This is a genomic window from Kribbella sp. NPDC050470 (assembly GCF_044458365.1).
Taxonomy (GTDB): domain Bacteria; phylum Actinomycetota; class Actinomycetes; order Propionibacteriales; family Kribbellaceae; genus Kribbella.
In genome coordinates this window covers 1-111015 of the sequence record NZ_JBITHV010000017.1, presented here as the reverse complement: position 1 = coordinate 111015, position 111015 = coordinate 1, and the positions used below count along the sequence as shown (strand labels likewise).

The 111015-nt window shown below is 69.3% G+C and carries 116 protein-coding genes (1 of these 116 only partly in view); 41 read left to right on the top strand and 75 right to left on the bottom strand.

All coding sequences use genetic code 11. The annotated features are described in order from the left end of the window. Positions 1-294, top strand: the final stretch of a protein-coding gene (locus ACIBGM_RS41120; RefSeq protein ID WP_396388631.1) for a S8 family peptidase. It extends 891 nt beyond the left edge of the window; the window shows 294 of its 1185 coding nt (coding positions 892-1185); the start codon falls outside the window, past its left edge; the stop codon is at positions 292-294. A 21-nt stretch (positions 295-315) separates the two neighbouring features. Here the strand turns inward: ACIBGM_RS41120 and ACIBGM_RS41115 are convergent, their stop codons facing one another. Both ACIBGM_RS41115 and macS read right to left on the bottom strand, forming a co-directional pair. Continuing rightward, on the bottom strand, positions 316-960 hold the full coding sequence (locus tag ACIBGM_RS41115) for a response regulator transcription factor (RefSeq protein WP_360526210.1): 645 nt from the start codon (positions 958-960) through the stop codon (positions 316-318). A 115-nt stretch (positions 961-1075) separates the two neighbouring features. After that, positions 1076-2200, bottom strand: coding sequence for a MacS family sensor histidine kinase (gene macS / locus ACIBGM_RS41110; protein WP_360526213.1), 1125 nt, complete (start codon positions 2198-2200; stop codon positions 1076-1078). Positions 2201-2408: 208 nt separating this feature from the next. Here macS and ACIBGM_RS41105 point away from each other — a divergent pair, with 208 nt between their 5' ends. After that, positions 2409-4778, top strand: a complete 2370-nt coding sequence (locus ACIBGM_RS41105) for an immune inhibitor A domain-containing protein (RefSeq protein ID WP_396388630.1) — start codon at positions 2409-2411, stop codon at positions 4776-4778. A 60-nt stretch (positions 4779-4838) separates the two neighbouring features. Here the strand turns inward: ACIBGM_RS41105 and hflX are convergent, their stop codons facing one another. Then, positions 4839-6320 (bottom strand): GTPase HflX, encoded by a 1482-nt coding sequence (hflX, locus tag ACIBGM_RS41100; protein WP_396388629.1) that lies wholly within the window; start codon positions 6318-6320, stop codon positions 4839-4841. An 83-nt stretch (positions 6321-6403) separates the two neighbouring features. Then, complete coding sequence (gene dapF, locus ACIBGM_RS41095; protein WP_396388628.1) at positions 6404-7246, bottom strand: diaminopimelate epimerase; 843 nt, start codon at positions 7244-7246, stop codon at positions 6404-6406. A gap of 99 nt (positions 7247-7345) precedes the next feature. Here dapF and ACIBGM_RS41090 point away from each other — a divergent pair, with 99 nt between their 5' ends. Further along, entirely contained in the window at positions 7346-7600 is a 255-nt protein-coding gene (locus tag ACIBGM_RS41090; RefSeq protein ID WP_360526225.1) for a hypothetical protein, read from the top strand. Here the strand turns inward: ACIBGM_RS41090 and ACIBGM_RS41085 are convergent. Genes ACIBGM_RS41085 through ACIBGM_RS41070 form a run of 4 tightly spaced genes read right to left on the bottom strand, consistent with a single transcriptional unit; the run spans position 7587 to position 11616 of the window. Next, positions 7587-9140 carry an amidohydrolase family protein gene (locus tag ACIBGM_RS41085; protein ID WP_396388627.1) on the bottom strand — a complete coding sequence of 518 codons (1554 nt, stop codon included), beginning with the start codon at positions 9138-9140 and terminating at the stop codon, positions 7587-7589. The genes ACIBGM_RS41090 and ACIBGM_RS41085 overlap by 14 nt on opposite strands. After that, the gene (menC, locus tag ACIBGM_RS41080; RefSeq protein WP_396388626.1) at positions 9137-10264 is read right to left on the bottom strand and encodes an o-succinylbenzoate synthase; all 1128 of its coding nucleotides are present in this window, start codon (positions 10262-10264) and stop codon (positions 9137-9139) included. The genes ACIBGM_RS41085 and menC overlap by 4 nt, the downstream gene beginning before the upstream one ends. Further along, on the bottom strand, positions 10254-10904 hold the full coding sequence (locus ACIBGM_RS41075; protein WP_396388625.1) for a MurR/RpiR family transcriptional regulator: 651 nt from the start codon (positions 10902-10904) through the stop codon (positions 10254-10256). The genes menC and ACIBGM_RS41075 overlap by 11 nt, the downstream gene beginning before the upstream one ends. Further along, positions 10891-11616: a GNAT family N-acetyltransferase gene (locus tag ACIBGM_RS41070; RefSeq protein WP_396388624.1), complete on the bottom strand. Its 726-nt coding sequence runs from the start codon at positions 11614-11616 to the stop codon at positions 10891-10893. Before ACIBGM_RS41070 ends, ACIBGM_RS41075 begins: the two co-directional genes overlap by 14 nt. Before the next feature lie 106 nt (positions 11617-11722). On the opposite strand from ACIBGM_RS41070, the gene ACIBGM_RS41065 reads away from it, so the two are divergent. Next, a complete protein-coding gene (locus ACIBGM_RS41065) occupies positions 11723-12817 on the top strand; it encodes a M20/M25/M40 family metallo-hydrolase (RefSeq protein WP_396388623.1) in 1095 nt (364 codons plus the stop codon). Between the two features lie 11 nt (positions 12818-12828). Here ACIBGM_RS41065 and ggt read toward each other — a convergent pair whose 3' ends face one another. The 4 genes from ggt to miaA all read right to left on the bottom strand — a co-directional run bounded on the left by ggt (position 12829) and on the right by miaA (position 16931). Then, positions 12829-14649: a gamma-glutamyltransferase gene (gene ggt, locus ACIBGM_RS41060; protein ID WP_396388622.1), complete on the bottom strand. Its 1821-nt coding sequence runs from the start codon at positions 14647-14649 to the stop codon at positions 12829-12831. A gap of 110 nt (positions 14650-14759) precedes the next feature. Beyond that, on the bottom strand, positions 14760-15455 hold the full coding sequence (locus ACIBGM_RS41055) for a hypothetical protein (protein WP_360526246.1): 696 nt from the start codon (positions 15453-15455) through the stop codon (positions 14760-14762). Positions 15456-15457: 2 nt separating this feature from the next. Further along, the gene (locus tag ACIBGM_RS41050; protein WP_360526249.1) at positions 15458-15973 is read right to left on the bottom strand and encodes a SigE family RNA polymerase sigma factor; all 516 of its coding nucleotides are present in this window, start codon (positions 15971-15973) and stop codon (positions 15458-15460) included. Next, a complete protein-coding gene (gene miaA, locus ACIBGM_RS41045) occupies positions 15960-16931 on the bottom strand; it encodes a tRNA (adenosine(37)-N6)-dimethylallyltransferase MiaA (protein ID WP_360526252.1) in 972 nt (323 codons plus the stop codon). The genes ACIBGM_RS41050 and miaA overlap by 14 nt, the downstream gene beginning before the upstream one ends. Positions 16932-17054: 123 nt before the next feature. Between miaA and ACIBGM_RS41040 the strand changes: the two genes are divergently transcribed. The 5 genes from ACIBGM_RS41040 to ACIBGM_RS41020 all read left to right on the top strand — a co-directional run bounded on the left by ACIBGM_RS41040 (position 17055) and on the right by ACIBGM_RS41020 (position 20206). Then, positions 17055-17270 carry a hypothetical protein gene (locus tag ACIBGM_RS41040; RefSeq protein WP_360526255.1) on the top strand — a complete coding sequence of 72 codons (216 nt, stop codon included), beginning with the start codon at positions 17055-17057 and terminating at the stop codon, positions 17268-17270. 95 nt (positions 17271-17365) lie between these two features. Beyond that, complete coding sequence (locus tag ACIBGM_RS41035) at positions 17366-17608, top strand: antitoxin (RefSeq protein ID WP_396388621.1); 243 nt, start codon at positions 17366-17368, stop codon at positions 17606-17608. Between the two features lie 466 nt (positions 17609-18074). Further along, positions 18075-19313: a hypothetical protein gene (locus ACIBGM_RS41030; RefSeq protein WP_396388620.1), complete on the top strand. Its 1239-nt coding sequence runs from the start codon at positions 18075-18077 to the stop codon at positions 19311-19313. A 132-nt stretch (positions 19314-19445) separates the two neighbouring features. Continuing rightward, a complete protein-coding gene (locus ACIBGM_RS41025) occupies positions 19446-20033 on the top strand; it encodes an META domain-containing protein (RefSeq protein ID WP_396388619.1) in 588 nt (195 codons plus the stop codon). Next, complete coding sequence (locus ACIBGM_RS41020; protein WP_396388649.1) at positions 20009-20206, top strand: META domain-containing protein; 198 nt, start codon at positions 20009-20011, stop codon at positions 20204-20206. The genes ACIBGM_RS41025 and ACIBGM_RS41020 overlap by 25 nt, the downstream gene beginning before the upstream one ends. 18 nt (positions 20207-20224) lie before the next feature. On the opposite strand, the gene ACIBGM_RS41015 is transcribed toward ACIBGM_RS41020, so the two are convergent. From ACIBGM_RS41015 to ACIBGM_RS41000, 4 genes are all read right to left on the bottom strand, one after another. Then, a complete protein-coding gene (locus tag ACIBGM_RS41015; RefSeq protein ID WP_396388618.1) occupies positions 20225-20908 on the bottom strand; it encodes a DUF899 domain-containing protein in 684 nt (227 codons plus the stop codon). A gap of 99 nt (positions 20909-21007) precedes the next feature. Continuing rightward, entirely contained in the window at positions 21008-21511 is a 504-nt protein-coding gene (locus tag ACIBGM_RS41010) for a hypothetical protein (protein ID WP_396388617.1), read from the bottom strand. A gap of 6 nt (positions 21512-21517) precedes the next feature. Beyond that, the gene (locus tag ACIBGM_RS41005; protein WP_396388616.1) at positions 21518-22534 is read right to left on the bottom strand and encodes a ScyD/ScyE family protein; all 1017 of its coding nucleotides are present in this window, start codon (positions 22532-22534) and stop codon (positions 21518-21520) included. A gap of 214 nt (positions 22535-22748) precedes the next feature. Then, positions 22749-23540: an alpha/beta fold hydrolase gene (locus ACIBGM_RS41000; RefSeq protein ID WP_396388648.1), complete on the bottom strand. Its 792-nt coding sequence runs from the start codon at positions 23538-23540 to the stop codon at positions 22749-22751. Positions 23541-23908: 368 nt separating this feature from the next. Between ACIBGM_RS41000 and ACIBGM_RS40995 the strand changes: the two genes are divergently transcribed. Both ACIBGM_RS40995 and ACIBGM_RS40990 read left to right on the top strand, forming a co-directional pair. Further along, positions 23909-24358, top strand: coding sequence for an NUDIX domain-containing protein (locus ACIBGM_RS40995; protein ID WP_360526279.1), 450 nt, complete (start codon positions 23909-23911; stop codon positions 24356-24358). 230 nt (positions 24359-24588) lie between these two features. Next, entirely contained in the window at positions 24589-26424 is a 1836-nt protein-coding gene (locus tag ACIBGM_RS40990) for a LamG-like jellyroll fold domain-containing protein (protein ID WP_396388615.1), read from the top strand. Here the strand turns inward: ACIBGM_RS40990 and ACIBGM_RS40985 are convergent. Both ACIBGM_RS40985 and miaB read right to left on the bottom strand, forming a co-directional pair. Continuing rightward, a complete protein-coding gene (locus ACIBGM_RS40985; protein WP_396388614.1) occupies positions 26421-27092 on the bottom strand; it encodes a phosphotransferase in 672 nt (223 codons plus the stop codon). The two genes, ACIBGM_RS40990 and ACIBGM_RS40985, sit on opposite strands and share 4 nt — an antisense overlap. Before the next feature lie 53 nt (positions 27093-27145). Continuing rightward, a complete protein-coding gene (gene miaB, locus ACIBGM_RS40980; protein WP_396388613.1) occupies positions 27146-28618 on the bottom strand; it encodes a tRNA (N6-isopentenyl adenosine(37)-C2)-methylthiotransferase MiaB in 1473 nt (490 codons plus the stop codon). Between the two features lie 101 nt (positions 28619-28719). Between miaB and ACIBGM_RS40975 the strand changes: the two genes are divergently transcribed. The 6 genes from ACIBGM_RS40975 to ACIBGM_RS40950 all read left to right on the top strand — a co-directional run bounded on the left by ACIBGM_RS40975 (position 28720) and on the right by ACIBGM_RS40950 (position 33711). Beyond that, positions 28720-29421, top strand: a complete 702-nt coding sequence (locus tag ACIBGM_RS40975; RefSeq protein WP_396388612.1) for a twin-arginine translocation signal domain-containing protein — start codon at positions 28720-28722, stop codon at positions 29419-29421. 66 nt (positions 29422-29487) lie between these two features. Further along, positions 29488-30225: an amidohydrolase family protein gene (locus ACIBGM_RS40970; protein ID WP_396388611.1), complete on the top strand. Its 738-nt coding sequence runs from the start codon at positions 29488-29490 to the stop codon at positions 30223-30225. Between the two features lie 169 nt (positions 30226-30394). Further along, positions 30395-31123 (top strand): amino acid ABC transporter ATP-binding protein, encoded by a 729-nt coding sequence (locus ACIBGM_RS40965; protein ID WP_360526404.1) that lies wholly within the window; start codon positions 30395-30397, stop codon positions 31121-31123. Between the two features lie 47 nt (positions 31124-31170). After that, a complete protein-coding gene (locus ACIBGM_RS40960) occupies positions 31171-32100 on the top strand; it encodes a glutamate ABC transporter substrate-binding protein (protein WP_396388610.1) in 930 nt (309 codons plus the stop codon). Between the two features lie 94 nt (positions 32101-32194). Further along, positions 32195-32842: an amino acid ABC transporter permease gene (locus ACIBGM_RS40955; protein ID WP_360526297.1), complete on the top strand. Its 648-nt coding sequence runs from the start codon at positions 32195-32197 to the stop codon at positions 32840-32842. Then, complete coding sequence (locus ACIBGM_RS40950; protein WP_360526300.1) at positions 32842-33711, top strand: amino acid ABC transporter permease; 870 nt, start codon at positions 32842-32844, stop codon at positions 33709-33711. Before ACIBGM_RS40955 ends, ACIBGM_RS40950 begins: the two co-directional genes overlap by 1 nt. 73 nt (positions 33712-33784) lie before the next feature. Here ACIBGM_RS40950 and ACIBGM_RS40945 read toward each other — a convergent pair whose 3' ends face one another. After that, positions 33785-35074, bottom strand: coding sequence for an aspartate aminotransferase family protein (locus ACIBGM_RS40945; protein WP_396388609.1), 1290 nt, complete (start codon positions 35072-35074; stop codon positions 33785-33787). A gap of 67 nt (positions 35075-35141) precedes the next feature. Here ACIBGM_RS40945 and ACIBGM_RS40940 point away from each other — a divergent pair, with 67 nt between their 5' ends. Continuing rightward, on the top strand, positions 35142-36236 hold the full coding sequence (locus ACIBGM_RS40940; protein ID WP_360526306.1) for a Rossmann fold nucleotide-binding protein: 1095 nt from the start codon (positions 35142-35144) through the stop codon (positions 36234-36236). On the opposite strand, the gene ACIBGM_RS40935 is transcribed toward ACIBGM_RS40940, so the two are convergent. Then, entirely contained in the window at positions 36229-36690 is a 462-nt protein-coding gene (locus ACIBGM_RS40935) for a GNAT family N-acetyltransferase (RefSeq protein WP_360526309.1), read from the bottom strand. The two genes, ACIBGM_RS40940 and ACIBGM_RS40935, sit on opposite strands and share 8 nt — an antisense overlap. Positions 36691-36730: 40 nt before the next feature. Here ACIBGM_RS40935 and ACIBGM_RS40930 point away from each other — a divergent pair, with 40 nt between their 5' ends. Together ACIBGM_RS40930 and ACIBGM_RS40925 are read left to right on the top strand one after the other, a co-directional pair. Further along, positions 36731-37435: an alpha/beta fold hydrolase gene (locus ACIBGM_RS40930; RefSeq protein WP_396388608.1), complete on the top strand. Its 705-nt coding sequence runs from the start codon at positions 36731-36733 to the stop codon at positions 37433-37435. Next, the gene (locus ACIBGM_RS40925; protein WP_396388607.1) at positions 37435-37782 is read left to right on the top strand and encodes a YybH family protein; all 348 of its coding nucleotides are present in this window, start codon (positions 37435-37437) and stop codon (positions 37780-37782) included. The genes ACIBGM_RS40930 and ACIBGM_RS40925 overlap by 1 nt, the downstream gene beginning before the upstream one ends. 27 nt (positions 37783-37809) lie before the next feature. Here ACIBGM_RS40925 and rlmN read toward each other — a convergent pair whose 3' ends face one another. From rlmN to ACIBGM_RS40910, 3 genes are all read right to left on the bottom strand, one after another. Beyond that, a complete protein-coding gene (rlmN, locus tag ACIBGM_RS40920) occupies positions 37810-38931 on the bottom strand; it encodes a 23S rRNA (adenine(2503)-C(2))-methyltransferase RlmN (protein ID WP_396388606.1) in 1122 nt (373 codons plus the stop codon). A 33-nt stretch (positions 38932-38964) separates the two neighbouring features. Next, entirely contained in the window at positions 38965-39357 is a 393-nt protein-coding gene (locus ACIBGM_RS40915) for a C39 family peptidase (RefSeq protein WP_396388647.1), read from the bottom strand. A gap of 114 nt (positions 39358-39471) precedes the next feature. Then, positions 39472-40455 carry a saccharopine dehydrogenase gene (locus ACIBGM_RS40910; protein ID WP_396388605.1) on the bottom strand — a complete coding sequence of 328 codons (984 nt, stop codon included), beginning with the start codon at positions 40453-40455 and terminating at the stop codon, positions 39472-39474. Between the two features lie 56 nt (positions 40456-40511). Here ACIBGM_RS40910 and ACIBGM_RS40905 point away from each other — a divergent pair, with 56 nt between their 5' ends. Together ACIBGM_RS40905 and ACIBGM_RS40900 are read left to right on the top strand one after the other, a co-directional pair. After that, positions 40512-41081 (top strand): TetR/AcrR family transcriptional regulator, encoded by a 570-nt coding sequence (locus ACIBGM_RS40905; protein ID WP_396388604.1) that lies wholly within the window; start codon positions 40512-40514, stop codon positions 41079-41081. Between the two features lie 28 nt (positions 41082-41109). After that, the gene (locus ACIBGM_RS40900; protein ID WP_360526327.1) at positions 41110-42111 is read left to right on the top strand and encodes an MsnO8 family LLM class oxidoreductase; all 1002 of its coding nucleotides are present in this window, start codon (positions 41110-41112) and stop codon (positions 42109-42111) included. Here the strand turns inward: ACIBGM_RS40900 and ACIBGM_RS40895 are convergent. The 6 genes from ACIBGM_RS40895 to rpsB all read right to left on the bottom strand — a co-directional run bounded on the left by ACIBGM_RS40895 (position 42104) and on the right by rpsB (position 47000). Beyond that, positions 42104-42694, bottom strand: a complete 591-nt coding sequence (locus ACIBGM_RS40895; RefSeq protein WP_360526330.1) for a GNAT family protein — start codon at positions 42692-42694, stop codon at positions 42104-42106. The genes ACIBGM_RS40900 and ACIBGM_RS40895 overlap by 8 nt on opposite strands. Continuing rightward, positions 42691-43539, bottom strand: coding sequence for a phosphatidate cytidylyltransferase (locus ACIBGM_RS40890; RefSeq protein ID WP_360526333.1), 849 nt, complete (start codon positions 43537-43539; stop codon positions 42691-42693). The genes ACIBGM_RS40895 and ACIBGM_RS40890 overlap by 4 nt, the downstream gene beginning before the upstream one ends. Then, complete coding sequence (gene frr, locus ACIBGM_RS40885) at positions 43539-44093, bottom strand: ribosome recycling factor (RefSeq protein ID WP_360526410.1); 555 nt, start codon at positions 44091-44093, stop codon at positions 43539-43541. Before frr ends, ACIBGM_RS40890 begins: the two co-directional genes overlap by 1 nt. A gap of 183 nt (positions 44094-44276) precedes the next feature. Further along, the gene (pyrH, locus tag ACIBGM_RS40880; protein WP_360526336.1) at positions 44277-45038 is read right to left on the bottom strand and encodes a UMP kinase; all 762 of its coding nucleotides are present in this window, start codon (positions 45036-45038) and stop codon (positions 44277-44279) included. A gap of 52 nt (positions 45039-45090) precedes the next feature. Continuing rightward, positions 45091-45909 carry a translation elongation factor Ts gene (gene tsf / locus ACIBGM_RS40875; protein WP_360526338.1) on the bottom strand — a complete coding sequence of 273 codons (819 nt, stop codon included), beginning with the start codon at positions 45907-45909 and terminating at the stop codon, positions 45091-45093. Positions 45910-46043: 134 nt separating this feature from the next. Then, complete coding sequence (gene rpsB / locus ACIBGM_RS40870) at positions 46044-47000, bottom strand: 30S ribosomal protein S2 (protein WP_396388603.1); 957 nt, start codon at positions 46998-47000, stop codon at positions 46044-46046. A 315-nt stretch (positions 47001-47315) separates the two neighbouring features. On the opposite strand from rpsB, the gene ACIBGM_RS40865 reads away from it, so the two are divergent. Continuing rightward, positions 47316-48062 carry a M23 family metallopeptidase gene (locus ACIBGM_RS40865; protein WP_360526344.1) on the top strand — a complete coding sequence of 249 codons (747 nt, stop codon included), beginning with the start codon at positions 47316-47318 and terminating at the stop codon, positions 48060-48062. Here the strand turns inward: ACIBGM_RS40865 and ACIBGM_RS40860 are convergent. The 3 genes from ACIBGM_RS40860 to ACIBGM_RS40850 form a co-directional block, all read right to left on the bottom strand. Next, complete coding sequence (locus ACIBGM_RS40860; protein ID WP_360526347.1) at positions 48059-48457, bottom strand: VOC family protein; 399 nt, start codon at positions 48455-48457, stop codon at positions 48059-48061. The two genes, ACIBGM_RS40865 and ACIBGM_RS40860, sit on opposite strands and share 4 nt — an antisense overlap. 126 nt (positions 48458-48583) lie before the next feature. Then, positions 48584-49063: an Rrf2 family transcriptional regulator gene (locus ACIBGM_RS40855; protein WP_360526350.1), complete on the bottom strand. Its 480-nt coding sequence runs from the start codon at positions 49061-49063 to the stop codon at positions 48584-48586. 61 nt (positions 49064-49124) lie between these two features. After that, a complete protein-coding gene (locus ACIBGM_RS40850; RefSeq protein ID WP_396388602.1) occupies positions 49125-50066 on the bottom strand; it encodes a tyrosine recombinase XerC in 942 nt (313 codons plus the stop codon). A 136-nt stretch (positions 50067-50202) separates the two neighbouring features. Between ACIBGM_RS40850 and ACIBGM_RS40845 the strand changes: the two genes are divergently transcribed. The 4 genes from ACIBGM_RS40845 (at position 50203) to dprA (ending at position 55094) form a co-directional block, all read left to right on the top strand. Then, on the top strand, positions 50203-51813 hold the full coding sequence (locus ACIBGM_RS40845) for an amino acid permease (protein ID WP_360526356.1): 1611 nt from the start codon (positions 50203-50205) through the stop codon (positions 51811-51813). A 76-nt stretch (positions 51814-51889) separates the two neighbouring features. Continuing rightward, positions 51890-52246, top strand: a complete 357-nt coding sequence (locus tag ACIBGM_RS40840) for a YraN family protein (RefSeq protein ID WP_360526359.1) — start codon at positions 51890-51892, stop codon at positions 52244-52246. Then, positions 52246-53823 carry a YifB family Mg chelatase-like AAA ATPase gene (locus tag ACIBGM_RS40835; protein ID WP_396388601.1) on the top strand — a complete coding sequence of 526 codons (1578 nt, stop codon included), beginning with the start codon at positions 52246-52248 and terminating at the stop codon, positions 53821-53823. The genes ACIBGM_RS40840 and ACIBGM_RS40835 overlap by 1 nt, the downstream gene beginning before the upstream one ends. Then, the gene (gene dprA / locus ACIBGM_RS40830) at positions 53820-55094 is read left to right on the top strand and encodes a DNA-processing protein DprA (RefSeq protein WP_360526362.1); all 1275 of its coding nucleotides are present in this window, start codon (positions 53820-53822) and stop codon (positions 55092-55094) included. The genes ACIBGM_RS40835 and dprA overlap by 4 nt, the downstream gene beginning before the upstream one ends. A 462-nt stretch (positions 55095-55556) precedes the next feature. On the opposite strand, the gene ACIBGM_RS40825 is transcribed toward dprA, so the two are convergent. From ACIBGM_RS40825 to ACIBGM_RS40765, 13 genes are all read right to left on the bottom strand, one after another. Beyond that, entirely contained in the window at positions 55557-56630 is a 1074-nt protein-coding gene (locus ACIBGM_RS40825) for a CU044_5270 family protein (protein WP_360526365.1), read from the bottom strand. Continuing rightward, on the bottom strand, positions 56623-57231 hold the full coding sequence (locus tag ACIBGM_RS40820) for a sigma-70 family RNA polymerase sigma factor (RefSeq protein ID WP_360526368.1): 609 nt from the start codon (positions 57229-57231) through the stop codon (positions 56623-56625). The genes ACIBGM_RS40825 and ACIBGM_RS40820 overlap by 8 nt, the downstream gene beginning before the upstream one ends. A 201-nt stretch (positions 57232-57432) precedes the next feature. Next, positions 57433-57756 (bottom strand): DUF2469 domain-containing protein, encoded by a 324-nt coding sequence (locus ACIBGM_RS40815; protein WP_012922325.1) that lies wholly within the window; start codon positions 57754-57756, stop codon positions 57433-57435. A gap of 76 nt (positions 57757-57832) precedes the next feature. Then, a complete protein-coding gene (locus ACIBGM_RS40810; protein ID WP_360526371.1) occupies positions 57833-58531 on the bottom strand; it encodes a ribonuclease HII in 699 nt (232 codons plus the stop codon). A gap of 194 nt (positions 58532-58725) precedes the next feature. Further along, on the bottom strand, positions 58726-59493 hold the full coding sequence (gene lepB, locus ACIBGM_RS40805) for a signal peptidase I (protein WP_360526374.1): 768 nt from the start codon (positions 59491-59493) through the stop codon (positions 58726-58728). Continuing rightward, positions 59490-60158 carry a signal peptidase I gene (gene lepB, locus ACIBGM_RS40800; protein WP_360526377.1) on the bottom strand — a complete coding sequence of 223 codons (669 nt, stop codon included), beginning with the start codon at positions 60156-60158 and terminating at the stop codon, positions 59490-59492. The genes lepB (ACIBGM_RS40805) and lepB (ACIBGM_RS40800) overlap by 4 nt, the downstream gene beginning before the upstream one ends. A gap of 100 nt (positions 60159-60258) precedes the next feature. Continuing rightward, complete coding sequence (gene rplS, locus ACIBGM_RS40795) at positions 60259-60618, bottom strand: 50S ribosomal protein L19 (protein ID WP_360526380.1); 360 nt, start codon at positions 60616-60618, stop codon at positions 60259-60261. A gap of 190 nt (positions 60619-60808) precedes the next feature. Then, a complete protein-coding gene (trmD, locus tag ACIBGM_RS40790) occupies positions 60809-62008 on the bottom strand; it encodes a tRNA (guanosine(37)-N1)-methyltransferase TrmD (protein WP_396388600.1) in 1200 nt (399 codons plus the stop codon). Further along, the gene (rimM, locus tag ACIBGM_RS40785; protein ID WP_360526386.1) at positions 62008-62556 is read right to left on the bottom strand and encodes a ribosome maturation factor RimM; all 549 of its coding nucleotides are present in this window, start codon (positions 62554-62556) and stop codon (positions 62008-62010) included. Before rimM ends, trmD begins: the two co-directional genes overlap by 1 nt. 92 nt (positions 62557-62648) lie before the next feature. Further along, the gene (locus ACIBGM_RS40780; protein WP_360526413.1) at positions 62649-62903 is read right to left on the bottom strand and encodes an RNA-binding protein; all 255 of its coding nucleotides are present in this window, start codon (positions 62901-62903) and stop codon (positions 62649-62651) included. Positions 62904-62908: 5 nt separating this feature from the next. Continuing rightward, positions 62909-63469 (bottom strand): 30S ribosomal protein S16, encoded by a 561-nt coding sequence (rpsP, locus tag ACIBGM_RS40775; RefSeq protein WP_396388599.1) that lies wholly within the window; start codon positions 63467-63469, stop codon positions 62909-62911. A 174-nt stretch (positions 63470-63643) separates the two neighbouring features. Then, a complete protein-coding gene (locus ACIBGM_RS40770) occupies positions 63644-64987 on the bottom strand; it encodes a 6-phospho-beta-glucosidase (protein ID WP_360526392.1) in 1344 nt (447 codons plus the stop codon). After that, positions 64984-65736 carry a DeoR/GlpR family DNA-binding transcription regulator gene (locus tag ACIBGM_RS40765; RefSeq protein ID WP_360526395.1) on the bottom strand — a complete coding sequence of 251 codons (753 nt, stop codon included), beginning with the start codon at positions 65734-65736 and terminating at the stop codon, positions 64984-64986. The genes ACIBGM_RS40770 and ACIBGM_RS40765 overlap by 4 nt, the downstream gene beginning before the upstream one ends. 126 nt (positions 65737-65862) lie before the next feature. Here ACIBGM_RS40765 and ACIBGM_RS40760 point away from each other — a divergent pair, with 126 nt between their 5' ends. From ACIBGM_RS40760 to ACIBGM_RS40745, 4 genes are all read left to right on the top strand, one after another. Further along, the gene (locus tag ACIBGM_RS40760) at positions 65863-66813 is read left to right on the top strand and encodes a carbohydrate kinase family protein (protein WP_396388598.1); all 951 of its coding nucleotides are present in this window, start codon (positions 65863-65865) and stop codon (positions 66811-66813) included. Positions 66814-66818: 5 nt separating this feature from the next. Beyond that, a complete protein-coding gene (locus ACIBGM_RS40755; RefSeq protein WP_396388597.1) occupies positions 66819-68108 on the top strand; it encodes an ABC transporter substrate-binding protein in 1290 nt (429 codons plus the stop codon). Between the two features lie 115 nt (positions 68109-68223). Next, on the top strand, positions 68224-69174 hold the full coding sequence (locus tag ACIBGM_RS40750) for a sugar ABC transporter permease (RefSeq protein ID WP_360538986.1): 951 nt from the start codon (positions 68224-68226) through the stop codon (positions 69172-69174). Continuing rightward, on the top strand, positions 69174-69998 hold the full coding sequence (locus ACIBGM_RS40745; protein WP_360538989.1) for a carbohydrate ABC transporter permease: 825 nt from the start codon (positions 69174-69176) through the stop codon (positions 69996-69998). Before ACIBGM_RS40750 ends, ACIBGM_RS40745 begins: the two co-directional genes overlap by 1 nt. On the opposite strand, the gene ACIBGM_RS40740 is transcribed toward ACIBGM_RS40745, so the two are convergent. Continuing rightward, the gene (locus ACIBGM_RS40740) at positions 69964-72138 is read right to left on the bottom strand and encodes a caspase domain-containing protein (RefSeq protein ID WP_396388596.1); all 2175 of its coding nucleotides are present in this window, start codon (positions 72136-72138) and stop codon (positions 69964-69966) included. The genes ACIBGM_RS40745 and ACIBGM_RS40740 overlap by 35 nt on opposite strands. A gap of 1 nt (position 72139) precedes the next feature. Further along, on the bottom strand, positions 72140-72520 hold the full coding sequence (locus tag ACIBGM_RS40735) for a hypothetical protein (RefSeq protein WP_360538980.1): 381 nt from the start codon (positions 72518-72520) through the stop codon (positions 72140-72142). 128 nt (positions 72521-72648) lie between these two features. Here ACIBGM_RS40735 and ACIBGM_RS40730 point away from each other — a divergent pair, with 128 nt between their 5' ends. Next, the gene (locus tag ACIBGM_RS40730) at positions 72649-72843 is read left to right on the top strand and encodes a hypothetical protein (protein WP_360538977.1); all 195 of its coding nucleotides are present in this window, start codon (positions 72649-72651) and stop codon (positions 72841-72843) included. Between the two features lie 25 nt (positions 72844-72868). Further along, entirely contained in the window at positions 72869-74221 is a 1353-nt protein-coding gene (locus ACIBGM_RS40725) for an SPFH domain-containing protein (RefSeq protein ID WP_396388595.1), read from the top strand. A 52-nt stretch (positions 74222-74273) separates the two neighbouring features. On the opposite strand, the gene ACIBGM_RS40720 is transcribed toward ACIBGM_RS40725, so the two are convergent. The 8 genes from ACIBGM_RS40720 to ffh all read right to left on the bottom strand — a co-directional run bounded on the left by ACIBGM_RS40720 (position 74274) and on the right by ffh (position 83604). Beyond that, positions 74274-75389, bottom strand: a complete 1116-nt coding sequence (locus ACIBGM_RS40720) for a S1 family peptidase (RefSeq protein WP_360533845.1) — start codon at positions 75387-75389, stop codon at positions 74274-74276. A gap of 86 nt (positions 75390-75475) precedes the next feature. Next, positions 75476-76114 carry a response regulator transcription factor gene (locus tag ACIBGM_RS40715; RefSeq protein WP_360533848.1) on the bottom strand — a complete coding sequence of 213 codons (639 nt, stop codon included), beginning with the start codon at positions 76112-76114 and terminating at the stop codon, positions 75476-75478. Beyond that, a complete protein-coding gene (locus ACIBGM_RS40710; protein WP_360533851.1) occupies positions 76102-77337 on the bottom strand; it encodes a histidine kinase in 1236 nt (411 codons plus the stop codon). Before ACIBGM_RS40710 ends, ACIBGM_RS40715 begins: the two co-directional genes overlap by 13 nt. A gap of 60 nt (positions 77338-77397) precedes the next feature. Beyond that, positions 77398-77676 (bottom strand): SH3 domain-containing protein, encoded by a 279-nt coding sequence (locus ACIBGM_RS40705; RefSeq protein WP_360533854.1) that lies wholly within the window; start codon positions 77674-77676, stop codon positions 77398-77400. Between the two features lie 329 nt (positions 77677-78005). After that, the gene (locus ACIBGM_RS40700; protein ID WP_360533857.1) at positions 78006-79109 is read right to left on the bottom strand and encodes an amidohydrolase family protein; all 1104 of its coding nucleotides are present in this window, start codon (positions 79107-79109) and stop codon (positions 78006-78008) included. Between the two features lie 24 nt (positions 79110-79133). After that, positions 79134-80291 (bottom strand): lytic transglycosylase domain-containing protein, encoded by a 1158-nt coding sequence (locus ACIBGM_RS40695; RefSeq protein WP_360533860.1) that lies wholly within the window; start codon positions 80289-80291, stop codon positions 79134-79136. Positions 80292-80554: 263 nt separating this feature from the next. Further along, positions 80555-81910, bottom strand: a complete 1356-nt coding sequence (locus tag ACIBGM_RS40690; RefSeq protein WP_396388594.1) for a lytic transglycosylase domain-containing protein — start codon at positions 81908-81910, stop codon at positions 80555-80557. Between the two features lie 128 nt (positions 81911-82038). Continuing rightward, positions 82039-83604 carry a signal recognition particle protein gene (gene ffh, locus ACIBGM_RS40685; RefSeq protein ID WP_396388593.1) on the bottom strand — a complete coding sequence of 522 codons (1566 nt, stop codon included), beginning with the start codon at positions 83602-83604 and terminating at the stop codon, positions 82039-82041. A 130-nt stretch (positions 83605-83734) separates the two neighbouring features. Between ffh and ACIBGM_RS40680 the strand changes: the two genes are divergently transcribed. Beyond that, positions 83735-84619, top strand: coding sequence for an arginase family protein (locus ACIBGM_RS40680; RefSeq protein WP_396388592.1), 885 nt, complete (start codon positions 83735-83737; stop codon positions 84617-84619). Positions 84620-84629: 10 nt separating this feature from the next. Here the strand turns inward: ACIBGM_RS40680 and ACIBGM_RS40675 are convergent, their stop codons facing one another. The 4 genes from ACIBGM_RS40675 to ACIBGM_RS40660 are packed head-to-tail and all read right to left on the bottom strand — an operon-like array spanning position 84630 to position 89649. Then, the gene (locus ACIBGM_RS40675; protein ID WP_396388590.1) at positions 84630-85676 is read right to left on the bottom strand and encodes a DUF2332 domain-containing protein; all 1047 of its coding nucleotides are present in this window, start codon (positions 85674-85676) and stop codon (positions 84630-84632) included. Positions 85677-85686: 10 nt separating this feature from the next. After that, complete coding sequence (locus ACIBGM_RS40670) at positions 85687-87954, bottom strand: [protein-PII] uridylyltransferase (RefSeq protein WP_396388589.1); 2268 nt, start codon at positions 87952-87954, stop codon at positions 85687-85689. A 13-nt stretch (positions 87955-87967) separates the two neighbouring features. Beyond that, the gene (locus ACIBGM_RS40665) at positions 87968-88306 is read right to left on the bottom strand and encodes a P-II family nitrogen regulator (protein ID WP_360486332.1); all 339 of its coding nucleotides are present in this window, start codon (positions 88304-88306) and stop codon (positions 87968-87970) included. Then, complete coding sequence (locus tag ACIBGM_RS40660) at positions 88303-89649, bottom strand: ammonium transporter (RefSeq protein ID WP_360533878.1); 1347 nt, start codon at positions 89647-89649, stop codon at positions 88303-88305. The genes ACIBGM_RS40665 and ACIBGM_RS40660 overlap by 4 nt, the downstream gene beginning before the upstream one ends. 256 nt (positions 89650-89905) lie before the next feature. Between ACIBGM_RS40660 and ACIBGM_RS40655 the strand changes: the two genes are divergently transcribed. Further along, positions 89906-90505, top strand: a complete 600-nt coding sequence (locus tag ACIBGM_RS40655; RefSeq protein WP_360533881.1) for a TetR/AcrR family transcriptional regulator — start codon at positions 89906-89908, stop codon at positions 90503-90505. Here ACIBGM_RS40655 and ACIBGM_RS40650 read toward each other — a convergent pair whose 3' ends face one another. Genes ACIBGM_RS40650 through ACIBGM_RS40640 form a run of 3 tightly spaced genes read right to left on the bottom strand, consistent with a single transcriptional unit; the run spans position 90506 to position 93158 of the window. Continuing rightward, positions 90506-91738 carry a hypothetical protein gene (locus ACIBGM_RS40650; RefSeq protein ID WP_396388588.1) on the bottom strand — a complete coding sequence of 411 codons (1233 nt, stop codon included), beginning with the start codon at positions 91736-91738 and terminating at the stop codon, positions 90506-90508. After that, entirely contained in the window at positions 91735-92187 is a 453-nt protein-coding gene (locus ACIBGM_RS40645; RefSeq protein ID WP_360533887.1) for a sigma factor-like helix-turn-helix DNA-binding protein, read from the bottom strand. Before ACIBGM_RS40645 ends, ACIBGM_RS40650 begins: the two co-directional genes overlap by 4 nt. 26 nt (positions 92188-92213) lie before the next feature. Beyond that, positions 92214-93158: an NAD(P)/FAD-dependent oxidoreductase gene (locus ACIBGM_RS40640; protein WP_396388587.1), complete on the bottom strand. Its 945-nt coding sequence runs from the start codon at positions 93156-93158 to the stop codon at positions 92214-92216. A gap of 80 nt (positions 93159-93238) precedes the next feature. Here ACIBGM_RS40640 and ACIBGM_RS40635 point away from each other — a divergent pair, with 80 nt between their 5' ends. Together ACIBGM_RS40635 and ACIBGM_RS40630 are read left to right on the top strand one after the other, a co-directional pair. Then, positions 93239-93814 carry a helix-turn-helix domain-containing protein gene (locus ACIBGM_RS40635; RefSeq protein WP_396388586.1) on the top strand — a complete coding sequence of 192 codons (576 nt, stop codon included), beginning with the start codon at positions 93239-93241 and terminating at the stop codon, positions 93812-93814. Positions 93815-93852: 38 nt separating this feature from the next. Then, complete coding sequence (locus ACIBGM_RS40630; RefSeq protein ID WP_396388585.1) at positions 93853-94812, top strand: asparaginase; 960 nt, start codon at positions 93853-93855, stop codon at positions 94810-94812. Here the strand turns inward: ACIBGM_RS40630 and ACIBGM_RS40625 are convergent. The 8 genes from ACIBGM_RS40625 to ACIBGM_RS40590 are packed head-to-tail and all read right to left on the bottom strand — an operon-like array spanning position 94784 to position 104692. After that, positions 94784-95995, bottom strand: coding sequence for an RNA polymerase sigma factor (locus ACIBGM_RS40625; RefSeq protein ID WP_396388584.1), 1212 nt, complete (start codon positions 95993-95995; stop codon positions 94784-94786). The two genes, ACIBGM_RS40630 and ACIBGM_RS40625, sit on opposite strands and share 29 nt — an antisense overlap. Continuing rightward, positions 95992-96402 (bottom strand): YciI family protein, encoded by a 411-nt coding sequence (locus ACIBGM_RS40620; RefSeq protein WP_396388583.1) that lies wholly within the window; start codon positions 96400-96402, stop codon positions 95992-95994. Before ACIBGM_RS40620 ends, ACIBGM_RS40625 begins: the two co-directional genes overlap by 4 nt. 33 nt (positions 96403-96435) lie before the next feature. Continuing rightward, complete coding sequence (locus ACIBGM_RS40615; RefSeq protein ID WP_396388582.1) at positions 96436-97737, bottom strand: NAD(P)/FAD-dependent oxidoreductase; 1302 nt, start codon at positions 97735-97737, stop codon at positions 96436-96438. 40 nt (positions 97738-97777) lie between these two features. Continuing rightward, positions 97778-98962 (bottom strand): signal recognition particle-docking protein FtsY, encoded by a 1185-nt coding sequence (gene ftsY, locus ACIBGM_RS40610; protein WP_396388581.1) that lies wholly within the window; start codon positions 98960-98962, stop codon positions 97778-97780. Between the two features lie 43 nt (positions 98963-99005). Continuing rightward, positions 99006-100628 (bottom strand): thiol reductant ABC exporter subunit CydC, encoded by a 1623-nt coding sequence (gene cydC, locus ACIBGM_RS40605; RefSeq protein ID WP_396388580.1) that lies wholly within the window; start codon positions 100626-100628, stop codon positions 99006-99008. Then, positions 100625-102250: a thiol reductant ABC exporter subunit CydD gene (gene cydD / locus ACIBGM_RS40600; protein ID WP_396388579.1), complete on the bottom strand. Its 1626-nt coding sequence runs from the start codon at positions 102248-102250 to the stop codon at positions 100625-100627. Before cydD ends, cydC begins: the two co-directional genes overlap by 4 nt. Continuing rightward, positions 102247-103257, bottom strand: a complete 1011-nt coding sequence (cydB, locus tag ACIBGM_RS40595) for a cytochrome d ubiquinol oxidase subunit II (protein WP_396388578.1) — start codon at positions 103255-103257, stop codon at positions 102247-102249. The genes cydD and cydB overlap by 4 nt, the downstream gene beginning before the upstream one ends. Before the next feature lie 13 nt (positions 103258-103270). Then, positions 103271-104692, bottom strand: a complete 1422-nt coding sequence (locus ACIBGM_RS40590; protein WP_396388577.1) for a cytochrome ubiquinol oxidase subunit I — start codon at positions 104690-104692, stop codon at positions 103271-103273. 83 nt (positions 104693-104775) lie between these two features. Here ACIBGM_RS40590 and ACIBGM_RS40585 point away from each other — a divergent pair, with 83 nt between their 5' ends. Next, complete coding sequence (locus tag ACIBGM_RS40585) at positions 104776-105162, top strand: BlaI/MecI/CopY family transcriptional regulator (RefSeq protein ID WP_360533923.1); 387 nt, start codon at positions 104776-104778, stop codon at positions 105160-105162. After that, a complete protein-coding gene (locus ACIBGM_RS40580; RefSeq protein ID WP_396388576.1) occupies positions 105159-106064 on the top strand; it encodes a M56 family metallopeptidase in 906 nt (301 codons plus the stop codon). Before ACIBGM_RS40585 ends, ACIBGM_RS40580 begins: the two co-directional genes overlap by 4 nt. Here ACIBGM_RS40580 and ACIBGM_RS40575 read toward each other — a convergent pair. The 5 genes from ACIBGM_RS40575 to ACIBGM_RS40555 all read right to left on the bottom strand — a co-directional run bounded on the left by ACIBGM_RS40575 (position 106057) and on the right by ACIBGM_RS40555 (position 109660). Next, positions 106057-106617 (bottom strand): dihydrofolate reductase family protein, encoded by a 561-nt coding sequence (locus ACIBGM_RS40575; RefSeq protein ID WP_396388575.1) that lies wholly within the window; start codon positions 106615-106617, stop codon positions 106057-106059. The genes ACIBGM_RS40580 and ACIBGM_RS40575 overlap by 8 nt on opposite strands. Positions 106618-106773: 156 nt before the next feature. Beyond that, complete coding sequence (locus ACIBGM_RS40570) at positions 106774-107862, bottom strand: threonine aldolase family protein (RefSeq protein ID WP_396388574.1); 1089 nt, start codon at positions 107860-107862, stop codon at positions 106774-106776. Between the two features lie 31 nt (positions 107863-107893). Beyond that, positions 107894-108577: an anti-sigma factor family protein gene (locus ACIBGM_RS40565; protein ID WP_396388573.1), complete on the bottom strand. Its 684-nt coding sequence runs from the start codon at positions 108575-108577 to the stop codon at positions 107894-107896. Beyond that, a complete protein-coding gene (locus tag ACIBGM_RS40560) occupies positions 108574-109107 on the bottom strand; it encodes a sigma-70 family RNA polymerase sigma factor (protein WP_396388572.1) in 534 nt (177 codons plus the stop codon). Before ACIBGM_RS40560 ends, ACIBGM_RS40565 begins: the two co-directional genes overlap by 4 nt. Before the next feature lie 46 nt (positions 109108-109153). After that, on the bottom strand, positions 109154-109660 hold the full coding sequence (locus ACIBGM_RS40555; protein ID WP_396388571.1) for a hypothetical protein: 507 nt from the start codon (positions 109658-109660) through the stop codon (positions 109154-109156). 87 nt (positions 109661-109747) lie between these two features. Here ACIBGM_RS40555 and ACIBGM_RS40550 point away from each other — a divergent pair, with 87 nt between their 5' ends. Together ACIBGM_RS40550 and ACIBGM_RS40545 are read left to right on the top strand one after the other, a co-directional pair. Next, entirely contained in the window at positions 109748-110071 is a 324-nt protein-coding gene (locus ACIBGM_RS40550; RefSeq protein WP_360533944.1) for a nuclear transport factor 2 family protein, read from the top strand. A 46-nt stretch (positions 110072-110117) separates the two neighbouring features. After that, positions 110118-110843 carry a hypothetical protein gene (locus ACIBGM_RS40545; protein WP_396388570.1) on the top strand — a complete coding sequence of 242 codons (726 nt, stop codon included), beginning with the start codon at positions 110118-110120 and terminating at the stop codon, positions 110841-110843. Positions 110844-111015 lie beyond the last annotated feature (172 nt).

Below are 111015 nucleotides of genomic sequence, written 5' to 3'. Positions count from 1 at the left end.
ACGAGCACCGACGCGCGGGCGTCGTACTCGAGCACCGGGTCCTGCGTGGACATCTACGCTCCGGGCTCGGCGATCGTGTCCACGCTGCCCGGTAACACCACCGGGTCGTACAACGGCACGTCGATGGCCACGCCGCACGTAGCGGGTGTCGCGGCTCTCTACCTGCAGGGCAGCCCGTCGGCGAGCCCGGCCACGGTGAAGTCGTACATCGAGACCAACGCCACGCCCAACGTGATCAGCGGGGGCTCCACCGGCGGCACTGTGAACCGCTTGCTCTACAGCAACGGCCTGTAGGCCACGGGGACGCCCCCGGGGTCACTCGGGGGCGTCTATCCCGTGCTCGATCGCGTAGCGGACCAGCTCGGCCCGGTTGTGGAGCTGCAGCTTGCGCAGGGTGTTCTGCACGTGGTTCTCCACCGTCCGGTGCGACAGCACCAGCCGGGTCGCGATCTGCCGGGCGGTGAGCCCACGTGCGACGAGCCGGAGCACCTCGGTCTCCCGCTCGGTCAGCTTCGGCACCTCGGGACCAGACGAGTCGGTCCCGAGTCGCCGGTACTCCCCCAGCAGCAGTCCGGCAAGTCCGGCGCTGAACACGGCATCGCCGTCCGCAGTACGCCGTACTGCGTCGTCGAACTCGTCCAGGGACGCCGACTTCACCAGATAGCCCGACGCACCGTTCTTCACAGCGGCCAGTACGTCGTCCTGCTCGGCGCTGGCCGACAGCACCAGGACCCTGGTGTCCGGCAGCGCCGTGGTGATCTCCCGGGTCGCGTCGACACCGGAGCCGTCGCCCAACTGCAGGTCCATGACCACCACGTCCGGCCGAGTCGCCAGCGCGATCTTCACCGCGCCGGCGACGTCCGAGGCAGTCGCGCACACGTCGTACCCGCGACTGCCCAGGTCCCGAGCGACGCCTTCGCGCCACATCGGATGGTCGTCGACGATCATCACCCTGGTCATGGGGCCTCCCGGCCTGGACTGAGAAGTGGAGGGAGCGAAGCGACCGGAGGGACGAGGGAAGGCCGGGAGTCAAAGCCCCATGGCCCGCGGCGCCGGAGGCGTCGCATCAATACCGTCATGCCGTACCTACCTTGAGTTCCCACTCTGTTCCTTCGCCGGGGGCGGTCCGGACCGCGACCGAGCCACCCAGGTCGGTGATCCGGCCGCGGATCGACTGGCTGACGCCGAGGTGCCCGTCGGACCGGGCCTCCTCCAGCCGGGCGAGCGTCGTACCGGCTCCATCGTCGCGGATCGACACCAGCACCTCGTCGCCGAGGTCCTCGACCACCACCCAGGACCGCGCGTCCGGGCCTGCGTGCTTGTCCACGTTGCTCAGCGCTTCCTTGACCGCGGCAACCAGCTCCTCGGCGACGGCGGCCGGCAGCAGCACCTGCCCGGCCGGTACGACGACATCCACCCGCGTGGTGGCCAACGGCAACAACAGACCGCAGAGGTCGATCCGGTCACCCTCGGCAACGGTCGGCCGGGACGACATCAAGGTGCGCAGGGCAACCTCCTGCTCGGCGGCCAGCTTGGCCAGCTCGACCGCCTCGCCGCCGATCGCGGTGCCGCGGCGCTGCACCTGGGCCAGCACCTGCAGCACGCCGTCGTGGATCGACCGGCTGAGCCGGAGCCGCTCCGCGGTCGCGCTCTCGGCGGCGATGGCTTCCCGGAGTCGGGCTCCCGCCTGGCGCATGGTGGAAGCGGCATACCCGACGACCAGACCGGCGACCAGCAGGAGCTGGACGTTGCTGAGGATCTTGGAGACGTTGTCGACGCCGCGCAGCGACAGCAGCGCCAGGCTGACTGCCGCCGCACCGAGCAGGCCGCCGTCCCGGCCACGCGAGATCGCCAGCGCGATGACCGGCCCGGCCGCCCACACCGAGGTCAGCACCGAGGCGCCGGCCCGGATGTCCAGCAGCGGCTGGGCAAGCAACGTCAGGTACATGCAGCCGATCGTGACGACCAGGTCGGCGAACGCCAGCCGGGTGTTGCGCCGTCCCCAGCGCCGGCTGTAGCCGATCGAGGAGATCACCGTCCAGATGCCCATGATCGTCATCTGGAGCACTGCGCCGTACGGCCGGACGATCCCGTCCCACCGGGTCCAGACGCCGAAGCACGCGAACGCCCAGGTGATCAGCCGGAACACGACCAGCGCGCGCCACAGCGGCTGCAGCAGGTCGACCGAGTCTCGCTCCACGCGGACAGTGTGCCAACCGTGACGGTCCGGCCGCCTGAGTAGTTCCCCGTGACGATGCAGGATTCCCCGCGGGTTTCCGGGATTTTCCGGTATGTGCTTCAGGAATCACCGATTTTGACCTACTGTCGCGCAGAACACGCTCGGGGGAGCTCTGAACACGTCGCGTCACCAAGCGCGGCGGGTATCCATATAACTACGGAGGGGAATTGTGCGCAAGCTACCCGTCGGGCTCGTGAGCCTGGCACTGGCGGCGACTGCTGGGGTGGGTCTCGCCACAGCCGGTAACGCCGCACAGCAGTCCCCGGAGGTGGACGCCGCGCAAGTCGCGGGCGAGGCGCCCACCGGGGACGAACTACCGAGTCCGCTCGAGGACAAGCGTCGCGAGCTGCGCCAGGAAGCCCTGACCAAGGTGCTGAGCGGCCAGGCCAAGGTGGAGAAGCGCGGTGCCAGCACCGTGGTCAACCTCGGCCCGAAGGCGAAGGGCGCGAAGGGCGTCACGAACGCCACCACCGGACGCGTCGACCAGTACGTCGAGCTCGGCCGGGAGAAGACCGACCGGATCTTCGTCGTCCTCGCCGAGTTCGGCAACACCCGGCACCCGAGCTACCCCGACCAGGACACCTCGACGGCGTTCCCGGGCCCGGCCACGTTCGACGGACCGCTGCACAACGCGATCCCGGAGCCGGACCGCTCGGTCGACAACTCGACCGTCTGGCACCCCGACTACAACCGCCAGTACTTCCAGGACATGTACTTCGGCACCGGCAACTCGGTGAAGAAGTACTACGAGAAGCAGTCGTCCGGGCGCTACAGCGTCGACGGCGAGGTCACCGACTGGGTCAAGGTCCAGTACAACGAGGCCCGCTACGGACGGTCCAACGGCTTCCCGTGCGGCGGCAACGTCTGCAACAACACCTGGTTCCTGATCCGGGACGCGGTGAACCAGTGGGTCGCCGACCAGAAGGCGGCCGGCCGGACCACCGCGGAGATCGCCGCCGAGCTGAAGACGTTCGACCAGTGGGACCGCTACGACTTCGACGGCGACGGCAACTTCAACGAGGCCGACGGCTACATCGACCACTTCCAGATCGTGCACTCCGGCGGCGACCAGGCCGACGGCGACCCGTGGCAGGGTGAGGACGCGATCTGGTCGCACCGCTGGTACGCCGGTTTCGCCGGTGGTCCGGCGAACAACCCGGTCGGTGGCGCGCAGGTCGGTGACACCGGGTTCTGGGTCGGCGACTACACCATCCAGCCGGAGAACGGCGGCATCAGCGTCTTCGCCCACGAGTACGGGCACGACCTCGGTCTGCCCGACCTGTACGACACCTCCGGCCCGCCCGTCGAGAACCACGTGAACTGGTGGTCGATCATGGCGCAGAGCCGGGTCGGCAAGGCCACCGACGGCGGTATCGGCGAGCAGGCGGCCGACTTCGGCGCCTGGGAGAAGCTGCAGCTGGGCTGGCTGGACTACGAGGTCGTCGCGGCCGGCCAGAACAAGACCGTCGTCCTCGGCCCGCACGAGTACAACTCGAAGAAGGCCCAGGGCCTGGTGGTCACGCTGCCGAAGAAGGAACGGGTCAACGAGCTCGTCCCGCCGGCGGCCGGCAGCAAGTCCTGGTGGAGTGGCCGTGGCCACCTGCTCAACAACACGATGAGCCGGCAGGTCGCGATCCCGGCGGGCACCACGACGCTGAGCTTCAAGGCCAACTGGGACATCGAGGACTGCGGTACGACGGCCTGTGACTACGCCTACGTCGAGGTGAACGACGGCACCGGTTACCAGGCGATCCCCGGCAGCATCGCGAACGCGGCCGAGGGCAACGGTATCGACGGCACCAGCAACGGCTGGGTCGACGCGACCTTCGACCTGTCGGCGTTCGCCGGCAAGACGGTCGGCCTGCAGTTCCGCTACAGCACCGACCCGGCGGCGGGTGGCAAGGGCTTCTTCGCCGACGAGATCAAGGTGACCAACGGTTCGACCACGCTGGTCGAGTCCGGAGCGGAGGCGACCCCCGAGGGCTGGACGCTGAACGGCTTCAGCTCGATGGGTGCGAGCTTCACCAGCCTGCACGACAACTTCTACCTGGCGTCGCACCTGAACTACGTGTCGTACGACCAGCACCTGCAGACCGGCCCGTACAACTTCGGCTTCCTGAACACCAAGCCGGACTGGGTCGAGCACTTCCCGTACCAGGACGGCCTGCTGGTCTCGTACTGGGACACCTCGGTGGACGACAACAACACCAACGAGCACCCCGGTTCGGGTCTGATCCTGCCGATCGACTCGCACCCGGTCCCGATCAACAAGATCGACGGCACGCTGTGGCGTCCGCGGGTGAGCGGGTACGACGCTCCGTTCGGCCTGGAGAAGGCGGATTCGTTCACGCTGCACACGAACGGCCAGCCGAGCTACATCCGTGGCCAGGCCGGTGTGTCCACCTTCAACGACAGCAAGACCTACTGGTACGCGGAGCAGCCGAGTGCCGGTGTGAAGGTCCCGAACAACGGCGTCAACATCAGGGTTCTCGACCGCGACGGCACGACCATGACGGTCCGTGTCACCAAGCGCAGCTGATGCCTTGAGCAACAGGAAACCGGCCCCGGGAGCTGCTCCCGGGGCCGGTTTCTGTTGGTCCTACTTGGCCGCAGCCACCTGGTACGGCGTGAGGTCGCCGGCCAGCGCCGGGTGGACCCGGGCGCTGACCCGGGTGCCTTCGGCGGTGTGCTCGAGCTGGTCGACCGAGCCCTCGGAGTGGATCCGGGAGACCAGGTCGCCGCGCTCGTACGGCAGCAGCACGTCGAGGGCCACGTCCGGCTGCGGCAGCGAGGCCTCGACCAGCGCGCGCAGCTTGTCGATGCCCTCGCCGGTGTGCGCCGAGACCACCAGGGCCCGCGACTCGCGGTGCAGGATCGGAGCCAGCGCGATCGGGTCGGCCACGTCGGCCTTGTTGATCACGATGATCTCCGGCACGTCGGATGCCCCGATCTCGGCCAGCACCTCGCGGACCGCCTGGATCTGCGCCAGCGGGTCGGGGTGCGAGCCGTCGACCACGTGCAGCAGCAGGTCCGCGTCCGCGACCTCCTCCAGCGTCGAGCGGAACGCCTCGACGATGTCGTGCGGCAGGTGCCGGACGAACCCGACGGTGTCGGTGAGGGTGAACACCCGGCCGTCGGACGTGGTGGTCCGGCGGGTGGTCGGGTCAAGGGTCGCGAACAGCGCGTTCTCGACCAGGACGCCGGCGCCGGTGATGCTGTTCAGCAGCGACGACTTGCCCGCGTTGGTGTAGCCCGCGATCGCGACCGACGGGACCAGGTTGCGGCGGCGCTCCTGGCGCAGCGTCGACCGGGTGCCCCGCATGGACTTCAGCTCGCGGCGCAGCTTGGCGATCTTGGTGTTGATCCGGCGCCGGTCGGTCTCGATCTTGGTCTCACCGGGACCACGGCCACCGATACCGCCGCCGGCCGCGCCGACGCGTCCACCGGCCTGGCGGGACAGGTTGCCACCCCAGCCCCGCAGCCGCTGCTTCATGTACTGCAGCTGGGCCAGCTCGACCTGGGCCTTGCCTTCCTTGCTCTTCGCGTGCTGGGCGAAGATGTCCAGGATCAGCGCGGTCCGGTCGACCACCTTGACCTTGAGCCGGTCCTCCAGGTTGCGCAGCTGCGCAGGAGCCAGCTCGCCGTCGGCGATCACGGTGTCGGCGCCGAGCGAGGCGACCAGGTTGCGCAGGTCGGCCACCTTGCCGGAGCCGATGAAGGTCGCCGGGTCCGGCTTCTTGCGGCGCTGGATCACGCCGTCCAGCACCTCGGAGCCGGCCGTCTCGGCGAGCAGCTTCAGCTCGGCCAGCGAGTTGTCCGCGTCCTCGGCGCTGCCCTCGGTCCAGACGCCGACCAGCAGCACCCGCTCCAGCAGCAGCTTGCGGTACTCGACCTCGCTGATGTCGGTCAGCTCGGTCGACATGCCGACCACGCGGCGCAGCGCCTGGCGCTCCTCGAGCTCCAGGCCTTCGGTGCTCAACTCTGTGTCGTGACCCGTCAACGAATCGCCGGAGTCATCGCCCTCAATGAGGTCGAGTTCGACGTCGGTGGGCTCGTCGTAAAAGTTCGAATGGGTCGTCATATACCTTCCATCGTGGCACGGGCCACCAGTACAGGCGACCCGATTTCAGACGTCAACGCCCCACGCCCCGGCTGAATTCCCGTTCAGGCAGGCAGCCAGGCCCGGTCGAAGTCCCCGCGAGCGTGAATCACGGCCGGCCCGGTCATCTCGAGGTGGTTGTCCGCACGCCACGTGACGGTCACAGAACCCCCGGGTACGCCGACACGGTAAGTGACCGGCCGTTCCTGCCGCGCCTGGCGGGCCGACGCCACCGCCACCGCGCACGTGCCCGTCCCGCAGGACCGCGTCTCCCCCGCACCGCGCTCGTGGACGCGCATGTCGACGTCGTTCGGCCCCCGCCGTACGACGAACTCCACGTTCACGCCGGCCGGGAAGGCCTCCTCCGGCGACCACAGCGGCTGGTCGACCAGGTGACCGGGCTCGCTCAGGGAGTCGACGAACGCGACCGCGTGCGGGTTGCCCATGTCGACGTGCATGGCCGGCCACTGGTGGCCGTTCGCCTCGACCACGATCCCGGCCGGGCCGGGCAGCACCGGCTCGCCCATGTCGACGGTGAAGGTGCCGTCGTCGTTCTGGACGACCTCCTTGATCCCGGCGCGGGTGCCGACCCGGACCGGCTTGTCACCGGCCAGCCCGGCGTCCACCAGGTACCGGACGAAGACCCGGATGCCGTTGCCGCACATCTCGGCGATCGAGCCGTCGGAGTTCCGGTAGTCCATGAACCAGTCGCCGCCGTCCTCGACGTACGGCTGCTTGCCGCCCTCGATCACCCGCAGCACGCCGTCCGCCCCGATCCCGGCGTGCCGGTCGCAGAGGAACTGCACCAGCCCGGCGTCGAGGTCCCCGTGGATCGTGCCGTCCGGGTCGGGCAGCAGCACGAAGTCGTTCTCGGTGCCGTGCCCCTTCAGCCAGGGGAACGTCGTCATCCACGTCCTCGCTTCGCTCCGGGCGCGGATGACGATGGGTCACTGTGCTTGATGATGGCCTCGCTTCGCTCGCCCATATGAAGATCGTACGGTGTCCCCATGGAGGCCTACTTCTGGGAGCGAGACGACGCCGAGGCGGTGGCCGACCGGCTGGACGGCGTCGTCCGGCGGGGCCGTTTCCACGGTGAGGACGACGACGAGGACCACCCGTGGGTCGTCGTACTCCAGGATCCTGATCACGCGGTCCTGGACGACCTCCTCACCGAGTACGACGGCTGGCTGGAGACGACTGATGAGCGGTCGACCGCGCCGACGCCCTTGCCCACAGCTCCGAAGCGCTTCAAGAAGCCCTGAGCACGCGCCCCGGCCTACGTCCCGTCGGTACGCCGTCCCGCAGCACCGGATCGCCCGCCACGAGGACCTGCTCGATCCCGGTCGACAGCTGCCACGGATCGTCGTACGTCGAGCGGTCCGCAACCTCGGCCGGGTCGAGTACGACGAGGTCCGCGACGGCACCCGGTCGCAGCACGCCCCGGTCGTCGAGGCCCAGCCGGGACGCGGGCAGTGACGTCATCCGGCGAATTGCCTCGGGCAACGTGATGACGCCCTGGTCGCGGGTGTACCGGCCGAGGACCCGTGGGAACGTCCCGAAGTTGCGGGGATGCGGATGCCCGGATCCGGAGCCGGCGAGCACCCAGCCGTCGCTCGCCACGCTGGTGCACGGATGCCGAAGGACTGTCACGACGTCGTCCTCGCTCATCGCGTGGTTCACGACGCTGACCGCGGCCTGGTGGTGCTCGAGGACGCGCAGGACCGCCTCGGCCGCGTCCACGTCGTCGCGGCGAGCGATCTCGGCGACGCTGAGGCCGCGGCTGTCCTCGTAGCGCCCGGGCGGCAGGGACGCGATCACAACAGCTTGCGGGTTGAACAGGTCGGCCGTGCGCAGGTCATTCGCGATCCGCTCTCGCTCGGTCGGGTCCTTCAGCCGGGCCAGCAGGGATGCGGTGCCACCGGCCAGGGCCCAACTGGGGAGCCGGGTCGTGAGGGTCGTGCTGGAAGCGGTGTACGGGTACACGTCCCAGCCGAGGTCGAGGCCGTCGGCGCGAGCCTGGTCGAGGCGTTCGAGAGCCTGGGTCACCAGACCGTAGTTGGGTGCCCCGACAGCCTTCAGGTGGGAGACCTCCAACCGGGCACCACCGGCCCGGGCGGCCGCGATCGCCTCGTCGAGCGCCTCGATCAGTTGGGCGCCTTCGTTGCGGATGTGCGTCGAGTAGAGCAGCCCGCACTCCCCCGCGGTCGCCACCAACGCCGCGACCTCCTCCGCGGAGGCGTACGTCCCCGGCGCGTAGATCAGCCCGGTGGAGAACCCGACCGCTCCCTGGTCCGCGGCCTCCCGCAACAGTGCCTGCATCTGCCGCAGCTCGTCCGGCGACGGCGCTCGGTCGGCGCCGCCCATGACAGCCAGGCGCAGCGAGCAGTGTCCGACCTGCAGCGCGATGTTCACCGCCGACTCCACCACGTCGGCGAAACCGCCGGCGTCCCGCCAGGACCAGTCGTGCTTCGGGTCGAGGAACGCCGTACCCGCCTTCAAGGACTCGAGATCCGTGATCGGGAACGGCGACCAGCCGCAGTTCCCGGTCACCAGGGTCGTGACGCCTTGGGACAGCTGGGTGGTCGCCTCCGGCGCGGCGAGCACGGTGAAGTCCGCGTGCGAGTGCAGATCGATGAACCCGGGTGTCACCACGTTGCCCGTGGCATCGATCACCTCGGCATCGGCGACCGGCGTTTCCGGCGGTACGACGTCGACGATCCGCTCACCGTCGACCAGAACGGTCGCGGGTACGGCATCGGCCCCGGTTCCGTCCATGACCTGGCCGCCGGTGATCGCGATCAAGCCTTCACCTCGAGCGTCGCCACAGTGTGCGCGGCGATCAGGTCGGTGTCGACGTCATGCCCGAGACCAGTTGCCGTCGGCACCTGTACGAGGCCCTGCCTGGCGACCACGGATGGCGTGATCACGTCCTGGGCGTAGTACTTGTCCGAGGCGGACACGTCCGACGGGAGGCTGAAACCGGGCAGGCTGGAGATCGCCACGTTGGCGGCCCGGCCGACGCCGAACTCGTGCATGCCGCCGCACCAGACCGGGATGCCGGCCCGCCGGGCGCGGTCGTGCGCGGCGCGAGCGGCGGTGAGACCGCCCATCCGCGACACCTTGATGTTCAGCACCCGCAGGGCATCCAGCGCGAGCGCCGTCTCCAGGTCTGCGAGCGTCTCCACGCTTTCGTCCAGGCAGATCGGCGTGACCAGGTGCCGCTGCAGACGGGCGTGGGCGAGCAGGTCGCGAGGGGCGAACGGCTGCTCGATCATGGTCAGCTCGTACTCGTCGAGTGCGCGCAGGGCGGCCAGGTGCTCGACCGACTCGGTGTAGATGCCGTTGGCATCGACATGCAGGTCCAGGTCAGGGAAGTCGGCCCGGACAGCGCGGACCGGTTCGACATCCCACCCCGGCGCGATCTTCAGCTTGATCCGTGGGTAGCCGGCCGCGACCTGACGCCGTACCTCGGTCAGCAAGTCGGCGATGCTCGGCTCGATGCCCAGCGACACCCCGGCCGTGACCTCGGTGCGCGTGCCGCCGAGCGCCTGCGCCAGCGGGAGCCCCTGGGTCGCGGACCACAGCACCCAGGCGGCCACATCCACACCGGCCTTGGCGAACTGGTTGCCGCGGACCTTGGCCCACAACTGCGGCACGTCCTCCGGCCGGGCCCATGGCTTGCCGAGCACGGCTGGGAGCAGGTAGTGCTCGGCCAGGTGCCAGCACGTCTCGACAGTCTCCGGCGCGTAGTACGGATCGGATGACGACGCGATCTCGCCCCAGCCGACCGCGCCCGAGCCGTCGATGAGCTCGACCAGGATGTGGTCGAGCATCGTCTTGCGGTGCGAGCTCGTGCGGAACGCATGCACCAGCGGCAGCCGGACCCGGTGCAGCCGGGCCGTGCTGACGGTCAGCTCAGTTGACATACAGTCCCAACTCCGTGTTCAGCCGGTCGCGCTCGCCGAGGCGCCGGCGGGCGCCCTTCGCGCTGGCCGTGGTCAGGGTCGCCAGCACGTGCAGCACGGACGCGACGACTGTCGGCGAGTCGACGTACGACGCGCTGCCGGTCGCGACATAGATGCACTGGTCCGCGATCTTCGCCAGCGGCGCGTCCTCGAAATCGGTCACCGCGACGAGCTCACCACCGGCCTCGACGAAGGCGCGGGCCAGCTCGACGGTGTCGCGGCGGTAGCGACGCAGCGAGAACGCCACCATCAGGTCGCTCGACCGGACATCGGACAGTACGTCGATCCCGCGCACGACCGTGCCGTCGATCAGCGTGACCTGGGACAGGCCGGCGCTGAGGTCGAAGGCGAGCAGCGACGCGTACGAGAACGACTTCGCCGAGCCCGCGATGAAGCGCCGGCGGGCCGCGACGATCCGGGCCGCCGCCTGGGCGATCGAGTCGTCGGCCAGGATCTGGTCCAGGGCGGCCTCGATCGACGCCCGCTCCTGCTCGACCACCCGGCGCTGCAGCAGCGTCGACGACCGGCGTTGCAGCCGCGCGTCGAACCGTTCGTGCGGACTGGCCAGCTCGCGGTTGCGCGCCTCGTCAGCTCCGGCCATCGTCCGCCGCCCCGAAGAGGTAGACCGCGGTCCGGTTCGGCAACCGGCGGCAGGAGTCGGCCGCGAGGCCCTTGCCGAGCAGGTCCAGGAACCCTTGGCGGACACGCTCCGCGATCTCTGGCGTGACCGCAGCCGGATCGGACGGCAGGGCCAGCCACGGGCGGTCTCCAGCGCCGCCCAGGACTCCCCAGTCCGCCTCGGTCAGCTCGAGCTCGAGGTGGTCCTGCGCGCGTGGCTGCGCATGCAGGTTCCACTCGATGACCACTCGGTCGCCACCCGGTCCGTACATGTCCGGCGCGTACCAGCGGCCACGCGCGCCGAGCACGTCCAGGTTGAAGTGACCGTTGCGGATCTGGAACGGATCGTAGGTCCAGCGCATCCGGGTCATGCCGTGGCTGAGCGCGACCTCGCGCTGCGCGTGCTTGAGCAGGCGGCCCAGGCCGTGGCCCTGCTGGTCCGCGGCCACCACGGCCGACTGCGAGTAGTGGTAGAAGCCGCGCCGGTCGGTGCCGCAGAACCCGTACGCGAAGGCGACGAGCCGATCGTCCTCGTCGAGGACGCCGACGACCGAGCCGCCGTTGCTGACCAGCGCGCCGAGGAGTCGCGGGTTCAGCGCGTACTCCGGGTCCTGGTAGCCGAAGACCGCGCGGTACAGCGCGGCCGCCTCCGCGAACCGCTCAGCGGTGGTGAGCGTGACGGGCCGGAACGCCACTACGAGCTCCTCAAAGATATGAAACGGATCCTGATGCCGTCTTGAGTAAATCTCTCACGGACAGGGGCAGTCAATCGGTGACCGAATGATGATACGTTGACTATCCATGAGGATGATCGACCGCCTGCGCGAGTACGTCGAGCATGAGACCCCGACCGGGGCGACCGACGCCCTGAACGCCTTCGCCGACCGCCTCCTGCACCGGTACGGCGACCTCGGCGGCACCGCCCGGCGGGTAGCGGCAGCGACCGGCGACCACGTCGTCGCCGACTTCCCCGGCCGCGGCCCGCGCGCCGAGGAGGCACCGCTGCTGTTCCTCGGGCACCACGACACGGTCTGGCCGATCGGCCGGCTCGAGCAGATGCCGTGGCGCGAGCAGGACGGCGTGATCCATGGTCCCGGCGTCTTCGACATGAAGGGCGGTCTGGTCGTCCTGGAGACCGCGCTCGAACAGGTCGCCGACCACGACCACCGACCGGTCCGGGTGATCGTGACGGCCGATGAGGAGGTTGGTTCGCCGTCGGCCCGCGACCTGGTCACCGCCGAGTCCGCCGGTGTGGTTGCCGCGCTCGGCCTCGAACCGCCGCACCCCAACGGCGACGTGAAGACATCCCGCCGCGGCAGCAGCCGGGTCCGGATCGAGGTCACCGGCCGCGAGGCGCACGCGGCCCTCGACCCGGCCCGCGGTGTCTCCGCGATCGACGAGCTCGTCGACCAGCTGATCGTCGTCCGGGCGTTGGTTGCGCAGTACGGCGACGTGCTGTGCAACGTCGGCACGATCACGGGCGGCGGGCGGACGAACGTCGTACCAGGGCAGGCGGCGGCCGAGCTCGGGTTCCGGTTCGTCGATCCGGAGACCGAGCGTGCGGTGCTCGATGCCGTGACCGGACTCCAGCCGGTACGGCGGGACGCCGTACTGACCGTGTCCGTGCTGTCGAACCGACCGGCCTGGCAGCCGTCGGCGGCCGTGGACGAGTTGCTGGTGCAGGTCGCCGAAGCCGGTCGATCGGTTGGTCAGGAGGTCGGCGGCAAGGCGGCGTCAGGTGCGGCCGACACCAACCTGACCGGTTGGCTGGGAGTGCCGACGCTGGACGGCTTCGGCCCGCGTGGGAAGGGCGCCCACGCGAGCCACGAGCAGGTGATCGCGGCGAGCCTGGCCGAACGGGCCGACCTGGTCGCCGCGATCATCAGGACGATCTAGATCGCGCTGAGCTAACGCGGGTAGATCTCCTTGACCGTGCCGGCCGAGCCGCCGCCCCGTCGGGTGGGCTCGGCCGCCGCCAGAATCGCTCCGCCGGGCAGGAACTCCAGGGCCGCCACCGCACCGATCTCGGCGGCCGAGGTGAACGCGTCGCCGGACGGGACGAGCACGTGACCGTAAGGCTTGAGCGCGGCGTCGTACGCGGTGATGAACGGCGGCTCTGCGGTCACGTTCGCGGTGTTGCGCTGGGACGCGCGAGGTGCGGCGACCGCCTCGGGCAGCGTCATGCCGCGGTCCAGCCGGTTGGTCAGCGTCTGCAGGACCGTGGTGATGATGGTCGAACCACCCGGCGAACCGAGCGCCAGGAACGGCTTGCCGCCGCGCAGCACGATCGTCGGCGACATCGACGACCGCGGCCGCTTGCCGGCCTCGATGCGGTTCGGGTCGTTGACGTTCGGCACTGCGGAGAAGTCGGTCAGCTCGTTGTTCAGCAGGAAGCCGCGGCCCGGGACCGTGATGCCGCTACCACCGGTCTGCTCGATCGTCAGCGTGTAGGAGACGACGTTGCCCCACTTGTCCGCGGCGACCAGGTGCGTCGTCGACAGCCCCTCGGTGTCCGGCCGGTCGGTGACGGTGGTTGCCGGCGTACAGGGCTCGTAGTCGCCATCAGGCGAGCCGGCCGCCAGCGGCTTGATGGCCGCCTTGTCCGGGTCGATCAGGCAGGAACGCTCGGCACCGAAGCCACGCGACAGCAGCTCCTTGGTCGGTACGTCGACGTACGCCGGGTCACCGACGTATGCGCCACGGTCCGCGAACGCCAGCGCGGACGCCTCGAGGTAGGTGTGCAGCGCCTGCGGGGTCGACAGCTGCCCCAGGTGTTGCGGCGTGAGGATGTTGAGCGCCTCGCCGACCGTGGTGCCACCGGAGGACGACGGAGCCATGCCGTAGACGTCCAGGCCGTCGTACCGGACCTTGGTCGGGGCCCGGTCGATGGTCTCGTACGCCGCCAGGTCAGCGGTCGTGAGCTTGCCGGGGAAGACCGGCAGCGTCGCGTCCGCGGTCTTCGGCGGGTTCTGCGCGGTCGCGGCCATCTCCGACGCGAGCGGGCCGTTGTAGAACGCGGACGGGCCCTGCTTCCCGATCAGCCGGTAGGTGTCGGCGAGATCCGGGTTCTTGAACACCGAGCCGACCACAGGCGCGTCGCCGTTCGGCAGGAACAGCTCGGCGGTCGGCACGATCTGCGCGAACCGGGCCTTGTTGTCGAGCGTCTGGCCGCGGAACGTCGCGTCCACCACGAACCCGCGGTCGGCCAGGTCCGCGGCCGGCTTCAGGGCTTTGCGCAGCGACAGCGAACCCCACTGCTTCAGCGCCGAGTCCCACGTCGCCAGCGTCCCCGGCACGCCGACCGACAGGCCGGACGTCACGAGCTGCGCGAACGGGTACGGCTGGCCGGTCGCCGGGTTGACGAACGAGTCGATCTTCATCCCGGCCGGGGCGGTCTCGCGGCCGTCGATCGTGGAGACCTTGCGCTTCTTGGCGTCGTAGTAGACGAAGTACCCGCCACCGCCGATGCCGGCCGAGTACGGCTCGGTCACGCCGAGCGCGGCCGCGGTGGCCACGGCGGCGTCGACCGCGTTGCCGCCCCGGCGCAGGACGTTCAGGCCGACCTTCGTCGCCTCCGGGTCGACCGAGGACATGGCCCCGCCGAACCCGATCGAGGTCGGCGTCTTCACCGGCGGCTGCGGTGGTCGGGCGGCCGCGGTACCCGCGGTCAGGACGGACAGGACAAGCGCACCAGCAGACAGGGATGCGACCAGCTTCTTCGGTGTCACCGGATACTCCCGTCGACGTTTTTCAGGACAAGCCTTGCCTATCCCGAAGTCGGCGGTGGCGCTAGTTCTGGCGCGGCTAGATGACGGTGCAGGCTAGATGACGGTGCGGGCTAGTTGACGGTGCAGGAGGCCATGAAGCGTTGCAGGGTCTGGTCGTTCCAGTTCGCGTTGCCGGCCGGGAGCTCGACCACCAGCCAGCGGTCGGCGAGCTTCACCTGACCGCTGAGGCGGCCGTTCAGGGTGCCGATGTGGAAGGTCTTGCCGTCCGCGTCGGTCACCCGGACGTCGGTCAGGCCGGACGCCGCCTGTGACGTCGCGTGCAGCACCACCTTGGTGGCGACGTCCGTGGTCCGCACCGCCGTCCCGGACAGCACCACGCGATTCGATGGGATCGGGGTCTCCGGCGTCCAGCCCTTCGGGGCGAGCGTGCAGCCGATCGAGTTCCACGGCTGGTTGTTCGCGACCAGCTCGACCATCGGGCCGGCGTACGTCGAGACCGTCTCCTCCCCCTGGGCGATCATCGGCGACGGCGTCGGCGTCGCGGCCTCGCTCGCGGCCGCGGTCTGCTCGGTCTCGCCGGTCGCGACCTCGGAGCCGCCGTTGTTCCACCACTTCACCTGGTTGCCGACCGCGAGCACGGCGGCCGACACCGCGGCGACACACAGCACGCCGGTCACCCGGCGGCGCCGCTTGATCCGGCGCAGCGCGCGCCGGCCGCGGGCGACGTCCGCGTCGATGTCGGCAGGCGGGAGCCCGTCCGCCGCCTGATCGGCGAACCCCTCCAGCAGCTTCTTGACCTCGTCCACTTCTAGCTACTCCCCGTCGCCGGATCCGATTCCTCACTCATCAGATCCTTCAGTCTCTTCAACGCCTTCGCGGTCTGGCTCTTCACGGTGCCTTCGGTGCAGTCGAGGATCCGCGCGCAGCTGGCCACGTCGAGATCCTGGAAGTACCGCAGCACGAGGACCGCGCGCTGCCGCGGCGCGAGCTCCAGCAGGGCCCGCCGTACTGCGAGCGTGTCCACCGGGTCCACCTCGTCGGTGAGCCGCGGCTCGAACGTCTCCGCGGTCACCAGCTCCGGGTGGCGCCCGGCCCGGCGGCGCTCGTCCAGGAACGCGTTGACCAGGATGCGGTGTGCGTACGGCCCGGCGCCCTCGTGGCGGATCCGGTGCCAGTGCACGTACACCCGGGTACAGGCGGTCTGGACCAGGTCCTCCGCGGTGTGCACGTCACCCGCGGTGAGCAGCAGTGCCGTCCTCATCAGTCGGGTTCGGTCCGCGAGCAGGTACTCGCGGAACTCCGCCTCACGGTCACCCCCTCGCATGCCCTGTGCTTTCTTGCACCCCGACTACGCCGCCGATCCCCCGTCGGTTGCCTCCGGCCATCACAGTTAGTGCCTTCTCCACCAGATCGGGGTCGTCGTACTGCAGCCAAGTGATGCGTTGGTCCTTACGGAACCATGAGTCCTGCCGCCGCGCGAACCGGCGGGTGGCCTGCGCGGTCCGCTCCCGGGCCTCGGGTTCACTGATCTCACCGTCGAGCAACGCGATCACCTGCGAGTAGCCGAGGGCCCGGTTGGCCGTCTTGCCCTCAAGCAAACCCTTGTTCAGCAGATCTCGCACCTCGTCCACGAATCCCGCGTCGAACATCCGGTCGACCCGCCGCCCGATCCGCTCGTCCAGCTCGGGCCGCGGTACGTCGAGACCGAGCTGCACCGCGCCGGGGTAGACGTAGCGGTGCTCGGGCAGCGTCGCGACGTACGGCCCGCCGGTGATCTCGATGACCTCCAGCGCCCGGACGATCCGCCGCCCGTTGCTCGGCAGGATCTGTTCGGCCGCTGCCGGGTCTTTCGCGGCGAGTTTCTTGTGCAGCGCTCCGGACCCTAGGTGCGCGAGCTCGTCCTCCAACCGTTCCCGGACGGTCGCGTCGGTGCCGGGGAAGACGAAGTCGTCCAGGATCGCCCGCACGTACAGCGCCGACCCGCCGGCCAGCACCGGCACCGTCTGCCGCCCGATGCAGTCGTCGATCGCCGCGCGAGCCAGCTGCTGGAACTCGGCCACGGTCGCTGTCTCGGTCACGTCGAGGATGTCCAGCAGGTGATGGGGTACGCCGTCGCGCTCCGCCGTACTGATCTTCGCCGTACCGATGTCCATCCCGCGGTAGACCTGCATCGCGTCGGCGTTGACCACCTCACCGCCCAGGTTTTTGCACAGGGCAACGGACAGGTCGGACTTGCCGGCCGCGGTGGGCCCGACGACCGCGACGACGAGTGGTTCGGCCATCACTCCAGTCTGGCAGCACCCCGGTGAAGACTGCGCCAAGAGGGTGCCACCGGTCTTGTGGATGACCCGTGATCTTGGATAGGAACACTCCAGATCGCAATACTGATTTACGGGAGGAACGAAGTGACGAATCCGATCGAAGAAGGGTCCGACCGGGCCAAGGAAGCCGTGGACCTCGGGGGTGAGGAACTCGACGCGCTGAAGAGCAGCGGCGGCGACATCGAGGTCAGCGGCGACGGCGGCGAGGGCGACTCCGGCGGCGACATCGAGTCGGGCGGCGACATCGAGTCGGGCGGCGACATCGAGTCCGGTGGCGACATCGAGGGATCCGGCGTCTGACAAAGCGGAGATCCCACAGTTCCGGCGTCGTAGATGCGAAGATCACCGCTAGCTGTCTGTAAGCATTCAACTACGCAGGAATGGGAGCCCCGCAGATGGGCATCTTCGACAAGTTCAAGGGCAAGGCCGAGGACCTGAAGGACAAGGCCGGCGACCTGGTCGACCAGCACGGCGACAAGGTGGGCCAGGGCCTGGACAAGGCCGGCGACTTGGTCGACGAGAAGACGGGCGGCAAGTACGGCGACAAGATCGATCAGGGCGTCGACAAGGCCAAGGAAGGCCTGGACAACCTCGACGGCCAGAACGACGACATCCCCGACACCAACCGCCCCGCCTAGCCACACCGGAGGGCCGCAAGGACCCCTTGCGGCCCTCCACCATGTCCAGGTGCTGGTACGGCGAACTCGGGACACGCCTACGGCGCGACAGCCCCATCGGCCGCCTCCCAGCCGTCGCGGCGCCCCCATCGGCACGCAGGTCAAATACAGTCGGAGCCGGACTACTTGTGCCGTGGGGCTTCTCCTCGTCACAGAAGGTGTATGCTCCGCGCGGGGATGGGGTAATTGGGGCTGGTGTCGCGTGACGCGCGCACCGACGGGTCGGATTCCGCGACCGTCGATTGCAGAGGGGGACGTAAATGAGTCTGCAGTACCCGGAGCAGGCATTTGCAAAGAACCTGCTTGCGCAGGCAATCCGAACTGAACGTCCAGCGGTACCTGAGCTCCCTCAGGTGTAGCCAGAGCGCCCACCACCGAGGCTCGCGCGCGACTGCCCGACGCCTGCCGACAGTTTGAGGAGCCGACGATGGACGACGAAATTCAGCTGATCAGTGACGGCGACGGGCTGGCGGTCATCGGGAATCCGATGGCTGTCGAACGCTGGCTCGTCTCCGAGGGACTGCCGTCGAAGGACCTCGGACTGCCACGGCTCGGATCTGTCCTCAGTACCGGGGCTGCAGCTGCACAGGCAGGTTCCGAGATTGCAGCCGACTCGGGTCGCTGGGTGAAGCTGACCAAGGAGTCCGCGCGGCTTGCCCACAAACACGGGCTGAGGAAGAGCTCCGAGACGGGACTCAGCACCGGTGTGCTGAAGGGGAACAGCGGCCAGATCAAGGGATTCGTCGAATTCGCGAGGCCCGGAACGCTTCTGACCAACCCGGCGGTTCTGGCTGGTGCGGCGGGGATCATGGCGCAGCTTGCGATGCAGCAGGCAATGGATGAGATCACCGACTATCTCGCCACGATCGACAAGAAGGTCGACGACGTGCTCCGCGCCCAGCAGGACGCTGTGCTGGCGGACATGATCGGCGTGGACTTCGTGATCGAGGAGGCCATGACGATCCGAGAGAAGGTGGGCCGGGTCTCCGAGGTCACGTGGTCGAAGGTGCAGTCCACCACGATCACGATCGCTCGAACCCAGGCATACGCGTTGCGTCAACTCGACGCACTCGCTGAGAAGATGGAGAGCGAGCCCAAGATCGGTGAGCTCGCCAAGACGGCCAAGAAGGCCGAGTCCAAGGTCCAGGAATGGCTCGCCGTCCTGGCTCGCTGCTTCCAACTGCAGGACGCGATCGCCGTGCTCGAGCTCGACCGCGTACTGGATGCGTCTCCAGACGAACTGGACCGGCATCGCCTCGCACTCCGGGCTGCGCGTCACAACCGGCTGGAAGTTATCTCGCGGAGCACCGAGCGCTTGATGGCCCGCATGGATGCGGCCGCCGGAACGGCCAACACCAAGGTGCTGCTGCACCCGACCAACTCGCGGGAAGTTGTGCAAGCGAGCAACCATGTCGCGATCGCCGTCGTCGACTTCCACGGGCGGCTCGGTATCGAGGGCGGTCGCGAGTCGTTGGAGGCGAGGCGATGGGCGGACGCGGCCACAGAGGTGAGAGACAAAGCGCTCGAGGCGGGAGCAGATGGCGTCGATGCCGCCAGGCGCCTCGGCAACGAGACCTTCGACCGCGCCAAATCGGTGACCGGCAAACTCCCCAGCCGGATCACCGGGCGAGCCTTTCGTCGACGCGACGACAACGAGGAAAGCTGAGTAGCTGCCAAGCGTGAGCCACGTGGACTCGCGGATTGCACTGGACCTAGCTCCTTCAGCACGAACCGACGGCGGATCGAGCATGATGGACAGGCCGCCCCGGACCCCGCCGGTTTTGGAGAGGAGCCGAGGATGAGCGGGTCGAGTGGGTCACCGATGGGCAGGACTTATTTGTCCACGGCGGTGATGGTGGATGGTCGACCGAAGCAGTTGGTGTCGGATACGCGGGTGCGGGTGGAGTTCGAGGAGGTGCCGAACCCGAACGAGGAAGGTCCGCGCGTGCATGACGTGCTCAGGGCGTTTGCCGGATGCAACAGGGTTGGCGCGTGGGCCGCGGCTGGGGAGTTGTTGGCCGACGGCAGGTTGTGGGTCAACGGATACGAGATCACCCAAGTCGGTTGTGAAGCGCCGCTGCTGGCTCAGGACGATTGGCTGTGCGAGTTTCTGATGAGCCAACCCAGCTGGCACCTGGACGGTGACCAGCTCACCCTCAGCTCAGGCGGTACGACGATCACGCTGCTGGACCGGAATGTCGTCGAACCAGACTTCCCGCTCGACGGGACCAGATGGAAGCTCGTCACCACCATCGAGAACGGCGACCTGTTTCGCTACCACCATCGCGCGCAAGAAGCGTGGCTCACCTTCGGCGGCGAACGTCTGACCGGCTCGACCGGTTGCAATGAAACTCCGGCACCATCAGCCGCATCAGCACCGAGCTGACAATCACCGACGTCGTCACCACCGACCGCGCCTGCACCGGTGAAGCCGCCGACGTGGAGACAGCGATCCTGACCACACTTCGGGCCGCCAGGGTCACCTACGCCATCGACTACAACCGCCTGACTCTGTTGGCCCCAACCGGAATCGGCCTCGACCTCACCGCCAACCCCTGAGCCTCAGTAGTTGGCTCGTCAGCCGGCGTCCTCGGCGGTGCCGTACTCGTCGTGGCGGCGCCACCACTGGTACGGCGGTTCCTGCGGATAGCCCTCCGGTGAGTCCTCCCACTCCTCCTGGCGGCCGAGCGGTGTGATGTCCAGCAGGCTCCAGACGTTGCCGATCTGTTCCGCCGAGCGCGCGTTGGTGAAGTAGGTGCGGTAGACCTCGTCACCGTCGCGGATGAAGACGTTGAGGCCGAAGTACTCGTCGACGCCGAAGTCCTTCGAGAAGTCGTCCTGCGTCGTGTACCAGGGCACACCGTCCCAGCCCATGCGGTCGCGGTAGCGTTTGATGTCGGACTGCGGAGCGGCAGAGACCAGCACGAACGTGACGTCGCGGGCATTCAGGTGTGCGAGGTGGCCGAGGTTGTCGGTGAACATCGCACAGCCGCTGCAACCGCCAGCGGGCCAGTCGGCGACGCCAGGCTCGAAGAAGTGCCGGTAGACGATCAACTGGCGGCGCCCCTCGAACAGGTCGGGCAGGCCCACCTTTCCATCCGGCCCCTCGAAGATGTACTGCGTCTCGACCCGTACCCACGGCAGCCGGCGACGCTCGGCCGCCAGCGCGTCCTTCGCGCGAGTGTGCTCCTTCTCCTTGCGCAGAAGCTTCTCACGGGCCGCGTTCCACTCCTCGGCCGACACGACAGGTGGCGTTTTCACGGAATCACTCCTTCGCCCTGAGCTGCTCCGGCTCGATCCGTGCCCGGTGACCTTGCCGCACGCCCCGTAAACGCCGGGGATGCGATGTTGCCCTCTCATTCAGCGGGGTCGGCGCTTGGTTCTGGTGGACGTGTAGACATCGAGGGTGATTCGCGGATCGTTTAAGGCGTTGACTGCTTGGATCAGCGTGTCGGCGTGTTCGTGGTTGCGGTTGAGCACGAACTGCACCCGGTTCGCGCGGAGGTCGGCACCGCCGCCGAGGCCCGAGGCGCCGGCCCAGGCGGTCTGGTGCTCGAGGAGCCGGCTGGCGAGTTCTGTCAGCTCCAAGGCGGAGTACTGAACCTGTACGAACATCACCCGCAACCACGTCGGGCTCGTGACCAGCAGGAGGAGTCGTGCTTGCTGAAGAGCATCCTCCGTCGTCATCTGGATCGTCAGTGTTGACGTCGACGCATCCCACAGCATGCCCCCGTCGTACGCCTGCAGATGCTTCAGCATGGCGCTGACGCGATCCCGCTCCTCCGAGTACCTGGCGTCGCCCGTCACGTCCAACGGCAGCCAGTCCTGCGCTCCGGTCCCCTTGGGGTCGTCTATGGCCGCCACGACTGATCAGAGGTTGTCGATCTTGTAGACGCCGCCGACGACCGAGACGAGGTACGCCGTGTGCCCGACGAACTCCATTGTCGTCGGGCGGTCGAGCACGAGCTCTCGTCCGCGGCGGTCAACGACCGGCGCCAGGCTGCCGTTGTGTTTGACCACGACCAGTCGACCGGTGTCGGGGAAGGCCGGCGTACCCTCGCCCACGCCGTTCCACTGCCCCTGCGACAGCGCGAACAGCTTGCCGCCCGGCCCCCGCTCGACGTCGACGAGCATGCGCGCTCCGCTGGCGATCTCGATTGGTTCCGCTCCTCGGCGCAGCTTGAGGACCTTGCCGGTTTCCGGCAGGTGCGGGTTCGGCCCGAGCTGGGTGATGTAGACCCGGTTCTTGGTCACTTCGAGCCCGGTCGGTACGACGTTTCCGAACGTCGCAACCTCGGTGATCGCGCCGTTCCGATGAATCTGCAGAACCCTGTTGTGGTGTCCGTCAGTCACCAGGAACCCGCCATGGTACGGCTCCATGGCGTACTGCACGCCGGTGTCGATGAAGATCGCGGGTACGGGAGGATTGTCCGCCGACCACTGCCCGATGTCAGCCACGAGAGTGAGAACGCCGTTGCGCTGGAGCCGGTAGACGCCGTTCTTGTCGGCACTGTCGCCGAACGGAGTACCGGCGATGTTTCCGCTGACCAACGTGACCAGCACATAGGCAGTACGGCCGACGAAGGCGATGTCCACCGGTCCGCCGAAGTCAGTAGGAAGGGCCTTGCGCGGTAACCCCGTGGCGTAGGTGGTGACGCGACCAGTTCGGCGGTCGATCCGCAGTACGCTGCCGGCACTTCCGTCGGTGACGTACAGCGCTCCGTCGGGACCGATCGTGCTTCCGGTGACGGGCGTGCCATTGCCGAAGCTGGCGATTTGGGTCACCGACGGCCCCCGCCGTTCGTGCGCGCTCGCTGTCGGTGTCATCACCCCCGTCACCAGGACGAAGGCAGCAAGGAGCAGAACGATCCGACGCGTGGCAGACATGCGATTCCCCCGGGTCAAGCACTACAACAACGGTCGCCGCTGAGCGGTGGCCTCGATCTGACAGCCCCCGGCCCCTTGTCGGGAACCATCGTCAACCCCTTCGCCAGCCTCCACCCACATCACCAACAGGTCAAGGGATGTCGGGGTCCGACGCGCGTCGTGGTGACAATCAATCGCTTTCTAGAGCCGCCTCACTCCGAGGGTGCTCGAACGCTCAGTGGTGCCGGTCGAGGAACGCGGTGAGTACGGCGACGTACTGCGCGCGGTTGTCGCGTCGCACCGAATGGCCGGCACCGGCGATGTGTACCGCCCGGAACTCGCCGGCCGCCGCGCGGGCACAGCGCTCCGCGTACTCGGTGGTGATCAGCGAGCCGCGTTCGGTGTCCCCATGGATCAGCAGTACCGGGCACGTAATCGCGGCCAGCAGCTCGGTCAGCGGGCCAGCTTCCTGAAACGGCAGATCGAACAGACGCGGGTTGACTTGCGCCTTCGACACTGCCCAGGGCTCGAACTCGTCATCGGACCAATCGGGGTCCGCGGACCGGCCCCGCGCGATCCGTGACGGCAGATCAAGTGCTCGAAGATCCGCGAGCCACTGCGGTTCGGACCACGGCCGGGCCTGCTGTTCGCCAGCCGGCGCTCCAGGTGGCGGGTCCTCCAGCACAACCGCACGGACCAGGTCCGGCCTAGACGCGGCCAGGTGGGCGGCCGCCATCGCCCCCATCGAGTGGCCGACCACGACCACCCCGCCGTCACGTGGCTGCTCCGAAAGCACGAGTGCGGCATCGTCGCGGTGTGCGTCATACCGGATCGTTTCCTCCGGAAGCCCGGACTCGCCGTGCCCCCGAGCATCAATCGCCAGCGCCCGAATCCCAGGCATCGCCCCGATCAACGGCTCCCAACACTCCGCAGAATCAGAAAACCCGTGCAGAAACGCGACCTCGGCCCCCACCTCATCGGTCCGATACCACGCCAAATGCCCCGCCCGACCTCGCACCCCAAACATGCCTGCGGACAATAGCGCAAACACCCACACTCCCATCCCGCAGTCCAGCCCGCCGGGGCGATCACCTTCGCAATCTCCTCGACGTGCTTGTCCCCGACAACGCGACGGCAGAGTGCGGCTCCACACCACATCCGCGCACCACCCACGGCCGCGTCAACACTTCGCGCCGCGCCGAAGGCGCCGACAAGTCAGCCGCCGCGAAGCGGTGACCGCTCCCGCGCCCGGCCCGGGTCCACAGCACATCCGCGCATCACCTGCGGACGCGTCGGCAGTTCGCGCTGCGCCGAAGGCGCCGACGGGGCTGCGCCGCGGAGTGGTGTCCGTTGGGCGCGTGTCGGGGTGTCGGTGGGGGTGGTTAGGGTCGGGGGATGGATCGGTTTCGGGTGGTGCCGGCGGCTTATGTGGTGTTGCGGCGGGGGGATGAGGTGTTGATGTTGCTGCGGGCCAACACCGGATACATGGATGGGTACTGGGCGGTGCCGGCGGGGCATGTGGAGAAGGACGAGTCGGTGTTCGCGGCGGCGATTCGGGAGGCTCGGGAAGAGGTGGGGGTGGAGATCGAGCCGGCGGATCTGGTGCCGGTGACTGCGATGCATCGGACCGGGGGGAACGGGGAGTGGATCGATGAGCGGGTGGACTTCTTCTTCACGGCGTCGAAGTGGAGCGGTGAGCCACGGCTGATGGAGCCGGGGAAGGCCGACAGGCTCGATTGGTTTGCGTTGGACAAGCTGCCGGATCCGGTGGTGCCGCACGAGGCGCGGGTGCTGGCCGGCTTGTACGGCGGGGGCGTACCGCCGATTGTCGTCCAGGGGTTCTGACTCAGCAGCCGGCACCGACTGCCGCGGGCGTGGACAGGTTCTGAGTCGGCCGGCGGGGGCTTGAACAAGTTCCGGTGGGGTGGCGTGGGTTATTGCCTGTTGAAGGCCACCGGTTCCTGGGAGGCCACCCGATGACTGGCGGATGGGTGGGAACGTTCGTCTGGCGTTCACCCCGGGGCGTGCTGAACCGCTTTAGAGTTCGCTGCTGAGTCAGCGAACTTGGAGGCAGGATGGACGACGGGACCAGTCGGCGGCGGGTGCTGCAGGCAGGAGTGCTCGGGGCAGGGGTGGTGATCGCGCCCGGCGTGCTTGGAGCCGAGGAGGCCGGGGCAACGCCCCAGGCAGGGCAAGCGGCAGGACAAGCGGCGCGAGCGGCGGGCCAAGGCGGTGACACCGAGGACCCGCGGTTCACGGTGGCTGTGGTGCCGGACACGCAGTACTTGTTCGATCTGGATCGGGGGGACTCGGCGCCGCTCACAGCGAGTTTCGAGTATCTGATCGAGCAGCGGCGGGCGGAGAACATCGTGTTCACCGCGCATCTCGGGGACGTCGTGGAGAACGCGCAGGCATCCGAGTTCGCGCAGGCCGACCCGGTGTTCAAGGTGCTCGACCGGGCCCGGATGCCGTACTCCGTGCTGGCCGGCAACCACGACATCGACGCGTCGAAGGATGACACTCGCGGCGACTCGGCGTACCTGAAGACCTTCGGCCCGCAGCGGTTCCGGCGGATGGCGACGTACGGCGGTTCCACGCAGAACGGGTACAACAGCTACCACGTGTTCCGCGCGGCCGGGCGGCAGTGGTTGCTGCTGGCAATGGACTGGCGGCCGTCGGACGCGAGTTTCGCCTGGGCCCGCGGGGTGATCGCGGCGCACCCGCGGATGCCGGTCATCCTGACCACGCACGAGCTGGTCAACGCCGACCACGGCAACCCGGTCGCGTACTTCACCGACCACGGCAGCCGGGTCTGGGACCAGCTGATCGAGGACAACGATCAGATCTTCCTCACGCTGAACGGTCACTTCTGGCCGCCCGGCCGCACCACCCGGAAGAATGCCGCCGGCAACGACGTGCACCTGCACCTGACCAACTACCAGGACCGGTACTACGGCGGGTCCGCGATGATCCGGCTCTACCACTTCGACCTGGCCCGGAACACGATCGACGTGGAGACGGTCGCGCCGTGGATCCTCGGCCAGGACCCGGCCCGGCGCAGTGAGCTGGCCGAGGGCGAGATCGAGCTGACCGACGACACCAATCGGTTCAGCGTGCCGATCGACTTCGAGCAGCGGTTCGCCGGGTTCGCTCCGGTCCCGGTGCGCCCGGCGCGGCCGGCGAAGCAGCTCGTGATCCCGGGCACAGCGGCGTACTGGAGGTTCGACGGGCCGCTCGCAGACCAGGTGACCGACCACTCGGGTCAGGGCAACCACCTGACCAGGGTCCAGCTCGCAGGCGAGGCGCCACGCCCGTCGACCGAGTTCCACCCGGACCAGCCCGGTCACGCCAGCTGGTTGTTTGCCGGCGGCAAGCGCCCGGCCCGCGGAGGCTATCTGCGTACGGCGGACAACGCGCCGCTCAACGCGATGACGTTCACCAAGGGCTACACGATCGAGGCCTTCGTAAAGCTGGCCGACGACGGCGCCGACCACGCCTGGGAGGGACTGCTGAGCCGGATGGGCACCGGCAAGGACGCGGGCAAGACCGGTAGCGACCCGTTGGAGCCGGTCGTCAACCTCGCGTTCTCCGGCGGGCGCCAGCTGCAGTGGGCGGTGTACCCGGTCGACAACAACGACACGTTCACCAACTGGGGCCACGAGCAGGTCGCCGGCCGGTGGTTCCACCTCGCGGTCGTCAACGACGGACGGCACTCGACGCTGTACGTCGACTCGTCGCCGCTGCTCCGCAATCCGGCGACCCCGTCGAACGGGCTCGCGACCGCGGGCCGGCCGTGGCTGGTCGCCGCGAACCACTACGACAACGTGATCGAGCAGGCCTTCGCCGGGCACATCGGCGAGCTCAGGATCGTCACCCGCGCGCTCGAACCGTCGCAGTTCCTGAACACCTAGAGGTAGGAGCGGATCAGCTCTTCCTGCGCGGGCAGCAACGCCAGTTCCTCCGGGGTGAGGGTGACGTTGCGCCCGCGTACGGCGAGGGCGTCCGGCAGACCCGGGGTCGGATCGATGGAGTTGGCGAGGTAGGCGCCGAGCGCTTCGTGCAGGAGCGGGGTCAGGGCTTCGTACGACGGGTCGAGCGCGACCTGGGCGAAGATGAGCGCGGTCATCGCGACGTCGAACGCGGCGGGGCCTTCGAAGGCGTTCCGCCAGTCGATGACGACCGGGCCGTCGGAAGTCGCGATCACGTTGAGCGGGTGCAGATCGCCGTGTACGACGACCAGACCCGGCGTACCGCTGGGCGCCGGGATCGCCTGCAGGCGGCGGTGCAGGTCGGCGTGGATCTCGCCTACCTGGACTGCGGTGAGGTCGCCGGCGATCGCGGCGTCGCCGAGAGTTGGTCCGTCGAGGCGCTGCACGACCATGTCAGGACCGTCGACCTCGCGGACGGTGGGCACCGGGTAGTCGTACTGCGCCACGTGGCGCATGAAGTCGGCCTCATCCCGCACCGGATGCCCGTTGCGATACCGCCGAAGCACCCAGGAGTCGTCGAGCGCATAAACGTCGGCATCTCGTCCCGCCGCAAACGGCTCGGCATCAGGGGAAAGAAGTGGAAAGGGCACGGCACCGGGCCGATCGGCCGGGGGGCGGGTGTCGGCTGGGCCGCGCTCGGTGGTCACCCGACTTGGCAGCCGCCGGTGGCGGGTTCGAGGGGCTTGGCGCCGATGGTGGGCATTCCGAGCATCACGCCGGGCGCTGAAGCAGGCTGGTCCTGGGTGCGTTCCCAGGCGTCGCCGGCGCGGGTGCGGCGTACGTAGCCGAAGACGTCGGCGACCAAGTGGTGCGGCGCGCCGTACGTGACCTCGACCGTTGCCACGTCACCCGGTCGCGGCGGCGCGACACCTTCCGGCAGCGCGAAGTGGACCAGCCGGTTGTCGCGCGCCCGCCCGCTCAGTCGGTGGGTGGCGGCGTCCTTGCGCCCCTCCCCCTCGGCCACGAGCACCTCGAGCGACCGCCCGACGATCTTCTTGTTCTCTTCCCAGGCCATCTCGTCCTGCAACGCGACCAGCCGCTCGTACCTGTCCTGTACGACGTCGCGCGGAACCTGGTCCTCCATCGACTCGGCCGGCGTCCCCGGACGCTTCGAGTACTGGAAGGTGAACGCGCCCGAGAACCGCGCCTGCCGGACCACGTCGAGCGTGCCCTGGAAGTCCTCCTCGGTCTCCCCCGGGAACCCGACGATGATGTCGGTGGTGATCGCCGCATCCGGCATCGCCGCCCGCACGTCCTCGATGATGCGAAGGTACCGATCCCGCCGGTACGAGCGCCGCATCGCCTTCAGCACCCGGTCCGAGCCGGACTGCAGCGGCATGTGCAGCGAAGGCATCACGTTCGGCGTCTCGGCCATCGCCTCGATCACGTCCGCGGTGAAGTCCCGCGGGTGCGGAGAGGTGAACCGGACCCGCTCCAGCCCGTCGATCGTGCCGCAGGCGCGCAGCAGCTTGCCGAACGCGTAGCGGTCGCCGAACTCGACGCCGTACGAGTTCACGTTCTGCCCCAGCAGCGTCACCTCGAGCACGCCCTCGGCGACCAGCGCCCCGACCTCGGCCAGCACGTCGCCCGGGCGGCGGTCCTTCTCGCGGCCGCGCAGCGCCGGGACGATGCAGAACGTGCAGGTGTTGTTGCAGCCGACGCTGACCGACACCCAGGCCGAGTACGGCGACTCGCGCCGGGTCGGCAGCGTGGACGGGAACACCTCGAGCGACTCGAGGATCTCGACCTGCGACTCCTGCTCAACCCTGGCCCGCTCCAGCAGCACCGGCAGCGACCCGATGTTGTGCGTGCCGAAGACCACGTCGACCCACGGCGCCTTGCGCACGATCGACGCCTTGTCCTTCTGCGCCAGGCAGCCGCCGACCGCGATCTGCAGGTCGGGCTTGCGAGCCTTCACCGGCGCCAGGTGGCCGAGGTTGCCGTACAGCTTGTTGTCGGCGTTCTCCCGGACCGCGCAGGTGTTGAAGACGACCACGTCGGCCTGGTCACCCTCGGGCGCGCGGACATAGCCCGCGTCCTCCAGCAGGCCGCGCAGCCGCTCGGAGTCGTGGACGTTCATCTGGCACCCGTAGGTGCGGACCTCGTAAGTACGCATGACAGCCACCTAGAGTACGTGCCGCGGTAGACAAATCCCTACCTGGGACCGGCTGCCTGCTACCCCTGACGCGCGACTGCCCGGCCAGAATAGTGAAGGGCATGAACAGTTCTCGCCGTCAGTTCCTCGCCCGCACCGCCGCCGGCGCCGCCGTGATCGCCGGCGGCACGACCTTCACGACCAGCCAGGCGGTGGCAGGTCCGAAGCACGTCACGGCCCTCACCAACGTGACCGTCATCGACGTCGCGACCGGCCGCCGGGACCGCAACCAGACCGTCCTGATCGGCGGCGACCGGATCATCGGCGTCGGCCGCCACCTCCCGGTCCCGCGCGGCGCCGTCGAGCTCGACTTCACCGGCAAGTTCGTGATCCCCGGCCTGGCCGACATGCACGTTCACAGCATCGGCGACGAGCGCGTCTCTCCCCCGCTCTACCTGGCCAACGGCGTCACCACGGTCCGCGAGATGGCCGGCACCAACCCGGCCCTGTACGACTGGCGCGACCGCATCGAGTCCGGCACCCTGCTCGGCCCGCGAATGGTGGTCGCGAGCAACATCATCGACGGCGACCCGACGCTGTGGGACCCGAACCTGATCCAGGTCATCGTGGTCGACGACGAGCCGTCCGCGCGGGCCGCCGTACGACGGGTGAAGGCCGAAGGCGCCGACTTCGTCAAGGTGTACTCGCGGCTGAGCCCCGCGTCGTACGCCGCCATCCTCGACGAAGCGCGCAAGACCGGCCTGACCGTGCACGGCCACGGGCCCGACCAGCTGACCTCGAAGCAGGTCAGCAACGCCGGCTAGCGCAGCATCGAGCACATCCACTCACTCGGCCTCGCCGTCTCCACCTGGGAGGTCGAGGTACGACGGGTGCTCGCCGACATCACGGTGAAGCCCGGCGACTACAACTCCTGGTTCCGCCAACTGCACCCGATCGAGTGGTTCGCGGCGAACACGTTCAGCCGGGCCCGCGCCGCCGACGTGTTCGGCACGCTGCGCCGCAACCGCACCCGGGTCACGCCGACGCTCACCATGCACAGCGTGCTCGACAAGCCCGACTACGCGACGCTCGATCCGGCGCTGGCGAAGTACCTGAGCGCGGACGCCGTCTTCACCTACGACTACGCGCTCGAGACCCTCTACAAGGCCAACCGCCCGGCCGAGGAGATCGCCCGGCAGCACGAGATGTGGGCGTGGCGGCAACGATTCGTCCGCGAGCTGTTTGCCTACGACGTCCCGATCCTGGCCGGCACCGACACCGGAACGCCGTACTCGGTCCCGGGCTTCGCCCTGCACGACGAGCTCGAACTCCTCGTCGGCGCCGGCGCGACCACCCGCCAGGCCCTGTACGCCGCCACCGTCGAGCCGGCCCGGTTCCTCGGCCTGCGCGACGACCTGGGGTCGGTCGAACCACGCAAGGTCGCCGATCTCGTCGTACTGGACGCGGATCCGCTGCAGGACATCCGCAACACCCGCCGGATCCACACCGTGATCACGCGCGGCCGGGTGATCTCACCCACTGCGCGGCAGCGGCTGCTGGCCGACGTCGAGGCGGCTCTGAAAGAGCCGCCCACGGCGGCGACGATCCCCGCGGGCGGTTGCTGCTGACACAGACTTCGAGCACCCTGTGATCGGATGGTCACAGGGTGCTCGGCAATATTGCAGATCGTTACCACCGTGGAACCGACCAGCGCTGCGACGACACCCCCGGCTCCGCTAGGTTCTGGCCATGAGCGATTCCGGAACCTTGACGCCAGCCACCGACGGAGCGGCCGATCTGGTCGCCCTGACCGGCGTCAACAAGCATTTCGGTGAGCTGCACGTCCTGAAGGACATCAACCTGTCCATCGCCAAGGGCGAGGTCATCGTGGTGATCGGCCCGTCCGGGTCCGGCAAGTCGACGCTCTGCCGCGCGATCAACCGGCTGGAACCGATCGACGAGGGCACCATCACGCTGGACGGACAGCCGCTGCCGAGCGAGGGCAGAGCCCTGGCCAGGCTGCGCGCCGATGTCGGCATGGTGTTCCAGTCGTTCAACCTGTTCGCGCACAAGACGATCCTGCAGAACGTCACGCTCGGCCCGTGCAAGGTCCGCAAGATGGACCCGAAGACGGCCGACACACGGGCGATGGAGCTGCTGGAGCGGGTGGGGGTGGCCAACCAGGCGTCGAAGTACCCGGCTCAGCTGTCCGGCGGCCAGCAACAGCGCGTCGCGATCGCGCGGGCGCTGGCGATGGACCCGAAGGTCATCCTCTTCGACGAGCCCACCTCGGCGCTCGACCCGGAGATGATCAAGGAGGTCCTCGACGTCATGATCGACCTGGCCAAGCAGGGCATGACGATGGTCGTGGTCACGCACGAGATGGGGTTCGCCCGGACCGCGGCGAACCGCGTGGTGTTCATGGCCGACGGCGAGATCGTCGAGGAAGCCACCCCGGATCAGTTCTTCACCAACCCCACCTCGCGGCGCGCCCAGGACTTCCTCGGCAAGATCCTGAAGCACTGACGTCCGCCCGCTGCCGTACCAGCAACCACACGAAGGGGAACCAGATCATGAGAATGCGCAACCTCGTCGCCACCCTCGGCGTCGCGGCGCTCGCGCTGACCGTCGGCGCCTGCGGGGAGGACGAGCCCGCGGCCGGTGGCGGTGGCACCGGCGACGCCGCCGCGTCCGACGCGTGCGGCGAACTGCACAAGTTCACCACGGCCTCCGGCGTCGACGTCGCCGGCAGCGCAACCTTCACCAAGATCAAGAGCCGCGGCACCCCGATCGTCGGCGTGAAGGCCGACCAGCCGAACCTCGGGTACAAGGACGCCGACGGCAAGCGCTGCGGCTTCGACATCGAGGTCGCTCGGATGGTGGCCGCCAACCTGGGCTTCGACCCGGACAAGATCGAGTACAAGGAGATCCCGTCGGCGAACCGGGAGACCGCGATCGCCGGTGGTGAGATCGACTACTACGTCGGCACCTACTCGATCACCGACAAGCGCAAGACCCAGGTCAGCTTCGCCGGACCGTACTTCATCGCCGGCCAGGACCTGCTGGTCCGCAAGGACGACACCTCGATGGACGCCGGCAAGACCGCCCTGAAGGGCAAGAAGGTCTGCTCGGCGACCGGCTCGACCCCGATCCAGCGGGTCAAGGACGAGCAGCTCACCGAGGCGAGCAACATCTCCGAGTTCAAGACCTACTCCGAGTGCGTCTCGCAACTGCTGGACAGCAAGGTCGACACCGTCACCACCGACGACGCGATCCTCAAGGGCTACGCGGCGACCGCACCCGACGAGCTGCGGGTGGTCGGCAAGCCGTTCAGCACCGAGAAGTACGGCATCGGCCTGCCGCTGGCCGACAAGGCGCTGCGGGACAAGGTGAACTCCATCCTGGAGACCTCCGCGTCCGACGGCACCTGGAAGGCGATCTACGACGAGACGCTCGGCAAGTCGGGTTCGGACTCGACGCCGCCGCCGCTCGAGAAGTACTGATCCACTCCGGCCGCGGCGTCCGCCAGGGCGTCGCGGCCGGTCCGCGCTCCGCTGATTCTGGGGATTGCGCGCCACTCATTTCTGGAAGGTCGCGATGCTCTCGGTCCTCACAGACAACTGGGAACTGTTCGTCGAAGGGTTCTGGACCACCCTCAGGCTGTTCCTGATCGCCGGGGTCCTGAGCCTGGTGTTCGGCACCATCCTGGCCGGGTTCCGGGTCTCTCCGGTGCCGGCCCTGCGCGGCGTCGGCACCGGCTACGTGAACGTCCTGCGGAACACTCCGCTGACTCTGGTGTTCGCGTTCCTGGTCTTCGGTGCCCCGAAGATGCAGATCTCGCTGCCGACGTTCTTCTGGTCCGCGGTGGTCGCGCTGACGGTCTACACGTCGGCGTTCGTCTGCGAGGTCGTCCGCTCCGGTATCAACACGATCCCGGCCGGCCAGGCCGAAGCCGCACGCTCGGTCGGGATGACGTTCATGCAGGTGCTGGGCATCGTCGTCCTGCCGCAGGCCTTCCGGGCGATCGTGCCGCCGCTGATGAGCGTGATGATCGCGTTGCTGAAGAACACCACGATCGCGGCCGGTTTCTCCGTCGCGGAGGCCGGTGCGATCCCGGCGGTGATGGCCGAACGCGGTGAGAACCAGATCGCCACGCTGACCTGGATCACCGTCGGGTTCCTGATCCTGATCATTCCCCTGGTCTTCCTGCAGCGGTGGGCCGAGCGACGGATGGCGGTGGCCTGATGAGTGCGGTCCTGTACGACGTACCCGGCCCGCGGGCGAAAGCGCGCAACCGGATCCTGAACGCGGTGGTCATCGTCGCGCTGCTGGGCGTCGTCGGCTGGGTGGTCTACCGGCTGAACGAGAGCGGGCAGTTCGCCGAACGCCGCTGGATCCAGTTCACCTATGAGTCGATCCAGCAGGAACTGCTGAACGGTCTGCTCAACACACTCAAGGCGGCCGGTCTGGCCACCGTGCTCGCACTCCTGTTCGGCGCCGTGTTCGCAGCGGCCCGGATCAGCGATCACTGGTGGTTCCGGGCACCGGCGACGTTGGTCGTCGAGCTGTTCCGCGCCATCCCGCTGCTGATCCTGATGTTCTTCTTCTACTACGGCAACCTGCAGTTCGATCTCGGCCTGGGCCCGTTCTGGGCGGTCGTCTTCGGGTTGACGCTGTACAACGGCTCGGTGCTGGCAGAGATCTTCCGGGCCGGTATCGCCGCCGTCCCGAAGGGTCAGCGTGAGGCCGCGTACGCGACCGGGCTGCGGAAGAACCAGGTGGTCCGGCTGATCCTGTTACCGCAGGCCATCACGTCGATGCTGCCGGCAATCGTCAGCCAGCTCGTCGTGCTGCTGAAGGACACCGCCCTCGGCTTCATCATCACCTACGCCGAGCTGCTCTACGTGGGCAAGCAGATGGGTGGCCGGCTCCAGTACGGCTTCCCGTACATCCCGACGTACATCGTCATCGCGATCATCTACATCGGCCTGTGCTCCCTGCTGTCGCTGCTGGCCAGGTGGCTCGAGGCCCGCTCCCGCCGCCAACGCAAGGTCCGCGGCACTCCCCCGCCCTCCGCAGCGGAAGCCGCCACCTCGGCGGAAGCCCCGCTCTAACCCAAAGCGCCCCCGGTACACGTACCGGGGGCGCTTCGCTGTTCAGTGCGGCAGTCGAATGTGCTTTCCAGTTTCAGTGCAAGGTGTTGAAGGAGTCGCGGATGATTTCCAGGGCCTCGGTGGTCTCGGCTTCGGTCAGCGTCATCGGTGGGGCCATCCGCAGCACGTTGCCGTAGAGACCGCCCTTGCCGACGAGCAGGCCGCGGTTCTTGGTCTCCTGCTGGAGCTTGGCGGTCGCGGCCGCGTCGGGGCTGCGGTCGTCGGGCTTGACGATCTCGGCGGCCAGCATCAGGCCTTTGCCGCGGACGTCGCCGAGCTCGGGGAACTCCTCGGAGATCCCGCGCAGCCCGTCGGCCAGCTGGGCGCCGCGCTTGGCCGCGTTCGCCTGCAGGTCCCTGTCGAGCAGGTAGTCGATGGTCGCCTTCGCCGCGCTGGTCGAGATCGGGTTGCCGCCGAAGGTGGACAGCGAGTTCGCCTTCAGGCTGTCCATCAGGTCCGGCCGCGCCACCACTCCGCCGATCGCGAACCCGTTGCCCAAGCCCTTCGCGAACGTCATCGCGTCCGGCACCACGTCGTGCGCCTGGATCCCCCAGAAGTGCTCGCCGGTCCGGCCCCACCCGGTCTGCACCTCGTCGGAGATGAACAGGATGCCGAACTCGTCCAGCACCTCCTTGAAGGCGCGGTACAGCCCGTCCGGCGGGGACGAGAACCCGCCGACGCCCTGGATCGGCTCGGCGATCAGGCAGGCGACGTCACCAGACGTGGTGGTCTCGATGACGTTGCGCAGGTCGTCGACGCACACCTTGATGTACTCGGCGTCGGGCAGGTCGCGGAACGGGCTGCGGTACCGGTACGCGCCCTGCACGTACTGCACGTTCACCGGCGACAGGCTGCTCGCGGACCAGCCCCGGTTGCCGGTGATCGCGACCGTGCCGAACGCGCGGCCGTGGTAGGAGTTCCGCATCGCCAGCACCTGGTTGGAGCGGCGGTTCTGGGTGGCGAGCAGCAGCGCCGTCTCGTTCGCCTCGGTGCCGGAGTTGGCGAAGAACACCTTGGCGTCCGGGATCCCGGACAGCTCGGCGATCTGCTCGGCCAGCTCGATCTGCTTGCGGATCAGGTACACGGTCGAGGTGTGCGCGATCCCGCTGGACAGCTGCTCGCGCACGGCGTCGGAGATCTCGGCGATGTCGTACCCGATCGCGTTGGTCAGGATGCCGGCGAAGAAGTCGAGGTAGCTGTTGCCCTCGCCGTCGGTGACCCGGCGGCCGGACCCCTGCACGATCTCGATCGGCTCCTCGTAGTACAACGCGAGCCAGTCCGGCATGACGGCCTTGTGACGCTCCCAGAGCTCCGCATGTGTCATGCCCTAAGCATTACCTCATCGCGCCGCTTGCTCATAGTGGCGGTCTATCGGCACTAAGGTGCTCTGCGTGACATTGCCGAGCATCCCGCACGTCGACATCGAGTCGCTGGCGCACTTCGACCGGATCGTGGCCGCCGGGGCCCTGACGATGGAGGGCTGGCGGGTGCAGTCCGTCGACCTGTCCGGGCGTACGGCGGAGCTCCTCGAGCTGGATCCGCGTGGCTCGCTGTTCCTCGGCTGCGCGCTGGAGGAGAAGGCCGAGGCCTGGATCCGCGACGGCGGCGGCCTGGTCTTCCCCGCCATCCCGTCGCTGCCGTTCGACGCCTACCGCGGCACGCTGTACGACGCCGAGGAGCTCTACGCCGGCCTGGAGAACGGGTACGACGCCACTCCGGACGCCAGGATCTACGCCTGGTCCCGACAGCACGACGAGAAGGGCGACACCGGCCGCACACTCGCGGCAGCGCTGCACGACCACGCCATAGCCGACGCCCTGACCGAGCTGCCCGACGACCGGCCCTGGATCGGCGTCATGGGCGGACACGGGATCGCTCGCGGCAGTACGGCGTACCGCTCGGCCGTCCTGCTCGGTCGCACGCTCGCCAGGGCCGGCCAGACAGTCGTCACCGGCGGCGGTCCGGGTGCGATGGAGGCAGCCAACCTCGGTGCCTCCCTGGCCGGGTACGACGATGCCGCCGTCGACACGGCGCTGCCGCGGCTGGCCGCCGTACCGTCGTTCCGCCCGTCGGTGGCGGCGTGGGCTGCCGCGGGTCTCGACGTACGGCGTGAGTTCCCGGGCAACGGTGGGGTGTCCATCCCGACGTGGTTCTACGGGCACGAGCCGCCGAACGTGTTCGCGTCGTCGATCGCGAAGTACTTCTCCAACGCCCAGCGCGAGGACGTCCTGCTGAGCCGTGCCCGTGGCGGCATCTTGTACCTCCCTGGCGCCGCAGGCACCGTCCAGGAGATCTTCCAGGCCGTCACCCCCAACTACTACGGCGACCCCGCCACCCAGATCCCCCTGATCCTCGTGGGCATCGCCCACTGGACCACCAGGCTCCCCGTCTGGCCCTTGCTCCAGTCCCTGGCCACCAACCGCCCGATGTCCGCCACCATCCACCTGGTCGACACCATCGAAGAGGCCGCCGCCCTGGTCAGCTGAGGACTCTGGTGAGCCGAACGTCCTCCTCCGCGAAACCGAGGCTGGCGTAGAACCGACGCGCCTGCGTGTTGGCGGCCCCGGTCTCCAGCGTGATCCGGTCAACCCCGGCCCGGGCGGCATGCTCGACCACAGCCTCGACCAGCGCCCGGCCGACGCCCTTCCGCTCGAATGCGACGTCGACGACGAGTTCCCCCAGGTACACGTCGGCCTGCCCGGTCCAGTGCGTCCGCTCCTCCCCCGCCACGAACCCGGCCACCTGCCCGCGGGCCTCGGCCACGTAGATGAAGCGGCCCGGCGCACCCGCCCGCGCGACAGCGTCCTCCACCCAGCGGGTGACGGCCTGTCGCACCTTGTCGGGTGCGCGCCACTCGGCGACTCCCTCAGCGAGCCGCGGGGCGAGTGCCAGCACCGCCTCGCGGTCCGTGTCCGCGTACCGTCGTACTTCTGTGCGCATGGTTCAAGTTATGTCGGTGGGGTCGTCTACGGTGCGCGGCATGGTGAATTTTGTGTTGGTGCCGGGCGCCTGGTTGGGGGCTTGGGCCTGGGACGAGGTGGCGGAAGGGCTGCGGGCGGACGGACACTCCGTGTATCCGGTGACGTTGGCCGGGCTCGCGGAGCGGCATGAGGCGGATTCGGCCCAGGTCGGGCAGGCGCAGCACGTCGAGGACATCGTGTCGGTGGTTGAGGGCAACGAGCTGCGCGACGTCGTGCTGGCGGGGCACAGCTACTCCGGGATTCCGGTCGGGCAGGCGGCGGCGCGGATCGGGGACCGGCTGCGGCGGGTCGTGTACGTCGACTCGAACATCCCGACCGACGGGAAGTCGTTCGTCGACGGCTGGTCCCAGGAGGGGCGCGCGTGGGTCGAGGGGCAGTTGGCCGAGTCAGGCGGGTTCTGGCCGCCGCTGGCCGCCGAGGACTACGCCGACCAGGACCTGTCCGACGAGGCGATTGCCCTGATCGTCAGCCGCAGTACGCCGCACCCGGGGCGAGCCATCTCCGAGCCGGCCCACCTGATCCGCCCGATCGGCGAGCTGCCGACCACCTACATCAAGTGCCTGATGGACGGCGCCGAGCCCTCCCGCGATGTCGCGGAGCAACTCAAGTCCCCCGAGTGGGAGCTGGTCGAGCTGCCGACCGGCCACTGGCCGATGTTCTCCCAGCCCGCCGCCCTCGCGAAGATCCTCACCGGGCTGGCCTGATGGAGAAGGCCCATCATCCCAACGACCTGGCCCGGCTCCTGGTCAACCGGCTGAACGCGCGGGACGTCGACGGCATCGTCGCGCTGTACGAGGAGGACGCCGTACTGGCGCTGCCCGAAGGGTCCCTGGCCAAGGGTGCGGCGGCGATCCGCGCGTACTTCGCCCAGCTACAGCTGAACCAACCGGTCGCCCTCGGTGAGCGGTCTGAAGCAATGATGCTCGGCGACCTGGCGCTGACGTCCACAGTGCTGAGCCCGGAAACCGCGACCGCCGAGGTAGCCCGCCGTCAGCCAGACGGCAGCTGGCGCTGGATTCTCGACCGCCCGAACGTCCTCAGCGCCCACTGAGCCGGCCGACCGGCCAGTCCGGGATCGTCAGGCCCTGTCGGCTGCGGCGAGTTGGCCGCAGGCGCCGTCGATCTCCTGACCGCGAGTGTCGCGAACGGTGGTCGGGATGCCGCCGGCCTGGAGCCGGCGGACGAACTCGCGCTCGTCGGCCGGGTCGGACGCGGTCCACTTCGAGCCGGGCGTCGGGTTGAGCGGGATCAGGTTGACGTGCACCCAGCCCCAGTCGCCGCGCGCCGCCAGCTTCTCGGCCAGCAGGTCCGCGCGCCACGCGTGGTCGTTGATGTCGCGGATCATCGCGTACTCGATCGACACCCGGCGCTTGGTCTGCTGCGCGTACCCCCAGGCCGCGTCCAGCACCTCGTCGACCTTCCAGCGGTTGTTGATCGGCACCAACTCGTCGCGCAGCTCGTCGTCCGGCGCGTGCAGTGACAGCGCGAGCGTGACCGGGATGCCCTCGGTGGCGAGCTGGTTGATCCGCGGCACCAGGCCGACGGTCGACACCGTGACCCCGCGGGCCGAGATCCCGAGTCCCTCCGGCGACGGGTCGGTGAACCGCCGGACGGCGCCGATCACGGCCTTGTAGTTCGCCATCGGCTCGCCCATGCCCATGAACACGATGTTGCTGACCCGGCCGGGCCCGCCCGCGATCTCGCCGCGAGCCAGCGCCCGGGCGCCGTCGACGACCTGCTCGACGATCTCCGCCGTGGTCATGTTGCGGGTCAGCCCCGCCTGACCGGTCGCGCAGAACGGGCAGGCCATCCCGCAGCCGGCCTGCGAGGACACACACATGGTCGTGCGGTCCGTATACCGCATCAGGACCGACTCGACCAGCGAACCGTCGAGCAGCTTCCACAGCGTCTTGCGGGTCTGCCCCCGGTCGCACTCCAGGTCGCGGACCCGGGTGAGCAGCGGCGGCATCAGCTCCGCCACCAGCTTGTCCCGGGTCGCGGCCGGCAGATCGGTCATCTCGGCCGGGTCGGACACCAGCCGGGAGAAGTAGTGGTTCGACAACTGCTTGGCCCGGAACGCGGGCTCACCCAGCGCGGCGACCGCCGTACGCCGCTCCTCCCCGGACAGGTCGGCCAGGTGCCGCGGCGGCTTCTTGGCACGACGCGGCTCATCGAAAACAAGCGGAAGGGAGGTAGTCATAACCGCCCCATTGTCGCCCGCGCCCGGCGGCATTCACAAATTCACATCCCCAGCGTGCCCAGGATCACAGCGGGTCGTGTAGTTCGGGTAGCCCGGCGGGTGGTTGTTGGCCGGGGCAACGATGTTGGCGACGATCGGGTAGTTGTTGTCGATGTCGAGTACGACGTCACGCCAGAGCAGATCGCGCTGCGCCTGGGTGGGCGAGTCGTTCGGCATCTCCTTGGTCTCGTACCAGCCGGTGCCGAGGTGGTTGTTGAGCACCCGGGTCACCTGGCCGATCCAGTCGGTGTCGTTCTCGTCGGTGGGCAGCTCGTTGGCCAGCTGCTGCTGACTCGGCGGCGAGATCCGCGCCGACAGCGCGATCCGGGTCGCCGCCGGTCCGCACCAGTACCCGGTCTGCTGGTACGCACAGCGCGGCCTTGAGATTCGTGCTCATGGCGCTCCTCCGCATCACGGGAGAGATGACCGGGCGTGGTCAGCTCATTACTCAGTTTCCGACCGCCGGAGGAGTTCGGTGAGAAATTCACCAACCCTTTCGACTCACGTCGAAGGGCCATCGACGAAGGCAGCACCGACCTCGATCAGGCGCTCGACCACGTACGCCGGCTCGAGGATGCCCTCCGGAGTGTGGATCCCCGGCGCGACCGGCTCCCCACGGAGGCCGAGCAGTCGCTCCACGCCAAGGGCGATGCCGAGCGCGGTCAGCGGACGCTGCCCCTCGGGGTGGACGAGGTACTGCGTCTTGCCGGTCGACTCCCCCGCTCGCTCGAGGTCGATCCGGACCTCGAGCGACGGACCTGCACCCCGGCGCCGACCCGCGGACTTACCGACCGCGAAGTCGAAGCTGACGTTCGCCGCACCCGTGGCCAACGCAAGACTCGGTACGTCGAGAATGCCGATGCGCTCCCCCGGCACCACAGTTCCGTCGAGCGTGGACACGCCGACCTGCTGATCCCTGACCCACTCGAAGATCCCGTCACGCCGCACCAATCCCGCCGGAGCAGCGACCGACCAGCGCTCGAGGTCGGCCAATCCCGCAGGCCCACCGATGTCGGACTCGTCCAGCACGGCACCGATCCGGACAGTGTCGACGGGACCGAAGTCCCGGACCAACTCCATCACCGCGGGGATCAGGACGCCGGCACAGAAGTGACTCGCCACCAGGACCGGGGCAGCACTCGGGCGCTGAGCAGTCGCCACGACTTCCGGAGCGATCTCGATCAGGCCGCTGGAGATGCTGAGGTACGGCAGACCGCGCTCCTGCGCATACCGCAAGCCGTGCAGCTGACTGTCCCAAAGCGCCGCGATGACCGCCGAGTGATCGGTCTGCAGACCGAAGTCGGGCCTTTGCAGGTCGACAGTCACAGCGGTCGCGGCGCCGAGCTCGTCAGCGACCCGCTGCGCGCGGTCGAGATCGCGACCCGCGATCGTCAGCGGCAGGTCCGGGTACCAGCGTCGCAGCAGCGCCGCCGCCCCGGAGCCGGCTTGACCCGAACCACCCAGGATCAGAACTGATTTCACCATGCCCTCCAGTCTTACCTACATTTTGTAGCCTACATTTTGTAGCTTAGACTCGGAGCATGACGCAAGTGCGGTTGTCGAAGCAGGCCAGGCGGGACCAGTTGCTCGACGCCGCCGCCGGGCTGGTGCGGGCACGCGGCACCGACGGTCTGACCCTGGTCACGCTTGCCGAGGCCGCAGGCGTGAGCCGGCCGATCGTCTACGACCACTTCGGCACGCGCGCCGACCTCCTGCTCGAGGTCTACCGACGACTCGACGAACGGCACCGTACGGCGCTGACCGAGGCGCTGGATGCCGCCGAACCCAACGCACCGGCGATCGCTCGGGTGATGAGCACCGCCTACTTCGCCTGTGCCACCGACATGCCGGAGTTCTCCGTCGTCTCCGCGGCGCTGAAGGGGAATCCGGAAGCCGAGGCGATGCAGCACGAACTGCTCGACGGCTACACGAAGGTGATGGCCGACGCGCTCGCGCCGTACTCCAGCCTCAGTGCGGAAGCACTCCGGCTGCGCTGCATTGGCGTGCTGGGTGCGGCTGAGGCGATCGCCGCCGAGCTGACGCTGCAGCGCGCAACCGCCGCCGATGCGGTCGCCGCGCTGACGGATCTGATCGTGGGGAAGCTGGAATGAGCAGGCGGGCCTAGCGGTTGGACCAGGTATGGCCGCGCTGACAGGTGTTCCGTTGTCGGTGCTGGATCGATCCCGGACGCGGACCGGTGAGTCGGAGGCCGAGACACTTCGGCAGACCGTCGCGCTGGCTCAGCAGGTGGAAGAGCTTGGGTACAAGCGGTTCTGGGTGTCCGAGCACCACAGCGTGCCCGGTGTGGTCGGCTCAGCGCCGACTGTGCTCGCGGCTGCGGTCGCTGCCGCCACCAGCCGGATCCGCGTCGGCACCGGCGGCGTGATGCTGCCGAACCATCGCCCGCTCGTCGTGGCTGAGCAGTTCGGCGTGCTGGAGGCGCTGTTCCCTGGCCGCATCGACATGGGCCTGGGGCGCTCGGTCGGCTTCACGAACGGCATCCGCCGCGCACTCGGCGTCGAGAAGGACGCGGCAGAGGACTTCGCCGCCCAGGTCCAGGAACTGCTCGGCTACTTCGAGGGCACGCACCAGGACCAGGTGCATGCCCGCCCTGGCGAGGGTCTGCGCGTTCCGCCCTTCATCCTCGCGGTGGGAGAGGGCGCACTCATCGCAGCGTCGCTCGGCCTGCCGCTGGTCATCGCGGGCGGCCGGGTGGAGTCGGACGTGCTGCGGCTGCTGGATCGCTACCGCAACGACTTTCAGCCGTCCACGTGGGCTCCGCGGCCGTACGTCGTACTGGCAACGACCGCTGCAGTGGGTGCGACGACGGCAGAGGCTCGGCAGTTGCTGATGCCTGAGGCGTGGTCAAGCGCCTACTCGCGCACTCGTGGGGTGTTTCCACCGCTGGAGCCGGTGCAGGACCGGACCATGACCGAGAAGGAGCGCGGGTTCTTCGAGCAGTCGCTGCGCGGCCAGATCTACGGCACTCCGGACCAGGTCGACTCCGCGCTGGGCGGGCTCGTCCGTCGCACGGCCGCGGACGAGGTGTTGCTGACGACAAGCACCTACGACCGGTCGGACCTGCTGCGCACGTACGCCGCTCTCGCCGAGCTGGCCGGGACGCGCAGCACCGTCAGCTGAGCCGGTCCTCGAGCCGCTTGCGGACCTCCGGCCACTCGTCGGCCAGGATCGAGAACACCACGGTGTCGCGGAACGACCCGTCCGCGAGCCGCTTGTGCCGGCGCAGCACGCCCTCCCGGGTCGCGCCGAGCTTTGCGATCGCGGCCTGCGAGCGGGTGTTCGCCGTACCGGTCTGGATCTTCACCCGGCCGAAACCACAGTCCTCGAAGGCGTGCTGGAGCAGCAGGAACTTGCACTCCGGGTTGACCTTGGTCCCCCACACGGACGGCGCGTACCCGGTCCAGCCGAGGTGCGCCGATTCGTTGGCCAGGTCGACGTCGCCGAGGCTCGTCGTACCGACGACCGTGCCGTCGTCGGCAACCGTCCGGACGACGTACGCCACCCGCTGAGCCGACGACTCCACCCACTGCTCGGCCATCTCCGCCGCATCGGCAGGCAGGCCGGCGATCCCCCCGCCGAAGCCCGACGCATAGACCTGCTCGTGCGCGATCGCGTCGTACAACGGCTCGATGTCGGAGGCAACGAGCCGGTCCAGCCGTACGACGTTGCCGGCCAGCGGCCGTCCGTCCGGTGCGATCGTCATGCCTTCACCAGCAGATGCAGGAGCAGCCAGACCGCGGGAGCCGTTGCCAGCAAGGAGTCCAGCCGGTCCATCACGCCGCCGTGACCGGGCAGCAGGTTGGACATGTCCTTGATGCCGAGGTCCCGCTTGATCATCGACTCACCGAGATCGCCGACGGTCGCCGTACAGACCGCCACCGCGCCGACGATCGCGCCGGCCCACCAGTCGCCGTCGAGCAGCCAGACGACCGACCCGATGCCGGCGCCGATGCAGGCGAGCGTCGAGCCGGCGAAGCCCTCCCAGGATTTCTTGGGGCTGATGGTCGGCGCCATCGGGTGCTTGCCGAACAGCACGCCGGCCGCGTATCCGCCGACGTCACTGGCGACCACGACCAGGAAGAAGGTCAGCACCCGCATCGGCCCGTCCGCCTCCGGCTGGACCAGCAGGATCGCGAACCCGGCCAGCAACGGCACGTAGCCGATCAGGAACACGCCGGCACTCGCGTCGCGAACGAACCCGACCGAGCCCCCCGGCATCCGCCAGAAGATCGTGGCCAGCACCGTGATCGCCAGCGCGACCAGGAGCGCCATCGGCCCACCGAAGTACGCCGCCAGCAGCATCGCCGAGGTGCCCGCGAACAGCGGGATCCGCGGGATGACCGCCCCGCCGGTGCGCAGGGCCTTGATCATCTCGTCGACGGCCACCAGCACGGTGGCCAGCACCAGGAAGGTGAACAGGACCTTCTGCCAGAACAGCGATCCGAGGATCAGCGCGCCCAGGCCGACCCCGACCCCGATCGCCGCGGGCAGGTTCCGCCCGGCGCGGCTCGGGCTCGGACTCGGCGCGGGCGTGCTCTCGACGCCCATCACACCTCGAGCAGTTCGGCTTCCTTGTGCTTGAGCAGCTCGTCGATCGAGTCGACGTACTTCTTCGTCAACCCGTCGAGCCGCTTCTCAGCACTCTTGCCCTCGTCCTCGCCGGTCTCGCCGTCCTTGATGGACTTCTCCATCGAGTCCTTGGCGTGCCGGCGGATGTTGCGGACCGAGACCCGGGCCTCTTCGGCCTTGGACTTGGCGACCTTGATGTACTCCTTGCGCCGCTCCTCGGTGAGCTGCGGCATCACGACCCGGATCACCGCGCCGTCGTTGCCCGGGTTCACGCCCAGGTCGGAGTCGCGGATGGCCTTCTCGATCGCGTTCATCGCGCCCTTGTCGTACGGCGAGATGAGCACGGTGCGCGGCTCCGGCACCTGGAAGCCGGCCAACTGCTGCAGCGGCGTCGGCGTGCCGTAGTAGTCGGCCAGGAGGCTGGCGAACATCTGCGGGTGCGCCCGGCCGGTGCGGATCGCGGCGAAGTCGTCCTTCGCGACCTCCACGGCCTTCGCCATCTTCTGCTCGGCTTCGCGGAGAGCTTCGTCGATCACGACATTCCTCGCTTCCTCAGGGCCGCCTCGGCGCGGCCTCCTTAACCAGCAACAGCAACCCTACGAACGCAGGTTTACCAGACAACGGACGTCATGCCCGTGTGTCGACCGATCCTAGTGCTTGTCCCCCGCCAGGCCGATCCCGGCCCGGCTCGACGGCGTACGCCGTACGCGCGGCTGCTACTGGCCGAGCGAGACGACGGTGCCGATCTTCTCGCCCCGGACGACCCGGGCGATGTTGCCCTCCTCGAGGCCGAAGATGACGATCGGCAGCGCGTTGTCCCGGGCCAGGCTGATCGCGGTGGCGTCGGCCACCCGCAGCCCGCGGGCCAGGAAGTCGTCGTACGAGAGCTGGTCGAACTTGACCGCGTCCGGGTTCTTCTTCGGGTCGGAGTCGTAGACCCCGTCCACCCCCTGCTTGCCCATCAGCAGCGCCTCGGCGCCGATCTCCAGCGCACGCTGCGCGGCGACCGTGTCGGTGGAGAAGTACGGCATGCCGGAGCCGGCGCCGAAGATCACCACGCGGCCCTTCTCCAGATGCCGCTCGGCCTTGCGCGGGATGTACGGCTCGGCGACCTGGCCCATCGTGATCGCGGTCTGCACCCGGGTCTCGATCCCGAGCTTCTCCAGGAAGTCCTGCAGGGCCAGGCAGTTCATCACCGTGCCGAGCATGCCCATGTAGTCGGCCCGGTTCCGCTCCATACCGCGCTGCTGGAGCTCGGCGCCGCGGAAGAAGTTGCCGCCGCCGACCACCACGGCGACCTGGACGCCGGCCCGGGCCACCTCGGCGACCTGCTTGGCGATCGAGTTCACCACGTCGGGGTCGACGCCGAGCTTGCCGCCGCCGAACACCTCACCCGACAGCTTGAGCAGCACCCGGTGGTAGGCCGGATCGAACGGCGAAGAGGCCGGTCTCGTCTCGGTACCCAGGGCTTCCGTCACGATTCCGGCCTCCTCGATCGTTGCTTCGTGCTGTCCTCAGTCGGCCAGGGCCTCAGGCGCCGACCTCGAAGCGGGCGAACCGCTTCACGGTCACGCCGGCCTCGTCGAGCACGGCCTTCACGGTCTTCTTGCTCTCCTGGACCGACGCCTGCTCGAGCAGCACGACCTCCTTGAAGAAGCCGTTCACCCGGCCCTCGACGATCTTCGGCAGCGCCTGCTCCGGCTTGCCCTCCTCGCGAGCGGTCGCCTCGGCGATCCGCTTCTCGTTCTCGACCGTGTCGGCCGGGACCTCGTCGCGGGTGGTGTACAGCGGGCGCATCGCGGCGGCCTGCATGGCGGCGCCACGGGCGGCCTCGACGTTGTCGCCCTCGAACTCGACCAGGACGCCGACCTGAGCCGGCAGGTCCGCGGCGCGCTTGTGCATGTACGCCGTCACCTGGCCGTCGAACACGGCCACCTTGCCGAGCTCGAGCTTCTCGCCGATCACCGAGGCCAGCGCCTCGATGTTCTCGGCGACGCTCTTGCCGTCGGCCAGCTTCTCGCCGAGCAGGCCCTCGATGTCGCCCACCTTGCTCGCGGCGGCGTGCGCGACGATGTCGGCGGCCAGCTGCTGGAACTGCTCGTTCTTGGCGACGAAGTCGGTCTCGCAGTTGAGCTGGACCAGCGCGTTCTCCGCCGCGGCCACCAGGCCGTTGGTGGCGGAGCGCTCGGCGCCACGCTTGGCGGCCTTGGCCGCGCCCTTGATGCGCAGTTCCTCGATCGCCTTCTCGAAGTCGCCGTCGGTCGCCTCGAGCGCCTTCTTCGCGTCCATCATGCCCGCGCCGGTGGCGTCGCGGAGCTTCTTCACGTCAGCGGCGGTGTAGTTCGCCATTCCTCGTTCTCTCGTCTTGTCGGTGCGGTGCGGCTGGATGGGCGGCGTGCAGGGTGGCCCGGCGTGCGCGCCAGTCAGGCTGCTGCTTGGGGTCGGGTGCCGCCCGGCGTGGGCCGGGCGGCATCCAGGGGCTGTCAGGCCTCGTCGGCCTTCGGGGCCTCGTCAGCCTTCGGGGCCTCGTCAGCCTTTGGAGCCTCGGCGGCCGGGGTCTCCTCGGCCTTCGGGGCGTCGTCGGCCTTCGCGGTCTCGTCAGCCTTGGGGGCCTCGGCCTTGGCGTCGGCGGCCGGCGCGTCGGTCTTCGCCTCGGCGGTGCCGTTCTGGCTCTCCAGCAGCTCGCGCTCCCAGGCGGCCAGCGGCTCCTCGGCGCCCAGCTCCTCACCGGCCGCGGCGGCGCCCTGGCCACCACGCGACATCAGGCCGTCGGCGACGGCGTCGGCGACCACGCGGGTCAGCAGGCCGACCGAGCGGATCGCGTCGTCGTTGCCCGGGATCGGGAAGTCGACCTCGTCCGGGTCGCAGTTGGTGTCCAGGATGCCGATGATCGGCAGCTTCAGCTTGCGCGCCTCGTCGACGGCGAGGTGCTCCTTCTTGGTGTCCACGATCCACACGGCGGCCGGAACCCGGGCCATGTCGCGGATACCGCCGAGGGTCTTCAGCAGCTTGTCGTGCTCGCGCCGCTTCTGCAGCAGCTCCTTCTTGGTGACGCCGGAGGCGGCCACGTCGTCGAAGTCGATGAGCTCGAGCTCCTTGAGCCGCTGGAGCCGCTTGTTCACGGTCTGGAAGTTGGTGAGCATGCCGCCCAGCCAGCGCTGGTTCACGTACGGCATGCCGACCCGGGTCGCCTGCTCGGCGATCGCTTCCTGGGCCTGCTTCTTGGTGCCGACGAACAGGATCGAGCCACCGGAGGCGACAGTGCTCCGGACGAACTCGTAGGCGCGGTCGATGTACGACAGCGACTGCTGCAGGTCGATGATGTAGATGCCGTTGCGCTCGGTGAGGATGTAGCGCTTCATCTTCGGGTTCCAGCGCCGGGTCTGGTGCCCGAAGTGCACGCCGCTCTCGAGCAGCTGCTTCATGGTCACGACGGCCATGAGGTGTTTCCTCCTGTCGGCCCGGGCGCTCATCCGGGCCTTTTTCGGCCCGGGCGTCTGTTCCGGGCCTACTCGGTTGTCAGCGGTGGGCCGGGTGGTCCACCACTCCTGATGCCCGTCGTACGGCCTCATCCCGGGGTCAGCCGGGACCGAGGAGGACGCACTGTTGTGCGGGCATGCGTAGTCGTCCCACTCACATGGGACGCCACCGGAAGTGTACGGGACGGGCGGGGACGGATGCGAACCGGGGACCGGTTGTCCACAGGCCCCGAACTCACCGTCCGTGAGCGGTCCGTTTCGCGGCATGTTCCAGGCATGAAGATTCTGCTCAGCCTTCTGACCCCCTTGGCTCCCGCCCTGGCGCCCGTCGCTCCGGTCGCGGCGGCGCCGGATCCTGCCGTCTGGCCGTTGACGCCACGACCCCCGGTCGTGCGCGGCTTCGATCTCCCGGCCAAACCCTGGCTCCCGGGCCACCGCGGCGTCGACCTGTCCGGGTCCCCCGGTCAATCTGTGCGCGCGGCGACCGCGGGCACGATCACGTACGCCGGCCAGCTCGCCGGCCGCGGTGTCATCGTGGTCACCACGGGCGTACGGCGTACGACGTACGAGCCGGTCGTGGCCGGTGTCCCTGTGGGCACGAGCGTCACGCCTGGGACCGTGATCGGTCGCCTCTCGGCCGCAGGCTCGCACTGCGCTCCAGCGACCTGCCTGCACTGGGGCCTCGTCCAGGGCAAGCAGTACCTCAACCCGCTGACGCTCCTCCCCGACCGACCGGTCCGCCTCCTACCCCTCACCGCCGCCTCGATGCCACCCAATGCGCACCCGCCCCAACCAGCCGACGTGCCCGCTCGACAAGCGGACCTTCCGGGTGACGCCGGACGGGCGCCCCGGCTCGCGACGGCTCAGGCTGGCGGGTCAGGCCAACGGTCGGCTCGTGTGGCAACTCGGCCGGCGGCCGACGTCCCAGCGCCCCGGCCGCGTGGCGAGCGAGTCGCGGCGGCAGTGGTTGCGACCGCGGCTGCGCTGACTCTTGCTGCCGGCCTGATGATCAGGCGGCACTAGGCGAGGTTGAGCTGCCAGGAGACTCCGAACCGGTCGTTGATCCAGCCGAACTTGCGGCTGAAGCCGTGGTCGCCGAGCTCCATCAGCACCGCGCCCTTCTCGGACAACGCGGCGTACAGGCGATCGATCTCGCCCTCGTCAGCGCAGTCGACGTACAGCGAGACCGCCGGTGTGAACGTGAAGTCGTGCTTCACGAAGCTGTCGATGCACATGAACTCCTGCCCGGCGAGCCGGAAGAGCGCATGCATCACCGACCCCTCGGGCCCCGGCCCTTCGGCGCCGTAGCGGGAGATCGAGACGATCTCCGCGTCGTCGAAGAGCGAGAGGTAGAAGGTCAGCGCCTCTTCGGCCGCGCCCTCGAACATCAGGAACGTGGTGATCTTCTGTCCAGCCATCTCTCTCCTCCTAAAGTATCCGCTTATATAAGCCAACACTTTAACACCAAGCTCCGGCGACGGCACGCCACCTGGCCGACAACTACCGGGACCGTGCAGATGTCAGCTGCCGGAACCCTGCGGGTGTCAGCTGCCGGGGACGCGGGCCTGCCAGGCGTCCTCGTCGCGGGAGCGGCGCTCGACGCCGGCCGGGAGCTTGTTCTTGGCCAGATCGGTCAGCGTGGTGTGCTCGAGCACGTCCCGCAGGCTCGCCCGGGCGGCGATCCAGACCCGCTGCAGCACGACGGCGCGCTCGTTGTACGCGACGCTCTCGGGCCGGACGCCGGAGATGCTGACGATCGGGCCGTCCACTGCGCGCATCACGTCGGCGACGGAGATCTCGTTCGGATCCACGGCCAGCTTCCACCCGCCGGACTGCCCGCGCTGACTGGCCAGGATCCCCGCCCGCCGGAGGTCGGCGAGGATTCCCTGCAGGAAGCCGTGCGGGATTCCCTGGGCGCGACTGAGCTCCTCGGCCGACACGACCGAGGGGTCGTTGGCCACCCAGCGCTGAGTGATCTCGATCAGCGCTCGCAACGCATAGTCAGACTTCGCCGAAACCCGCATGCCCCGCAGTCTGCCGCATTCCCCCGTACCCGCGCCGTACCCCACCCACAGACACTCGGGCTCAGGCCCGTGGGTGGGCCTGCTCGTAGGCCTTGCGAAGACGGTCGGTGGAGATGTGTGTGTAGATCTGCGTCGTCGCCAGCGACGCGTGACCGAGGAGCTCCTGGACGCTGCGTAGGTCCGCACCGCCTTCCAGCAAATGCGTTGCGGCAGTGTGGCGCAGGCCGTGCGGTGACAGGTCAGGGGCGTCGACGACGTTGATCCGCTCGTGGACGAGCCGCCGTACTGCGCGCTGATCGATGCGGCCCCCGCGAGCGCCGAGGAACACCGCAGGCCCGCTCCCCTGCCGGACCAGCTGCGGCCGCGCCTCGTCGAGCCAACGACGGAGGGCGGCTTCGGCCGGCACGCCGTACGGGACCGACCGCTCCTTCCGGCCCTTGCCGAAGACGCGGACCACCCGGCGCGACGGGTCGACGTCATCGACGTCGAGCGCGCAGAGTTCGCCGACGCGGATCCCGGTCGCGTACAGCAGTTCCATGATCGCCAGGTCGCGCAGCCCGATCGGGCTGCCGTCGTCAGCCGCTACGGCTGCCGCGTCCAGGACTGCGCGGGTGTCCGCCTGTCCGAGGACGCCGGGCAGGCTCTTGTGCGGGCGCGGACTCGCGAGCAGGGCGCCGGGATCGGTGCTGATCCGGCCGGTTCGCTGTGCCCAGGCGGTGAAGACCCGCGCGGCCGTCGCGCGGCGCGACATCGTGCTGCGCGACTTCCCGAGGCTCTGCTGCTTGGCCAGCCAGGACCGCAGCCCGCGGATGTCCAGGCCGTCGAGATCATCGTGACCAAGCCGAATCAAATGTTCGAGTAAATCCGCGACGTCGCCAAGGTACGCTCTGACCGAATGTCTGCTGAGGTCTCTTTCCGCCGTCAGATGCCGTTCGTAGTCGGTCAGTAACGCTGTGAAACCTTCCGGCCAGGAAGGGGTCGTACCGACATCGTCCGGCGCCATGCCTCGACCATGCGGGAGCAGACCCGGCATCGCAAGGCACCGCGCGGGGGCCGAGGAGAGGAGGTCTGGTCCGCAGCCCGACGGTCGACTACTGTTCGGCCCGATTGCCCTAGTAGCAACGGAGGCACCCCTGACCATGGCCCCCTCAGCGAACGGACAGACCGTAGGCCGGCGCCTGCCGGTCGAGTCGGCGTTCACTCGAGTCGAGGACGCGCGGCACCGTCTGCCGCGCCTGTTCGGTCGTCGCGACCTGGTTGTACTTGGCCTGGGCGTGATGATCGGGTCCGGCATCTTCAGCATCAGCGGCAACCAGGCGGCCAAGGTCGCCGGTCCGGCCGTGATCCTGTCGTTCGTGATCGCCGCGATCGTGTGTGTGCTGGCCGCGGCCTGCTACGCCGAGCTGTCGTCCACGATTCCGGTCTCGGGTAGCGCGTACACCTTCAGCTATGTGACGTTCGGCGAGATGTGGGCCTGGCTGGTCGGCTGGGCGCTCGTGCTCGAGCTGGTCACCGCGGCCGCGATCGTCGCCCGCGTCTGGTCGGCGTACTTCCTGGCGACACTCGACGGATTCGGTGTGACGTTGCCCGCCGGAGTCGCGCAGTTCTTCGGGCCGGACGCGAAGGTCAACCTGGTCGCGCCGCTGCTCCTGCTGATCCTCACCGCGATGGTCGTCACCGGGACGAAGCTGTCGGCCCGGGTGCTGACGGTCGTGGTGATCGCGAAGGTCGCGGTGATCCTGCTGGTCATCGTGGTCGGCGCGATGCACATCAACACCGACAACTACTCGCCCTTCGTGCCGATGGCCCGGGCCGCGCCCGCGACGGCCAGTCCGACGTTGCTCGGCTGGATCCTCGACTCGTCGTTCGGCTCGTTCGGCATGATGGGTATCTTCACCGCGGCGAGCTCGATCGTGTTCGCCTACATCGGCTTCGACCTGATCGCGACCGCGTCGGAGGACGCGCGCAGCCCGCGCAAGACGGTCCCGCAGGGCATGCTGCTCGGCGTCGGCGCCGTCACGATCCTGTACATCGCGATGGCCGTCGTCCTGGTCGGCATGCGCCCGTACGGCGAGCTCGGCGGCAGCGCACCGGTGTCGGAGGCGATGGCCGCAGTCGGGGTCGGCTGGGCCGCAAAGGTGGTCAACCTAGGCGCACTGCTGGCGCTGATGACGGTGATCATGGTGGTACTCATCGCGCAGAGCCGCGTGCTGTTCAACATGGGTCGTGACGGCCTGCTGCCGAAGAGCCTCGGCCGAGTCAGCCGCGTGTACTCCTCCCCCGCCCGTGCGGCCGCCGCAGCCGGCTTCGCCGCGTTGGCCCTGACGCTCTACCCGCAAGTGCTCGAGCTGGAAGAGTTGCTGGTCATCGGAGCGCTGTTCTGCTTCGCATTCTGTGCGATCGGCGTACTGACCTTGCGCCGGTCGGAGCCGAACCTCGAGCGTGGTTTCCGGGTGCCGCTGGTGCCGCTGGTCCCGCTCGTGTCGCTGGGTTCGACGGTGTGGCTGATGCTCAACCTGAAGACGAGCACCTGGACCAAGTTCGGCATCTGGATGCTCGTCGGCATGCTGATCTACGGCCTGTACGGGCGCTGGCACAGCCGGCTCGCGAACGAGGACAGCTGGGACTTCGACCTCGGCGACACCGACCCCGGCACCGGAGGTCTGCAGGCGATCCGCCCGGAGAGCGAGCTTCGTGCCGTCCGGACCCCGCCGCAGAAGCCGACCCGCGGCAAGCACATGCGCAGCTGAGTTCTCCACAGCCCGAAAAGTCACCTCCGAAATCGGTGCCTGATCCCGGCATGTTCTTAGCCGGAGGTGGTCACCGATGCGGACCAGGAAGACAGTCGGGCAGTACGGCGAAGATCTCGCCGCGAGGTATCTGACGACCGAAGGTTTCGTCATCCTCGAGCGCAACTGGCGCTGCGAGCTGGGCGAGATCGACATCGTCGCGCGAGAGGGCGACGCGCTCGTCGTCTGCGAGGTGAAGACTCGTCGCGGGCTCAACTACGGCAGCCCGCTCGAGTCGATCACCTACCGCAAGCTGACGACCCTGCGGAAGCTGGCCGGGCGCTGGCTGCAGACCCACCAGCTCAAGCCTGCGGCGATCCGGATCGACATCGTCGCCGTCCTGTTCGACCACAACACTCCGCCGCGTGTGGACCACGTCAGGGGCGCGGTCTGATGCCCCTCGCACAGACGTGGTCGGTCGCGCTGGTCGGCCTCGAAGGGCACCTCGTCGAGGTCGAGACCGACATCGCACAAGGCCTGCCCAAGACAACGCTGATCGGCCTGCCCGACGCGTCGCTGTCCGAGGCGCGCGATCGGGTCCGGGCCGCGGTGGTGAACAGCGGCGAGCGATTCCCCGACCGCAAGGTCACCATCGGGCTCTCACCGGCGACGCTGCCCAAGACGGGTTCGCACTACGACGTCGCGATCGCGTGTTCGCTTCTGGCGGCTGCCGGCGTCATCGAGGTCGAGTCGTTGCGCAACTCCGCCATGATCGGCGAGCTCGGGCTCGACGGGCGGGTCCGCGAGGTCCGTGGCGCGCTGGCGATGACTCTGGCTGCGGCGCGGTCCGGCTTCGCGCGCATCGTCGTACCGGAGCTGAATGCGGGTGAAGCCCGGCTGGTTCCTGGCATCGACGTGTACGGCGTTCGGTCGCTGCGACAAGTACTGGCGATGCTGCGCGGCGCCGAGATCCCGGACGAGGCGCCACCACGTGCCGAGCCGCGGCTGTTGTCCGAGTCGCTGACACGGGTGCCCGAGGTGGACCTGGACGATGTGATCGGTCAACGCGAAGGACGGCGGGCGATCGAGGCTGCGGCAGCGGGCGGTCATCACCTGTTCCTGCATGGTCCGCCGGGATCGGGCAAGACGATGCTGGCGGAGCGATTGGCCGGGCTGATGCCGGATCTGAGCACGGACGACTCACTTGAGGTCTCGGCCGTGCACTCGCTGGCGGGACTGCTCACCAGCGATGCCGAGCTAGTGGTCCGTCCGCCGTTCATCGCGCCGCACCACACCGCGTCCCTGTCGAGTCTGGTCGGCGGCGGCTCCGGGATGCCGCGGCCGGGTGCGATCAGTTGCGCGCACCGCGGGATCCTCTTCATCGACGAGGCTCCCGAGATGCATCCGCTGACGCTGGACACGCTGCGCCAGCCGCTGGAATCGGGTTACATCGAGGTCCACCGGTCGGCCGCTGTCGCGAAGTTCCCGGCGCGATTCATGCTCGTGCTCGCGGCCAATCCCTGTCCCTGCGGCCTGTCCGGCACGACACGTGGCATCTGCACGTGTACGCCGCAGGTGCTCGCGCGCTACCGGCAACGGATCAGCGGACCGATCAAGGACAGGCTCGATATCCAGCGCCAGATCCTGCCGGCCGCGCGGGCCGTCGCCGACGGGGAGAAGTCCGAGTCGACGGCGGTCGTCGCCGAGCGGGTGAAGGCGGCCCGAGACCGGCAGGCACACCGGTACCGCGACACCGGCTGGATCCTCAACAGCGAGATCCCCGGCCCGGTGCTCCGCCGCGAGTTCCCGTTGGATGCCGCCAGCCACAAAATGCTCGAGGACCTGTACGCCGCCGGCCGCATCACCGCCCGCGGCTTCGACCGAGTCGTCCGCCTGGCCTGGACCTTGGCCGACCTCCTGGGCATCGACAGACCCACGGCCGAGCTCACCCACCAAGCCTTCCAACTCCGCAGCGGCGAGCCCCTCACCGACCTGACCGACCTCCGCCCCCTCAAAGGAACAGCCGCATGACCCCCAACTGCACACCCAACTCCGACCTCCGCCCGACCTCGTCGGAGGTGGCTCAGACCGCCGTGGCTCAGCTGGGCCGAGCCGGCGTCGGCGGGACGGGCGGTTCGCCGAAGTCGGCCGTCAGCGGACCGAGCGATGACGAGCGACTGGCTCGGGTCGGGCTGTCTCGAGTGGTCGAGCCCGGCGATCTGGCGGCGCTGCAGGCCTTCGACGGGATGGAGGCGCTGGAGATCTGGAAACTGCTGCAGCACGGCGCTCCCGGCCTCGGGCGGTGGTCCACCCGCTTCGCTGAGGCGAACCCCGAGCGCGACCTGGAGCGGGCTGCGGCATCCGGCGTTCGGTTCGTGATCCCAGGCGACGACGAGTGGCCTGAGCAGGTCGAAATCCTTGCGGAAGCCGGGCAACTGAGCCGCCGCGCCGGAGTGCCGTTCGGACTATGGGTTCGAGGCCCGGCAAATCTCCGCCAGGCGCTCACGCGATCCGTCGCGATGGTCGGCGCTCGTGCCAGTTCGTCGTACGGCGAACATGTCGCGGCTGAGCTGGCGTCCGGTCTGTCGGACAACGGGATCACGGTGGTCTCCGGCGGCGCATTCGGAATCGATGCGGCGTCGCACCGTGGTGCGTTGGCCGGCTCAGGCGTCACGGTGGCGGTCCTCGCGTGCGGCGCCGATGTCAGCTACCCGAGGCGCAACTCGGCGTTGTTCAGCCGCATCGTCGAGGAAGGACTGGTCGTGAGCGAGCTGCCACCGGGCTGCTCTCCCACCAGGTTGCGCTTCCTCGCCCGCAACCGCCTGATCGCCGCGGCCACCCTCGGCACAGTCGTGATCGAAGCAGCTGTCCGAAGCGGCGCCCTCAACAGTGCCGGCTGGGCCGAGCAATGCGGCCGCGCCGTACTCGCCGTACCGGGCCCCATCACCTCCCGCATGTCCGAAGGCGCCCACCTCCTCGTCCGCGAACGCGACGCCGTACTAGTCACCAACGTTGCCGACATCATCGAAGCCATCTCCCCACTAGGCACCCGCCTGACCCCGTACCCCCAGGCCCCCAAATCCCCCACAGACGATCTCGCCCACGACCTCCGCCGCACCCTCGACGCAGTCCCCGTGGTGGCCCCGGCCCCGACCGCCCGCATAGCCATCACAGCAGGCCTGGACCTGGAAACCACCCAACAATCCCTGGAGGCCCTCGATGCCCAAGGTCTCGTCCACCACGACGACTCAGGCTGGCGCCTGCCCCCAACCACCCCACCACCAATCCCGCCCACCCCATGACAACCAGCACCACCCGAACCCGACACCTCCCCCCACGCTCAACCGCACCACGCAGACGCCGGACCGTCCCGCCACTCCGCTCCCGGCTTCGCCGACTGGGGTGGGCAGCAGACGCCCACACAACCAGCCGCGCCGAGGGTGCACCTCGACCGATGGGCCCCGGCCGGGCGCCGGGAGCCATCCGGGAGTGGGTTAGCAGGGGTTTCCAGTGGGCCTGAGCACCTGCCCCGACTTCATCAAGGGCGCGTCCGGGCCGATCAATCGGGAACCGGCCTCACCATCGGCGCTGACTGAGCACGATGCCCGATAGGCCCGGAGCTCACGAATCCAACGGCGATCCCCGTGCTGATACCGGACCTGCCCCAAGGGCACGAGTGCGCACGATTCCGGCGGCGATCGCCCGTGCTGGGAGCGGACCTGCCCGATGGGCCCGGTTGGTTGCGGGCCCATCGGGCGGTGGGGTTAGCGGGGGGCTTTCCAGGGGGCGGGGGCGGTGGCGGTGGTGAAGGACCTGTAGGAGAGGACTTGGCCTTGGTTGCGGCCGGAGGTGGCTACTTCGCGGGAGCCGATGTAGGCGCCGGACTTGGGGTCGATGACGATCTCCTCGCGGGAGGAGCCGTCGTCGCTGCTGTAGGCGATGCCGATCTGGCCGTCCAGGTTGGCTGCCTTGTCAGTGATCTTGAGGTTCTTGAGGTTGCCCAGGGCCCGGTACAGGCTGGCGCGAAGGTCGGCGGGGAGCATGCCGGTCTGGAGGGCGTCTTGGGCCGTGACGAGCAGCTGAGTCTCACCGCGGTCGTTGCCTTCGATCGTGCCGTCCTTCTTCAGTTGCTCATACAGCGCGTTCGGGTCCCGGGGCAGTCCGGCGATCCATTCGAGAGACGGGTCCTGCCAGCGGCCGTTCTCGGCGCACGGTCCGCCGCCTTCGAAGGCGCCGCACTTGGCCGTCGCCGTCTGGGTGGACCGGTCGAAGGTGAAGCCCGCCTTGCGTGCTTCCTCGTCGGAACCCTTGACCCACTGGTGGCGTCCGGTGCTTGTGTCTCGCCTGTACCAGGTGCCGCGGATGTCCGCCGGCACCCAGACCTCCCGCACCGACTCCTCCAGGTACTCCAGGCCGCCTCCAGGAGTCTCCGTGTAGTTCCTGTTCCAGACGTGCCAGACCAGGTAGCGGTACTTGCCCGGCGCAACGACCGGGTCGCTGGCCGCGGCGATCCGCTGCGCGGCGCCGTCCAGCTCGACCTTGGCCTCCGCCGAGCTGCCGGTCAGCGTCGACGTGTAGAGCGTTCCCCCGGCCACGAGTGCGATCGCCGCGGCGGCCGCGATCAGCCACCGTCGACGCGGCCCGCGCTTCTTGACGCCCACCGCTGTTGTTCGACCGTTTGCGGCGGGCGTGAGGTCCGGGCGCTCATCGGTGGTCTGCCTCATGGCGTCGAGGAAGGCGGCCCTGATCTGTTCGATGCGCTCGGGATCGGTCTCGACGTCGGCGTGGAGCGTCGACAGCGCGCGGTCGAGGTTGTCGGTGGGGCGAAGGTCAGTCATGGTCGGAAACCTCCTCGGAGGCAGTCAGGATGCGGAGCTGGCGGCGGACTCGGTGCAGGCGGGAGCGCACGGTCCCGACCGGGATGCCCAGCGCGTCCGCCACCTCGACCGTGGTCAGTCCAGCCCACGAGGTGAGCAGCAGTACGTCGCGATCGCCCTCGGACAGGTCCGCGATCGCAGGAGCGATCCGGCGGGCGAGTTGCTGGGCGTCGACCCGTTCGGCGACCTGGCCGTCGTGTGCGGCGAGGTCGTCGGGTTCGCGGCGGCCGGCCCTCGCGGTGGCGCGCAGGCCGCGGACCTCCTGACGGACGTGTCGGCGGGCGAGGTTGGTCGCGATCCCGTACAGCCAAGCCTTCGCGGCGGCAGTCGCCGGGTCGTAGGTGTGCCGCTGCCGGAACGCGGTCAGGAACGTCTCGCTGACCAGGTCGTGCGCCTGCTCCGCGCCAACCCGGCGCGCCAGGTACCTGTGCATGGGTACGGCGTGCTGGTCGAACAGCCGGGCAAACTCCTCAGCCACTGCCGGCCCCGCCAACTCGGGCCGGTCATCCGTCGGGTCGGGCGGCGGTCGGTCGCGAGCCACGGACTCGGTCGTGTCGGTCATTGTCATACCCCTGATTGCCCGTACACGCCCCGAACGTTCACGCCGGCTCCCCACTCACCCAAATGCGCGGTCGAGTTGAGCACCGCAAGCGTGTCGAGGTGTGTCCCAGGTGTACGAGCACAGGCGCGACCCGGCCGGGCCGGTCACCGCGGTGGGCGAGGCGAGCGCCGCCGTACGCAGCCCGCCGTGGGCCGGGTGGGGTCAGCGGCCGAAGTCGGAGTCTTTGGGGACTTCCAGGTCGGACTTGGCGAGCTCTTCGATGTTGACGTCGCGGAAGGTGACGACCTTGGCGTTCTTCACGAAGCGCGCGGACCGGTAGACGTCCCAGACCCAGGCGTCGGCCATCGTCACCTCGAAGTACACGTCACCGCCCTCGGTGCGGACCTTCAGGTCGACCGCGTTGCACAGGTAGAAGCGCCGTTCGGTCTCCACGACGTACTTGAAGATCCCGACGACGTCCTTGTACTCCCGATAGAGCTGCAGCTCCATATCGGTCTCGTACTTCTCGAGGTCGTCAGCGCTCATACCTCTACCTCGCTGCGCTCGGCTCCGGCATGAGCGCAGAGGGCGGCTCTGCTATCGGTTCGCTCGCTACGCTCACTCACAGGCTCTCCACTCCGGTGGGACTGGTCACATTCTGTCCCATATCGGGCCGCAGACTGCGGCGGACATTCTCGAACCGCCGTCTGTGTTGCGGGCACGGGCCGTATTCGTCCAGTGCCGCCTGGTGCTCAGGCGTGCAGTAGCCCTTGTGAATCCCGAAACCGTACTGCGGGTACACCTGGTCCCAGTGCTCCATCACCCGGTCGCGGGTCACTTTCGCAATCACAGATGCCGCGGCGATACAAGCCGCCACGCGGTCACCCTTCCAGATCGCCAGGCCCGGTACGCCGAGACCGTCCACGCCGAAGCCGTCCGTCAGCACGTACGACGGCCGTACGTCGAGCCGGAACAGCGCGCGCCGGAGCGCCTCGACGTTCGCCACGTGCATGCCGAGGCGGTCACACTCGGTGGCCTCGATGGCGACGACCGACCAGGCCAGGGCGCGCTTGCGGATCTCGTCGTAGCAGCGCTCGCGGGCCTTGGCGGTCAGGAGCTTGGAGTCGGCGAGCTCGGGGATCTGGCCGCGCTTGCCGTCCGGCAGGATCACCGCGGCCGCGACCAGCGGGCCGGCGCAGGGTCCACGGCCGGCCTCGTCGACGCCGGCGATCGGGTCGAGGCCGACGCGGCGCAGGGCGCGCTCGTACCCGTACAAACCGGCGTCCCGCCGCACCGTGCTGCCTCGGGGCATCACACTCATGCGGCCCTCCGAACTCCACCCACAACCCCAACCCTAGGCACCCCGCGCAGACCCCGCGGCACCCGGGGTGAGTCGCACACAGCCAGGCGCCCAGCGAGCCTGTCAGCGCCCCCGACCTGGGGGCGGTTGGCGTTGGGTGAGGGGGCTGCCGGGGCCTGGGGGCGGGTGGGGGTTGGGGGCACCGGGGGGCTCGATTACTTCGGCGGTGCGGTGAGGGAGATGGAGGGTTTGTCGGGGGGTGGCTGGGTGGCCGCCGGGACCGACTTGAAGGTGTCGGGGACGCCGAGTTTGGACCAGCGGCCGGCGGGCCAGACGACCAGGACGGCGCGGCCGGTGATCTTGTCCATCGGGACGAAGGCGGCGTCGCCGGTGCTGCCGCCGTCGGCGCTGGTGTCGCTCAGGTGGACCCGGGAGTCGCCGGAGGCGGACCGGTGGTCGCCCATCACGAAGACCCGCCCGGCCGGGACGGTCACCTGGAAGTCCATCTGCGACGGCGCGTCACCCGGGTACAGGTAGGCGGTCTCGTCGAGCGGCTGGCCGTTGACCAGCAGCCGGCCCTTCTCGTCGCAGCAGGCGACCTTGTCGCCCGGCATCCCGACGAGGCGCTTGATCAGGTGGCCGTGGCTGGAGTCCGGGAGCAGGCCGACGACCTCGAAGAACCGGCCCACCGAGCCGCGCTTCTGGCCGCTCTCCTCCGGGCCGAGCCAGCCGCCCGGGTCCTCGAAGACGACCACGTCGCCGCGCTCGACGTCGGTGAGCTTCTCCACCACGACCCGGTCGCCGACCAGCAGGGTGTTCTCCATCGACTCGCTCGGGATGATGAACATCTGCCCGACGAACGCGCGCAGGATCGACGAGACGATGAGGGCCCCGACCACGATCAGGACGAACTCACGGGCGGCCGCGGCGAACCCCGAGCGGTGAGCGGGTTTCTCCGGCGTCTTCGTCGGTGTATCGGTCACTTCTTCAGCCCCGGCTTCTTGAAGGTTTCCGGAGGACGCAGCATCGTCATCCGGTCAGACGGCCAGATTACGCAACAGGCCCGGCCAACCACGTTCTCGACCGGGACGAATCCGCCGCCGGGGCCGCCCATGTGGGCGCGGGAGTCGGCGGACTCGGCGCGGTTGTCGCCCATCACCCACAGGTGACCGGCCGGCACCGCCACGTTGAACGGCGTCAACGACGGCTTGGCGTCCTGGAGCAGGTACTCGCGCTCGTCCAACGGGATGCCGTTCACGGTGATCCGCCCGGCCCGGTCGCAGCAGATCACCCGGTCGCCGCCGATGCCGATCACCCGCTTGACCAGGTGACCCTCACCGCTGCGCGGCAGGATGCCGACGAACTCACCGAGCGACCGGAACGGGCCGGGCTCGGCCTGCTCCTCGTTCAGCCAGTTGCCGGGGTCCTTGAAGACGATGATGTCGCCGCGATCGACGTCGCGGTGCATGTAGCTGATCTTCTCGGCCAGGATCCGGTCGTTGGTGGTGAGCGTGTCGTACATCGACTCCGACGGTACGTAGAACGCTTCGGCGACGAACAGGCGCAGTACGACCGTTATGACGAGCGCGAGCACGGTGACCGTGCTCATCTCGATGAGCAGGCTGAGCAGCGGATTCCGCTGCTTCATCCTGCGATGACGACCCTTGCTGCGACGTGCCCTCTTGGCTACCGGGCGAGCGCGAGTCGCAGTGCTCGGCGCCATACCTGACCGTCGTCGTGAGGCTAGCTCAGGAGGCCGGAACTTCGCGCTTCTCCTTGATCTTGGCCGCCTTGCCGCGCAGCTCGCGCAGGTAGTACAGCTTGGCCCGGCGGACGTCACCGCGGGTGACGACCTCGATCTTCTCGACGATCGGGGTGTGCAGCGGGAAGGTCCGCTCGACGCCGACGCCGAAGCTGACCTTGCGGACCGTGAAGGTCTCCTGCAGGCCACCACCCTGGCGCCGGATCACGACACCCTGGAACACCTGGACGCGGGACCGGTTGCCCTCGACGACCTTGACGTGCACCTTGACGGTGTCACCGGGGCGGAAGGAGGGGATGTCGTCGCGCTTGCTCGAGTTGTCGAGCTCGTTCAGGACGTTGCTCATCAGGTGTTCTCTTCCTCGCGCGTGCCACAGGTCACCCACGAATGTCAGTGGTGATGAAGTCATCAAAACGCTGCCGGTCGGTGGTCACCCCCTGTGGCAGGAGCACCGAAGGGCAGCAGCGAACAATCTTGCCACACCGCCCCAGCCGGGACGAAATCAGCCGGGGCCGACTGCGCCGGGTGACCAGCGCTCAGCGGCGACGGCGACGCTTCGTGAGATGGACAAGGTCGACCTTGGGAGTCTGAGCCTCTCGTCGTTGCTCTCGGTAACCGGCCTTCCGGTAGAGCGCCAGGTTGCTGGTACTCCGGTCACCGGTGCTCAGCGCGTAGTCCGTCACGTCGGCGGGGGCGAGTTGTTCGGCGGCGCGCAGCAGCCGGAGGCCGAGGCCGCGGCCTTGCCAGTCAGGAGCTACCACCAGGCGCTCTATGTGGCCCACCGAGCCGTCGACGACGAGCTGGACGGAGCCGACGATGCGGGTGCCGGCGACGGCCTTCAGGACGGTGCCACGCTCCAGCCGGGCGGCCGTGGCGCCGGGGTCGTCGGTCAGCGGAGGGATCGAGTAGTCGTCGTACAGCCGGCCCTCGGCGAGGAAGGCAGCCAGTTGGAGCGTGTGGATCTCCCCTGCGTCGGCCGCGGTGGCGGGCAGGAGCCGGACGTACGACGTCGCATCGTCCTTCCCCGCGACCACATCGCCCCACGCCGCGAGCAGATCCGGCCGGCGCTCCGCAGTACGCCGTACCGACTCCTCGTGCCGCCAGGACGCGATCAGGCCGTGGTTGCCGGACAGCAGGACATCCGGTACGTCGTGCCCGCGCCAGGTCGGCGGCTTCGTGTAGACCGGGTACTCGAGCAGCCCGTCGCCCGAGTGGGACTCCTCCGCCAGCGACTCCGGGTTGCCGATCACGCCGGGCAGCAGCCGCGCGACCGCCTCGACCATGACCAGTACGGCGACCTCACCGCCGTTCAGCACGTAGTCCCCGATGGAGACCTCGTCGACCCGCATCCGCTCCGCCGCGTACGACGCGACCCGCGCGTCGATGCCCTCGTAGCGACCGCACGCGAACGCCAGCCACGGCTCGGCGGCAAGCTCGTACGCGAGTTCCTGCGTGAACGGCCGGCCGGCCGGCGTCGGCACGATCAGCCGGGGCTGCGCAGGCCCGTCCGGAGGCGCGATGGCGTCGAGAGCCTCGCCCCAGGGCTCCGGCTTCATCACCATGCCCGCGCCACCGCCGTACGGGGTGTCGTCGACGGTCCGGTGCCGGTCGTAGGTCCACTCGCGCAGGTCGTGCAGGTTGACGTCGAGCAGGCCGCTCTTCGCCGCCTTGCCGACCAGAGACAGATCCAGTGCGGCCAGGTACTCCGGGAAGATCGTGACGACGTCGAGCCTCATCAGTCCGCGCCTGGCTCGGTCGGAACCACCTCGGCGCCCTCCGGGTCGAGCAGACCGGGCCGGTCCGCCACCACGACGTATCCCTTGTCGACGTTGAGCTCCGGGACCAGCTCCTCGACCAACGGCACCAGTACGGCGTTGCCGGCCGGCCGGCGGATCTCCAGCAGGTCCTGCGACGGCAGGTGTACGACGTCGATCACCTCACCCGCCTCGGTGCCGTCAGCCGTGCGTACGGCGAGGCCGACCAGGTCCCGGTCGTAGTACTCGTCCGGGTCCTCGGGGCGCTCGTCGCTGTCCACCTCCGACTGCACGAACAGGTTGCGCAGTTGCTCGGCCGCGGTCCGGTCCGGCACCTCGGCGAACTTCACCAGCAGCCGTCCGCTGTGCCACCGGCTGGTCTGGACGGTGAGCGTCCGGGGCGTCTTCGACGACGTGACGACGGTGGCGCCGTCGGCGAACCGCCGGTCCGGCTCGTCCGTCCGGACGTCCACGCCGACCTCGCCCCGGATCCCATGCGCCCGGCCGATCCGCCCGACTGTCACCAACACCGGTACAACCCTTCTGCCGTTCACGATTGACCTGAGGATATGGCGAAGGGCCGCACCCGCGACGGGTGCGGCCCTTCGGAAGTGCTACGAGGTCAGCGCCGGCCACCACGCCGGTTGAGCTCGTCGACGAAGTCGATGCGCAGCGACGACTCGGCGCTGAGCGCGCCGACCACGGTGCGGATCGCGGTCGCGGTCCGGCCGTTGCGGCCGATCACCTTGCCGATGTCGTCGGGGTGCACGTGCACCTCGAGGGTGCGGCCCCGGCGCAGGTTGCGCGAGCGGACGCTGACATCGTCAGGGTTGTCCACGATGCCCCGGACCAGGTGCTCGAGCGCCTCGGTCTCCATCATGGTCAGGCCTTGGCGTCGTCGGCGGGCGCCTCGGCCGGAGCCTCGGCGGCCTCGTCAGCCTTGGGGGCCTCGTCGGCCTTGGCGGCCTCGTCAGCCTTGGGGGCCTCGTCGGCCTTGGCGGCCTCGTCAGCCTTGGGGGCCTCGTCCTTCGGCGCGTCGTCCTTCTTGTCGGCCTTCTTCGCCGCGGTCTTCTTGGCGGTGACGGCCTCGGTCTTCAGCGTGCCGTGCGCCTCGGCGAGGGCCTCGTTGAAGATCTCCTGCTTGTCCCGCTTCGGCTCCTTGACCTTCAGCGGCGCCGGAGCGTCCTCACCCTTGAACTTCTGCCAGTCACCGGAGGCCTTGAAGATCGCCTCGACGGCCTCGGTCGGCTGCGCGCCGACGCCCAGCCAGTACTGCGCCCGGTCCGACTCGACGTGGATGAACGACGGCTCGGCCTTCGGGTTGTACTTGCCGATCTCCTCGATGGCGCGGCCGTCCCGCTTGGTCCGGGCGTCCATCACGACGATGCGGTAGTGCGGCGCACGCTTCTTGCCGATGCGCTTCAAACGGATCTTGACTGCCACGTTTGTGGGGTCTCCCTCGGATTACATGTCTGGGTGAGCAGCACAGCGTCGTGGGGACAACGGGTGACCACTCGAATGGGCCGTTCCAGGCAGTGGAGTTAGAGGGCTGCACGAACCTGGACGGACTCAGCAGGCCATTGTGCCAGATCCCACGGAAAGCAACCAACCCGAGGGTCAGCTCCGGAACGGGGCCAGCTCGGGTAGCTGCTGAGCATACGCGTCCAGCAGCTTGCCCGCCGCGGTGACCGAGTCGATCAGCGGGTGCCAGGCGAAGGCTCGCAGCGCGGTGTCGCGGGAGCCGGAGGCGGCCGCCTCGATCGTGGCGCGTTCGACGGCCTTGACCGAGCAGACCAGGCCGGCCTGGTGGTCTGTGAGCTGGGACACGGTGACCGGCAGGGCGCCGTTGGCGTCCACGGTGCAGGGGATCTCGACGACCGCGTCGTCGTCCAGATGCCGCAGGACGCCCCGGTTGCGGACGTTCAGGATCAGCGACGCCCGCTCGTTGTGCGCGATCGCGCGCATCAGCGACAGCGCCACCTGCTCGTAGCCGCCCGCGGCCATGTCCCGCTCGTCCCGCTCCCCCGCGTCCGCGACCTCACGGCTCTCCACCATGTACGTCGACTCGCGCTCGGCCCGGGTCTTCTGCCACAGCTCCAGCGCCTGCTCCGGATGCCGAGCCGTCTCCGCGTAGAAGGCGGACTGCTGCGCCAGCAGGAAGGTCCCGCGGGTCTGCTGCACAGCCTGTACGGCGGCCAGCGTCTCGCGCGCGAAGTAGTAGTAATGCAGGTACTCGTTGGGGATCGCCCCGAGCGACCGCAGCCAGTCGGCGCCGAACAGCCGGCCCTCCTCGAAGGACGCCAGCGCCTCCCGCGACTCCAGCAGCGCCGGCAGCCGGTCGACCCCACCGGACCGCAGCCCGCGCAGCCACCCCAGGTGGTTCAGCCCCGCGTAGTCGTAGAACGCGGTCGACGGGTCCAAGCCGAGCGCCAGCGCGGCCCGCCGCCCCAGACCGGACGGTGAGTCGCAGATCCCGATCACCCGGTCACCCAGGTACGGGATCATCGCCTCGGTCACCATGCCCGCCGGGTTGGTGAAGTTGATGACCCACGCCTCCGGCGCCAGCGCCGCGACCCGCTGGGCGATCCCCGCCGCGACCGGCAGCGTGCGCAGCCCGTAGGCGATCCCGCCGGCGCCGACCGTCTCCTGGCCCAGGACGCCGAGGTCCAGCGCGACCCGCTCGTCGACGGTCCGGCCCTCGAGTCCACCCACGCGGATCGCGGAGAACACGAAGTCCGCTCCGCGCAGCGCCTCGTCCAGGTCGGTCGTCTCGGTCACCACCGGAGCGTCCACGACCGCGGCAGCCTGCTGCCGCAGCACCGCCCCGATCGACGACAGCCGGGTCCGGTCGGTGTCGTACAGCACCACCGACGTGATCCGGCCGTCGCCGCGGTCGCCGAGCAACGCCTGGTAGACGAGCGGCACCCGGAACCCACCGCCGCCGAGGATGGTCAGTCTCACGCCAACACCACCTGCACGCCTGCCTCCGTCAGTTGCGCCCGGGTCGCCTCGTCGGCTCCGGACTCCGTCACCACCATGGTCAGCTCACCCGGCTCGCACACGCGCGCGACACCGTGTCCGGGGAACTTCGTCGCGTCCGCCAGCAGCACCACGCGGTCGGCGGCGCGGATCATCGCCCGCTTCACCGGAACCTCGATCATCGTGCTGTCCATCACCCGCCCGTCCGGCCGCACCCCGCTGGTGCCGAGGAACAGCCAGTCCACATGGATCTGCCGCAAGCTCTCCTCGGTCAGATACCCCACCAGCGAGCGGTAACTCCGCCGGACGAACCCGCCGAGCACGATCAGCTCGATCTGCTCGTCGTTCTGCAGCTCCTCCAGGACGGCGAGGTTGCTCGTCACGACCGTCAGCGAGCGGCCGTGCAGGTGCTGCGCGACCCGCAGCGCAGTGGTCCCGATGTCGAGCAGCACCGACTCACCGTCGCTCACCAGCTCAGCGGCCAGCCGCGCGATCCGGTCCTTCTCCTCCGCGTGTACGGCGTTGACGTCCGCAAAAGGCTCGTCACCACCGTCGACGGCGAGCGCTCCGCCGTACACCCGGGTCAGCCGGCCCTCGGCGTGCAACTGCTCGAGATCGCGACGGATCGTCGCCTCGCTCACGCCCAGACGCTCGGCCAGCACTTTCACGCCCCCGGCACCGTCGGCCCGGAGCGAACGGACGATCTGATCCTGCCGCTGCTTTGGCAACACGGGGAGACCGTATCACGCAAACTCCGTCATTTTCACTCAAATCTATGATCAGGTCTTGCGCATCCTGCGCATCAGATTCAAGATTCATGCACGAGTTTGATCGAGCGTGCAGGAGTGTGGCAACGCATGGTGGAGCTGGACGTCGTGGTGTCCGGTCTGGTCTTCCAGGACCTGGTGCTCGGCCTGCCCACTGCCCCGCGTCCCGGCACCGAGGTCTGGGCCACCGACTCGCTCGAGAGCCCGGGCGGGATCGCCAACTTCGCCGTCGCGCTGTCCCGGCTCGGGCTGCGCACTGGCCTGGCCGCGGCCTTCGGCGCGGACGATCTCGGCGACCGGCTCTGGGACCGGCTCGCCGACGGCGAAGGCATCGATCTGACTCTCTCCCGCAAGCTCGCCGGCTGGCAGACCCCGCTGACGGTGGCCCTTGCCTATGACAACGACAGGGCACTGGTCACCCGGGGCACCCCTCCCCTGCTGTCGGCCGACGAGCTGATCACTGCGCCGCCGGCTGCCCGAGCTGTCGCCGCCCACATCGGCCCCTGGCCGAACGAGTGGCTGGCGAAGGCGAAGGCGGCCGGCAGCGTGGTGTTCGCCGACGTGGGCTGGGACCCGTCGGAGCAGTGGGACCCGCACGTGCTCGACCAGCTCGAGCACTGCGACGTGTTCTTGCCGAACGCCGGCGAGGCGATGAACTACACCCGGACGGACAGCCCGGAGCAGGCCCTCGACCGGCTCGCGGAGCTCGTCCCGCTCGTCGTCGTGTCGAACGGCGCCGACGGTGCGCTGGCGCTGGACGCCGCCACCGGTGAGCGCGTCGTCGTACCGGTGTACCCAGTGCAGGCGGCGGACACCACCGGGGCGGGTGATGTGTTCGCCGCCGGCTTCATCGCCGCGACCCTGTGGGACCTGCCGCTGGTGCAGCGGGTCCGGTTCGCGGCACTCGTCGCCGCGCTGTCGGTGACCCGGCTCGGCGGCGCCGACGCGGCGCCCCGCTGGGACGACCTGGTCGCGTGGCAGGCCGCCCACCCCGAAGACCACTCCCTCCAAGCGCTGATCAGCGCCCACTCAGGAAGGTAAGAACAATGGAGCTCTCACGTCGGACGCTGCTCGCTGGGGGCTTCGCAGCCGTGCTCGGCGGAACGGTCGTCGGCTGCTCGTCCGGGATGGACGCCGGTACGACGACCAAGACCAACCCCGCCACCGAGCTGGCACTGTGGTGCTGGCCCGGCGGCCTCGGCAAGTCGGTGCTGGACGAGACGATCGCGCACTTCCCCGACCCGAAGATCAAGTACTCCGAGATCGGCGGCGACTTCAAGCAGAAGCTGATCACCACCTTCAACGGTGGGACCTCGATCCCGGACATCACCGGGCTGAAGGGCGAGGACATCGCCTCGATGCTGCCGCAGGCGGAGCGGTTCGTGGACCTGAAGACGGTCGGCGCGGACTCGATCCTCGGCGACTACGTGGACTGGAAGGTCAAGCAGGCCACCACGCTGGACGGCAAGGTGATCGGCCTGCCGATCGACATCGGGCCGACCGCGCTGTACTACCGCGAGGACGTGTTCACCAAGGGCGGCCTGCCGGCCGACCCCGCGAAGGTGGCCGAGCAGCTGAAGACCTGGGACGACTTCTTCGCCGCCGGTATCGAGCTGAAGAAGTCGAACCCGAAGGCGCTGATCGTCTGGGACGCCACCGACCTCTACGACATCGTGGTCGGCCAGGGCACCGAGCGGTACGTCTCCAAGGACAACACCTTCATCGGCGACCAGGACCACATCCGCAAGGCCTGGGACACCGTGGTCAAGGCGATGACGCTGAAGATCGACGGCAAGACCGCGAGCGGTTCGCCGGACTGGAACGCCGGGCTCGACCAGGGCACGGTCCCGGCGCACGTCGGCGCCGCCTGGGTCGCGCTCGACATCAAGAACGCGGTCAAGACCAGTGTCGGCAAGTGGCGGCTGGCCCCGACCCCGAGCGGCCCGGCGAACTTCGGCGGCTCGTTCCTGACCATCACCAAGAACGCGGCCGACCCGGCCAAGGCGTTCGAGGTGATCAAGTACATGCTCAACCCGGACAACCAGGCCAAGGCGTTCGCCGACGCGCAGATCTTCCCGGCCACGCCGGCCGCCTACGACAAGCCGCAGCTGAAGGTGGCCGACCCGTTCTTCGGCGGCCAGGTGCCGATCGACGTGTTCGGCCCGGCGGCCAAGGCCATCCCGGTCGCCTACGAGGCGCCGGCCGACGGCGCGGTCGCGCAGCCGTTCAAGGACGAGCTGAAGACCGTGCAGTCCGGCGCCAAGACCTCCGACGCCGCCTGGACCTCCGCAGTGTCGAAGGCAAAGGCGATCGCCAAGCGCCAGGGAGTGCAGTGACGGTACTGATGCCACGCCTCCGGCGCGGCTGGTCATGGGGCTGGAACTCCCAGCCTTCCCTCGTCCCTCCAGTCGCTTCGCTCCCTCCGCTCCTCAGTCCAGGCCGGGAGGCCCCATGACCGGTACCACGACTGTGCCGACCGCGTCGGCCGAGCTGCGGACCGGGCCCTCGACCGGTCGGCGGCCCGGCCGGCCGGTCTGGTCGTACTGGCGGTTCTACCTGGCGCTGTCGCCGTTCTACCTGCTGTTCGCGGTGTTCGGGCTGTATCCGATGCTGTCCACGATCGTGCTGGCGTTCCAGCGCTGGGACGGCCTGAGCGCCCGCCGGTTCACCGGCCTGGACAACTTCCGGTTCCTGGTCGAGGACCCGACGTTCTGGCTGTCGCTGAAGAACACCGTCGTGCTGTTCCTGATGTCGACGATCCCGACGCTGGCGATCGCGCTGGTGCTCGCGGTGATGCTGCAGTCCGCGATCCGGTTCACCAACGTCTACCGGATCGCGTACTTCATCCCGAACGTCACCTCGCTGGTGGCGATGGCGATCTTCTTCGGCTCGGTGTTCAGCACCAACTTCGGCCTGGTGAACGCCGCGCTGCGGTCGCTCGGCATCCCCGAGCAGGACTGGCTCGGCCAGCCCTGGGGGATCAAGATCGCGATCTCGACGATGATCGTGTGGCAGTGGGTCGGCTACAACACGCTGATCTACCTGGCCGGCCTGCAGGCGATCCCGAAGGACCAGTACGAGGCGGCCAAGGTCGACGGCGCCGGGCCGGTCCGGACGTTCTTCTCGATCACGCTGCCGCAGCTGCGTCCCGTCGTACTGTTCACCGTGGTCATCTCGACCATCGGCGGCCTGCAGACGTTCACCGAGCCGCAGGTGATGGTCGGCAACAGCGGCGGCACCGGGCAGAGCGGTATGACGGTCGTGCTGTTCTTCTACCGGGCCGCCTTCCTGGACAACGACTACGGGTACGCCGCCGCGATCGCGCTCAGCATCTTCGTGCTGGTGCTGCTGTTCACGGCGATCAACTGGCGGATCTTCCGCGGCAGGAGCGAGGCGAAATGATGCGCTACCGGCTGCGCGGCATCGCGCTGCACGCCGTCCTGGTGGTCGCGCTGGTGGTGTTCATGTTCCCGTTCGCGTGGACGATCATCATGGCGTCGAACAGCACCGCGGACATCTACCGGTTCCCGCCGAAGTTCACCTTCGGCTCGCAGTTCGACGACAACGTCCGGGCGGTGCTGGAGAACGTGGCGTTCTTCCAGTCGATGGCCAACACCGCGTTCGTGGCGGTCGCGACCACGCTGCTGGTGCTGTTCTTCGACTCGCTGGCCGCGTTCACGTTCGCCAAGTTCCGGTTCCCGGGGCGGAACGCGTTGTTCGTGATCCTGCTGGCGACGATGCTGCTGCCGGCGCAACTGGCCGCCGTACCGCAGTTCCAGACGATGGCGTTGCTCGGGTGGGTCGGGTCGCTCAAGGCGCTGATCATTCCGGGCGCGGCGAACGCGTTCGGGATCTTCTGGATGCGGCAGTACTTCCAGAACTCGATCCACGACGAGCTGGTCGAGGCCGCGACGCTGGACGGGTGCGGGTTCCTGCGGACGTACTGGCACGTCGCGCTGCCGTCGGCCCGCCCGGCGCTGGCGTTCCTCGGCATCTTCACCTTCGTGGCGTCCTGGAACGACTACATGTGGCCGCTGATCGTGCTCACCAACCCCGACCACCTCACGTTGCAGGTGGCGCTGTCCACGCTGAACCGCAGCCACGGCGTCGACTACAGCATGGTGATGACCGGCGCGCTGATGGCGATGGTCCCGCTGGTGATCGTGTTCGGGATCTTCGCCCGCCAGTTCATCAAGGGCGCAACCGAAGGCGCAATCCGCGGCTGAGCAGGGCGGCGAGGAACAGCACGCTGCCGAGCTGCACGGTCAGGAAGACCGGCCACGAGTCGCCCTCGGTCAGGGCGGGGATCACCGCGACCATGCCGATCACCGCGTACGTCGCCGCGGCCGCGGTGATCCACGTCCGGGTCCGGGCCTGCGTGGCGGCCACCGCGAGCCAGACCAATCCGGCCGCGACGAACGGCTCCACCGCCGCGAGCCTGGTGACGGTGAAGAAGGAGATCCCGTCGGGGTGCGGGATCAGCGCGCTCGCCAGCCAAAGGATGCCGCCGGCAACAGCCAGCACCGCGGGCACCGGTGGGACCGGCCAGACCGGCCAGGTGCCGGGCCACAGCAAGGTCAGCAGTACGGCGGCCATCACGGCGGCGATCGCCCCGGTCAGCAGCCACGCGGTGGTTTCGTTGGTCCAGAGCCCGAACAACTTGGTGCTCTCCTCGGACGCGATCCCGCCGACGAGGACCAGCAGCGCGTCGCCGAGCAACGAGGCGACACATCCCGCCACGACACCGAGGGCGACGGGTCCCGACCATCGGGCGACCAGCGCAGCGAGCAGGGCGGCCACCGATGACAGGATCACCGGATCACCCGAGCTTCGGTACACGTACCACCCGGTGTTGGCCTCGTCGTACCAGATCTTGCGGGACTCGGTCTCGCCCGGCCAGTTCAGGTAGACGAGAAGGGCCGCGCCGACGACCAGTACGGCGATCAGCCACCACGGCACCTGTCCGGACGGGGGCTCCCGGTGCGGTGGCTCGGGCTGGGGTTGTGGTTGTGGCGGACCGGGTTCCGGTTCGGGTGGCGGCGGTGGGGGCTCGGACTCGGTGTCCGGCATGGTGAGAGTGACTGGTGCCGGGGTGGCAGCGACCGGAGCGGGGGCGGCAGCGACCGGAGTGGGGGCTACGGCGGGAGTTGGGTGGCGGACGGGGACTGTCAGTTCGGCGGTTGGGCCGGTGATTACTACTGAGGCATCGCCGGGGTGGTTGGGGTCGGCGTGGACTCGGATGGTGGCGCCGTCCTGCTCGACCCGGAGCCAGTCCGCGGTTGGCGATGCGACCGCGGTCAGCGCGATCGGTGGACCGTCCAGCCGCAGCTCACCGTCACCGGAAGCGTCGAGGTCGAGCGCCGTCGGGGTCACCCGGGGCACACCGACCTCGAGTGCCTCCGCGGCGGCCAGGCCGACCCGGCGGCTATCGTCGTTCACCATCGGCTGGAGCGCCTGCCACGCGGCGTACGCCTGACTCAGGTCGTTGCCGACCAACCGCTCGCGCAGGTAGTCGACCACGCCGTACCTTGCCGCCGGCAACGGGCTCTCCATGGCCTCGATCAGTTCCGGTGCGAGCTGCGCCGGCGTGATCCGGCGGACCCGGCTGCGGGCGATCAGCAGCTCGCCCTGGGAGCCGAAGGTCCACATCTGCGGGTTCTGATTCGGAGTGACCCGATGGACCCGGTCGGTCACGTACCCGACCAGCTCGGTGAGCCCAACCCAGCCGTCACCGTCGCGATCCGCCTCGCCTGTGGTCAGCCCGTCGACCACCGCGCTCGTGAACACCGACGGCGCGGATGCATCCGTCGCCAGCTGCCCACCCTCGAAGGCGTACTCCATCGCGCTGGATGCAGTCACGACCACGCGACCGCGCCCACCACCCACCTCCGCCTGACCGGCGAACGCGTCCCGCACCTGCGCCTCGCCGGCTGCCCGGACGACCATGCCACGCGGGAATGCACCGCCGTAGCAACAATCGAGGAACAACGCGATCCGCTGGGCCCGGCTGTCGGCCATCTGCCGGTTGACGAAGTCCGCGGCCACGGCGGTCGACGCCAGCCGGGTCGGCTTGGTGTCCGCAACCGCCAGGAACAACTCACCCGCCGAGTTCTTCAGCCCGTGACAGGAGAAGTGCAGCATCAGCAGGTCCTCGGGCGCCCGGTCGGCGAAGAAGTCCTCGACAGCGAACCTGATCTCCTGCGCCGCGGCGTTGTGCAGCACCTGCACCTCGAAGCCGCCGACAGCCGGATCCGCGAGGACCTCGGCCAACGCAGCCGCATCCTGGGCCGGCGCGACCAGGCGACGCAGGCCGGGGTCGTCGTACTGGTCGTTCGCGATCACCAAGGCGACGCGCGCGCCGTCCATCTCACGCCGCCGCTGCGTGTTTGCGAATCCAGGCGTCGACCAGCTGCTGCTGGACCGCGTCGCTGGCCCCGCTCAGCTCGATGGTGTCGCCGTCGATCGTGACCTTCACGGTCCGCCCGCTGCCCGACCGGCGCAGCCAGTCCCGCACCACGGAGACGACCGAGCCGAGCACCTGCAGCCCGGGCTGGAGCGTCACGCTCAGCACCCCGGCGATGGCGGCCAGGCCGGCCCGTGACCCCTCGGGCGCCTCGCCTTCGCGGTAGGGCTCGACCGCGCGTACGTCGAGCTCCAGCAACTCCTGCCGCAGCAGCAAGGCCAGCTCCTCGAGCCGCGCGTCGTCGGACCCGTCCTCGACAACCCCCACGCGAACCTCTGCGCCCATCAGCCCTCTCCCCCAACACACCCCCAGGCCGGCATCTCAACCATGCGCCTGTACCGTCACGGCCACAACCGGTGATGGCACTAAGCTTCCCGGAACTGAAGCTGGCTGAGTTGCGTCGGAGGGGCGTCATGGTGGGGAAGCGGGGACGCGTGATCGGCCGGATCGCACCGGGAACCGTCGGCGAGGTGATGCTGCCGGTCCGCGGTGCCACCGAGGCCTTCTACGCTTACCCGGCGACCGACGAAGTGATCGAGGTGGGCACGCCGGTGGTGGTGGTCGAGTTCGATCCACCCCGCACGGTCTACGTCGCTCGCGCCTTCTGAAACACTCTGTTCCCTTGGAGGGGAAATGCTCTGGACGTACCTGATCATCGGCGCCGTCGCGCTGCTGGTCCTGCTCATCCTCTTCCGGATGGTCTGGCGGGTGGCCGAACCGAACGAGGCCCTCATCATCTCCGGTCTCGGCGCGCACTCCAGCCAGGACCAGGTCAACGAGACGCTCGGCTTCAAGATCGTGGTCGGCCGCGGCACCGCGGTGCTGCCCGGTTTCCAGACCGTACGGCGGTTGCCGCTGGACATCCGCGCCACGCCGCTGACCGTGACGTGCGTGTCCAGCCAGGGCATCCCGCTGCACATCAAGGGCGTCACGGCGTACAAGGTCGGTGACGACTACGGCTCGATCGCGAACGCGGCCCGGCGGTTCCTGGAGCAGAGCGACGAGCAGGTGATGAGCACCATCCACGAACTGTTCGCCGGTCACCTGCGGGCGATCGTCGGCTCGACCACGGTCGAGGAGATGCTGCACGACCGGGAGACGCTGACCACGAACATCCGCGGCTCGCTGGCCGGGGACATGGAGAAGCTCGGCCTGGTGGTCGACTCGCTGCAGATCCAGGAGATCGACGACGAGTCCGGCTACATCAAGAACCTGGGCCGGCCGCAGGCCGCGGCGGTCGAGGCGGCTGCCCGGATCGCGCAGGCCGAGCGGGACCGCGAGGCGACCGAGCGCGAGCAGGTCGCCGCCGCTGCCAAGGCGGCCGCGGTCCGGCAGAGCTCGATCGCCCAGGCCGGCTACCAGGCCGAGGTGGACCAGGCGAACTCGAAGGCGTCGCAGTCCGGTCCGCTGGCCGAGGCGCTCGCCCGCCAGGAGGTCGTGGTCGCCGAGACCGAGACCGCGAAGCTGAACGCGTCGCTGGCCGAGAAGCAGCTGGAGTCGACGGTGCTGAAGCCGGCCGACGCCGAGGCCTACCGGCAGCGCACGCTGGCCCAGGCCGCCCGCGACGCGCAGATCGCGGCCGCCGAGGCGCAGGCCCGTGAGGTCGCGCTGCGCGGTGAGGCGGAGGCGAAGGCGACCGAGTTGACCGGGAAGGCCGAGGCGGCCGCGGTGCAGGCGAAGGCGATGGCCGAGGCGGCCGGTATCAAGGCCCGGGCCGAGGCGCTGGCCACCAACACCGACGCCGTCGTCGCCCAGCAGCTGGCCGAGGCGTACCCGGAGATCGTCGCCGCGGCGGCCACCTCGTTCGAGAAGGTCGGCAACATGGTCGTCCTGAACGGTGCCCAGGGCATCGAGGACACCCTGGTGAAGGCCATCACGATGGGCGGTTCCGGTTTCGCGCTGGCCAAGCAGATGATCGACACGCTCGCGGTCACCAAGAACGGCGACAAGCCGACCCTGGAGCCGGTGCCGAACGAGTCGGCCTGACGAACCACCTGGTCGCGGCTCCCCTTGTGCGCAAGGGGAGCCGCGCCGTTTGTCAGGCGGTGTGCAAGGTGAGGCCGTAGGCCGACAGGATCTCGTTGACCGGCTGGAACCAGGTCTCGCCGCCGCTGCTGCAGTTGCCCCAGCCGCCGGACGTCACGCCCTGGGCCTGGTCGCCGGTGATGTACGAGCCACCGGAGTCACCGCCCTCGGCGCACACGCTGGTCTTGGTCGCGCCGTGGAAGAGCTGGCCGTTGCCGTAGTTCACCGTCTCGTTCTTCGCCAGGATCTGGCCGCAGTGCCAGTGCGTGGTCGACCCGCTCCGGCACACCGACGAGCCGATCGGCGCCTCCCAGGAGCCGCGGACCAGCTTGTCGCTCGTCTGTCCCCAGCCGAGCACCACGGGCACGGTCCACCAGCCGTTGCCGACCGACACCCAGCCGTAGTCGTTGTCCGGGAACGACCAGCCGCGGAAGCTGCCGATGTCCGAGCCGTCCCAGCCGCGGACCGTGCCGCCGCGACCACAGTGGCCGGCGGTGACGAAGCCGCCGTGCACGGAGAACCCGATCGAGCAGCGGATGTTGCTGACGTAATACGGGTCGCCGCCGACCGTGCCGGCCGCGTACGTCCGGGGCGCCTGGGCAGCCACCTCGCGGACCGTCACCGCACCCGCCCGGGCTACCCGCGCCACGAAGGCGTCCACGAGCTTCGACTGCTTACCTGCTTGCACGTTAACGACGACAGTCCCCGTCCGGGGGTCGGCGGCCCACCCGCTGACCGCGTCGGGCACAGCCTTGCCGGCCAGCTTGTCGACCAGAGCCTTCCGCTTGTCGAGCGCAGCAGCAGTCACAGGTACGGCGGTCGTCGCGGCGCCCGTGGCCTGGACAGCAGCCGCGTGGTCCGGCCGGCTGAGGCCGATCACGAGCTTCTGCGTGCTCTCGTCGTACCAGGCGCCGCCGAAGTGGGCACCGGCGGCTTTCTGGGCCGCGGGCAACAGCTTGGCGGCCGACGTCTCGGCTGCCAGCCGCTGGCGCACCTGTGCTTCGGTCAGACCGAAGTCTCGTTGCATGGCCGCGGCCTGGCCGGGCACAGCGAGCGGCTCGGCCGCGACCGCTTGGCTGGGTACCGTCACCGCGCTCACCACGAGCACGGCCGCTAGTAGGACCTTCATCCGGACTCTCCTCACCTAGGGGCGGATCGGTGCGTGAGAGCGCTCTCGCACCTGAGAGTGTCCTACTGAGCACAGCTCGTCAAGGGTCAGAGGCCGAGATGGGCGAGCACGGCGAGGACTCGGCGGTGCCCGGAGTCGGTCGGCGGCAGGTCGAGCTTGAGGAAGACGTTGCCGACGTGCTTGTGCACCGCGCCCTCGGAGATGACCAGCTTCTCCGCGATCGCGGCGTTGCCCAGGCCCTCGGCCATCAGCGCGAGCACCTCGCGCTCCCGCGGGGTCAGCCGGTCCAGCGGGCTGCTGCGCCTCACCATCAGCTGGCTGACCACTTCCGGGTCGAGCACGGTGCCTCCGGCGGCCACTCGCCGTACCGCTTCCAGGAACTCGTCCACGCGGGAGACCCGGTCCTTGAGCAGGTAGCCGACGCCTTCGCTTCCGGCGGCCAGGAGCTCGGCGGCGTACACCTCCTCGACGTACTGGGAGAAGACCAGGACCGGGAGACCCGGGCGGGCGCGGCGGGCGTCGATGGCGGCGCGCAGCCCCTCGTCGGTGAAGGTGGGCGGCAGCCGTACGTCGACGATCGCGATGTCAGGGGCGTGGTCGGCCATCACCTTCGCGAACTCGTCCGCGTCCCGGGCCACGGCGGCCACCTCGAAGCCGGAGTTGCCGAGCAACAGGCCGAGCCCCTCGGCCAGGATCGGGTTGTCCTCCAGGATCACGACCCGCACGGCAGCACCACCTCGACCGTGGTCGGGCCGCCGATCGGGCTCTGCAGCTCCAGCCGTCCGTCGATCGCCTCCACGCGGTGGAGCATGCCATGCAGGCCACTCCCCCGACCCAGCAGGTCAGCCTGCTCGCTGATCCGCGCACCGCCGATCCCGTCGTCCGTGATCGCCAGGTACAGGTCGGCGCCCCGCCGTTCCATCAGTACGTCGACATGCCCGGCGGCGGAGTGCTTGGTGACGTTGGTGAGCGACTCGGCGACCACGAAGTAGGCAGCCGCCTCCACTGCGGCCGGCACGGCACCCAGCTCGCCCAGCCTGAGGTCCACGGGCAGCGGGCAGCGGGCGCAAAGTGCGGACACGGCTCCAGCCAGGCCGCGGTCGGCCAGGATCGGCGGGTACATGGTCCGCAGTACGCCGCGCAGCTCGTTCATGGCCTGCTCTGCGCCGTCACGGGCGTCGTCGAGCAGCTTGGCGGCCTTCTCCGGGTCGTCGGCCATCATCTGCTTCGCGACGCCGATGCGCATGGCCAGCGACACCAGCTGTGCCTGCGTGCCGTCGTGCAGGTCGCGCTCGATGCGTCGCAGCTCGGATCCGTGCGAGTCCACTGCGCCTGCACGGCTCTTGGTCAGCTCCTCCACGCGCTGGGCCAGCCTGGCGGTCTCCAGCTCCGCCTCACTCGGTGCGAGGAGACGCCGTACGGCGCGAGCGTGCCCGCCGGCCACGGCCGGGGCGACCCAGCCGAGGAACCACAGGCTCACCAGGACCTGCAGCGGGCCGAGCGTCAGCGCCTCGAGCCAGCTGTCGACGTCCAGACCCATCAGGCTGAAGTTGCCCGGATCAAGCCTCCACAGCAGCATGCTGAGGATCGCCGACGGCGCTCCCACCACCGCGATCACCGCGACGAGCAGCTCCGGGATCATCACCAGCGGCCCGAGCAGGAGCCGCAGGCTGCGGGTGAAGGACTTGTCCCGGAACAGCGTGACGACATCACCCGGCCGCCGTGGCGCGGCCGGCGGCAGCGGCGGATCCTGCGACAGACCGAGGTACTTCGTCGCCCGGTACCGCTCACTGTTGGCCAGCTTCACCAGCCCCGCGGTGGCACCCGGGATGACCCACGCAAGCAGCAGGCTGATCGGCAAGGCCGCCAGCAGCACCACAGCCTTCAGGTACCGCACGAACAGGTATCCGCAGGCCGGGCCACCCCGCGACAGGATCTTGGTCAACATGCCTCAATCCTCCGGCACGGCCCGGCCTGCGTCGGTACAGCAGGCTCTACCTTTCAGGCTCTAGCACTCGGGTATGCCGGGGAGCTTCGGGTCGGGGTGGTCGATGTAGATGTTGGTCATGTAGCCGCCCTGGTCGCGCAGCTTGGCCCACCAGTCGTTGGTGGTGCCCTCGGCGGTCACGGGGTCACCCTTGACCTGGCACTCGACGAAGACCTGGGTCGGGCCGGGCAGCGTGGTGACGACCGACGCGGACAGGCTTGGGGCCGAGCGGACCCGGACGCCGGTGCCGTAGGTGGTGAAGTTGTACTGCGGCGGGTTGCCGTCGTTCACCAACTGCATGTAGTAGGTCCAGTTCCAATGCGGAGCCGGGTCGGTGTGGTCGTTGCCAGGGATCTCGTTGTGTTGCTGACCAGGTGCATCACACCGTACCCGTTGGCCTGGCTGGGCAGGCCGTTGTGGCCGTCGAGATGCGACTCGGCGTACCCGACGCCGACCAGCACCTCTCGGAGAGTCTGGACACGGGTACTCGGGCGGCCAGATGGCGGATTTCTCGACCCGTGGGGCGGTTCCTTCCCTGTTCGGTCCGCCGAGGGGCGTCGGCGGTCCCGGGAGGTCACGCTAGGCCAAGATCTTCCGTCCCGACCAGTGGTTCGGGAAACATTTTGCGGTCAAGTCAGCACCCTGCCACGCAGCACGATCACCCGCGGATGACTCAGTACGGCGGGGTTCGCGCGCGGATCCTCGTCGTACACCACCAGGTCGGCCGGGTCGCCCGGCTGAAGGTTGCTCGGAGCCCCCAACCACTCGCGGGCCGCCCACGACCCGGCGGCCAGCGCCTGCTCGCCCGACAGGCCGATCGACGTCAGCGCCTGGATCTCCTGCGCCACCAGGCCATGCCCGAGCACCCCACCGGCGTCGGTCCCGGCATACACGGGTACGCCGGCCTCGTAAGCGTCCCGGAGCCGGACCAGGCGGCGTTCGTACAGGTCGCGCATGTGGGCCGAGTAGACCGGGAACTTCGCGGCGGCGGCGTCGGCGTACTGCGGGAAGTTCTCGAGCTGGATCAGCGTCGGGACGACAGCAACCCCGCGCTCGGCCATCGCGTCGAGCATGTCCGGGAGCAGGCCGGTGCCGTGCTCGAGGCAGTCGATGCCGGCGGCAAGCAGGTCCGGCAGGCAGTGCTCGCCGAAGACGTGGGCGGTGACCCGGGCGCCCAACTCGTGCGCGCGGGCGATCGCCGCGTTCAGCGCCTCGGCGGGCCAGCAGGGCGTCAGGTCGCCCGCGTCGCGGTCGATCCAGTCGCCGACCAGCTTGACCCAGCCGTCACCACGCCGCGCCTCCTGCTCGACGTACGCGACCAGTTCGTCCGGCTCGATCTCCCAGCCGTAGTTGCGGATATAGCGCTTCGACCGGGCGATGTGCCGGCCGGCCCGGATGATCTTCGGCAGGTCCTCGCGATCGTCGATCCACCGGGTGTCGGCGGCCGACCCCGCGTCCCGGACCAGCAGCGCACCGGCCGCCCGGTCGGCGACCGCCTGCTCCTCCTGGGTGTCGCGGTCGACGGCGCCGTGCTGGTCCAGCCCGATGTGGCAGTGCGCGTCGACCAGGCCGGGCACGATCCATCCGCCGGTGTGCACGGTGCTGACATCGGCAGCGGCGGGCCGGTCCACGACCAGCCCACCGCTGAGATGGATCTCCTGCTGCTCGCCGGCCGGCAACACCGTGCCGACGAGCCTGAGTACGCCCCTGTCTGTCAGTGCACTGTCCGTCATACCGCGACGTTAACCGGCCCGGCGTCAGCCGTGCGAGCCGCCGCCCGGGGTGCAGGTGGGTGTGGTCGGGTCGGTCGACGAGCACGGCGAGCTGGTCGGCGTGTCCGTCGGGGTCGGCGTCGGCGTCGGGGTGGGGGTCGGAGTCGGCGTCGGGGTCGGCATGGGAGTCGGCGTCGGGGTCGGCGTCGGCTTGGGCGTCGGCTTGGTCGGCTTGTGCGTCGGCGACTTGGTCGGCGTGTCGGCCGGGTCCGGCACCGAGGGCTCGTCGGTCGTGGCCGGCGCGGTCGGCTTCGTCGTCGGGGTGGCGGACGTGCTCGTGGACGGCTTGGAGTCGTCCGGAACATCCGGAACCTCGCGCGGGTCGACCTTGCGCTCGGCGTTACCGGTCGCCTTCGGCACCGACAGGCTGCCCTTCTCGTTCGGGATCAGCACCGCGTTCTTGCTGTAGACCCGCATCCACCTCAGCACGGTGGCGACGAAGTCCTTGGAGTGCTGGTAGCGCAGCAGGGCCGAGACCAGGTCCCGCGGCCGCTTCAGGTCGTCGCCCTCCGAGCACAGGTACACCGCGACCGTGGTGACCGCGTCGTACACGTTGTTCGGGTTGCGGAAGCCGTCGCCGTTGCCGTCGGCGCCGAAGTCGGTCCACACCTGCGGGATGATCTGCATCGGGCCGACCGCACGGTCCCAGGTCAGGTCGCCGTCGTACCGGCCCTGGTCGCTGTCGGTGATCCGGCCGTTGCCGCGGCGCCCGTTCAGCACCGGGCCGAGGATCTTGCCGCGGGTGGTGCCGGCCACGTCGACCCGGCCACCGCTGGCGTGGTCGGACTCGACCTTGCCGATCCCGGCCAGCAGCGGCCAGGTGAGCCCACAGTTCGGCCGGACCACGGCGAGGTTCGCGGTGGCGCGGCGGTAGGCGGGGAACACCCCGCGCGGGATGCCGTTGACGGCATCGGGCCGCCCCGGCCGGACCACGGACCGCCCGTCGGTCGCACCCTGCACGGGCACGTCGGCGCGGGCGGGCTGGTCGGAACCGAGCCGGCCGTCCACTCCGGGACGCTGCGGGACGATCATCGTCAGCTCGTCGAACTCACCGCTGTTCAGCCCGGCTCCAGGCGACGGAGCGACCGGGCTGTCCGCCGCGAGCTGGCCGGAGGCACCGGCTCCGCCCGAGGCGACTGTCACGATGGCCCCGACCAGGAGCGGGGCTGTGCACAGTGAAGCGATGATGATTTTGACCCGACGGTTACCACTACGGGTTAGGCGCATAGTCCCCTCAACGATCCATACGCCAGAAAGTTACATCAAGTCGACGCAAAGTTACCTGACCCGCCAACACCCCCGAAAACGGGCACCACCACCGGCTGCGCCAAAGCGTGAAATCCCGGCCTGGTCGGGCGCGGGACCGCAGGTAATCTCCCCGGTTACCCCGGGGTCGAAACCCCTGATCAGCTACCGGACTGCGGGGCCTGGTCCGGCGTGGACTCCGAGGTCGGTTCGCCCTGCGACGTCGTCGCGCACGGCTCCGGCGTCGGAGTGGCCGTCGGGGTCGCGGTCGGCGTCGTGCAGGTCGGGTCCGGCGTCGGCGTCGGCGTCGGCGTGGGGGTCGGCGTCGGCGTGGGGGTGGGCGTCGGCGTCGGAGTCGGGGTGGGCGTCGGAGTCGGCGTCGTGGTCGTCGGCGTCTCCGACGGCGTGCCCTGGGTGTTCGTCGGCGTGGGCGACGGCGTCGGCGTCGGCGTGGCCGTCGTCGGCGGCTTCGTCGTCGTCGGCGGCTTGGAGGTCGTCGGCGGCTTGGTCGTCGGCCTCGGCGTGGTCGGGACCGGCGTGCTCGGCTGGGCCGTCGTCGGGGTCACCGCGGGAGTCGGAGTGGTCGGCGGCGTGGTGGTCGTCTCGGTCCGGGTCGGGTCGTTCGAGGTGTCCACGTTGCCGCTGTCGTCGGTCGGAGGGTTGATCACGCCCTCGGTGTCCGGGATCGTCACCGTCTGATTCGCGTAGGACTGCATCCAGCGCAGCACCGTGGACACGTAGTCCATCGAGTGGTTGTAGCGCAGCACCGCCTGCACCAGGCCCTGCGGGTCGGACAGGTTCGCCCCGCCGGAGCACAGGTAGTCGCCGGCCGCCCGAGCGGCGTCGAACACGTTGTGCGGGTCCTTGACCCCGTCGCCGTTGCCGTCCGCGCCGAACGTGTTCCAGGTGCCCGGGATGAACTGCATCGGCCCGACCGCGCGGTCCCACGAGGTGTTCCCGTCGTACAGGCCCTGGTCGGTGTCGGTGATCGCGGCCATGCCGGGGCCGCCGTCGAGGACCGGGCCGAGGATCTTGCCGCGGGTGGTCCCGTTCGGCTCGACGCGCCCGCCGCTGGCGTGCGCGGACTCGACCTTCCCGATGCCGGCCAGCAGCGGCCAGGTGAGCTTGCAGCCCGGCATCGCCACGGCCAGCTCGTTGGCTGCCTTCTGGTACGCCGCCAGGACCGTGCCCGGGATGCCGGACGGGTTGCCGGTGATGCCCTGGATCGGCTGCACCGGGCCGTCGACCGCACCGGTCACCGGGACCTGGATCTGCGACTTCGCCTGGGTCGGCAGGCTGCCGTCGGCGCCCGGCTGGGTCGGCAGGTTGTTGGCCAGCTCGTCGAACTGGGCGTCCTGGCGCGGCTGGGCCAGCGCGTGCGCGTCGACGATGAACGTGTTGGAGGTGACGCCGCCGGCCACGAACACGGCGACCATGGCGGTGGGGGGAGCCAAGATGACCCAGGTGGCGGTCAGCTTGCCCCGCCACGTGTCCAGGATCTTGAACTGCTGCCTCATCCGACCGTCCTTCGACGTCCTCGCAGTACGTGGTGCATCGGGCGTAGGCACGATCTTAGTCGCCACAGGGTCGTGGACAACCGGTAACGGTGCGCCACTTCACACAGTGACCGAGCGCCTCTCGGGCCCTACTGGCCGCCGAGCATCTTCTTCAGGTCGTCCGGCAGCTCGAAGTCGCCGCCGTTCTGGCCGCCGCCGAACGCGGCCGGCAGCTGGCCCGGCTGCGGCGCGGACGGCTGCTGGTTGCCCTGGTTGGCCCGCTTGGCCGGGTTCCCGGAGCCGCGCTTCTTGCCCTTCTTGGCCTGCTGCTTGGCCTTCCGGGCGCCGCCGCCACCGGCCATCCCCGGCATCCCGGGCATCCCGGGCATCCCCGGCAAGCCCTTGCCGGTCGCCATCGCGTTCATCATCTTGCGGGCCTCGAAGAACCGCTCGACCAGCCCGCTGACGGTGGCCACCTCGGTCCCGGAGCCCTTCGCGATCCGGGCCCGGCGGGAGCCGTTGATGATGTTCGGGTCGGCCCGCTCGGCCGGGGTCATCGAGTGGATGACCGCCTCGATCCGGTCGATCTCGCGCTCGTCGAAGTTCTCCAGCTGGTCCTTGAACTGCGCGGCGCCGGGCAGCATGCCGAAGATCTTGGTCAGCGGGCCCATCTTGCGCACCGACTGCATCTGGGCGAGGAAGTCGTCCAGGGTGAAGTCCTTGCCGCCCTTCTTCTGCAGCTTGGCGGCGGTCTTGGCGGCCTGCTCGGCGTCGAAGGTGCGCTCGGCCTGCTCGATCAGGGTCATGATGTCGCCCATGCCGAGGATGCGCGAGGCCATCCGCTCGGGGTGGAAGACGTCGAAGTCCTCGAGCTTCTCGCCGTTCGAGGCGAACATCACCTGGCGGCCGGTGACCTGCGCGATCGACAGCGCGGCGCCACCGCGGGCGTCACCGTCCAGCTTGGCCAGCACGACGCCGTCGAAGCCGACCCCGTCCAGGAAGGCCTGGGCGGTGGTGACCGCGTCCTGGCCGATCATCGCGTCGACCACGAACAGGATCTCGTCCGGCGTGACCGCGTCGCGGATGTCCGCGGCCTGCTTCATCAGCTCCTCGTCGACACCCAGCCGGCCGGCCGTGTCGACGATCACCACGCTGTGCTGCTTCGTGCGCGCCTCGTCCATCGCCTTCCGGGCGACGTCCACCGGGTCGCCGACGCCGTTGCCGGGCTCGGGCGCGAACACCGGCACGCCGGCCCGGTCGCCGACCACCTGGAGCTGGGTCACGGCGTTCGGCCGCTGCAGGTCGGCCGCGACCAGCATCGGGGTCTGGTGCTTGGTCTCCTTCAGCCACTTGGCCAGCTTCCCGGCCAGGGTGGTCTTTCCGGCGCCCTGCAGACCGGCGAGCATGATCACCGTCGGCGGCCGCTTGGCCATCCGCAGCTCGCGCGTCTCGCCGCCGAGGATCGTGACGAGTTCCTCGTTGACGATCTTGATCACCTGCTGCGCCGGGTTCAGCCCGCCGCGCACCTCGGACCCACTGGCCCGCTCCCGGACCGCGGCGATGAACTCCTTCACCACCGGCAGCGCGACATCGGCCTCCAGCAGCGCGATCCGGATCTCCCGCGCGGTCGCGTCGATGTCCGCATCGGTCAGCTTGCCCTTACCGCGCAGGTTCTTGAAGGTGGCCGACAACCGATCGGAAAGCGTATCGAACACGAAACAGTCCGTTTCTCCAGAGACAACCCAGGTACAACCTCACCGAGTCTACCGACGGTGATTGACAGGGTGTCCGCCGGACCTTCACGATCTAACCGGTAAATGATGATCCAACGGTTAGGAGACAGCTGTGAGCCGGAGCCGGGTCGTGCTGGACGGGCCGTCCAACTTGGGGTTGCGGCCGCCGGTGGACGGGACTGTGCCGGGTTGCTACAAGCTCGCGGGGGCGATCCGGGACCAGGGGTTCGTGCAGCGGATCGGCGCCGTCGACGCGGGATACGTGACGCCGCCGCGGTACGACCGCGCGGGCTGGAAGCCGGGCGACGGCGTGTTCAACGCGGCGGCGATGGCGTCGTACACGGTCAAGCTGGCGGACCGGCTGACGAAGCTGTTCGACGAGGACCGGTTCGTGGTTCTGCTCGGCGGTGAGTGCAGCATCCTGCTCGGACCGGCGCTGGCGCTGAAGCGACGCGGCAGGTACGGCGTCGTCTACCTCGACGGCCACTCGGACTTCCGGACGGTCGACAACTCCCCGTACGTCGGAGCCGCCGGCGGCGAGGCACTCGCGCTGACCACGGGCCGCGGCCAGGCCGATCTGACCGACCTCGAAGGACTCGCGCCGTACACGAGGGACACCGATGCGGTGCTGCTCGGGATTCGGGCGGACGACGAGTACGTCGACGACGTGCGTGCGGCCGGGATCCCGGTCTGGCCGGCCCTCGCGGTCGCCGAGGACCCGGGCAAGGCGGCGGCCGGCGTCCTCGAGCACCTGCAGGAGCTCGACGGCTTCTGGGTGCACCTCGACGTGGACATCCTCGACGCCGCGATCATGCCGGCGGTGGACAGCCCGGACCCGGGCGGGATCGACCACGCCCAGCTCGTCGAGCTGCTCAGGCCGTTGCTCTCGGCACCGAAGTGCGTGGGGATCGACATCGGCATCTTCGACCCGGACCTGGACCCGGACGGCAGCTACGCGGCCGCACTGGCCGACACCCTGGTAGCGGCCTTCGACTGAGGGCTACGGCTCATCGGTTGTTCCAGACCAGGCCCTGTCCGTGAGGTTCGGCGCGGCCGAGGATCTGGCGCCGGCCGCCCGGCCAGCGCTCGAGGGCGACGAGGAAGTCGAACGGACCGTCGGGTGTTCGGCGCAGCGGTTCCAGGCGAAGCCGGGCCAGTGGGGAGTGCTCGTCGGCTTGCGCCCCGAGCTCGGCGAGCCGGTCGTCGACTGCAGCCCGGTCGTCCCGCGTCAGGTACTGCCACATGATCGAGTGCCACAGCACAGTCACGTGGCCGCGCGACAGCTCCAGCCCATGCACGAACGAGACCGCGTCCTCCCGGTGCACGTCGGCCGGCACCTGCCGCGCGATCGCCAACGCGCCACGCAACCGGCCCAGCCGCACCGGCATGTCCGGCCAGACGTACGACGTGAGCGTGCGGGCACCCTCTTCCGTCAGCGGGTTCACCGGCGCGATGTCGCTGCCGACCCGCTCGGCAATCCGCAGCGGCATCGGCTTCAACGCCCGGCCCGACCACGCCTCCTCGAACACCACCGGGCTCTCGGCCAGGCCGAATCCGGTCCCGTCCGCCAGGTTGTACCGGAACTGGTCCGCCCGCAGGTTGAGTCCGCCGCTCGCGCCGATCTCGAACAGCCGCACCGGCAGCGGAACGTCCTCGACCAACTGCAGCAGACCGCCGTACAGCGCGGCGGCCCGGCCCACCTCGTTCGTCTGCGGTGGCTGGGTCAGCAGCGACCGCAGCTCGGCCGACCGGGACTGCAGCACCTGCTCGAACGCCTCCCAGCCGAGCACCGGGTCCCACGTCCCGCCCACGCTCGGGTAGAACGCAGCAAGCTCCGGCAGCTCTCCCGCCAGCACCAGCCGGTGCACCGAGCCCAGCAACCGCAGTGCAATCGCGTCACCGAACGGACGGTCCTCGTAGCCGGCCAGTACGCCGGTGGACACGCCGCCGACCTCGTAGTCGTCCACGATGAGCCGGCACAGCTCGGCGTACATCGGGGAGCCGAGTTCCTCGCAGGCAACAGCTTGACGCTGAAGAGTCTCTACAACGTGCACACAGCAGACCCTAGAAGGTCAGGCGATCCAGGACCGTCTTTGCCGTTGTGCGCGCGTCTTCCTCGTCCAGCGGCGAGCCGTGGCTGTCGGTGAGGTAGAAGGCGTCCACACACTCGGCGCCGAGCGTGCTCACGTGCGCCGAGCGGATGTCGGCGCCAGTGGACGCGATGGCCGAGGTCACGTCGTACAGGAGGCCCGGGCGGTCGTGGGCGCGCACCTGCAGCACGGTGGCCGTCTCCGACGCATCGGGCAACAGATCCACCCGGCTGGCGACCCGTGCCTTGAGTGCAGACGAGTCCCGCGCGGCCAAGCGCCGTACGAGGTCAGTGGGGTCGCGCAGGGCCACAGCAAGACGGTCGCGCAGCCGGACTGGGTCCGGTGGCGAGCCGGCCACGGTCCACTGCGAGATGCCGAGCCCCTCGACCGACGTGATGACTGCAGACCGTACGGCGAGCCGCTCGACGGCCAGCACGGCCGCGACCGTCGACAACGTGCCCACTTGATCGGGTACGGCGACATTCACCCGCACGTCACCGAGATGCTCAGATACCGTCACGCCAAGCCGCCCCACACCGACGACCTGGTGCAGCGTGGGCACCGGGATCGGCGGAGCCTCGGTCCACATGCTCTCGCCGCCGCCGGACAGCTCACCGCGCACGCGGCGGCACAGCTCACCGACCAGGCGCATCCGCCAGGGTGACGCGGCCGCGGGACCGGCGGCGCGCGCGTCGGCGTACGTGAGGGCTTCCAGGAGGTCCAGAGTCTCGGTGGTGCGGACGATCCCGGCCACCAGCTCAACGGTCATCGGGTCGTCCAGGTCCCGCCGGGTGGCGACCTGGGCAAGCATCAGGTGCTGCCGGACCAGCAGCGTGATCGTGTCCGCGTCCGCCTCGTCGAAGCCGAGCCGGCGGGCCACAGTCGCTGCGATCGCCGCACCCGTGACGCTGTGGTCGCCCTCGACTGCCTTGCCCAGGTCGTGCAGCAAGGCGGACACGAGCAGCAGGTCGGGCCGTCGTACGTCGCGGACCATCTTGGCGGCCTCGACACAGGTCTCCAGCAGGTGCCGGTCGACGGTGAACCGGTGGATGGCCGACTGCGGCGGCCGGAACCGGACCGCGTCCCACTCCGGCAGGATCCGGGAGACGTAGCCGGCCTGGTCCAGCGCCTCCCACACCTCGAGCAGACCGCTGCCTGCACCCAGCAGGGCACACAGCAGTCGCCGCGCCTCACCAGGCCACGGCTCAGGCAACGCCAGACCGCGATTGGCCAGCCGTGCGCAGACAGCAGGTGAGAGCACCAACTCTCGGTCCGCAGCCACAGCGGCAGCGCGCAGACCCAGCACTGCGTCGCGCTCGGGCCGGGCGTCCGGCATCAGTACGACTTCGCCTTCGTGCTGGCCGACTCCCTCATCGAGTGCCAGCAGCAACGGTCCCCCGGTCCGCTGACGGCGCCGGGACCGAGGCGGCCGGGTCATCAGGCTCTCGATCCGTCGCCAGGACACGTCGCAGACGTGCGCGAGCGTCCGGCCGGTCGAGTACACGTGCCGCAGCAGCTCGTCCCGGCCACCGGTCATGCCCAGCCCGGCCGCGACCTCACCGGCCACGTCAGCGACCAGCCGGTCGGTGGAACGCCCCGCAACCGTGTGCAACTCGTCCCGGATGTTCAGCAGGTCCAGCCGCGCCCGCTCCACCACCGGATGCGGTACGTCGACCAGCCACGACGCCACCAAGCCACGCAGTACGACGGCGTCGCGCAGACCGCCGTACGCCTCCTTGAGGTCGGGCTCAGCGAGGTGTGCGAGCTCACCGACCGTCGACGCGCGTTCCTTGCACGCCTGAGCCAACGCAGGCAGCCGCTCCTTCGCCGTACGGCGCCAGTCCGCCATCAGCACGGACCGCAGCTGCAGTGTGAGGTGCGAGTCCCCCGCGACGTGCCGTGCGTCGAGCAGGCCGAGGGCGACCCGGATGTCGTCGGCAGCCGCCTTGCGGGCCTCGTCGACGGTCCGGACGCTGTGGTCCAGCTTCGTCCGCGAGTCCCACAGCGGGTACCAGATCTGTGCGGCCAGCTCGTCCACCCGTGGGTACCCCTCGGCGTGCACGAGCATCACGTCGAGGTCGCTGTACGGCGACAGCTCCTCCCGGCCGTAGCCGCCGACGGCGACCAGCGCGACGCCCTCGGTGGGCACACCGAGGGCGTCACAGGCTTTCGAGAGGAGCAGGTACAGCAGCGCGTCGGCCTCCTCGGCACGCCCGCGCCGCTGTTCTGCTCGGTCAACCATCTACAGCGCGTCCCTAGAGTGCATCGCCGTCGAGCTCGCCGGTGCGGACCCGGACGATCGTCTCGACCGGGGTGACCCAGACCTTGCCGTCGCCGATCTTGCCGGTCTGCGCGGCCTTGACGATCACGTCCACCACGTCCGCGCTGTCGCCGTCCTCGACGACGACCTCGACCCGGACCTTGGGGACCAGATCCACCTCGTACTCGGCGCCGCGGTAGACCTCGGTGTGGCCCTTCTGCCGGCCGTAGCCGCTCGCCTCGGTCACCGTCATGCCGGTGACGCCGAACGTCTCCAGCGCGGCCCGGACGTCCTCCAGCTTGTGCGGCTTGACCACGGCGGTGATCAGCTTCATGCGTTGGCACCTTCCTTCTCGGAAGCCTCGGTGGACTCATTCTCCGTGCCGGCCTGCGGACGGGCGAGAGCGGTGTGCCCGCGCAGCCCGGCCGCGCCGAGGAAGTCGTACGCCGTCTCCGCGTGCTCGACCTGGTCGACACCGGTGACCTCGTCGTCCTCCTTGAGCCGGAAGCCGATGGTCTTGTCGATCAGCTTGCCGAGCAGGAAGGCGACCGCGAAGGAGTACAGCGCGACGACCACGTTGGCCAGCGCCTGCTTGCCCAGCTGCGAGACACCGCCGCCGTAGAACAGGCCGTCCACGGCCGACGGCGCCGCCGCCGTGCCCAGGAAGCCGATCGCCAGCGAGCCGACCAGACCGCCGACCAGGTGCACGCCGACCACGTCGAGCGAGTCGTCGAAGCCGAGCTTGTACTTCAGCGACACCGCGAAGGCGCAGATACCACCGGCGATGACACCGAGGATGAGCGAGCCGACCGGGGTGAGCGCGCCACAGGCCGGGGTGATCGCGACCAGACCGGCGACCGCACCGGACGCCATGCCCAGCGTGGTGGCCTTGCCGTGCCGGATCCGCTCCACGATCAGCCAGCCGATCACGGCGGCGGCGGTGGCGACCTGGGTGTTGACGAAGGTGATCGCGGCGGTGGTGCCGGCGCTCAGCGCCGAGCCGGCGTTGAAGCCGAACCAGCCGAACCACAGCAGCGCGGCGCCGAGGACGACCAGCGGCAGGCTGTGCGGCCGCATCGGGTCCTTGCGCCAGCCGATCCGCTTGCCCAGCACGATCGCCAGGGCCAGGGCGGCGGCGCCGGCGTTGACGTGCACCGCAGTACCGCCGGCGAAGTCGATCGCGCCCAGCTTGTCGCCGATCCAGCCGCCGTTGCCCTCGTCGAGGAACCAGACCGAGTGCGCGACCGGGAAGTACACCAGCGTCGTCCAGCCGACCACGAACGCGATCCAGCCCCGGAACGTGGCGCGGTCGGCGATGGCGCCCGAGATCAGCGCCGGGGTGATGATCGCGAACATCAGCTGGAAGGCGACGAACGCGAGCGTCGGAATGGTGCCGCTGACCGCCTCCGGCGCCATCAGACCCTTCAGGCCGACCTCGGAGAAGTTCCCGATCACGTGCCCGGTGTCACCGGCGAACGTCAGCGAGTAGCCGACCAGCACCCACAACACGGTGACGACGGCGATGGTGATGGCACTCATCATCATCATGTTCAGCACGCTCTTGACGCGCACCATGCCGCCGTAGAAGAAAGCCAGGCCCGGTGTCATCAGCATCACCAGGGCGGCACTGACCAAGACCCAGGCGGTATCGCCGGCGTTGATCTCCATCAACGTCATCCCTTCCATCGATCTGGGGGGTGACCGCCCGTCCTCAGTCGGGCAGAACTCCACATCACCGGGGAGCCCGCGCACGGCCACACCGCACACGGTGTCGGCGCGCCGTTTCAGCCGATCGGTCCATTTGTTTCAGGCATGTGACAAAGAGGGCTTTCAGGTGACATCGACGTGACATCGGCGAAGTTGTGGCACTCTGGCCTGGACCACACGGGTCCGCAGCCGCGCCACTGCGCCCGTCCGAGCTGGGGAACACGAGATGGGGACCAACCACGGGGTGAGGCCGCGCCGCGGCAGGCCACGGGACCCGGACGCGGAGCCGAGGATCCGCCGGTACGCCGTGCAGCTGCTGCTGGAGCGAGGATTCGACGGAATGACGGTGGACGACGTCGCCGAGGCCGCGGGAGTCGGCAAGGCGACGATCTACCGGCGCTGGGCGAGCAAGGACCACCTGGCCAACGACGCCTTGGCCGACCTGTTCGACATCGAGATCCCCGATGCCGACACCGGGTCGATCGCAGGCGACCTGCGCCAGGTCTACAGCGACGCCCTGGCGTTCGTGAACAGCGAGGAAGGGCTGGCACTGATTCGCCTGGCGGTGTCGGAGGCGAACCGCGACGAGCGGTCCGCCGCGATCTACCGGGGCTTCCTGGAGCGACGGATCCAGCTGACCGAAGCCGCGCTGGACCGGGCCAGGGCTCGCGGTGAGCCGGTCCGTGACAACGTGGACACGACGCTGATGGTGCAGTGGCTGGCCGGGGTGTTCGTGATCCGGGCGCTGACCGGTGAGTCGATGCCGACACCGGACGACGCCGACCGGCTGCTGAAGTTCACGATGCGTTGCATCCTGGAGGAGTAGTCAGGGCTGCAGACCGGGGCCGAGGGCAACTGCGTTCACGGCCAGCTCGGTCACGCGCTGTACCTGGCCGGTGTCGATGTCCCAGGCAAGCACCCAGCCGCTGACCTGGATCAGCGGCCGGTCGCCGTACCAGCCCAGTACGGCGCAGCAGCCGGGCTCACGCACTCCCTGCGGGTCCGCCGCGGGTGTGGTCCGGTCCGACTCCCCCAGCACCAGCAGGTGACTGGGCATTGCACGCAGCGTCGAGATGGCCGCTACCACCTGTGGTTGCGAGTGTCTGGTGGGCACCTGCTGGAGGTCCTCGGAGATGAACAGTCGCGCCGCCATGGTGAACGTCGAGAACGTCTGCCCTACCCAGGCCTGCACCGGCAGCTCCAGCCGGCTGTCCACGGACCACCGGCCGGTGACGCCGTAGCGCAGCACGGCGCCGCTGTCGATCCGGTACGGCGCAGTGATCGACGCCGGGTTCGCGGCCGCGGTGATCGGGATGACCGGATCCCGGTCACCGTCGTTCTGGCCGACGAGAACTCGATAGGCCACGCCCGGCCCGCTGACCAGGACGCGTGCGGCGTTCGGCAGCCAGGACACACTGCTCACATCCCTGCTGGGCAAGGCGTAGCGGAAGACCTCACTGGTCGTCGCGTCGACGACGACCACTTCACCCGGCTGCGGGAACGCAGCGAACCGGCCGTCCGGCGAGATCGCTCCGGAACTCAGCGGCGAACCGATGCGGATCGGCTGCAGTTGCAGGTCGGCGCGGGCCCAGCTCGCGTCGGAGCCCAGCAGCAGTGCGTCGTACCGGCCGTCGCGCTCCTCGAGCACCACGGCGGCGATGTTCTCGATCGGGTGCTCACTCAGCGGTTCGGGGTCGTCCGGCAGGCTGAGGCGATCGCCGAGCGGGGTGTAGACCCGGTCGAGGAAGCGCTCGCTGCCGGCCGGTGGGGCGATCCAGAAGTCGATCCCGGAGATCTGCCCGGCCGGCGGGACGTAGCCGGGTGGGTGCGTCGGTGTGGTCGGCGGCGGGACGAGCTCGGTGCTCTGGCTCCCGCCGACCGCGGTGCCGATCGCGGCGGCCACAGCGACGAGCAGCGCGGCCAGCAAGCCGATCAGCACGTTGCGTCGCCGCCGACGGCGCGTGGCGAGGCCATCGGCCCAGGCGGCGTCGGCCAGGTCCGGCTCCGGCAGGAGGTCCGACGCGTTGTAGAGCAGCGGCTGGATCTCCTCGCGCCTCATCGCGGTTCTCCCGCGTCTCGCCAGTCACCGGCGCCGAGTGCCGAACGGAAGCGGCTGAAGGCGGTCAGACCATGGCTGTGCACGGAGGTGTTGGACATCCCGAGCACGTCGGCCACCTCGAACTCGGTGAGCTCCTCGAGGTGCAGCAGCACGAACACGGCGCGTTGTGCCGGTGTCAGCTCGGCCAGCGCGAGCTTGACGGGGTCGTCCTCGTTCGGGAACGCCTTCACCCGGTTCCAGCGCACCAGGGCCGGTTGGTAGAGCAACCGCTGGACGAACACGTCCGGGTCGTCCACCCGGTCCCAGCGCGTCGACAACCGGGTGAAGGCGCGCAGCAGTGCATCCTCTGCTCGCTCCAGGTCGCCGTACACGAGGTACGACGTACGGAGCCATCTGCCCTGCCGCGCGTCGACGTACGAGGCGAAGTCCGGGTCGACCGATTCCTGCATCCACCCTCCCGCCTCTATTCAACTCCTCAACTACTGCGCGCGGCCACAGCCAAGCGAGTCTCTTCGGTGATCAGGTCCGCATTGAGGCCGCCGGCTGCCATCAGGCCGGACGCCGCCGCCGGCATGACGGTCGCCCGCGCGTCGGTCACGTTGCCGGCCACGAAGACGCCGGGCACGGCCGTCGCGCCCTGCGGGTCGGCGGCGACGATCGTGCCGACCTCCAGGCCGTTGGCCTCCTGTACGACGATGTCCAGGCCCAGATCGGCCAGGAAGTCCGCACGGGCCCGCATGCTGGTCTGCACCGCCAGCGCGTCCCGCGGGATCACCTTGCCACCCTCCAGCCGGACGCCGGTCAGCTTGTCGTTCTCCACCTCCAGCTGCTCGACTTTCCCTTGTACTACGGAGATTCCGCGGGCCGCGAGCTGCTCCCACTGCTCGTCGGTCAGCTCCGGCGCGGTGTGCAGGAACAGCGTGACGTCGTCACTCAGTTGCCGGAACAGCAAGGCCTGGAACGCCGCCATCCCAGTGGTGGCCAGAATGCCGATCGCCTGGTCGCGCACCTCCCACCCGTGGCAGTACGGGCAGTGCAGCACGTCGCGTCCCCACCGCTCGGCCAGTCCACCCACGTCGGGCAGCACATCGGTCAGCCCGGTCGTCACCAGCAGCCGCCGGCCCTGGTACGTCGTACCGTCGGCCAGCTCGACCGTGAACAGGTCGTCGCGCCGCACCCGGGTCACGGTGCCGGTCGCGAACTCACCGCCGTACCCGGCGACCTCGTCGCGGCCGAGTGCGTACAGCTCGGCCGGCGGGACGCCGTCGCGGGTCAGGTAGTTGTGCACGCCGTCGGCCGGTGCGTTCCGCGGGGTGCCGTCGTCGACGACCAGCACCGACCGGCGCGACCGCACCAGTGCCAGCGCCCCGCTCAGCCCGGCTGCGCCCCCGCCGACCACGATCACGTCGTACTTCTTCATCTCCTGGACTCCTCTCTCGGTACCCCGAGGATCCGCGATGGTTTTCGTTTTCGACAACCTTCTTTGCCAGAATGGCAAGCATGGAGGCTTTCGACGAGGTACTCGAGGCGGTCGGGCCGCGGCTGAAGAGCCTGCGGGCCGAGCGCGGCACCACACTGGCCCAGCTGTCCGAGTCCACCGGGATCTCGGTGAGCACGCTGTCTCGGCTGGAGTCCGGGCAGCGCAGACCGACGCTGGAGCTGCTGCTGCCCCTCGCCCGTGCGCACCAGGTGCAGCTGGACGAGCTGGTGGACGCACCGCCGACCGGTGACCCACGGATCCACGCCAAGCCGATCAAGCGGCATGGGACGGTGCACATCCCGCTGTCCAGGCGGCCCGGCGGGCTGCAGGCGTTCAAGCAGATCCTGCCTGAGGGGTGGCCGGGCGGTGAGGTGAGCCAGCGGACGCATGAGGGCTACGACTGGGTGTACATCCTGTCGGGGCGGATCCGGCTGGTGCTCGGCGACCAGGACTTCGTACTGGGCGAGGGTGAGGTGGCGGAGTTCGACTGCCGGATGCCGCACTGGTTCTGCAACCCCGGGCCCGGGCCGACCGAGGTGCTGTGCCTGTACGGCCCGCAGGGCGAGCGGATGCACGTCCGGGCCCGCACCCGGTAGCCTGCGCCAGTTCGGTCCGTAGCGCTGAGGAGCTGGTTGTGAGCGTCGCGTTGTTCACCCTGGGCGGCACCATCTCGATGGCCGGCACGCACCGGCTCACCGGAGACGACCTGACCGCCGCCGTACCGGGGCTGGCCGAGCTCGGTCATCCGGTCGAGATCCAGGACGTCGAGAAGGTGCCCAGCGCCAACCTGACTGCCTCGAAGGTGCTCGAAGTGGTCGACGCCGCGTCCAAGGCGGTGGCAGACGGCGCCGCCGGCGTCGTGGTCACCCAGGGGACGGACAACCTCGAGGAGACGGCCTTCCTGGTCGACCAGGTGTGGCCGCACCCGCAGCCGTTCGTCCTGACCGGCGCGATGCGCAACCCGACCCTCGCGGGTCCGGATGGTCCGGCCAACCTGCTGGCCGCTGCCCGCGTTGCCTGCTCCCCTGCTGCCCGTGACCTCGGTGCCCTGGTGGTGTTCAAGGAGGAGATCCACGCGGCCCGGTGGGTGCGCAAGACCCACAGCACCAGTACGGCGACGTTCGTGTCGCCCAACACCGGTCCGATCGGCCACGTGGTGGAGGACCGGGTCCGCGTCCTCACGCGTCCGATGCGGCTGGACGGCGTACACGGAATGGCAGAGCCGGACCAGCTCGATGCGACGCGGGTAGCGCTCTACACAGTGACGATGGACGACGACGGCCTGCTGTTGCAGGGGTTGGCGAACACTCACCAGGGTCTGGTCGTCGCCGGGTTCGGTGTCGGCCACGTGCCCGCGGCACTCGCTCCTGTGCTGGGCGAGCTCGCTGCAGCGATGCCTGTCGTGCTGACGTCGCGGACCGGTGGTGGTTCGGTACTGCGGAACACCTACAAGTCGGTGGGGTCGGAGACCGACCTGCTGCAGCGTGGACTGATCGACGGTGGGTTCCTGGACCCGTACAAGGCGCGCGTGCTGCTCCGGTTGCTGCTGGCAACCGACGACGACATCATTGCTGCTTTCGCGCAGTACCAGTGATCGCAGCCGCCTTGGTGCTCAAGTAGTCCCGCTCCGGCTTGCTCGTCGTACGGCGGGCCGCCTCGCGGAAGTGGTGGGCAGCGAGCTCGGGGTCACCACGCATCTCGTACAGATGCCCGCGTACGGCGTCCAGGCGGTAGTGGCCGGCCAACTCCTTGTCCAGCGGTTGCAGGAGCTCCAGCCCGGCGTCAGGGCCTTGCACCATGGCTGCTGCGATGGCCCTGTTGAGCTTCACCATCGGGTTGCCGGACAGCTCCTCCAGCAGGCCGTACAACGCCAGGATCTGCGGCCAGTCCGTGTCCTCCGGGCGATCCACCTCGTCGTGCAGCGCCGCAATCGCCGCCTGCAGCTGGTACTCGCCCAGCGGCGGCGTACTGAAGCCTTCCACTGCCAGCGCAAGGCCTTCGGTGATGTAGTCCTTGTTCCACAGCGTGCGGTCCTGCTCCGCCAGCGGGATCAGCTCACGCGCCTTGCCAGTGCGGGCCGCCCGACGCGCGTCACTGAGCAGCATCAAGGCGAGCAGACCGGTCACCTGACCGTTCTCAGGGAGCAACGCGTGCACAGTGCGAGTCAGGCGGATCGCCTCGTTGGACAGGTCATTCCGTTGCAGCTCTGGACCGCTGCTCGTCGCGTAGCCCTCGTTGAACATCAGGTAGAGCACGTGCAGCACGTTGTGCAGCCGCTCGTCGCTGGCGTCCAGCTCGAACGTCGCGCCCTTGAGCTTCTGCTTGGCCCGGCTGATCCGCTGCGCCATCGTTGCCTCAGGCACCAGGTAGGCGGTGGCGATCTCCGCGGTGGTGAGACCGCCTACCGCACGCAGCGTCAACGCGATCGCCGAGGCCGGCGTGAGCGTCGGATGGCAGCACAGGAACAGCAGCCGCAGGGTGTCGTCCTGCTCCTCGACGTCGTCCGGCGGCACGTCGCGCAGCGCGGCCCGCTCCTCGCGCCGCCGCCGGGCCTGCTCCTGCCTGACCTCGTCGATCAGGCGTCGCGACGCGGCCTGGATCAGCCACGCCTTCGGGTTGTCCGGTGTGCCGTCCCGCGGCCAGGTGGTCGCCGCGGCCAGCAGCGCCTCCTGCACGGCGTCCTCGGCCGCGGCGAAGTCACCGGACCACCGGACGACCGCGCCGACGACCTGCGGCGTCAGCGCACGCAGCAGGTCCTCGAGGTCGCGGCTGGTCACACGTCGTAGAGGTCGGTGTCGCCGCCGTCCATCACCCGGCGGACCTCGATCGGCTGCTGCGTCGGCACCCCACCCGGTCCCGGCACGCAGGACAGGTCGGCCGCGATCTCGAGCGCCCGTTCCTCGGACTCGACGTCGATCAGCTCCCAGCCGGCCAGGATCTCCTTGGCCTCGGCGTACGGCCCGTCGGTGACCACCGGCGCATTCACACTCGCCGCGCGGACCACCTTGGCGTGCTTGGGCCACGTCAGCGCCTGGTGGTCCACCAGCTCGCCGCTGTCCCGCAGCCGATCCAGGTGGTCCCTCAGGTACTGCATGTGCGCCTGCATGTCCGGCTCGTCCCACTCCAGCATCGGGGTGTCGACGTTCCCGCCGTCCATGTTCACCAGCAGCAAGAACCTGGTCATGTCATCTCCTCCACCGGCACATCTTGGCAGAGGTCAGTGTCTTCTGGTCCGCTCCGGACTGGCAGTCTCCAGCGGTACGTCGGCCGCGGGGATGACTCCGAGTTGCGTGGTCTGGCGGCGCAGCACCGCGTCGTACACCCAGTCGGTGGCGGTCCGGACCCGGTTGCCGGGCATGGAGAGCAGGTGGTAGCCGCGCGTCACCACCTTCGCCGGGAGACCGGCCAGCGGGACGCGCAGCGGGTTGGCGGCTGCCTGCGTGCCACCGAGGTCCACGACGAAGCCGAGGTCGTGGTGCACGTACGGCTGCCGCTCACCGGTCCCGAAGTCGGCCGCCACGTTCTTGGCGGCCCGCTTGCCCTGCCGCTCGGCGTGCTGCGCTGTCATGGGGGTGACTTCGCCCGGCATGGTCAGGTCCGGCACGGCGGCCGCGTCGCCGCAGGCGTACACCTCCGGGTGGTCCGGGACGTTCAGGTACTCGTCGACGAGCAGCCGGCCCTTCTCGGTCTTCAGCCCCAGCCCGTCGACGATCGGGTCCGGCCGTACGCCGACGCACCAGACGAGCGTGTGGGTCGGGACGAACGACTTGTCGGTGAGCCGGACGCCGTTGTGCATCGCCTCCTCGACCGACGTGCCCATCAGTACGTCGACATCACGGTCACGCAGCACCTTGTCCGCCGTACGCGAGAGCCGCTCGTCCAGCTCGGGCAGAACGCGGTCGGCGATGTCCAGCAGCATCCAGCGCATCCGCTGGTGCCGCAGGCGCGGCCGGCGCTTCTTGAGCAGCTCGGTGTAGAGCACGCCGTGTGCAGCGACCTCAGTACCGGTGTAGCCCGCGCCGACGACCACGAAAGTGCACAGCGCGTTCCGATCGGCAGGGTTGTCACTGGCGTCGGCCAGCTCGATCTGCTGGGTCAGGTGGTCGCGCAGGAACACGGCCTCGGGGATGCCGCGGAAGCCGTGCGCGTACTCCGTGACGCCGGGGATGGGCAGCAGCTTGTTCACGCTGCCCGCGGCGATGATCAGCCGGTCGTAGCCGATCTCCTCGCGCCGGTCGAGCGGATCGGCGTACCGGACCTTCCGGCGGTCCAGGTCGAGGCCGTCCACCTCCCCGAGGACCAGCCGGACGTCGGGCAGCGTGTCGGCCAGCGACACGGTCAGCCGCCGGGGCTCGAGGATCCCGGCTGCCACTTCGGGCAGCAGCGGGACGTACAGGAAGTAGTCAGTCGGGTTCACCACCACGATGTCGGCGCGTCCACGGGCCAGCCGGCACAGCGTGCGCGCCGCGATGTACCCCGCGAACCCGGCTCCGACGATGACGATCCTCGGTCGCTTCATCCCTCCTGGGTATCAGATCAGGCCCAGGTCGAACGAGAGCTCAGTCCAGCAGCGCGTCGACGAACTGCTCGGGATCGAACGGCGCCAGGTCGTCCGGGCCCTCGCCGAGGCCGACCAGCTTGACCGGGACCCCGAGCTCGCGCTGGACCGCGATCACGATGCCGCCCTTCGCCGTACCGTCGAGCTTGGTCAGCACCAGGCCGGTGACGTCGATGACCTCGGCGAACACGCGGGCCTGGGTGAGGCCGTTCTGGCCGGTGGTGGCGTCGATGACGAGCAGCACCTCGTCCACCTCGGCGGACTTCTCGATCACCCGCTTGACCTTGCCGAGCTCGTCCATCAGGCCGGTCTTGGTGTGCAGCCGGCCCGCGGTGTCGACCAGGACGACGTCCGCCTCCTCCTCGATGCCCTGCTTGACGGAGTCGAACGCGATGCTCGCCGGGTCGCCGCCCTCGGGACCGCGCACGGTCCGCACACCGACCCGCTCGCCCCACGTCTGCAACTGGTCCGCAGCGGCCGCGCGGAAGGTGTCCGCAGCGCCCAGTACGACGTGCTTGTCCTCGGCGACCAGTACTCGCGCCAGCTTGCCCACTGTGGTGGTCTTGCCGGTGCCGTTCACCCCGACCACCAGGACGACGGCCGGCTGGGCCTCCTTACGGCTGACCTTGAGCGACCGGTCCAGCGAAGGGTTGACCAGCTCGACCAGCTCCTCGCGAAGGATCTGCCGGGCCTCCTCACCGCCGACGCCCTCGACCCGCATCCGGGTCCGCAGCCGCTCGACCAGCTCCTGCGTGGGCGTCACGCCGACGTCAGCAGTGATCAGCGTGGTCTCGATGTCCTCCCACGCCTCCTCGTCCAGCTTGTCCCGGGACAGCAGCGCGAGCAGGCCCTTGCCCAGCGAGCCCTGGGACCGCGCCAGCCGGGCCCGCAGCCGGACCAGCCGGCCCTGGGCGGACTCGGGCTTCTCGATCGTCGCCACCGGCTCCTCGGGGAGCTCGGTGTCCTCCAGCGTCCGGGTCGGCGTGTCGCGCGGCTCCTCGGCGTCCTCACCGATCTTCGGCTCGGCGGTCTCGAGCGGCGCGGGCGGGGTGGGCGACGGCAGCTCCGGCCGGCGGCGGCGCGTGACGACCAGGCCGGCGGTACCGGCGACCAGGACCACGGCAGCCACGATGATGGCGATCAGAACCGAGTCGGCGAGCTGGGGAACGAGCTGGGGAGTCAACACGGTTCCCCATCTTGACAGACACCCAGCCTGCCACCCGCATCCGTCACGTCAGGCTCACCAGCTGTCGCGGTACGTGAGCAGGCACCAACTCGGGCCGGTGTGTGAGGAGGACCACGGTACGGCGACCAGCCGCCACGAACAGGTCCTCCAGCAGGGCCCGGCCGGTCTCCTCGTCCAGGTGCTCCGTCGGCTCGTCGAGCACGAGTACGTCGCGATCGGCCAGCAGCAACCGGGCGAAGGCGAGCCGCTGCCGCTCGCCGCCGGACAGGCGCGCGCCGTGCTCGCCCACCATCGTGTCCAGCCCGTCCGGCAGCTTCTCGACGAACACTCCGAGCCGGGCCCGGTAGAGCGCCTTCCACAGCATCAGGTCGCTGGCGCCCGGTTTCGCGAGCAGCAGGTTCTCCCGGATGGTCGTGTCGAACACATGACTCTCCTGCGTCAGCAGCCCGACCACAGACCGCACCTGATCACCTTCGAGCAGGGACAGGTCCACGCCGTCCAACAGGACCTCGCCAGCCCGCGGCTCCAGGAAGCGCAGCAGCACGGCGGCCAGTGTGCTCTTGCCCGAGCCACTCGGGCCGGTGACGACCACTCGGCTCCCGGCCGGCATGTCCAGGCTCAACCCGTCCAGTACATCGGCACCGTCGTACCCGACTCGCAGCAGCTTCACCTCCAGGTCACGCCCGGACGGCAGCGGCTGTGGGGTTGCGGGCTCGGTCACCGGCTCGGGGCTGTCCAGGAGCTCCTGCACGCGGCCTAGCGAGGCGCGTACCCGGATGGCGAGCTGTGCGGCGGCTGGGATGCCGCCAAGTACGTCAGCGAGCGCGAGCGGGGTCAGGACGAGTACGGCGAACACCGCGCCGGTGATGTTCGCCGTGTTGCCGAGCATCAGCCCGGCCACACTCGCGCCGCCGACGCACAGCATGAGCAGCGCGCCGCCGAGCCCCGCACTCCAGGCCGAGCGTCGTTCCGCCTTGGCAAGCTTCGCGTCGCTTGCGCTGAAGGAGTCGAGTACGTCGTCGACCGCGTTGAACGCCACCACGTCGCCTGCAGTCAGCAGTGTCTCGGTCGCCGCAGCCGCCACCTCGCCACGCGACCCAGCGATCTTCCGCTCCGCTCTCGCCGCCGTGTGGGCGGTCAGCCACGGTACGACGGTGCACGCGACCAGGACTGCCAGCGCGACAGCTGCACCCGCTGCCGGAAGCAGGAGAGTCAGCAGGGCAACTGTTGCCGTTGCCGTCACGGCGGCGGCTGCCACAGGGAGGACGACCCGCAGCCACAGGTCGAGGACTGCGTCGACGTCGAGCACGAGCCGTGCCAGCAGGTCGCCCTTACGTTGGGAGCTGAGACCGCCCGGTGCCAGCTTCTCCAGGCGGCCGGTGATGCGGGCCCGGGTCTCACCCAGCACCCGGTACGCCGCATCGTGGCCGACCAACCGCTCGACGTACCGGAACACGCCCCGACCGACGCCGAACGCCCGCACCGCCACGATCGCCACCATCAGGATCAGCACCGGAGGCTGAGCCGCCGCCGTCGTGATCAACCAGGCCGAGGTCGCCAGCAAGGCCACCGCCGACCCCGCCGCCAGCACTCCAGCCAACAGCGCCAACCCGAGCCGCCACCAGATCCGTCGCTCCGGCATCACCAACTGCCAGACGGTCGTCATGCGTTCACCAGTTCTCTCACGCCTACGGTGACTGTTCGGTCGGCGGCAGCGATGAGCGCCGGCCGGTGCGCGATCATCAAAACCGTCCGTCCGCTGGCCCGCAGCCCTGCAACGACATCTGCCTCGGTGTCGGCGTCCAGACCCGCGGTCGGCTCGTCCAGCAGCAGCACTGGCGCGTCCGTGATCCACGCCCGCGCCAACGCCACCCGACGTTGCTGCCCGCCGGACAGCAACTGCCCCTGCTCCCCCACTGTCTTGGCCAGCTCGAGCTCACTCGCCCCAGCCACCAGCAACGCCAACCGCACGTCGTCATCCGACGCAGCGGGCCGCCCCAGCCGCACGTTGTCCGCAACCGTGCCCATCCGGAGGCCCGGCCGCTGCGGAACCCAGGCGAACTGCCGCCGCCACGCCGCCGGCTCGAACTCGTCCGCCGCACTCCCACCGGCAATGACGACCCCACGCTCAGGCTCGACAAACCCAAGCAGCACAGCGAACACTGTCGACTTGCCCGCACCACTCGGCCCAGTGATGGCGACCACCTCGCCCGGCTGGACATCCAGGTCGAAGCCGTCCAGCGCCGGCTCGTCGCGACCCGGGTACCGCACTGTCACGTCGTACAGGTGCAGTGCGGTCTCTTGCAGGTCCGGTACGTCGGTGCGGTCGCCTCGCTCGGGCAGCGGGGTCTCCAGGACGCGGAACACCTCCTCGCTGGCCGCAACCCCGTCGGCGCTGGCGTGAAAGTGCATGCCGACCTGCCGGAGCGGCAGGTACGCCTCGGGCGCGAGGATCAGCACCATCAACGCCGTCTCGAGTCCCATCCGTCCCTCGACCAGCCGGAGCCCGACGCCGACCGCGACCAGGGCGACCGAGATGCTGGCCAGCAACTCCAGCGCGAACGACGACAGGAACGCCAGCCGCAGACTGCTCATCGACGCAGCCCGGTGCTTGTCAGTCACCCGCCGTACGGCGCTCTCCTGAGCCTTCGCGCGACCGAACAGCTTCAGCGTGGGCAGTCCGGCGACGACGTCCGCAAAGTGGTGCGACAGGACGGACAGCGCGCGCTGACGACGCCTGCTGTGGGCCTGAGTCGCCCAGCCGATCAGAGCCATGAAGATCGGGATCAGCGGCAGGGTGACGACCACAGTCCCTGCGGCGATCAGGTCGCCGGTCGCCATCCAGCCGATCACCGCAGCGGGGACAGTTGCCGCCAGCACCAACTGCGGGAGGTAACGGGCGAAGTACGGGTCCAGGTCGTCGAGGCCCTTGGTCAGCAGGGTTGTCAGCGCGCTGCTGCGCTCACCGCTCAACCAGACCGGTCCGAGCTTCAGCGAGTGCTCCAGCACCTGCCTGCGCAGCGTGGACTTGACCGCAGCCGCGGCCCGCTGCGCGACCACCTCCTGGGCCCACACCAGCAGCGCACGAGCCGCGATGACGATTCCCAGTCCCAAAGCGATCTCCGCGACCGGGTCACCATGCAGGACGACGCCGGCGATACCACGCGCCAGCAGGACGGCCTGCACGATGATCAGCAGCCCGCTGGCGACGCCGATCACCACCGACGCCGCCAGGAAGACCCGAGCCGCGCGCGCCCGTCGCAGCAGCCGCGGGTCGACCGGCTTCATGAGGTTGGCGCCGACACAGGAACCGGCTCGACCGTGATGCGCTTGCGGAACACCCAGTACGTCCACCCCTGGTACAGCAGCACCAGCGGCAGGAAGATCGCGGCGATGATCGTCAACACCTTCAACGTGTACGGCGTTGACGCGGCATCAACTGTTGTCAATGTTGATCCCGGATCAAGTGTTGACGGCATCACGGCCGGGAACATCGCGGCGAACAACGACGTCACGGCCAACCCGATCGCGAGCGCTGTCCCCAGGAAGGCCCAGCCCTCGCGACGGAGCCGGTTCGCCAGCAGACCGCCGGCGAACGCGAGCACCGCGGCGGCCGCGACGATCACCGAGCCGGTGTCGCCCCGGATCCCCTGCGCCCAGGCGAGGAAGGCGATCACGAGAACGGCGGCAACCAGACCCACGCGGGACGCCAGCTGGTTGGCGCGGTGGCGAAGATCGTCGGTGGTCCGCAGCGCGAGGAAGATCGCGCCGTGCGCGACGAAGACGGCGGTGAAGGCGACGGCGCCGAGCAGGGCGAACGGACTGAGCAGGTCGCCGAGGTTGCCGACGTACTCGAACGAGGCGTCCAGCGGCACCCCGCGGACCAGGTTCGCAAACGTGAGTCCCCACAGGAACGCGGGGACGACCGACCCGACCAGGATCATCGTGTCCATCCGCCCGCGCCACTCCAGGTCGTCGCGCTTCCCGCGGTACTCCAGCGCCACGCCGCGCAGGATCAGCGACACCAGGATCGCGAACAGCGGCAGGTAGAACCCGCTGAACAGCGTCGCGTACCACTCCGGGAAGGCGGCGAACGTCGCGCCGCCGGCCACGATCAGCCACACCTCGTTGCCGTCCCAGACCGGACCGATCGTGGTGACCACCGCCCGCCGCTCGGGCTCGTTGCGGCCGAGCACCCGCAGCAGCATGCCGACCCCGAAGTCGAAGCCTTCGAGCACGAAGTACCCGACCCACAACGCCGCGATGGCGAGGAACCAAACAGTCGTGAGCTCCATCTGCCCAGCCCTCTCAGTAGGCGAACGACAACGGCTTGTCCGCCTCGTCCTGCGAATCGTCCGGCGGCTCCGGCCCGGACTTCGGCCCGTCGGTCCCGGCCAGGCCGCCCCGGATGGTGCGGAACATCAGCTTGGCCTCGACGACGGCCAGCACGCCGTACAGCACGGTGAACCCGGCAAGCGAGGTGATGACCTCGCCGCTGGTCGTGCCCGGTGACACACCCGATGCCGTCGGCAACAACCCGAACACGAGCCAGGGCTGCCGTCCGGTCTCGGTGAAGATCCAGCCGAAGGCGTTCGCGGCCATCGGCAGCAGCGGCAGCGGCAGCGCCAGCCAGATCAGCCGCCGGTTCGGCGCCCGGCCCCGGCGGGTCGTCCACAGCAACCACGCCGCGATCGCCACCGACGCCATCCCGACCCCGATCATCAGCCGGAAGGTCCAGTAGGTCAGCGGGATGTTCGGCTTGTACGACCCCGGCCCGTAGAGCTGCTCGTAGGCGTCCTGCAGCGAGTTGATGCCCTTGACCTCGCCCTGGAAGTCGCCGGTGGCCAGGAAGGACAGCAGGTACGGCAGCTTGACCGAGAAGACCTCGCGCGACCCGTCCAGGGTGCCGACGGTGAAGACCGAGAACGAGGCCGGCTTCTCGGTCTCGTAGAGCGCCTCGGCCGCGGCCATCTTCATCGGCTGCACCTCGGTCATCACCTTGCCCTGCTGGTCCCCGGTCAGCGCCACCCCGACCCCGGACGCGAGCACGATCACCGCGCCCAGCCGCAGCGCCGTCCGGAAGACGTCCCGATCGACGTCCGGACGCCGTAGCAGGTGCCACAGGGCCACGCCGGCGACGAACCCGCCGCCGACCAGGAACGCCGCGAAGATCGTGTGCGGATAGGTGACGAGCACGACCTTGTTGGTCAGCACCGCCCACAGATCGGTCAGCTCGGCCCGGCCACGGTCGGCGTTGTAGCGGAAGCCGACCGGGTTCTGCATCCAGGAGTTGGCCGCCAGGATGAAGTACGCCGACAGTTGCGTGCCGAGCACCACCATCCAGATGCAGGCCAGGTGGACGAGCCTGGGCAGCCGGTCCCAGCCGAAGATCCACAACCCGATGAACGTCGACTCGAGGAAGAACGCGAGCAGGCCCTCCAGCGCCAGCGGAGCGCCGAACACGTCCCCGACGAAGCGCGAGTAGTCGCTCCAGTTCATCCCGAACTGGAACTCCTGCACGATGCCGGTGACGACCCCCATCGCGATGTTGATCAGGAACAGCTTCCCGTAGAACTTGGTCAGCCGCAGGTACTTCTCCTTGCCGGTGCGGTACCACGCGGTCTGCAGCCCGGCCGTGATCGCGACCAGCGAGATCGTCACCGGCACGAAGAAGAAGTGGTACACGGTGGTGATCGCGAACTGCCATCGGGCCAGATCCAGGGTCTCCACGGCGCCGGTCCTCCCAGCCATCTACGACATGACGTAGTAGATCGTAGCGTGGATCTACTACAACGCGTAGTTATACTGGTCACGTGGCGAGCGACGAGAAGGCACCGAGGCCCTTGGGGGACCTGGAGCGAGTGGTCATGGAGCAGCTCTGGGCGGCGCCGGGAGCGCTGACCGTCCGCGAGGTCCACGAACAGCTGTCGACCACCCGCGAGCTCGCCTACACCACCGTGATGACGGTGCTGGACCGGCTGGCCAAGAAGAAGCTGACCGAGCGCGAGCGGGACGGTAAGGCCTGGCGCTACCGTGCCGCGGCGCCCCGCGAGGAGCTGGCCGCCGACCTGATGCGCGACGCCCTCGACCGGGCCGGCGACCGCCGCGAGGCGCTGGTCCGCTTCGTCGGCCAGGTCAGCGACGAGGAAGCCGAGCTCCTGCGCGAGGCGCTCGCGCGGCTGGAGGAGCGGGCGGGGTGATCACCCCCGTCCTCCTCGCTGCTCTGGCCCTGGTGCTGACCGGACCTGCGCCGGCGCTCCTGGCACGCTCGCAGTGGCCCTACCGGATCCCCCGGGCCGCTGTGGCGCTCTGGCAAGCGATCGCCATCGCGGCGGTCCTGGCAGCACTCGGCGCCGGGATCTCCCTGTCCTACTCGACCGCCGGTCAACCGGGTGAGCCCAGCTTCAACCCGTCGTCGCCCCGGGACCTCCTGGCAGCAGCGATCCTGGCCATGACCGCACTGGTCCTGGTGAAGCTCGTCTGGGTTGCCGGACGAGTAGCCGTCGGTACGCGCGCCCGTCGCAAGCGCCACCGCGACCTGGTCGACGTACTGGCCACACCGGACGGCCTGATCCCCGGATTGCGAGTGCTGTCCGAGGAGACGCCACTCGCCTACTGCCTGCCCGCACTGCGCGGCGCGCGGGTGGTCGTGTCGGTCGGTGCGCTGGAACGACTCGATGAGAGCGAGCTGCACGCCGTACTCGCGCATGAGCAGGCGCACCTGCGGGCACGGCATGACCTGGTGCTGGAGGCGTTCACTGCGCTGCATCAGGCCTTCCCGCGGTGGGTGCGTAGCGAGGTGGCGCTGGAGCAGGCACGCACGCTGGTGGAGCTCTTGGCCGATGACGACGCGCGTCGCCGGAACGGCCCGCGTCCACTGGCCCGCGCACTCGTCGCACTAGCCGGTGCACCCGCACCAGAGGCCGGACTGGCCGCGGCCAAGTCCGCCACCGTGCTGCGCGTCCAGCGACTGGCCGACCCTGAGCCGCGCTACCCCTTGCTCGCAGCAGCGACGTACGCCGCCGCCGTCGGACTGCTCGTCCTGCCGACCGTCACCGTGGCAGCGCCGATCGTGAAGGCGATCGTCGACGCGGTCAGCTAGCCGGCTGGTAGCGCAGCAGCGCTCCACCGTTCGCCCACGCCCGGGCCTCGATCAGCTCGAGCACCCGCGTCTCGCCGCCACCGGGGAACACGCTCTTCCCGGCACCGATCAGCACCGGGCAGACACGCAACTGCACCTCGTCGACGAGGCCGGCGATCAGCAACGTGTGGAACAGCGAGATGCTGCCCCACAAGATGATGTCCTTGCCTTCCTCGCTCTTCAGCTCGCGCACGTCCTCGACCGCGTCCCGGACCACCAGCGCCGAGTCGTCCGCACCCCAGGGCGCGCTGTCGAGCGTCCGCGACACGACCACCTTGCGCAGGGCGTTGAGCTTCGGCGCAATCGGGTCGTCCGCCGCTGCCTCGGTCGGCCAGAACGCTGCGAACAGCCGGTACGTCTCCGCCCCGAGCAGCATGGTGTCCACAGTGTCGAGCAACGCCAGGTTGTCGACGTCGGCCTCCTCGGCGATCGTGCTGGAGAAGTCCAGCCCGCCCTCCGAGTCGGCGGCGTACAGGTCGAGCGTCACGTACTCCTGGAAAATCAGCCGTCTCATTCACGCAAGGTACTACCCGAAATGCTTGCCTTCCCCCCGCGCGACCGCCAGCAGCACCAGTCCGGACAGGACCAGCAGAACAACCATCGTGACAACGAATGTCAGCACTTCTCTCCCCGTATCCCCACGCCTTGCCTCACTGAGCTTCCTACGCGCTCATTGTTCCAGAAGTTCCCCGTACGCCTTGGCCACTTCGTCGATCTCCCAGCCCAACGTGTTCGGAGTCACCACCAGCTCCACCCACGACCAGCCCGGTACGTCGGCCGGGTGCCAGGTGAAGCAGATCGCCTCCCGGGTCCGCTCCATCCGCGCGATCGCCGCCCGGTCGATCGCCTCGGCCGGACGCGGCGCGTAGATCCGGAACGAGTTGGTGTGCGGCGGGTCGGGGAACACCCGGAAACCCTCGCTCTGCAAGGCCATCGAGAGCTCGACGGACCGTTCGTACAACTCCCCCATCTGTGGCAGCACCGTCCTGAGTCCCTCGCGCGCGGACACGGCGTACGGGAACAGCGTGAACAGATTGCCACCCAGTCGGCGCTGCCAACGCCGTACCTCGGCGATCACGTCCTCCGGCCCGGCCAGCGCAGCACCACTCAGCCCGCCCAGCACCTTGTAGAAGGACACATAGACGCTCGAGGCCAGCGCAGCCACCTCGGCCAGGCTGTGCTCCAGGTACGGCGTGCTCTCCCACAAGCGAGCGCCATCGAGATGCAGCGGTACGCCGCGCTCCGCACAGGACTCGGCGAACACCACCAGCTCGTCCCACGTCGGCAACACAAACCCTGCCTCGCGCAGCGGCAGCTCCAGTGTCACTGCGGCCAGCTTGCCCGGGATCGCGGCCAGCTCGTCCGGCCGGGGCTGCCGCGGCTCGGAGGTCAGCCGCTCGATCCGCAGACCGTGCACTTCCTCCAACGCGTTCAGCTCGTGCTGCAGGAGGTGCGACTGCCCGTGTACGGCGACCCGACTGGTCCCGGCGCGGTCGGCGTACACCCGGAGGACGCTCTGCTGGGCCATGATCCCGGTCGGCATGAACACTGCCGCCGGTTTGCCGAGCAGCTCGGCCACCTCCTGCTCCAGCGCGGCGACGTGACCGCCGTCGCCGTACATGTCGGCCTTCTCCTCGCCGGCGACGTCCGCCAGACGCTGCAGGCTGTCCGCGGTCGGCAACCAACGCACGGACAGCCAACGGTTGCAGTTGTCGGCCGCTGCCTTACGGCGGGCCCGGAGGTCGTCGGAGGTAGCCACACCTCCATCCTCTCGTGCGACTGCAAGCGAGTCAGATGGTGGTGGTCACCACATGCTGGCCCTGCAGCGTCCTGACCTCCACCGACTTCACCTGGTCGATCGGCACCAGCACACCGCCGCCGAACCGGCTGCCTTCGCGTGCTGCCTTCTCGGAGATCAGCCACGTGCCCGCCACCCAGGTCTTGCCGGCCTTGTCGATCACGACCATCTCGCACTCGGCTCCGGCCTTCAGACCGGTGACCTGCACCTGAATCCAGCTCCACCCGGCGCGCGGCTCCACTGTGGTCGCCATCCTCGTGCCTGTGGTGCTGTCGGTCGCCGTCACGTGCTTCGACCCGGCCACTGGCTGATCGGCCTGGCCGGCGGTCTGCCTGCCGATCAGCACACCGCCACCGAGCGCGCCGGCCACTACGACAACCGCAGCAGCGACCAGTAGCCAGGGCGAGCGACGCTTGGCAGCGGGCGGAGCCGCCGCCTCAGCAGTCCGCACCTCGCGCAGGGTGCGCTGCAGCAGCAGGTCGCCGTCCGGCGGAGGACCCTCCAGGAACGCCTCGGGCGGCACCTCGCCGAGGAACTCCTTCATCTCCTCCAGCTCGGCCAGCTCCGTGCGGCACTCCGCACAGGTCGCCAGGTGCTGGTCGACCTCGCGAGCCTCATCGGGTTCCAGGGCGCCAAGGGCGTAGGCGCCTAGCTGCGAGCGGTCGTGCTCGGTCATCGGGCCACCTCCGCTCCTTGTCCGGGCGCCATCACCGCGCGCAGTGCTCGGAGGGCGTAATACGATCTCGATTTCACGGTACCGGGCGGCACGCCCAGCTCCTTCGCCGCCTCGGCCACCGACCGGCCGCGGTAGTACAGCTGCACCAACACCTCACGATGCTCCGGTGACACCCGGTCCAGCGCGTCCAGCACCACCATGGTGTTCACCACCGACTCGGAGTGGTCCGCCTCGACCGGCGGCCGGTCCTCGACGTCCCCCACCTCGGTCGGCCGGACCGCCCGCGCCCGGGCCCGGTCGGTGACGATGTTGCGGGCCACGGTGAGCAGCCAGCCACGCACGGACCCCTTGCCTGCGGTCAGGTCGTCTGCATGCTTCCACGCCCGCAGCAGCGTCTCCTGTACGACGTCCTCCGCGGCAGCACGGTCACCGGTGAGCCGGGTCGCGTACGCGAGCAGGCTGCGGCCGTGTTCGGCGTACAGGGAGCGGACCAGCGCCTCGCCGGTCTCCGGACCGCGGTTGTCACCCACCGTCCGCACGATACCGGGAACAGTGGGCGACCACACCGGGACGACATCAGTAGCCGTAACCATTGCCGCTGTCGGAGGACGGCTGCTTGGTGATCTTCTTGCCGTCCGGGCCCACGACCCACCAGACACCGCCGACCGCCTGGCCCTTGGCCTCACCGGACTTGGTGTCACTGGCGAACAGGTAGATCGGCAGTCCATCGATCGACAGCTGCTTGCTGCCGTCGCTTCGGGTGACCGTGCCGACCAGGGAGGCGGCGATGCCCTCGAGCTGCGGGGTGCCCTCACCGGCGGGTACCACCGGCCACTTGGCCAGGCAGTCGCCCTCGCAGTTGGACTTGCCGGAGGTGTCTTTGTCGAACACGTACACGGTCCGTCCATTGCCGTCGACAACGACCTTGCCGAGATCACCGACCTCTGCGGTGGCCAGCTTCGTCGCGCTGCTCGCCTCGCTGGCGGCCGGCCCGCTCGCCGGCGTGTCACTCTCGTCGCCGCAGGCGGTGAGCCCGGCCAGGCCGAGCACGAGCGCAGCGACGACACTGCCCAGACGCTTCATGATGCTTCCCCTCGAAGTCGGTGATCGACACCCACCACACGTCCGCGGTCCCGGACCGGTTCAAACGCGGGCGCTATCGTCGGGCCCATGAGCCAAGAGATCCCGGCCGCGGTGCAGCGCGCCCTCACCGCGATCGACGAGCAGGACAACGACGCCTTCGTCGCGGCGTTCGCCACCGACGGCTACGTCGACGACTGGGGCCGGCAGTTCCGTGGCCCGGACCGGATCCGCTCCTGGAGCGAGAACGAGCTGATCGGCAAGCGCGCCACCTTCACCGGCACCCAGGTGTCCACCCCGGGCAACCCGCTGACGATCGTCACCCAGGTCGGCGGCGACGGCTTCAACGGCCCGTCGCACTTCACCTTCGACGTCCGGGGCGACCTGATCGCCTCGATGACGATCACCGCCTGACCGGTCAAACGTTCGACAGATCCGGTCTGGACCTATTCTCGGTCCCATGAGGTTGTCAGCGCGCCGCTACCGGCGGCTACCGAAGCGCGCGACCCCACCGGACCTGTCGGTCGCGGAGGCAGCCCTGCTCGTCTTCGGCGAGGTCGGCCCGGCAGCCACCGGCGGCACGATCCTCGAGCTCGCTCAGCTCGGCGCCGTACGGATCGACGAGGGACCGGTCGAGCACTCGGCGCAGACCGTGGTCCTGGTGGATCCGGGCGCGGCCGTCGAGGAGCATCACCGGGTGCTGCTCAAAGGCATGTTCCCGCTGCTCAAGCCGGGCGACAGCCGGATGTTGCGCCGCGGCCGGAAGGACAACGTCCGGATGCTTGGTGCGCACGACAAGCTGGGGCGGGCGGTCGAGGCGCGGGTCAGCGAGGCCGACTGGTACTACCGGACGCCGGTCCCAGGCCGTGCCGGGAGGCTCTTGCGCCGGACCCGGCTGCTCGGCTGGGGCATCCTCACGCCGGCCGGCCACGCGATGGTGGACCAGGTGCTCGGCTTCCGGCGGTACGTCGCCACGCTCGAGCCCGGCGAGATCCGGCAGGCCGAGCTGATCCGCCTGCTGCCCTGGGCGCTCATGCTGGGGTTGCACCATCGCTGGGAGCAGCTCGCAGCCGGACTGCCCGTCGACGACGACGAGCCGGTGAGCTGGTGGAGCGCCACCGGGATGTTCCGGCTCGGCCCGTTCCGGCGTGGTCTAGCTGGCTGTGGGTCGAGTCAAGTCTGGTGATGGCACGCGTGAGGTTGCTCCGCCCGCGGGTTGGGTGGATGTTTGCGGTTGTGTTTTGGCCGGGAGGGTTTCGTGGCGGGTCGGGTGCCCGAAAGCGCCCATGCTGACGTATGCGACCTGACGTCTTGGGTGTCTGGTCATCTGGCGTCGTGCGGGCTGCTGTGATGGGGCG

What these genes read in the sequence shown, in the direction of transcription:
- ACIBGM_RS40660 (WP_360533878.1), bottom strand. Translation starts at nt 89,649, where the DNA reads ATGACGTTGATGGAGATCAACGCCGGCGATACCGCCTGGGTCTTGGTC.
- ACIBGM_RS40755 (WP_396388597.1), top strand. Translation starts at nt 66,819, where the DNA reads ATGGAGCTCTCACGTCGGACGCTGCTCGCTGGGGGCTTCGCAGCCGTG.
- ACIBGM_RS40555 (WP_396388571.1), bottom strand. Translation starts at nt 109,660, where the DNA reads ATGAAGCGTCTGGGCAGTGTCGTCGCTGCGCTCGTGCTCGGCCTGGCC.
- ACIBGM_RS40930 (WP_396388608.1), top strand. Translation starts at nt 36,731, where the DNA reads ATGGTGAATTTTGTGTTGGTGCCGGGCGCCTGGTTGGGGGCTTGGGCC.
- ACIBGM_RS40550 (WP_360533944.1), top strand. Translation starts at nt 109,748, where the DNA reads ATGAGCCAAGAGATCCCGGCCGCGGTGCAGCGCGCCCTCACCGCGATC.
- ACIBGM_RS40670 (WP_396388589.1), bottom strand. Translation starts at nt 87,954, where the DNA reads ATGGTTGACCGAGCAGAACAGCGGCGCGGGCGTGCCGAGGAGGCCGAC.
- ACIBGM_RS40925 (WP_396388607.1), top strand. Translation starts at nt 37,435, where the DNA reads ATGGAGAAGGCCCATCATCCCAACGACCTGGCCCGGCTCCTGGTCAAC.
- ACIBGM_RS40950 (WP_360526300.1), top strand. Translation starts at nt 32,842, where the DNA reads ATGAGTGCGGTCCTGTACGACGTACCCGGCCCGCGGGCGAAAGCGCGC.
- ACIBGM_RS40810 (WP_360526371.1), bottom strand. Translation starts at nt 58,531, where the DNA reads ATGAGTGTGATGCCCCGAGGCAGCACGGTGCGGCGGGACGCCGGTTTG.
- ACIBGM_RS40900 (WP_360526327.1), top strand. Translation starts at nt 41,110, where the DNA reads ATGGCCGCGCTGACAGGTGTTCCGTTGTCGGTGCTGGATCGATCCCGG.
- ACIBGM_RS41005 (WP_396388616.1), bottom strand. Translation starts at nt 22,534, where the DNA reads ATGTCTGCCACGCGTCGGATCGTTCTGCTCCTTGCTGCCTTCGTCCTG.
- ACIBGM_RS40650 (WP_396388588.1), bottom strand. Translation starts at nt 91,738, where the DNA reads ATGAGGCGCGAGGAGATCCAGCCGCTGCTCTACAACGCGTCGGACCTC.
- menC (WP_396388626.1), bottom strand. Translation starts at nt 10,264, where the DNA reads ATGTCAACTGAGCTGACCGTCAGCACGGCCCGGCTGCACCGGGTCCGG.
- ACIBGM_RS40850 (WP_396388602.1), bottom strand. Translation starts at nt 50,066, where the DNA reads ATGGCGCCGGACGATGTCGGTACGACCCCTTCCTGGCCGGAAGGTTTC.
- ACIBGM_RS41000 (WP_396388648.1), bottom strand. Translation starts at nt 23,540, where the DNA reads ATGTTTGGGGTGCGAGGTCGGGCGGGGCATTTGGCGTGGTATCGGACC.
- dprA (WP_360526362.1), top strand. Translation starts at nt 53,820, where the DNA reads ATGACCCCCAACTGCACACCCAACTCCGACCTCCGCCCGACCTCGTCG.
- cydC (WP_396388580.1), bottom strand. Translation starts at nt 100,628, where the DNA reads ATGACGACCGTCTGGCAGTTGGTGATGCCGGAGCGACGGATCTGGTGG.
- ACIBGM_RS40745 (WP_360538989.1), top strand. Translation starts at nt 69,174, where the DNA reads ATGCGCTACCGGCTGCGCGGCATCGCGCTGCACGCCGTCCTGGTGGTC.
- ACIBGM_RS40750 (WP_360538986.1), top strand. Translation starts at nt 68,224, where the DNA reads ATGACCGGTACCACGACTGTGCCGACCGCGTCGGCCGAGCTGCGGACC.
- rpsB (WP_396388603.1), bottom strand. Translation starts at nt 47,000, where the DNA reads ATGGCCGTCGTGACCATGAAGCAGCTGCTCGAGAGCGGCGTGCACTTC.
- ACIBGM_RS40905 (WP_396388604.1), top strand. Translation starts at nt 40,512, where the DNA reads ATGACGCAAGTGCGGTTGTCGAAGCAGGCCAGGCGGGACCAGTTGCTC.
- ACIBGM_RS40645 (WP_360533887.1), bottom strand. Translation starts at nt 92,187, where the DNA reads ATGCAGGAATCGGTCGACCCGGACTTCGCCTCGTACGTCGACGCGCGG.
- rlmN (WP_396388606.1), bottom strand. Translation starts at nt 38,931, where the DNA reads ATGACTACCTCCCTTCCGCTTGTTTTCGATGAGCCGCGTCGTGCCAAG.
- ACIBGM_RS40740 (WP_396388596.1), bottom strand. Translation starts at nt 72,138, where the DNA reads ATGGACGGCGCGCGCGTCGCCTTGGTGATCGCGAACGACCAGTACGAC.
- ACIBGM_RS40710 (WP_360533851.1), bottom strand. Translation starts at nt 77,337, where the DNA reads ATGTTGACCAAGATCCTGTCGCGGGGTGGCCCGGCCTGCGGATACCTG.
- ACIBGM_RS40730 (WP_360538977.1), top strand. Translation starts at nt 72,649, where the DNA reads ATGGTGGGGAAGCGGGGACGCGTGATCGGCCGGATCGCACCGGGAACC.
- ACIBGM_RS40545 (WP_396388570.1), top strand. Translation starts at nt 110,118, where the DNA reads ATGAGGTTGTCAGCGCGCCGCTACCGGCGGCTACCGAAGCGCGCGACC.
- ACIBGM_RS40990 (WP_396388615.1), top strand. Translation starts at nt 24,589, where the DNA reads ATGGACGACGGGACCAGTCGGCGGCGGGTGCTGCAGGCAGGAGTGCTC.
- ACIBGM_RS40720 (WP_360533845.1), bottom strand. Translation starts at nt 75,389, where the DNA reads ATGAAGGTCCTACTAGCGGCCGTGCTCGTGGTGAGCGCGGTGACGGTA.
- ACIBGM_RS40690 (WP_396388594.1), bottom strand. Translation starts at nt 81,910, where the DNA reads ATGAGGCAGCAGTTCAAGATCCTGGACACGTGGCGGGGCAAGCTGACC.
- ACIBGM_RS40960 (WP_396388610.1), top strand. Translation starts at nt 31,171, where the DNA reads ATGAGAATGCGCAACCTCGTCGCCACCCTCGGCGTCGCGGCGCTCGCG.
- ACIBGM_RS40575 (WP_396388575.1), bottom strand. Translation starts at nt 106,617, where the DNA reads ATGAGACGGCTGATTTTCCAGGAGTACGTGACGCTCGACCTGTACGCC.
- ACIBGM_RS40845 (WP_360526356.1), top strand. Translation starts at nt 50,203, where the DNA reads ATGGCCCCCTCAGCGAACGGACAGACCGTAGGCCGGCGCCTGCCGGTC.
- ACIBGM_RS40835 (WP_396388601.1), top strand. Translation starts at nt 52,246, where the DNA reads ATGCCCCTCGCACAGACGTGGTCGGTCGCGCTGGTCGGCCTCGAAGGG.
- ACIBGM_RS40895 (WP_360526330.1), bottom strand. Translation starts at nt 42,694, where the DNA reads ATGACGATCGCACCGGACGGACGGCCGCTGGCCGGCAACGTCGTACGG.
- ACIBGM_RS40655 (WP_360533881.1), top strand. Translation starts at nt 89,906, where the DNA reads ATGGGGACCAACCACGGGGTGAGGCCGCGCCGCGGCAGGCCACGGGAC.
- ACIBGM_RS40825 (WP_360526365.1), bottom strand. Translation starts at nt 56,630, where the DNA reads ATGACTGACCTTCGCCCCACCGACAACCTCGACCGCGCGCTGTCGACG.
- hflX (WP_396388629.1), bottom strand. Translation starts at nt 6,320, where the DNA reads ATGACGACCCATTCGAACTTTTACGACGAGCCCACCGACGTCGAACTC.
- ACIBGM_RS40935 (WP_360526309.1), bottom strand. Translation starts at nt 36,690, where the DNA reads ATGCGCACAGAAGTACGACGGTACGCGGACACGGACCGCGAGGCGGTG.
- dapF (WP_396388628.1), bottom strand. Translation starts at nt 7,246, where the DNA reads ATGACGACGTTCCCCTGGCTGAAGGGGCACGGCACCGAGAACGACTTC.
- ACIBGM_RS40860 (WP_360526347.1), bottom strand. Translation starts at nt 48,457, where the DNA reads ATGGCTGGACAGAAGATCACCACGTTCCTGATGTTCGAGGGCGCGGCC.
- ACIBGM_RS40615 (WP_396388582.1), bottom strand. Translation starts at nt 97,737, where the DNA reads ATGAAGCGACCGAGGATCGTCATCGTCGGAGCCGGGTTCGCGGGGTAC.
- ACIBGM_RS40955 (WP_360526297.1), top strand. Translation starts at nt 32,195, where the DNA reads ATGCTCTCGGTCCTCACAGACAACTGGGAACTGTTCGTCGAAGGGTTC.
- rplS (WP_360526380.1), bottom strand. Translation starts at nt 60,618, where the DNA reads ATGAGCAACGTCCTGAACGAGCTCGACAACTCGAGCAAGCGCGACGAC.
- ACIBGM_RS40815 (WP_012922325.1), bottom strand. Translation starts at nt 57,756, where the DNA reads ATGAGCGCTGACGACCTCGAGAAGTACGAGACCGATATGGAGCTGCAG.
- ACIBGM_RS41075 (WP_396388625.1), bottom strand. Translation starts at nt 10,904, where the DNA reads ATGGCCGGAGCTGACGAGGCGCGCAACCGCGAGCTGGCCAGTCCGCAC.
- ACIBGM_RS40975 (WP_396388612.1), top strand. Translation starts at nt 28,720, where the DNA reads ATGAACAGTTCTCGCCGTCAGTTCCTCGCCCGCACCGCCGCCGGCGCC.
- ACIBGM_RS40890 (WP_360526333.1), bottom strand. Translation starts at nt 43,539, where the DNA reads ATGGGCGTCGAGAGCACGCCCGCGCCGAGTCCGAGCCCGAGCCGCGCC.
- lepB (WP_360526377.1), bottom strand. Translation starts at nt 60,158, where the DNA reads ATGAAGCAGCGGAATCCGCTGCTCAGCCTGCTCATCGAGATGAGCACG.
- ACIBGM_RS40700 (WP_360533857.1), bottom strand. Translation starts at nt 79,109, where the DNA reads ATGACGGACAGTGCACTGACAGACAGGGGCGTACTCAGGCTCGTCGGC.
- ACIBGM_RS41030 (WP_396388620.1), top strand. Translation starts at nt 18,075, where the DNA reads ATGGACGACGAAATTCAGCTGATCAGTGACGGCGACGGGCTGGCGGTC.
- tsf (WP_360526338.1), bottom strand. Translation starts at nt 45,909, where the DNA reads ATGGCGAACTACACCGCCGCTGACGTGAAGAAGCTCCGCGACGCCACC.
- ACIBGM_RS41025 (WP_396388619.1), top strand. Translation starts at nt 19,446, where the DNA reads ATGAGCGGGTCGAGTGGGTCACCGATGGGCAGGACTTATTTGTCCACG.
- miaB (WP_396388613.1), bottom strand. Translation starts at nt 28,618, where the DNA reads ATGCGTACTTACGAGGTCCGCACCTACGGGTGCCAGATGAACGTCCAC.
- cydB (WP_396388578.1), bottom strand. Translation starts at nt 103,257, where the DNA reads ATGGAGCTCACGACTGTTTGGTTCCTCGCCATCGCGGCGTTGTGGGTC.
- ACIBGM_RS40865 (WP_360526344.1), top strand. Translation starts at nt 47,316, where the DNA reads ATGAAGATTCTGCTCAGCCTTCTGACCCCCTTGGCTCCCGCCCTGGCG.
- ACIBGM_RS41065 (WP_396388623.1), top strand. Translation starts at nt 11,723, where the DNA reads ATGAGGATGATCGACCGCCTGCGCGAGTACGTCGAGCATGAGACCCCG.
- ACIBGM_RS40735 (WP_360538980.1), bottom strand. Translation starts at nt 72,520, where the DNA reads ATGGGCGCAGAGGTTCGCGTGGGGGTTGTCGAGGACGGGTCCGACGAC.
- ACIBGM_RS40855 (WP_360526350.1), bottom strand. Translation starts at nt 49,063, where the DNA reads ATGCGGGTTTCGGCGAAGTCTGACTATGCGTTGCGAGCGCTGATCGAG.
- ACIBGM_RS41115 (WP_360526210.1), bottom strand. Translation starts at nt 960, where the DNA reads ATGACCAGGGTGATGATCGTCGACGACCATCCGATGTGGCGCGAAGGC.
- ACIBGM_RS40820 (WP_360526368.1), bottom strand. Translation starts at nt 57,231, where the DNA reads ATGACCGACACGACCGAGTCCGTGGCTCGCGACCGACCGCCGCCCGAC.
- ACIBGM_RS40995 (WP_360526279.1), top strand. Translation starts at nt 23,909, where the DNA reads ATGGATCGGTTTCGGGTGGTGCCGGCGGCTTATGTGGTGTTGCGGCGG.
- ACIBGM_RS40635 (WP_396388586.1), top strand. Translation starts at nt 93,239, where the DNA reads ATGGAGGCTTTCGACGAGGTACTCGAGGCGGTCGGGCCGCGGCTGAAG.
- ACIBGM_RS41050 (WP_360526249.1), bottom strand. Translation starts at nt 15,973, where the DNA reads ATGCGAGGGGGTGACCGTGAGGCGGAGTTCCGCGAGTACCTGCTCGCG.
- cydD (WP_396388579.1), bottom strand. Translation starts at nt 102,250, where the DNA reads ATGAAGCCGGTCGACCCGCGGCTGCTGCGACGGGCGCGCGCGGCTCGG.
- trmD (WP_396388600.1), bottom strand. Translation starts at nt 62,008, where the DNA reads ATGAGGCTCGACGTCGTCACGATCTTCCCGGAGTACCTGGCCGCACTG.
- ACIBGM_RS40725 (WP_396388595.1), top strand. Translation starts at nt 72,869, where the DNA reads ATGCTCTGGACGTACCTGATCATCGGCGCCGTCGCGCTGCTGGTCCTG.
- ACIBGM_RS41090 (WP_360526225.1), top strand. Translation starts at nt 7,346, where the DNA reads ATGGAGGCCTACTTCTGGGAGCGAGACGACGCCGAGGCGGTGGCCGAC.
- ACIBGM_RS40780 (WP_360526413.1), bottom strand. Translation starts at nt 62,903, where the DNA reads ATGGAGACCGAGGCGCTCGAGCACCTGGTCCGGGGCATCGTGGACAAC.
- ACIBGM_RS40640 (WP_396388587.1), bottom strand. Translation starts at nt 93,158, where the DNA reads ATGAAGAAGTACGACGTGATCGTGGTCGGCGGGGGCGCAGCCGGGCTG.
- ACIBGM_RS40665 (WP_360486332.1), bottom strand. Translation starts at nt 88,306, where the DNA reads ATGAAGCTGATCACCGCCGTGGTCAAGCCGCACAAGCTGGAGGACGTC.
- ACIBGM_RS41035 (WP_396388621.1), top strand. Translation starts at nt 17,366, where the DNA reads ATGGGCATCTTCGACAAGTTCAAGGGCAAGGCCGAGGACCTGAAGGAC.
- ACIBGM_RS40945 (WP_396388609.1), bottom strand. Translation starts at nt 35,074, where the DNA reads ATGACACATGCGGAGCTCTGGGAGCGTCACAAGGCCGTCATGCCGGAC.
- ACIBGM_RS40565 (WP_396388573.1), bottom strand. Translation starts at nt 108,577, where the DNA reads ATGACCGAGCACGACCGCTCGCAGCTAGGCGCCTACGCCCTTGGCGCC.
- miaA (WP_360526252.1), bottom strand. Translation starts at nt 16,931, where the DNA reads ATGGCCGAACCACTCGTCGTCGCGGTCGTCGGGCCCACCGCGGCCGGC.
- ACIBGM_RS40705 (WP_360533854.1), bottom strand. Translation starts at nt 77,676, where the DNA reads ATGCAGTTGGTGAACGACGGCAACCCGCCGCAGTACAACTTCACCACC.
- ACIBGM_RS40840 (WP_360526359.1), top strand. Translation starts at nt 51,890, where the DNA reads ATGCGGACCAGGAAGACAGTCGGGCAGTACGGCGAAGATCTCGCCGCG.
- ACIBGM_RS40910 (WP_396388605.1), bottom strand. Translation starts at nt 40,455, where the DNA reads ATGGTGAAATCAGTTCTGATCCTGGGTGGTTCGGGTCAAGCCGGCTCC.
- ACIBGM_RS40620 (WP_396388583.1), bottom strand. Translation starts at nt 96,402, where the DNA reads ATGACCAGGTTCTTGCTGCTGGTGAACATGGACGGCGGGAACGTCGAC.
- ACIBGM_RS40760 (WP_396388598.1), top strand. Translation starts at nt 65,863, where the DNA reads ATGGTGGAGCTGGACGTCGTGGTGTCCGGTCTGGTCTTCCAGGACCTG.